Consider the following 115,343-nt stretch of genomic DNA (forward strand, 5'->3'; position numbering starts at 1 on the left):
TTTTTCGGCATTGGGGACCGCTCGCGGGAGCGCAGTTGCTCTGAATGCCGAATTTTTCGGCATTGGGGACCGCTTGCGGGAGCGCAGTTGCCCGCGCCGCCAATCGGCCGCCAGCATCACTCGTCCGCGCCCTCGCCGCGGCGGTAGCGGTTCGGCGAGACGCCGACGACCTTCTTGAAGGCGGTGCTGAAGTAGTGCTGCGACTCGTAGCCGACCGCTTCGGCGATGTCGGCGATGCTGCGGTCGGTCGAGTTGAGCAGCTGCACCGCCTTGGAGATGCGAATCTGCGTCAACTGCGTGACGAAGGTCGAGCCCGTCTCCTGCTTGAACAGTCGGCTCAAGTAGACCGGCGACACTCCGATCGCGTTCGCGACGGTTTCGAGCGACAGCTCGGAGTCGTCGTAATGGTCGCGCAAATATTGCCGCGCCCGGCGCACGAGCGGAGAGATCGTCGTCTCGCGGTACACCCCGGCTCGGGCTCTGCGGTACGCGGCCCCAAGCCCGCCGTACCCGCCATCGACGGGAACGCAATGCGTCGCCACGTGAAGCTTCAGGTACCGGGCGACCGAGCCCTCGATGTCCGCGAACAGGTCCTCGTTCGCCTCTCCCCAGACGATGACGCAGATAAATCCGGTCGAATCGCGGAAGATCGCATGGGCGCGAGGAACGAGCATCTCGGAGCAAATATTCTCGATCGCGAACAGCATGAGCTGCCGGTCCCTCTCGGATCGGACCGATTGGCCGAGGTCTACCTCGGGCCAGCGGATGATGCCGAACGAGCCGGGCACCTCCGCCGGAAGCTCGAGGAAGCGAAGCTGCTCGACGACCTCCTGCTCGCTCAGCGCTTCTTCGATCCATTCGTTGCAGAAGCGTTCCCGCAGGAGAGGAATGTTCTTGCGGATCTGCCTCGAGGCCATGACGAGATGGCTCTCTTGGCTGGCGGCGAAGTCCAGCTCCCGCTTGACCTTCCGCAGAACTTCGGCGAGCTGGTCCGGATTCGCCGGCTTCAAGATATATTCGTCGACTCCGTAGCGAATAGCTTGCTGGGCGTAGTTGAACTCGTCATGACCGGTGACGATGACGACCCGAATATTCGGAAGCCGCTCCTTGACCTCCCGAATGAGCGTCAATCCGTTCATGATCGGCATGTTCAAATCCGCCAACAGCACGTTCGCCTGATGCGCGAGGGCGAACTCCAGCGCCTCTTCGCCGTCGCCGGCTTCCGCGACGACCTCCATCCCGAGACTTCCCCAATCGACGGCGTCGCGGATGCCCTCCCGGATGATCGGCTCGTCGTCGGCGATGATCACTCGCCATGGCGCGCGGCCCGCGTTGTCCATCGTTCATTCCCCCTTGCGTGGATCTTCGTACAGAATAGGATGCGTCAGCGTGACGGTCGTGCCGACGCCGGGCTCGCTCTCGACGGTGATCCCGTACTCGCCTCCGAAGGTAACCTGCATTCTCGCCTGCACGTTGACGAGCCCGTAGCCCGACCCGCCGCCCGCCGGAAGGTTAACGTCGCTTGTCCTCCGGAGATCCGCGACTCCCCCGGCTCCCGAGTTCGACTTCCAGAGATCCGCAGCTCCACCGGCTCCCGGGTTCGTCTTCCGGAGATCCGCGACTCCCTCGGCTCCCGGGTTCGTCTTCCGGACGTCCGCGGCTCCGCCGGCGCGCCCGCCGGAATGCTCGGCCGAGAGCGCGGGCGAAGCAAGCGCCGGCGACAAGCGTCCATCCTGTGCACCGATAGTCGAGACAGCGGGCAACTGGGATCCGTCGGCCTCCGGCCGCCCGTCTCCCCCCGACGCTCCGACAATTCCGGCGGATCCCGCCGCTCCGACCGGCCCCGGCCGCTCGGCAGCTCCTGGCGCTCCCGCAGCTTCCAGCACACCCGCAGTCCCCGACGCACCCGCAGCTCCCGGAGCACCCCCAGCTCCCGGAGCACCCGCAGCCCCCGGCGCACCCGAGGCCCCCAGCGCACCCGAGGCCCCCGGCGCACCCGCAGCTCCCGGAGCACCCCCAGCTCCCGGAGCACCCGCAGCTCCCGGCGCACCCGAGGCCCCCGGCGTACCCGCAGTCCCCGGCGCACCCGAGGCCCCCGGCTTCCCGTCCGCTTCCGCGGCCGACGCCAGCTTCCGCCGCAGCGCGGCGAGCTTCTCGCCGCTCATGCCGGCCCCGTCGTCGGCGACGGTCAGGACGAGCCGGCCGTCCCTGCGCTCGGCGCGCACGGTTATCAGGCCCGGTCCGCGCCGCTCCTTGATGCCATGGTAGATCGCGTTCTCCACGATCGGCTGCAGAATGATTTTCAGAACGGACAGATGCGACAGATCCGGCGCCAGCTCCAGCGCGAAATTCAGCTTATCCTTGTACCGGATCTTCTGGATCTGCAAGTAGCTGCGCACGTGCTCCATCTCCTCGGCCAGCGGGATGTACTCGTTGCCCCGGCTCAGCCCGATCCGGAACAGCCGCGACAGCGCCTCGACCGTCTCCGAGACGTCCTGCGCCCCCTGCTTGCGCGCCATCCAATGGATCGTGTCGAGCGTGTTGTACAGGAAGTGCGGCTTGATCTGTGCCTGCAGGCTGCGCAGCTCGGCTTCCCGCTTCTGCCGCTCCTGCCTCTCGGTCAACCCGATCAGATCGTTGATCTTCGTCAGCATGCTGTTGAAGCTGCGCCCCAGCATCCCGATCTCGTCCATGCCGCCGCCCCAGTACCGGCTCGTCAGATCGCCCGACTCCGCCCGCTGCATGAACGTCATGAGCCGCCGGATCGGCCGGGAGATGCTGCGCGACAGTGCGAACGAAGCCGTCGTGCCGAGCAGGCAGACGACGAATACGAAGCTGCCGAGGTACAGCCTCATCTGGCGCACCTCCGGGGCGGACTCGGCCGTGGAGAACACGGCGACCGTCGTCCAGTTCGTAAACGTCGAGCCGCGGAAAATAAACTGAAGCTTGCGCCCGTCCACCTTCCGCGAGAAGCTGCCCGAGCCCTGCCCGCCGAGCCATTCCATCGGCAGCGACTTCATCCCGATCTGCTTCGGCATGTAGATCGGCTCTCCCCGCTCGTCGACGACCATCAGGTAGCCGGTCTTGCCGAGGCGCACGTCCTGCACCGTCTCCGAGATGACGCGCAGCTTGAGATCGATGAGCACGACCCCGAGCACCTTCTGGGTGTCCGGATCGAGAACCGCCCTTACCGCGGATACGACCTCGCTGTTCTTGTAGTCCGCGTGGGTCGTCACGCTGCGGTCCGTCGGGTGGCCGATCAGGCGAAAAATCCCTTTTCCCGCCACCGCCTCCTGGTACCATCTCTCTACCGTCAGATCGCGTCCGGGCGTAGTCGCGTACATGTCGTTGCTCAAGTAGCCGCCCCGCGAGTTGACGACCATGATGCCGGCGAACTCCGAATTCAGCGTCGTGAAGCCCTGCAGGAACCGCTTCGCCTCGTAGGCCGAGCGCGCCGCCGCTGCTTTGTCCGTCGGCAGCTCCCCGGTCAGGAACCTCTGAATCTCCGGATTGAACGAGATCAGATAGGTCGTATTCTGCGCGTTGGTCATGAGGTACTCGAGATTGCGATTGACCTTGTCGATGAACTGAAGCGTGTTCTCGTTCGTCTGCCTCTCCATGATGCTGTCCACGGTCCATCCCGTCAGAACGCCGAGCGCGAGGGAAGGAAGAATGCTGATGAACAGAAAATGAACGAGAAGCTTGTACCGGATCTCCATATTGCCGAACTGAAGCCGCCGGAAGATCGAGCCCCCGCCGAGAGTACGGTCCGACCGCATCCTTCATCCCTCCCCCGCGTTCTACTTGGCGTAATAATCGTCTACGTTGTCGCGAGTGACGATCGTGATTCCCGTATCCATATAGGGAGGAATCGGATGCGAGCCCTCCTGCTTGCCTTCCGTCACGATGCCGTGGGACAGATGGAACAGCGACAGAAGCGACCAATACCCCATGTTCCACGTCCCTTGGGCCAAGGTCGCGTCGATCTCCCCGCTTCGCACCAGATCGAGAGTGCCCTTGTCCGTGTCGAAGCCGATGACCGTTTTCCGACCCTCCAGCCCCCTGTCCTGCAGCGCTTGGGCGATTCCGGCGCCGCCGTTCGCCTGCGTCGCGAAGAAGCCGTCCACGTCCGGATGCTCGTCCAGAATCTTCTCCGTCGCCTGCGCCGAGACGAGGATGTCCCCCTTGCCGTCGGCTACCGCGGCGATCGACATGCCCGGGAACTCCTTGCGCAGCGTCTCCTCGAACCCGCGCGTCCGGTCCTGGTGGTTCAGCTGGTTGGGCTGGGTGACGACCGCGACCTTGCCTTGGCCGCCGAGCCTTCTCCCCATCTCCCGCGCCGCCTGCGCCCCCGCGTCATAATTGTCCGTCCCGAGAAAAGCGTACGCCTTGCTCTTCGGAGCGCCCGAATCGAACAGCACGACCGGGATGCCGGCCGCCACCGCCTTGTCGATCGCCGGGTTAAGCGCTTCCGTGTTGATCGCCGTGACCGCGATTCCGGCGGGCTTGCGCGCGATGACCTTCTCGAGCACCGTAATCTCCTCGTTCGGGTCGTACTGCGTCGCTCCGCGGAATTCGACCGAGACGTTCAGCTGCTGCGCCGCGTCCTCGAATCCCTTCATGGAGGAACGCCAATAATCGAGGCTCGATTGGAACGTCACCATGACGTACTTCTCCTCGATCCCCCCCGTCAGCCCCGTCGCCCCCTCGTTCCAGCCGTTCGGCCGCTCTTCGCGAAGAACGAAGTACCAGATATACGCCAGGAACGTGGCGACGAGCAGCCCGTACACGAGCAGCAGCTTCTTCATTCTCGGGCCCTCCCGCGATTGAAATAGGAAAACTCAAGAGGTCGCCGCAATAGAGCCGCCCCTTGAGCTGGTCGATGTGATTCCATATTAGGAGATAGCGGCTTCGCCGTCTTTTCGATTATCCGCATCTTTTTTGCGAATTTTTAACTTGCCTCGCGGCCTTCCTTCCCCCGAAGCGGCGCCGCTTCGACCTGCTTCTCCATTCGCGAGCGGAACGCGAACGGAACCGCGACCGCGAGGACGAACACGCCGGCCGCGATCGCGATCTCCCGCCAATCGCCGTGGGTGAGGCTGGCGCCGAGGAAGCAGTACGCGAACGTTCCGGGGAGCGACCCGATCAGGGTGGCGAGGATATACGCGCGCAGCGGCACCCGGGCGAGGCCCGCGGCGTAGCTGACCAGGTCGAACGGAACGAAAGGCGCGAGCCGCAGCATCAGCACGACCGGGAAGCCCCGCCGCTCCATGGCCCGCTCCAGCTTGTGCAGGCGGGAGTCCTTCTCCGCCCCGCGGAACAGGCCGCTGCCGACCCGGCGCGCGAGCCAGAACGAGAGCACGGCGCCCGGAAGCTCGCCTAGAATCGTGTACAGCATGCCGCGCCAGGTGCCGAACGCGAGCCCGCCCGCAAGCGTGAGGACGGACGCGGGGAACAGCGTGAACGGCCGGACGATATAAAGGCCTATGTAGAGGATGGGCGAGATCCATCCGAACGACACGATCCAGTCGCGGATCGTCTCGGGCGTGATTTTCAGATAGTGAAAATCGATCCACAGCAGCGCGCCGACAACGGCGGCGATGCCGAAGAGCTTAAGCAAGGTCGAACGTCGCAAGAGAGACGCTCCTTCCGGTGGGAGGCTGGACGAGGTGAATCCTTAGACATCATACAGGATTCCCCAATTAGACACAAAGAGAGACTGCCGCATTCGGCAGCCTCTCTTTTGGGGTGCTTGCTCGCCAGTCGTTGCCTGGCCCGACAAGACGTTTTTTTCCGCTTGTTGCGCGCAAACGCGGCGCGGCATCCGCGGTCCCGCCTTACCCGATCAGAAGCGTCTGGATCGAATGGGCGGGACTGACGAACTCCGCCAGACGATCGTCCATGCGGAGCGTGTACGGCACTTCCGCGTCCGTCCGGTTCAGGACGACGACGGCCTTCGTGCCGTCCGGGTTCTCGAACGCGACGGTCTCGAGGGCGTCGGTGTAGACGCTGGAGCCGATCCGCACGGCACCCGGGCGGACGTACTTGCTGATCTGGCCGATATAATAGTAGGAGGATTGGTAATGAATCTCCCCGGTCGTCGTATCGGCGATGATCGGAGCGTCGCAGTAGTTGCCGACGTGGTTCGGCCCGCCCCTCTCGTCGAGCGCGAGGTTCCAGTCGATCCAGCCGCACGCCCAATGGTTCAGATCGCCGATCATATGGTGCGCGTAGCGCTCGCCCTGCGTCCAAGCGCCCAGCTTGACGCCGTTCTCGACGCAGCCTTCCGTGAACAGCAGCTTCTTGTCCGGGAAGCGACGGTGCGTCGCCTCCAGGCCGCCGAAGTGGTCGCCCGAATACCAGTGGAAGCCGATGCCCCACAGCCAGCGCGCCGCTTCCGGGTCCTCGAAGGCGATCTTCGCCCGCTCGTAGACCCGTTCCTTGTTATGGTCCCAGACGATCAGGTTGACGTCGGACAGCCCTTCCCGCTCCAGCGTCGGGCCGAGATGCTCCTTCACGAAGTCGCGCTCTTCCTCCGCCGTGAAGATGCACGAGTCCCAGCGCTGGACCGCCTTCGCCTCGTTCTGGACGGACACCGCCCAGATCGGAACCCCTTTGTCCCGGTACGCCCGGATGTACTTCGCGAAATACCGCGCCCAGGCGTCCCGGAACTCCGGAAGCAGCTTGCCCCCGCCGTTCATCTGCCCGTTCGTCTTCATCCAGGCCGGCGGGCTCCACGGCGTCGCCATCAGCTTGAAGCCGGCGCCGTCCACCGCGAGCGCGTCGCGGATGAACGGCAGCAGCGCCTCTTCGTCGCGGGAGACGTCGAACGTCGCCAGCTCCCGGTCCCCGTCTTCGACGTACGTGTAGTTGCCGAGCGAGAAGTCGCAGCTGTGGATGTGGGTCCGGCACAGCGTGTAGCCGAGTCCCCGCTCCGGATGGAAGTAGGCGTTCAGCACCTCTTCCCGCTTCTCCGCTCCGACCTTTTGCAACGTAACGGCTCCCGCCTCGGTGAACGCGCCCCCGAAGCCCTCGATCTCTTGGTACTTGACGTCCGGGTACAGGTTCAGAAGCCCGTTCTCGACGCCTTCCTCGTCCGGCCTCCACTCGACGGGCAGATGCTCGGTCAAGCGGTCTCCCGTGTCCCGCGCCGTCTGCACGAGACGGACGGGCTTCGTATCATCGACTGTCATGTCTGCCTCTCTCCTCTCTCCTCTCTTATCCGCCCGCGAAGCGCGCCAATCGTAATCGTAATTCGGCTGCCCCCTAGCTTCACCGCCCTTGACGGCCCGCCCCTTGGCTTCACGGCCCTTTACAGCCTGCCCTAAACGCCCTACCCCTTGACAGCCCCGGCCGTAATGCCGCGGTTGATCTGGTCGGTGAACAGCGTGTAGATCAGAATGGACGGGATCGAGATGATCGCCAGCACCGCGAACTGGGCCCCGTAATTGGACGAATACTGCCCCATGAAGTACACGACCGCGAACGGCAGCGTGCGCAGCGCGTCTTTGTCGATGTAAGTGACGGCCATGATGAATTCGTTCCAGCAGCTCAGGAACGCCATGACCGCCACGGTGGCGATCGCCGGCTTCAGCAGCGGCAGGATGATCTTGAAGATCATGCCGGGAACGGTCATGCCGTCGATGACGGCCGCTTCCTCCAGCGCTCTCGGCACCGTCTCGAGGAAGCCCGTGATGATGTACATGCTGATCGGAATCTGGAACGCCGCGTACGGCAGAATGAGCGCAAAGTAGCTGTTCAGCAGCCCCGTCTCGTTAAACACCATGAAGTTCGGCAGCAGCGTCGAATAGATCGGGATGATCATGCCCGCCATGACGAGAGCGAGCGTCGGCTTGCGCCATCTCCAGTGCATCCGGGTGAGCGCGTAGCCCATCGCGACCGAGCAGGCGACGATGAGAACGATCGAGACCGCGGAGACGAGCAGGCTGTTGCCGAACAGCAGCGGAATATGCGCGTTGCGGAACGCGTCGACGTAGTTTTGCCACTTCGGCGGGTTCGGCCACTTGAGGATGTCCGAGCCGAAGAAGTCGCCGCTTCCGAGCAGCGAGAAGTCGAACAGCCAGATCAGCGGGAACAGCTCGGCGACGACGAGCGCCGTCATCAGGACGACGAAGAGGAGGCGCGGCCCTCCGGACATCTTGGCTCCGGGGACGGAATCGCGCGTATTGGGGGAACTCATCCGTATTCACCTACTTCCCGCTTCAAGGCGCGGTTCAATACGAGCGTGACCGCCAGGCAGATGACGACCAGCAGCACGGAGATCGCGTTGCCGTAGCCGTACAGGCTCTCGCGGAACGCCTTCGAATACAGGTACGTGGACAGGAATTGCGTGCTGTTGGCCGGGCCGCCGGACGTCATCAGGTACACCGTCTCCATCTGCTTGAACGCCGAGACGATCGCGAGCACGACGTTCACCCGGAGCACCGGAGCGAGCAGCGGAAGCACGATGCGGCGGTTCAGCTGCGCGCCCGACGCTCCGTCCAGCATGGCCGCTTCGTACAGGTCCTTCGGCACGCCCTTGACGCCGGCGTAATAGAGCAGGAACGCATAGCCGAATCCCTGCCACATGCAGACGAACACGATGCACGCGATCGCCCAGTGCGGCTGTCCGAGCCAGTCCTGCTGCCAGGAGGTCAGTCCGACCTGGTCGAGCAGCCGGTTCAAGAGCCCGAATTGAGTGTCGAAAATGCTGGTCCAAAGCTTCGTCGTGACGAAGGTGGAGATGATGGCCGGGATGAAGATGCAGACGCGCAGCAGCTTCTCCCACCGGCCGCCGTATTGGACGAGCATGGCGACGAGGATGGCGAACGGGTGCTGGACGAGAACGAAGCCGAGGCCCAGCAGCACGGAATTGAGCAGCGACTTCCAGAACACGGGATCGCTCGCGAAGATGTCGGCGTAGTTGCGGAAGCCGACCATCCCGTAATCGCCTACCCCGGCCCAATTCGTAAGGCTGTAATAGAAGCTGACCGCGATCGGAACGAAGATCATGAGCGAGAACAGCAGAAGACCCGGAGCCATCAGCCAGAAAATCGTTTTGCGGTCGCCCAAAATGTTGTGCACGGTTCATCATCCTATCGGAAGCGCAAGGGGCGGGCGATGGCCGGCATCGCCGCCCCTTGCGGCCCTCTGAATATTATTTCGCTTGCGCCTTGGCCGATTTGTCCGCCGCGTCGTCGATCACGTTCGCGAAGTCCTCCGGCTTCATCCGGTTGCCTTCGAGCTGCTGGATCGAATCGTAGAACGTCTTCTGGGTGTCGGAGGTGAATTTGTCCTGCGCCACCGTGCCGCTGTACGAAGTAGCGCCGTTGAAGATCGCGCTCAGATCCTTCTGCACGCTCGTCTCGTTGCCCGTCATGAACTGATCGTACTTCTGGGCCGGGAACGTGATGCCGTTCTGCCAGACGCCCTTCGCCCAGTTGTCGGGCTTGAACATCCATTCGAGGAACTTGATCGCTTCGTCCTTGTTCGGGGACTTGGCGGACACGGAGTAGCCGCCGCCGAACCAGGCCGGCAGGTCGGTCGCCTTGCCTTGGCCGCCTTCCGACGTCGGGAACGGGAACGCCCCGATGTTGTCGCGGATCTCCTTCGGGAAGTTCTCGTCGGACGCCATGCCCATCTCCCATTGGCCCATCATGTACATGGCGGCCTTGCCTTGGCCGAACATGTTGCGCGCCGCTCCGTAGTCCTGGTTCAGGAAGCCGTTGCCGAACGCGCCGGCCTTGATCCACTTCTGCATGTCCCCGGCCGCCTTGACGACCGCCGGATCCTTGAAGCTGCCGGTACGGTCCATCGCCTTCTTGGACGTATCCCACGTGCCGGACGCCCGCTGGATGAGCGTGTCGAGCCAGATGCCGGACGTCCAGGTGTCGCGGCCGTCCATCGCGATCGGCACGATCTTCTTGCTCTTGAGCGTCTCGATGGCCGCCATCAGATCGGCTTCGGTCGCGGGAACCTGGATGCCGTTGTCGGCGAAAATCTTCTTATTGTAATAAAGAACGTAGAAGTCGGAGTTGCGCGGGATGCCGTACAGCTTGCCGTCCGAGCTGAAGCCGTCGAGCGCGGCGTCCACAAAGCCGTAATCCTTCAGGCTGTCGCGGTTGAACTCGGCCAGCGCCCCGCTCGCGATGAGCGGCTGCAGATAGTTCGTGTTGCCCCACGAGGTGATGATGTCGGGCAAGGCGTTCGAAGCGTTGTACACCTTGATCTTGTCCTGGAATTGCGGGTCCGGGGACAGCGTCTCGACCTTGATCGTGACGTTCGGGTTCTCCTTCATGTACGCGTCGATCAGGTCCTGCTCCATCTTCCCTTGGCCGACCGTGCGGTCCGAGTTGTTCGTGAAGAAGCTGAGCGTCACCTTCTTGGGAGCTTCGGACGCGGACGCCGAAGGGGAGGCGCTGGCCGATGCCGAAGGAGATTCCGAAGCGGATGCGCTTCCGGAGGGCGAAGCGGCGTTGCCGCCGTTATTGCTGTTATTGCCGCCGCACGCGGCGAGACTGACCGATGCCGCCAGAACGGCCATGCCGACGGACGCTTTTTTCCAAGTCGCTGTTTTCATCTTTTTCCCCACCTTAACGAATGGTCGCTTGCGCTTTACGATTCCGATTATAGGCCCGCCGGCCGCGGCGCGGCAGAGCCCATTCTTCAGGTTCCTCTGTACGTCTTTGCGGTTTTCCGGACGGGTCCGGCCTGCCTGCGCCCCCTCTTCGGCCCTCTCCGCCCCCGGAATTGTTCATTTTTCATTTTTGTTTGTACATTTTTCACATCGGCCGGACGGACGGCAGACGCCGGATGGCAATTCGTTTATAGTAAATCTATCACGAATACGCCCGGAGAAGATTGCCTATGGGAACGCGCTCGCTTCGCAGCTATCTGAATCTGCCGATCCGCTACAAGATCCTCTTCTGGTTCGTGCCCCTGCTCGTCGCGACGATTACGGCCACCGGCGTCTATTCGTTCCGCATCGCCGAGAACGAGCTGACGACGAAGATCGGAGCCGAGCAGACGAGCGCAGCGAAGCAGGCGATCGATCATCTCGATTACATCGCCCAGGACGCGATCGACATCTCCAACTTCCTGTTCCTGCTGCCGGACATCCAGGCGCTTATCACGTCCGATCCGTCGAGCGACGCGTACGTCACGCGGTCCGCCATCGACGCGATCAACCGGCTGATGGTGACCCGGCCTTATTTTCAATACTTGACGATCTACTCCTCCCACTTCGGCTCCATTCAATTCAACAACAAGGGGCTGTCGACGGCGATGCCGTTCGAGGAATACCGCGAGCGCTTCCGGTACGACGACATGATGAAGGAAGACGCCGCCGTCGCGCCCTGGAGCGTCGAAGTGCCGGGCAAGGAGGACAGCATCTTCTCGGGCGATACGAAAAACAAGCTGCTGCTCACGCGCGTGCTCAAAAACGACATGGACTACGCCTCCGAGGGCGTGCTTATTCTCGGCATCGACGAGAAGGACATCCGCAAGTCGTATTCGACTTCGGGCGGCGGCTCCCAGATCGCGGTCATCGGCACCGACGGGAAGGTCATCTCCGACAGCGAGGGCAGCTGGATCGGCCGCCCGATGCGGGACTTGCCTTTTTTCAGAGGCGCCTCCGTCGCTCCCGCTTCGATCCGCGACCATATCGACACCTCGAAGTGGGTGTACGCGGACGTCGTCTCGCCGCTGACCGGCTGGCACGTTCTCGCCGTCCAGCCCCGCAGCGAGCTCGTCAAGCAGCTTGGCCGCATCCAGTGGCTGACCGCCGTCATCGTCTGCGCGACGATCGTGCTCAGCCTGGCCGCGTCGTGGGCGGTGGCCGGCTTCATCTCGAAGCCGATCCGCAGGGTGCTCATCTCCATGAAGAAGTTCCAGAAGGGCGACTTCACGCAGCAGGTGAAGGTGCTCGGCCAGGACGAGATCGGCCAGCTCGGCATGGGCTACAACACGATGGTGCAGCGGATCAAGGAGCTGATCGAGGACGTCTACTCCTTCCAGCTGCAGCAGAAGCAGGCGGAGCTCAAGGTGCTGCAGTCGCAGATCAATCCGCACTTCCTCTACAACACGCTCAACACGATCGCCTGGACGGCGCACAAGAACGGCGACCCGCTCGTCGAGGAGATGATCTACGCCTTGTCCGGCATGTTCAAGATCAGCCTGAACCAGGGCCGGGACGTGACCGACCTGCGGCAGGAGTTCCAGTTGATCGACCATTATCTTTTCCTGCAGAAAATGAGATTTCCCAGCAAAATCGCCTACGAGCTGGAGCTGGACGAGAGAATCGCCGACTTCACCGTGCCGAAGCTGTTCATTCAGCCGCTCGTCGAGAACGCGATCGTGCACGGCATCGAATCGCTCGCGGACGACGCCGGCTTCGTGCACGTCGCGGCCGCCTTGGACGGGGACGCGGTACGGATCGAGGTGACCGACAACGGCATCGGCCTGACGGCGGAGAAGCTGGACCGGGTCGCGCAGACGCTGCGTTCCGAGAGGCCGTCTCCGGAAGGAGAGAGCTACGCCCTTCAGAATATCGCGGCGCGGGTTCGGCTTTTCTACGGGGAGAAGGCTTCCCTGGACATTCAGAGCGAGGCGGGCTCCGGCACCCGGGTGCGGATTCGCCTGCCCTACGACAGGAGGTGACGAGGGATGCTTCATCTATTGATCGTCGAAGACGAGGAGACGATGCGGGAGGGCTTGGCGGCGATGATCGACTGGGAGACGTTCGGGATTCGGCTCGTCGGGGCGGCGGCCAACGGGCTGGAGGCGCTTAAGATTATCGAAAAGGAGACCGTCGATCTGCTGCTGACCGACATCCGGATGCCGCTTATGGACGGCTTGCAGCTCATCGGCGAGGTTCGCAAGAGAGGACGCGACACCGCCTGCGTGCTGCTCTCGGGCTACAACGACTTCGAATACGCCCAGCAGGCGCTTCGTTACGGCGTGTCCGACTTCCTCGTCAAGCCGTGCTCGCCGCGGGAGATCCGGTCGGTGTTCGCGGACCTCGCCGCCAAGATTCTCGAGCAGCGCCGGAGTTCCGACTCGGTGAAGGGGCTGCACGAGAGCATGCCCGTCATCAAGTCGCAGCTGCTTCGGCATTGGCTTCACTCCCCCGCGTTGGTGACGGAGAACCGGAAGGATCAGCTGAAGAAGCTGAAGCTGTCGATCAGCGACCAGCATCCGATCGTCGTCGCGATCCAGATCGACAACCGGTCGCGCCAGCGGCTGAACTACAGCCGCACCGACCTGGAGCTGATCCGGCTGGCGGCGGCGAACATCGTGCAGGAGACGCTGGAGCAGAGCGTTATGCAGCCGGTCGAGACCGTGAAGGAAGAGGACGGCATTATCGTCATTCTGAACGGACTGTTCGAGTGGATCGAGGAGAAGCTCGTTCGGGGGCTTGCGCGGGTGCAGCACAATTTGCGGGAGTATCTGAAAATCACGGTCAGCTTCGGCATCAGCGACTCGAAGCCGGATATTAATGATCTGGCGGAGGCTTATTCGGAAGCGCGCCAGGCGCTGGAGCTGCGGTTCTACCGGGGCTCGGAGAGCCACGCGTTCTACCGGGACGTCCGCGCGCTGGCCAAGCGGGCCGGCGGCAGCGACGGCGGCGGCGGGGAGAGCGGCTTCGAGCTGAAGCTGCTGCGCATCGAGCAGTCCGCCGTCGACAACCTGCAGGCGGGCTTGTACGCGGAAGCGCTGAACGACGCCGAGCAGTGGCTCGCGGCGTTTCAGGGGCAGTACCCGCACTCTCGGACGGAGGTCAACGTGCGGACTCTGTCTTTTCTGGCGCGGCTGCTGCAGCTGGCGCCGGACCGGCGCGCCGCGGCGGAGGCGCGGATGGAGGATAGCAGAACCGGAGACGGCGCCGGGGCCGAGCGGTCGAAGGCCAACGCCAGAGCGGACGGCGGTGCCAACGCCAGAGCGGACGATGGCGCCAACGCGCCTTTTGCGGAGACCGAAGCGCTCGGACGCGATGGGGATTCGTCCGCCGATTACGGCAGCCTGGAGCGGCAAATCGCCGGCATCGACACGATGGAGGAGCTGGCCGGCTTCGTGTACCGCGTCATCCGGAAGCTGGTGGAGAAGCTGAATCCGCATCGCACGCCCCGACGGAAGGTGCAGCAGGCCCTCGACTACATCGCGCACAACTACAACGCTCCCGGACTGTCGCTCGCCGGCGTCGCCAAGGAGCTGTTCGTCTCCAGCACGTACTTGTCCACCTTGTTCAAGCAGGAGCTGGGCGTGAACTTCCTCGACTACGTGCACCAATACCGCGTCGACAAGGCGAAGGGGCTCCTGCAATCGGCCGACTACAAGATCCAGGCGGTCGCCAAGGAGGTCGGCTACTTCGACGAGGCGCACTTCACGCGAACGTTCAAAAAATGGACGGGCATCCTCCCTTCCCAGTACAAGAAGGAGAATGCCCATCGGGGGTAACGCGTCATATGCCGGGCGGGTCCGCCTCTCAACAAGCGGAAAAATCCGGCTTGTTCGCGACTCTCATCCGGCCGGCACGCCCAACAAGCGGAAAAATCCGGCTTGTTTGTAATTGCACCGTTTTAAGGACCGGTCACCCGGTCCTTTTCGCCTAAAAACAGCCTTCTCGTACGTGCAAATGCCGAATTTTTCAGCATTGGCGACCTCGCACGCGCCCGCTGCACCACTGAATGCCGAATTTTTCGGCATTGGCGGCCTCCCGTGCGCCCGCAGCACCTCTGAATGCCGAATTTTTCGGCATTGGCGGCCTCCCGCGCGCTCGCAACACCTCCGAATGCCGAATTTCTCGCCATTGGGAGGCATATGCGAGACTTCGAGCACGATGTATGCGGGCTCCCCCGCCATTCAGAGCAGAACGCAGGCCCGCTCCCCCGCCGAACGGCGACTTCCTCGCCGCTAAGCGACCCGCCTTACGCTCACGCCTTCTTAAACGTCAGCTCCAGCAGCGTGTCGCCCGGATCGCCCGCCGGGAAAGAGCTCGACTTCGTCTGGATGGAAGCGAGCGACGGCACCGCATCCAAAATGGCCTGCAGGTCGAGCTTCTTGGACGCTCCCTGCGCGTATCTCACCTTGACGGAGGTTTTGCCGGCTTTGATGGCTAGTTTGATTTTCGCCGCGATCTCTTCGGTCGTCCGGACCGTGTTCGCGGGCAGCAGATACGCGTAGCCCAGCGTCGAGTACAAGTTGGTATAGAACGTCTTGCGAGAGACGTCCGCCTTCGTCAGTTGGGACAGCGTCGTCGCGTACGGCGTAACCGCGGCCGGGTACGTCAGCGTCCACTTGTGGTCCCTGGCGAGTTGCTTGTCGGTCACCAGGTAATAGCCGTAGGTAGTCCGCCCCTTCACGTCGGGGACCGGATCGTCGAACGTCGTATCGAGATGGTACCACTTGCCGTCGAGCTGGACGAGATTCCAGGCGTGCGCTCCCGTGCTCACCGTGCCTTCGGCGATGCGGGATTTAATTCCCGCGTCCGTCAGAAGCCGATAGGTGAGCGTCGCGTAGCCTTGGCACACCGTCTTCCCCGTCGCGAGAGCGTCATAAGCGGAATGCTTGATCAGCGTGCGGTCGTAGGCGACATTCAGCACCACCCAGTCGTGGATCGCCTTCACCTTCTGGTGCGCGTTCATCCCCGGCTTGATGATGGAAGCCAGAATCTTCTTCGACTGGGCGGCGACGTAGGCCGATTGGGCCGCGTCCTCCCAGTAGGTAACCTTAACCGTGACGGTCGCGTTCTGACCGTCCGACTTCGAGCTGAACCGATAGGATTTGATGGCGTAGTTCGTATAATCTTCCTGCTTCATGGCGATGCCGAAAGCGGCATCAACAGCATCCAGCGAAGAAGAAGCGCTGCCCGTCGTCTGAACGGTGAATTCGGGACTTCGGACCTGGAGCTTCGGTAGAATCGTCGCCGCAAGGGTCGATTCCGCGCTGACGGCGGTCGCGGCATGGGCGGTAGGCAAGTAGGGCAATCCTGCGGTCGTCGTACCCAGCAGAATAGCCGCCAGCAGCAATCCATGCGCCGTTCTCCGGCTGCTGCCATGTCTCTCGTTGGCCATTGGGTTACCCCTCCTCGGTTCATGGCTTGCTTATTCTATTTTATCAAGCCGCCTCCTAGACATGCCATCGGCCTTTCGGCCTGTGCCTGCCGGGACGTCAACCAAATGATATATTTGCTATATAAACTGCGAGAATCAACCTCGCAAACCAGCCAGTCCCTAGATTAATAGGCCCTTTTCACGGAATCGCATTGCAAAAAACAATTTTAATGTTATATTAAACATATCATACTTATCATTTTTTTCGAGCAAAGGAGAGTTCCGATGGACAACAAGCTGCGCCCTCCCGCCGTTCCCCTCGTCACCGTCGATCCGTACTTCAGCGTCTGGTCGATGGCCGATCGCCTGACCGACGACGATACGCGGCATTGGACCGGCCGACGCCATGGCATGACCGGTCTCCTCCGCATAGACGGTACCGTCTGGCGGTTCGCCGGCCGGGTCGAGCCGAACGCCGAAGTCTACTACACCGAACCCGCCGCCATGCGCCAGACCGGGCTGCGGGTAGACGCCCTATCGACCCGCTACGAGTTCGAGGCGGACGGCGTCTCTCTCTCGCTGCGTTTCACGACTCCTCTACTGCCGGACGACTTGGATTTGCTCTCCAGGCCCGCTTCCTATGTCGGCTTCGAGGTCCGGTCGACGGACGGGCGGCCTCGCGACGTGCAGCTCTACTTCGACGTGACGGGGGAATGGTGTGTCAACGACAGCGACCAGAAGGTCGTCTGGGGAGAAAAACGGACGGACGGCCTGCGCTTGCTTCATATCGAGCACGAGGATCAACGGATGCTGACCCGCTCCGGGGACGACCTGCGCATCGAATGGGGCCGCTTCTACCTCGCCTGCGCGGAGGCGGACGGCACGAGGACGCGGGTCGGCCCCGCCTCCCTGCGCAAGGCGTTCGTCCGCGGCGTCGAGCTCCGGCCCGAGGAGGCCGATTCGTTCTCCATGCCTCGGGCGGCGCGCGGCGGTTATCCCGTCCTGTCGGTCGAATTCGACTTGGGACGGATCGGGGACGGCGCGGAGGCGGGGACGGCGGCCTCTCGCTTGGTGACGCTCGCTTACGACGACGTGCTGTCGATCGAGTATTTCGGCGACCGTCTTCCGCCTTATTGGAGGAGGAACGGGGACGTATCGGCCGAGAAGATGATCGTTTCCGCCGTACGGGATTACGAAGCGGTGTCGGAGCGATGCGAGACGTTCGGACGGCAGTTGCGGGCGGAGGCGGAGAAGGCCGGGGGAGCGGAATATGCCGACCTGCTGGAGCTCTCCTACCGGCAGGCCGTCGCCGCCCACAAGCTCGTCGCGGATCGCGAGGGCAGCGTGCTTTTCCTATCGAAGGAATGTTACAGCAATGGCTGCATCGCCACGGTCGACGTCAGCTATCCGTCCATGCCGCTGTTCCTGCTCTACAACCCCGAGCTCGTCCGCGGGATGATGCGCCCGATCTTCAAGTTCGCCGCCAGCGACGCCTGGGCGTTCGACTTCGCGCCTCACGACGCCGGCCAATACCCGCTCGCGAACGGGCAAGTGTACGCGCAGTCGATCGAAGGCCAGATGCCGGTCGAAGAGTGCGGCAACATGCTGATCATGGCCGCGGCGGTCAGCTTGGCCGACGGGAAGATCGGGTTTGCCGAGGAGCATGCGGACGTGCTGCGGAAGTGGGCCGACTACTTGGCCGAGCACGGGCTCGATCCCGAGAACCAGCTGTGCACGGACGACTTCGCGGGCCATCTGGCGCGCAACGCGAACTTGTCGGTGAAGGCCGCGATGGGCGTCGCCGCTTACGCGATCCTGTGCCGGTTGAGCGGACGGGAGGAAGATGCGGCCCGCTACCTCTCGCGAGCGAGGGAGATGGCCGTCGCGTGGGAGGAGCTGGCGGCGGACGGGCAGCGGTACAGGCTGGCTTTCGGGCAAGAGGGCACGTGGAGCTTGAAGTACAACCTGGTGTGGGACCTTCTGTTCGGAACGGAGCTGTTCGGCCGGCAGGTGCGGGAGAAGGAGGTTATCTGGTACTTGGCGCGCAGGCAGCGGTACGGAACCCCTCTGGACAGCCGGGAAAATTACACGAAGTCGGACTGGCTCGTCTGGGCGGCCTCTCTGGCGGAGGAAGACGGCGACTTCCGCGCGCTGGTCGAGCCGCTCTGGCGCTTCGCGAACGAGACGCCGGACCGGGTGCCGCTGACGGATTGGTACCGCACGGACAACGGGAGGCAGATGAACTTCCAGCACCGGAGCGTCGTGGGCGGCCTGTTCATCAAGGTGCTGAAGGACCGGTGGGCGGGCAGGCGTTTTATCTGAACGGGTGAAAAGCATAGGGCTGCAGCCGTCGGGCAAGCCGGTCGTCGACCGGCTTTGCTCCGGGGGTGCAGCCTTTTATTTGGCGTGCGAGAGTCACTTCTCTTCTATAAAGAAGCGCGCCTCCGAAAGAAGGCGCGCTCTATAGGTGGAGCTTCGGATATCATGTTAGTCTCTCATGTGCGGCATCCGGTTACCCTCTTTGGTGTCACTACGGCGAATGTCCCTCATGTGCGTCATCCAGTTACTCACTTTGGCGTCACTACAGCGAATGTCCCTTACTCGAAACGATCCCGCTGGCTGAGTCACTTTGGACGCATATCCGCAACTTTACCTAAATTACCTCAGTGACTGAGTCACTTTGAACGCATAACCGAGGCTACGGCGAGCAAGTTACGCCTTCGAGTCGATTACGATGCGGATGCCGCCGGGGCGGTGCTCGTAGCGGATGAGCGCCGTTCGGGTCGGCGCGTCCCACTCCAGCTGCAGCGGCCACGTCCCCGCGTCGACCGTATCGCCGAACTCGGCGACGGCCGAGGACGGCTCGAACGGGCAGCGAAGCCGGCATACCGCCTGCATCCCCGTCGGCCCCCGGGCGACGAAGGAGATGCGGCCGTCCCGCTCCTCGTACTCCTCGATCCGCGAAGACGCGGCGACGATGCCTTCGCCCCGGGCGTCCGCGGCCTCCAGATCGTACAGCAGGCTCTGTTCGCCCGGCCGCACCGTAATCTCCCGAACGATCGGCAGCTCCGCCTCGAACAGGTTCACGTACAGCCCGCTCAGCGTTAGCGGCCGTTCGTGCGCCGACTCGTCCATCACCGCCGAGATGACGTACGGCCCTCGCCGCAGCACGAACGCGTTGGACGGCTCCCACGCCTCCGACGCCCCACCTCCACCGCCGCCGCCATAAAGCTTCAACCCTTCCGAGACGGCCTTCCTCAGCCTCTCCGCCCCTTCGCGGCTGCGGGCCAGCTCTCGCGGTGCTGCCCTCATATAGAGGAGCGCCCCCTTGCCGACCCGGGTCACCCCTTCCGGCGCATCCGCGGGCACCCCGAGGCCTTCGAACAGATGCTCTCGCGGACTGCCATACCGACGGCGGCTTCCCGTATTCCACCACTCGCGCACGCCATGGTACGGGTCCGCGTCGTCGCCGACATAGACGAGCACGCCCCCGTCTCGCACCCACTGGGCGAGAGAGCCGTGCAGATCCGGATGCTCCGGCTTCATGAACTCGTAGCTCAGCACGAGCAGCCGGTAATCGTCCAGATAGCCGGGGTATCGCCGAACGTTGTCCAACTGCACCGGCCGAACCGCCAAGCCGTGCTTCACGAGAGGCAGCGTCAAGCCGTAGAAGTCGGAGAAGTCGAGCAGCTCGAGCGCGTCCTCGTCCGTGATCTCCACCTCGTTCGTCCCGTCGTACTTCAGCAGGAATCCCGCCGTCTCCTTGCCGATCCGCATGCGCTGGAACATCGCCGAATCGGCCAGCAGCACGCCCGCGCGCGGCCCCGTCTCCGCCCCTTCCGGGAGCGGCTGGTCCATGTTGCCCAGCGTATGCATAAGCGTCAGCAGCAGCGTCGCGTATTCCCCGGGAATGCCCCGCTTCACTCCGTCCTCCCCCGCGTACTTCCCCTCGAAAATCCGCCGCGGCCAAGGAGCCGCCTCGTAACGCGACACTTCCGGGTGCAGCAGCGAAGCGACCAGCGTTTTCAGATAGTTCGCCTTGTAGTCGCCCCAATCGCGCTTCGGATCGTCCTCGATCGGGTCGTGCAGGAACCACATCCTCCGCCCGGATCCCCGCGCGAGCTCCTGCATGATGCCGTATTCGAGGAACGCCGTCTCGAACGTCCTCTCCGCTCTCCGGCCTTCGTACACGTTGGCCGTCCGGGACGTGCCCGTCCACACCTGGGCGATGTAGCCGTCCACCGACGGGATGTCGAGCAAGCGCGATTCCGGGCTCACGATCCGCCATTGCGTATAGTTGACGAGACTATGAGTCGGCACGTAAAAACGAAGGGGACGGCCATGCCGAACGAGAGAATACTCCTTCAGCGCCGAGCAGACGCGGTCCAGGCACCGCGCATACAGGTAAGCCTTCAGCTTCGAAGCCCGGTACTGCGCGTCCTCGGAGCCGTGAGGTGCTTGCCAGTCTTCTCCGTAATAAATCCTCCATTCCCGCTTGAACGCTTCCGAATAGCCGTCCTCGACCCAGATCTCAGGCTCCTCGAGATGGATCGCCTCCACCCCCGCGTCCACCGCGGGCCGGATTCTCTCGATCAGGAAGTTCGCGTACGACAGCGTCGGTATCATGTACGGAATGTGCGCGGACGTTCCATGGATGATGCGCTCCCCGTCCTTGTAGGTCTGGGCTTCGTCCCAGTGGCTCCGGCCGTCGAACCGCCCGTCCAGGTAGTCCCCGTAATCGCCCCAGGTGACGCCGGTCATCAGGTGAACGACGTACCCCGCTTCCTTCCATTGCCGGATTCGCTCCGGCATCGTGGGGCCAATGCCGTACACCATGACGAAGTCGGTCTGCAAATCGTAAGACCCGCCATAGGCGCTTCCTTCCTGGAACCCGGTTCTCTCCAGCTCTCTGCCGCCCCTGCCCCTGCCCTTGTCACTGTCACTGCTCCCGCTCATGCCGCTCTCCCCTTCCGTCCGTTAGTGTCGCTTCAGCCGAATCGTCTTGATCTCGAAAGGACGGAAAGCCAGCTCGACTCCCCCTTCCGTCAGAGCGAGAGGCGACGCGTCCTCCTCCATCAGGTTCGTCTCCCAGGCCTCGGCGCAAGGCAGGCCGAACGAGATCCGCGCCTTCGCCGAAGCTCCCGCGCTCTCGTAGAGGCGGACGATCGCGTCGTCGCCGTCCTCGGCCTTCTTCACCGCTTCGATCAGGACGTGCGGGTGATCGATCGCGATCCACTCGAGCCGCCGTCCCGCCACCGCGGCCGCGGCCGGCTCCCCTCCCGTCCGTCCTTCCGCCACGACGAGCGGCACGTTCAGCTCCCAGCCCCGGCGTACGACGCCCGCCGCGACGAAGTCCCCTTCGTGCGGAAGCAGCGCATAGCGGAATTCGTGCCGCGCCCGATCGGCCTGCGGATCGGGATACGACGGGCTGCGCAGCAGGTTCAGATCCAGCGTGCTTCCTTCCGCGCGGTGACCGTACTTGCAGTCGTTGAGCAGGGCCACGCCGTAGTCCGGCTGCGAGAGATCGATGTAGCGATGCGCGCAGATCTCGTCCCGCGCCATCTCCTCGAGCGTATTGCGGGTCGTCCTGCGCTTCAGATAGCCGAATTGGATCTCGCAGTTGACCGTGTCGGAGACGACGGACGTGTCGAAGGAAGTCCGAAGCATTTTGGCCGACTCCCGCCAATCCGCGTCCGCGGCGAACTCGACGATGTCCCCGCCCGCGGCCAAGGAGACGGTCAGCTTCAGCGTCGATTCGCCGAACCGGTACGTCTGTTCGGCGACCGCCCGACAACCCCGCACCGCGTATTCGACGCTCTCGAGCCGCATCCGCCCCGCGACGGCTTCGCGGTAGTCGCGCGGGAAGTCCCAGGCGTCCCCGTCGTCGTGGTACACCGTCAGGACGTTGCCGCCTTCGCCGCCCGGGCGGAGCGCTTCCCGCCCCGCGGCTTTGTCGTAGACGGACGCCAGGCTCCCGTCCTCGGCGAACGCGACGCGAAGCCGCCCGTTCTCGAGCATCGCGCCTCCGGCTCTCAGCTCTTCGACGCCGTCGCCCGCCGGCCTCGCAGCCGCGTCGGCCAGAGCGGCGGCTCCCATGCCGGGCACGCGGACCAGGCGCCGCTCGCCGTTCCACTCCACCCAATCCTCGCGTTCCCACGGCAGCGAGTTGAAGACGACCGGCACGCCGGCCCCCGCGATCCTCGCGGCCGCTTCCCGGTACGCCGCCTGCTGCAGCTCGCGCGTCTCGGCGAGCAGCGCCGCGTACCGCTCCAGCGACTCGTCGTAAACCCGGCCGATGGACGAGCCGGGCAGAATGTCGTGGAACTGATAGAGCAGCGTCTCCTTCCAGATTCGCTCGAGAACCTCCGCTGGATAGCCGTTCCAGCCGGAGTCCCGCTGCCTCTCTTGGCCCCCGTCTCGTTCCGTCCCGCGAGCAAACTCCGAATCCTTCGACGCCTCGCCCGCTTCCCCGCCAGCCCTGCCGCCAGCCTTGCCGTCTGCTCCGTCTCCCTTCCGGTCCGCCCCGACAGCCAGCGCCAGCGAAGCCGCGAACTCCGCCTCGCGCAGCGCGAGCTCCATCTGCCGGTTGTACCGCTTGTTGCGGGCCTGCGACGTCAGCGTGCCTTGATGCTTCTCCAGGTACAGCTCGCCCCGGAACCGCTGGAACGACGCCGACTCCCGCTCCAACCGGCGGAAAAACGCAATGGAAGGCTCCTGCACGACCGGGGGGAGCCCGGACAGATCCCGCTCGCGGGCCAAGCGCTCCAGGTGCTCCTCGCCCGGACCTCCGCCCCCGTCGCCGATGCCGAACAGCATAAGCGCGTGATCGGACACGCCCTTGTCGAGGTATTCGCGCTCGATCTTGGCGAGCGATCGCGGCGCCGCCGGGCTGTTGTACGTATCCTCGGGCGGCAGATGCGTGAGAACGCCCGTGCCGTCGATGCCTTCCCAGACGAAGCTGTGGTGCGGATGCTTGTTGTACACGTTCCACGACAGCTTCTGCGTCATCATGTAATCCACGCCGGACAGCTTCAGCAGCTGCGGCAGGCTGCCCGCGTAGCCGAACACGTCCGGCAGCCACAGCACCCGGACGTCCGCGCCGAATTCCTCGCGGAAGAAGCGCTTGCCGTACAGAATCTGCCGCACGAGAGCCTCGCCGCCGGAGAGGTTCGTGTCGGGCTCGACCCACATGGCGCCCTGCGGCTCCCAGCGCCCTTCCCGCACCTTCTCCTTGACGCGTTCGTACAGCTTCGGATAATGCTCCTTCATCCACTGGTACAGCTGCGGCTGGCTCGCCCCGAACACGTAGTCCGGATACTTCTCCAGGTTCCGAAGCGCCGTCGAGAACGTGCGCGCCCCCTTGCGGATCGTCTCGCGGATCGGCCACAGCCACGCCAGGTCGATGTGGGCGTGGCCGACGGCGCTCACCCGCAGCTCGGCGTCCCCGCCTCGCCGCTCGAGCTCCGGGGCGAGCAGCTCCGACGCCCGGCGGACCGTCTCCTCGTCGATAACCGCGAGCACGTTCGCCGCTTCGTACAGCTTCCGCTCGATCCGGGCTTGGCGCGAGCCGCCCGCCGGTACGCGGGCGGCCAGCTCCAGCAGCACCTCGAAGTCGTAATAAAGCTTGCGGACGGCTTCGTCGCAGATCGCGATATCGGCTTCCTTCAGCGTGCCGCTGCGGTACCGGCCGAACAGGTCGTTGCAGCCGGCGTCCGCCCATAGATCGAGGACCTCGCCGCCCGCCGCCCGCTCCGTCACGTCCACCACCCGCTTGCCGGGGAGGCCGAGCTCGTAATCGAATTCGGAATTGACGTTCGTCAGCCCCTGAACCGGAGTCCCTTCCCCGTCCACGAGGCAGAGTTCCCCGTTGACGTCGATCAGCAGCACGACCTTGCGGCCCGCCGCCTCGTACGGGACCATCCCCGAGAAGCGGAACCAGGCGCAATCCCACAGCTCGCCCCACCGGTCTCCCGGCTTCAAACCAAGCCTCGTTCCCGACGTCCGTTCCGCATAAGGGACCGGCTCCTTCGTCACCCAAGCCTCGACCGCAAGATGCGCGACCGGGCGATAGATCGCTTCCCGCAGCCGGTCCAGCGTCCTAGCCGCCTTCTCTCTCATGACCTTGCCAATCTCGTACGGCATCTCGCCCGCTCCTCTCTGTCTTAACGGAGAAAAGGGCTGGCCAGGGGACAGCCCTCATCTTCCGCACGCATTGCTCTTTATAGGGTTCTTCCGCCCGTCACTTCAAGATCGATTCGGCCTTCGCCTGCGCTTCGTCGAGGATGCCCTTGATGTCGCCGTTCGTCATAATCGCCTTGGCGACCGCTTCCCCGAACGTCTGCCACACCTTCGAGTCTTCCTTCTTGAACGTCGGCAGCCCTTGCACGTTCCCGTTCATCGCTTGATAGTGCAGGTACATCTCCGGATGCTTCGCCTGGTAGTCGGCCGATTCGGCGATCGCCTTCTTGACCGGAGAGCGGACGCCGGTGTCGGCGATGAGCGTCTGAATCTCGTCGCTGTACATCGCGCGGATGTATTCGAACGCCGCTTCCTTGTTCTTCGCGTCCTTCGGAACCGCATGGAAAGCGGCGCCGATCGTAATGTTGCCGGCCGCGCCTCCCTCGGACAGCGGGATCGGGGACATGCCGTACTCGATACCGAGATTCGCGCTCTCGGACGCCCGCCACGGGCCGTCGATAATGTAGGCGGTTTGCTGCTTTTTGAAAGCGTCGAAGTACGGACCTTCCTGCGGATTCACCATCAAGCCCGGAGGATGGTTCTTGTTCAGGCTGCGCAGGAACTCGACCGTCTTCACGTTGGCGTCGCTGTTGAACGCCGGGTTGCCCGAAGCGTCGGCGAAGCCGCCGTTATTGATGACGAGCAGCGGTCCGTAGCGCAGATAGCCGCCCGCGTTCGGCCCGGCGTAGACGCCGCCGCCGTAGAACTTGCCCTTGCCCGCTTCCGTCACCTTCTGGATGTTGGCCAGCAGTTCGTCCCACGAAGCCGGCGCCTTGTCGGGATCCAGCCCCGCTTCCTTCACCAGCTTCTTGTTCCAGAACAGGCTGTTGACGCCCGGCTGGGAGGCGAAGCCGTAAATCTTGCCGTCGACCTCCATCGGCTTCCAGGCGGCCGGCGCGATCGTCTCGCGAATCTCGGCGGCCATGTCGTCCGGGAACGGCTCGAGCAGGCCTTGGAGGGCGAAGCCCGGCATCTGCGTCTCGCCCACGATGATGTCGGGGATGTTCTTGGCGAGGAAGCCGGCCGTCTCCTTCTGGATGAGCGGCTCGCCCCAGCCCCAATCCTCGGTCTTGACCGTGATGTTCTTGCTCTTCAGCTTGTCGCGGATGATCTCTTGATAAAAGTAAGGGAATACGCCGGGGTGAATCGGCTGGCCCGGCGTCCGGGAGAAGTCGGATTCCTTCACGCGCGGGGTTTGGGTTTCGTCCTTCAGGAGCGATTTCTTCTTCTCCCCCAGCAGGTCGTCGAGCTTGCCGACTCCGACGCCCACGGCGCCTTCGTTCAGGACCGTGATCGTCACGGCTCCGGCCGAATTGCCGGACGCGCTCGGGGAAGCGCTCTCGGAAGCGCTCGGCGAGCTCCCCGCGGATTCGCCCGGAGCGGGGGAAGACGAATTGCCGCCGCCCGACGAACAGGCCGAGAGGCTAAGGGCAGCCGCCAGAGGCAGCGTCGCCCATAATCTTTTTCTGTTGAACATCGATACACCCTCCTTAAGAGATACGTTCAACTTGCTAACCAAACATTATCACACATAATTTATATATTCAATATGTCATATAAACTTTTGCTACCCTTTGATCCCGGTATTCGCCAGTCCTTGCACGATGTATTTCTGGAAAAAGAAAAAGATAATCATCGCCGGAATCGTAATCCCCAGGCTCAGCGTGATGATCAGCGGATAGTTGACGACCGCTCCCGGGCTCGCCAGCGCCGAAGACAGCCGGGTGATCGCGGAAGGAAGCGTCTGCAGGGCGTCGCTGTTCGTGTAGAAGAACGGCGTGATGAAGTCGTTCCACGTGCCGAGAGCCGTCGTGATGGCGATGAACGCCATGATCGGAAGCTGCAGCGGGAACAGGATCTGGAACAGAACCCGGAACGTGCCCGCCCCGTCCATCTTGGCGGCTTCGTCCAGCTCGAACGGAACCTTCTCCAGCGACTGCTTGACGAGGAAGGTGCCCATGACGTTGATGGCGGGACCGCCGATCAGGTACACCCACCATGTGTCGAGAATGCCTTTGCCGCCGGTGAACACGTCGTTGCCGCCCATGAACGGGAAGCGCGCGAATTCGAGATACGTCGGGATGATCGCGATCGTCGTCGGAATCATCTGCGTGGCGAGCAGCAGCAGGAACAGCTGGTCCTTCCCTTTGAACCGCAGCCGCGCGAACACGTAGCCCCCGAGGAAGGAAGTCAGAATCGCCCAGGCGGTGCTGTACACCGTCCGGAACAAGGAGTTGCGCAGATAGGTCGTGACGGCGGCGTCCGTCGTTCCTTGGACGAGAGCGCGGAAGTTCTCCAGCGTGGGCTCCTTCGGAATCGGGAACAGCTTGATGACGCTGCCCAGAAATTCCTGCTTCGTGAAGAAGCCGGCCATGATCATGAAGATAAGCGGGTACAGGAGGACGAGGCCGACCAGGAGAAGCACCGCGTGACCGAACAGGTGGGCGGGCTTCAGCTTCGGCTTCGGCTTCGGCCGGGCGCTGCGAATCGCGTTCGAGGCCATGGCGCTCAGCCTCCCTTCTTGATCGGAATGGTCGTCTTCCGGTCGGAGCTCGTGGACCATCCGTAATAGAGAACCGTAATGACGATGACGATAATCGCCATGATGAGCGAGGACGCGCCGGCCATGCCGAGGTTGAAGTCCCAGAAGCCGTCGCGGTAGATGCGGAAGACGAGCACTTCGGTTTTCCCATACGGTCCGCCGTTCGTGATGAACAGCACCTGCTCGTAGATCTGGATCGCCGCGATCAGGCTCGTGATGACGATGTAGGTCGCGATCGGCTTCAAGCCGGGAATCGTGACGTGCCTCAGCTTGCCGTAGCTGCCCGCTCCGTCCACCGCCGCCGCTTCGTACAGACTGTGGTCGACCGACTGCAGCCCCGCCAGCCAGAGCAGCGCCGCATTGCCGACGCCTTTCCACACGGAGTAGACGACGATCCAGAAGATGCCCCAGCCGACCGAATACTGCCAGACGATCGGCTCCTTGCCGAGAGACTTAAGAATGTTGTTGATGACGCCGTTGTTCGTATCGAGGAACAGGTTAAAAATCTGCGTGGTCGCTACGGTGGAGGTGATGGCCGGGATGTACCATATCGAGCGGTAGACGCCCTTGCCCCGAAGCGGCATATTCATGAGCAGAGCCGCCCCGAAGCCGGACAGCAGCGTAATCGCCGTCACCAGACCGCCGAGCCAGATCGACCTCCACAGGGCGTGGGTGTACATCGGCTCCTTGAAGAACCGGACGAAGTTGTCGAGTCCCGTGAACTTCGGCGAGTCCGCGAGCCCGATCCAGCGGAAGAAGCCGAGCAGGAACCCGAACAGCGTCGGGAAGCCCGATACGACCAGCCAGAAGAAAATCATGGGCACCAAGATGACGGCGGCCAGCAGCGCGTCGCGGTGCCGGATTTTGAAGCGCTTCCATTTGCCCGGCGCGAGAAGATATTCGGACGTTCCGGCTCTCATCTCCGCCGCCTTCCCGTCTAGATTCATTCCATCCACTCCCCCTAACTTGCGTTCGTTGTCGTACCCTAACTATAATCAGCATTAAATGATATGTCAATATTTCGATATATTAAATATATCAATAAAAAGCCCGCAAAGGGCGTCGTTCCCTCTGCAGGCTTCTTTGTGAGGCTTTTTGGGTTGGCGGCTTGGATTCGGATGCTGGTTCGGATTCTTGGTTCGGCGAGGTCTTTTACTTCTTGGCCGGGCCGGTCGATTTGCGGACGACGAGCTCCGGCTGCATGATGATTTTGCTATAGCCCGCTCCCGCCTCCCTGTCTCCGTCCAGCATCTCGAGCAGAATTCTCGCGGCCTGCTCTCCCATCCGTCCTTCGGATTGCGAGATGTGCGAGTACTCCCCTTCGTCGCCGAGGCCGGAGGCCGGATCGTCGAACGTCAGGATGGACACGTCCTGCGGGACCTGGAGCCCCAGCTTGCGGCAGATCGAGGAGATGTGGACGCCCAGCCTTCCGTTGAGCGTGATGTAGGCGGTCGCCATCCGGTTCTTGATGAATCGGTACAGCGGGTGGTCCTCGTCGCTCTTGTGGTAGTCGACGTTGAAGTCCGTCAGGATCAGGGCGGGGTTGATCAAAGCTCCGCGGCGCTTGAGCGCCTCCATGTACCCGTTGATCCGGTCCTCGACCGTGATGGTCGGCAGGATGGAGTCGGAGCAGATCGCGATGTCCCGGTGGCCGAGCTCCCATAGATAATCGACGGCCGTCTGCCCGCCGACCAAGCCGTCGCTGCGGACGACGTTCGTCTCGATGCCGGGCAGGTAACGGTCGACCAGCACGAACGGGAAGCCGGCGGCCTTGAGCGACAGAATCTCTTCGTTGTAGGTCTCGGCGTCGCACGGGAAAATAAGAAGGCCGTCCGCTCCGCCGCGGATCATGTGCCGGATCGCTTCCTTCTCGCGTTCGATCGAGTTGCCGGTCACGATGATGTGGAGCTGGTAGTTCGCGCTCTCGAGCACCTCCTGCATCCCTTGCACGAGTCTCAGCGCGAAGTTGTCGACCAGCTCCGGCAGCAGCAGCCCGACCGTGCGCAGGCCGGCGGCCGGCGCCGCCCCCGCCCCGAAGCCGCTCGCGTAGCCGGCTTGCGCTCGCAGCGTCGGGGCGTAGGGGCCGCGGGACGGCAGTTCGCCGCCGTCGGCTCCGGTTCCGGCGCCCGATTGGCCCGCCAGCATCCGCTCGATGCCTTCGCTGACGAAGCTGCCCCGTCCCGGGATCCGGTAGATCCAGCCGTCCTTGGCGAGCTGCACGAGCGCGTTCGCCACCGTAATCCGGCTGACGTCGAACTGCTCCATGAGCTCCTTCTCGGACGGGATCTTATCGTTCCCCTTCAGCTTCTCCTGGGCGATGAGGTCTTTGAAGTACTGTTGAATCTGCATGTACAAGGGTTGCCGTTCCGTATGCATCAGGGATTCTCCTCGCGAGTGAACATTTGAATTATCTCTAAGATATATCATTTATAGCATTTCGTCAATTCGGGGGCAGGCTGTACTCTCATGAGGAACCATTCGCTGCATCGCTAGATCCTTGCACTGACTTCGCTCGATCCTCGCAGCCCATGTGAGTTCCGTTAACTATTCGATAGGCCAGTTACTTTGGCGGCAATGCGGCGGTTTGGGCGGAAGGACATCAGTGGCTGAGTTACTTTTGAGAGAAAACGGCGGTCTGAGCGAAAGTACATCAGTGACTGAGTTACTTTGATAGGTACTCTTTTATAGAACAAGGCCAACCGGTGCACGCCGGTTGGCCTTGTTCGTTTGATTCGGCTGCCCTTGCTCTTGCCCGCGGCAGCGGCGGCGATCACGCCTGCGTCCAACGGAGCGGACGACCGAAGTCGGGCGTTCCGTCCGCCTTCCAGCCGAACGGCTGCACGCACGTGTGCCGGTTCGAATCGTCGAGCGGGTCGCCCTCGATCTCCTTGAACCCGCGCGCGTGGTAGACGAGCAGGTCGGTGCCGTCGGGCGCCGTCGTGAAGCTGTTGTGCCCCGGCCCGTAGACGCCCGCTTCCTCGTCGGTGCGGAACACCGGGACGGGCGACTTCGTCCACGAAGCCGGATTGAGGCTCTCTCAACCTACTTGACGTTAAACCGGATCACGTTCCAAGAGTACGGCGGCAGCACGCTCTCCGCCCGGCCGCCGTCCAGCGTCGTCGCCCCGCCGGTCCGCGGCTTCACTTCGCCTTGGTTGTCCGCCGTGTTCACGGCGTCCAGCCGCTCGTGGTTCATGACGAGATGCTCGGCGAAGCTCACGCCGCCGAAGTCGCGAATGTCGAGCTCGTATGCGATCGACTCCTCGCTCCGGTTCACCGCGAACACCGTCAGCTCGCCCTTCTCCTCGTTCCAGACGGCGACGGAATCGACCTTCGCCACGTCCGTGTACAGCTTCGTATCGTACTTCGGAGACTCCGTCTCGAGGCGAAGCACTTCTCCCCGCCCGTAGCGCGAAGCGTGCAGGAACGGGTAGAACGTCGGGTTGCGCCAAGCCGCGCCGCCCTTGTTCGTCAGAATCATCGGGATCGTGTTGACGAGCAGCGACTGGCAGGCGATATCGATCCGGTCCGCGTGCCGGAGAATGGACATGAGCGCGGAGCCGAACACGAGCGCGTCCTCCATGCGGAACTGGACCCAGTCGTACGGGCAGCCGGTCTGCCACGGCGTGTAAGGCACGTCCGGCTCGCGCCAGACGTTCCACTCGTCGAACGACAGCTTCATCCGCTTGCGGCTGCGCTTCACCGACTGGACGTAATCGCACGTCGCGATGACGTCCTTGATCTGCTGCTCCATCTCCAGCGGCATCGCGAGGAAGGTCGCCGTATCGTTCTCCCTTTTCCCAATATAATGATGAAGCGACAGCTGCTCCACATGCTCGTACGTATGCATGAGAACGGTGCGGTCCCACTCCGGAAAAGTCGGCATATGCCTGGCCGAGCTCCCGACCGCGACCAGCTCGATGTCGGGATCGACCCACTTCAGCGCCTTCGCCGTCTCGCACGCGAGCCGCCCGTATTCGTCCGCCGTCTTGCGCGCGATCTGCCATTCCCCGTCGAGCTCGTTGCCGAGGCACCACGTCTTGATCTTGTACGGATCCCGGACGCCGTGCGAGCGGCGCAGGTCGCTGTATTGGCTGCCCCCCGGGAAGTTGCAATATTCCAGCAGGTTCCGCGCTTCGTCGATGCCGCGCGTCCCGAGGTTGACGGTCATGATAGGGTCCGCCCCGACCTTGCGCGTCCAGCGCATGAATTCGTCCAGGCCGAACGAATTCGGCTCCACCTGGCGCCACGCCAGATCCAGCTTCACCGGTCGCTGCTCCTTCGGCCCGACGCTGTCTTCCCAGTTGAAGCCGGAGGAGAAGTTGCCGCCCGGATACCGGACGACCGACAGGTTCAGCTCGCGCACGAGCTCCAGCACGTCCTTCCGGAAGCCGTCCTCGTCCGCCGTCGGGTGATCCGGCTCGTAAATCCCGTTGTATACGACGCTTCCCATATGCTCCACGAAGGAGCCGAACAGCCTGTCGCTTGCCCGGCCGATCCGGAAGTCCTTGCTCAGTATCGATTTCGCTTGTGGCAGAGTCATCGTCAGGCACCTCGTTCAGTCATAGTTGGTAGTAGGATAATAAAAGGATACGGCTGCTCCGGCCGCGGCCGCCCCCGTTCTCGACGGGATCAGCCCTTCAGGCCGGACGTCGCCACGCCTTGCACGAAGTAGCACTGCGCGAACACGTAGACGACGAGCAGCGGCAGCAGCGCCAGCGCGGAAGCCGCCAGCGTCGGCCCGTACTCGATGTTGCGTTGTCCGACGAACATCGCCAGCCCCGCGGACAGCGTCCGCATCTCGGTGGAGCTCGTCAGCATAAGCGGGTACAGCAGGTCGTTCCAGTTGTTCATGAGATGGAAGATGCCCAGCGTAATCATGGCCGATTTGCACAAGGGCAGCATGATCTTCCGGTAGATCTGGAATTCGCTGAGGCCGTCGACCCGCCCCGACTCCTCCAGGTCCTTCGGGAGCGAGATGAAGAACGAGCGCATCAGGTAGATGCCGAAGGCGCTGGCCGCCCGCGGTATGATCAAGCCCCAGTACGTGTCGAGCATGCCCAGCTTGAACACTTCGACGAACAGGGGAATCATCAGCACTTGGAAGGGGATCATCATCGTTACGAGGACGAGAGAGAACAGCGTCTTGTTCCCTTTGAACTTCATTCGGGCGAAGGCGTACCCGGCCATCGAGTCCAGGAACACCGACAGAATCATGACTCCGACGGAGAAGATCACTGTGTTTTTGAAGAAGGCGAGCAGCGGGATCGAATCCCACACCTTCACGAACGAATCGAACGTATAATGACTGGCGAATACGGTGGGAGGATACTTCATGAACTCCTGCTCCGGCTTGAAGGCCGCCACGAGGAGCCAGAGAAAGGGATGCAGCACGGCTACCAGCAGCGCGGCCGAGCCGATGAAGGCCAGGATTTTCCCTCCCGTTATGCGTCGTTCCATGCGGTCGTCCTCCTAGGCCATATCCGATTCTTTGCGGAGAAAATATTGGTTCATGACCAGCGTGATCGCCATGATCAGGATGAACAGCATCACCGAGATCGCCGAGGCGTAGCCCAGATCGTACGGGGCCATCTTGAAGCCGGTATTGTAGATGTAGCCGACGATCGTCTCGGTCTTGTTGAGCGGACCGCCCTGCGTCGTGACGAAGATCTGGTCGAACACCTGCAGCGCCGCGATCATCGTCGTAATGACCGTGAAGCTGAGCGCGGGCATAAGCACTGGGACAGTGATGCTGAAAAATTGCTTCGCCTTGCTCGCCCCGTCCAGCTGAGCCGCTTCGTAATAGGAGTCGGGGATCGATTGGATGCCCGCCACCAGAATGATCATGCTGTAGCCGAAGCTTCTCCAGACGGTCAGCAGGATGACGGACGGCATCGCCCAAGTCGGATCGCGGAAGAACTCGAGCCGCGGCAAGCCGAGATGGGTCAGGTAGTTCGGGTACACGCCCGTCTGCGGGTCGAGCAGGAACGAAGCGATGATGCCGATCGCCGTGAACGAGCAGATCGACGGCACGAAGTACACCGACCGCAGGAATTTGCGGAAGCGCGTGTTTTTCGAGACGTAGACGGCGGTCAGCAGCGCGAGAGCGATCTGCAGCGGCACTTCGACTCCGGCGAAGTAGATCGTGTGCAGGGCGGCGTCCAACAGCCGTTCGTCCTGGAACAGCTTGGAGAAGTGATCGAGCCCGACGAAACCCTTCACCTGGAGGAAAACGTCCATGTCCAGCGTGCTGATGACCAAGGTGGCCAGCAGCGGAACGACCGTGAACAGGAACAGGATCGCGAGCGCGGGAGCGATGAACAGATAGGCCGCCCGGTCGGGACGGTTCCAGACGCGCAAGGCGTTCTTGAGGCTTTTGGTCATGTTCAACACCTTCATGGTTGGATTCGCGGCCGGCTCTCTCCGGCTTCGGCGAAGTTGGCGCTGCCCTCCTTCGAACGGGAGGGGGCCGGCCGCGTGTTCCTAAGGACTTGCCTTTGCTTGCATTGCTTGCGTATAAGGGGGAGCTCCCCGGGTTACTTCTCGGACTTCAGAATGTCGTCGATCGCGTCGGACGCCTTCTTCACGCCCGCGGCCGGGTCGAGTCCGCCGACGATCTGCTCCATGAGCGGGAACAGGACGTCCGCGTTGATGCGGTCCGCGTTCACGATGCCCGGCAGGAACGTGCGTCCCGCGGAGCCGAGGTTCGACATCGCCTTGATCGTGGCGTCCGCTTGAATGTCCGGATCGGCGGCCACCGACTTGAGGTACGGCGGGAAGCCGATCTTCTGCGACCATTCCTTCGCGATCGCGGTCGAGTTCCAGTAGCTGACGAAGTCGTAGGCGGCGAGCCGTTCTTCGTCGGACGTCCCCTTCGGCACCGCGAAGCCGACGCCGTCGGCGATCGTCGCTTGCGCCGCCGAACCCTTCGGAGGCAGCGAGACGCCGAAGTTGACGTTGTTCGACTTCAGTCCCGCCGCCAGCCAAGGACCGGTGATGTACATGCCGGCCTTGCCGCTCAGGAACAGCTTGTCGGTCTCGACGCCGTTCAGTCCCTTCGGCGTCACCTTCTTGTTGACGGCCAGATCGGCGAGCCACTGGAACGTCTTGACGTTCTCCGGCGTATTCAGCACCGATTGCTTGGCGTTCACGTCGACCATATCTCCGCCGTTGCCCCAGACGAACATCGAGTAGTATTGCGGCGCTCCCTTGATCGGCATCAGGAAGCCGTATTGATTCTTCGAAGCGTCGGTCAGCTTGACCGCGTAGTCCGCGAGCTCGTTAAAGTCCGCCGGCGGCTTCTCGGGATCGAGGCCCGCCGCCTTGAACAGGTCCTTGTTCCAATAGAACTGGATGCCGAACACCTGCATCGGCAGCAGATACGTCTTGCCGCCCGATTGGCCGAGCTGGACGGCCGAATCCTCGAAGTCGGCCTTGTCGACGCCCGGCGTCGTGTAGAAGTCGTCGAGCGGAAGCAGCGTTCCGTTCTGGATGAAGGCGGAAGCCGACGTCGGCGACATGGCGATCAGGCTCGGCGCCGTGCCGGTGGCGATGGATGGAGGCAGCTTCTGGTTGAATTGGTCGGCGGGCAGAATGTCCATCTTCACTTCGATCTTGCCTTCGTTCTTGGCGTTGTAGCCGTCGACGATCTCCTTAAGCGTGTCGCCGTCGGAGCCGGTGAACGTGTTCCAGAAGGTGACGGTAACCTTCTTGCCGGACGCTCCCGAGGGCGAAGCCCCCGAAGCGGAAGGCGAGGCGCCGTCGTTCTTGCCGCCGCAGGCGGCGAGGCCGGCGACGAGCGTCAGGGCAAGCGCGCCGGTCAGGAGTCGGGAAGGCATGAATCGTCCGCGATGGTTCATGGAGTAATCCTCCTCTAACGAAGTTGGCATCAGTACGCTCTCTTGGTTCCTATCTCCATAAAGCCCGTTTTTCTCTAAGTGGATGTTCCCCTTTTATTCCCTGCCGTATGTCCGACTCGGTCCCTCACCTCCAGCCGAAGTATGGCAACGCTCTTTTAAATCGATTTAAATTCTTCGTAAAAAACAATCCGCAAAAACTCAGGCTTCGGCGCCGCAAGATTCGCGGATAATCAATTGCGAGGGAACGACGGTCTGCTTCTCCCCGACGTCTTCTTGATTCAGCAAGGCGATCAGCTTCCGCGCGGCGATCGCTCCGATCTCACGCATCGGCTGGTCGATCGTCGTCAGCGTCGGGCTTGTCATCGTCGCCATCTCGATGTTGTCGCAGCCGACGACGGCGACATCGCCCGGAATCGTCGCGCCCGCCTGCTGCAGCCCCTTCATCGCGCCGATCGCCATCCGGTCGTTCGCCGCGAAGATGCCGTCGAAGGGGTGCCCGCTCTCCAGCAGCTCCTTGGCCGCGAGGACCCCGGCTTCCATCGAGAAGTCCTTCTCGACGACCATCCAGGGCTCGAACAGGATCTGGTGGTCTTGAAGCGCTCTCTTGAAGCCCTCGACCCGTTCGATGCTCACCTGGTAGTCCAGCGGGCCGGAGATCATGACGAGCTTCCTGCGCCCTTGCTTGATCAGATGCTCGGTCGCCTTGTACGCTCCCCCGAACTCCTCCCGTTCCACCGTGATCACCTCGTCGTGATGCCACTTGCCGAGGTAGACGACCGGGTAGCCCGATTCGACGATGCGCAGAATGTTGCGGTCGCGGATCGACGCCGGCCAGAGGATGATGCCGTCCGCCCGCCGGTTGCGCAGGATCTTGTCGTAGGCGGCCGCTTCGTCGGCTTCCGACGGGGCCGTCGACAGCAGCAGGTGGAAGCTGTTCTCGACGAGCACTTCCGTTATTCCTTCCAGCAGCTGGACAAAATAAGGATGCGAGAACGCGAAATGCGTCGTGTTCGGGAAGATGAGGGCGATCGTCTCGGCCTTCTTGGCTCTCAGGCTTCGGCCGATCTCGTTCGGCACGTACTTGAGGCGCTTGGCGACCTCTTCGACGGCCCGCCTCGTCTTCACGTTCACTCGGGGGTCTCCCGACAGCGCCAGCGAAGCCGTCGCCGTCGACACGCCCGCGACGCGCGCGATGTCCTTCAGCGTTACATGTTCCTTGGTCATGGCTCGCATCCCATCTTTTAAATCGATTTAATAACCACATGATAAAGCGATTTCATGATCGAGTCAAGAGGGGATGCGGGGTGGCGAGAGGATTTTTTTCTGCGTCGCGATTAGAACTCGTCGCGGAATGGCTGGATTTCGCATACCTGCTGCGATGTCGGCGATGGTCGGCAATCTGTAACGAACTCAGGAGTCGCTATTTCGCGTCCAAAGCCCATTTATGAAAAGCTAACGAACTCACGCGACCTTATTTGGGGTTTTCGAAGGGAAAAACGAGCTGCCGGAACGAAATAGCGTCTCTCCGATTCGTTAGAATCGAAACTTCCCTGCTTTCAGCCAAATAGCGTCTCCTCGATTCGTTAGCCGCCTTCCGCCTGCCTTCGGACTCCGCCTTCCGGCCACTCAGCAATCTTCCGCCCTGCGTTCTCAGCCCGGTCTTAAGGACTCTCCTTGGCTCGCGCCTCGAAGTAATCGACGACGACCTCGCGGAATACCTGGGCGGCCCGCGAAATATACCGGTCTTGGCGCCAAAATAAAGCGATCTCCATGACCAATTCTTGTTCGTCGACTTGGAGATAGTGGATTTGCTCCCGAGAATCCCTTGCCGTGCCCGGAATGAAGCCGATGCCGATTCCGGCTTCCACGAGAGAGGCCAGCCGGGCCGGCTCGTTGCCCTCATAGACGTAACGGGGCTCGAAGCCGGCCGATCGGCACGCGGAGTCGATCAAATCCCGTGCGCGGAAGCCCCGCTTCACCCCGACAAACCATTCGTCCTTCAGTTCCGCCAACGACACGCGGCTTCGGCCGTCCAGCCTGTGCCCCTTGGGCACGGCTACGAGAATGGGGGCGGCGTATACGATTCGGCATTCCAGGCCGTCTCCGGGAAGGGGAGGCGAAGACAAGCCGAAATCGACCTCCCCCCTGTGCAGAAGCGCGACCAGCTCCTGCGTCGTCAGCATTTGCACATGGAACTGGATGTGCGGATGCTTCTTCCGGAATTCCCGAAGAATACCGGGCAGCGCGCTTGCGCTCGTCACCGCCAATTCGATCGTCCCTTGTCCCGGTCCGGACAAGTCGCCAAGCTCCTGCCTCCCCTGTTCCAATTCGAACAAGGCCCTCTCCGCGCGGCGAAGGAACCGGTTGCCGTACTCGTTGAGGCGCAGCTTCCTCCCCGCCCTGTCGAACAGAGGGACCCCGAGATCCTCCTCCAGGCGCTGAATTGTTTTGCTCAGCGACGACTGGGTCACGTGCAGACTTCTCGCCGCTTCGGTCACATGCTCCAACCTTGCCACCGCGAGAAAATATTGCAGTTGAAGAAGCTCCATCCCGCATCCTCCGCTTATTCCTTCTAGTACATGAAATCATAACATGAAATGCGTTGGAATAAATAATCGAGTTCCGGTACGATGGCTTCAACACGCGTTGGAGGGGACTCGATATGAACACTCGAAGCAAAGGGTTGATGATTGCCGTCGGACTCGGGGTGCTGCTGAACCCGTTAAATTCTTCGATGGTGTCCGTAGCCATCGCGAGGCTGCAGGACTCTTTCCGGCTTGACTACACGGTCGTATCCTGGATCGTGTTCGCCTTCTACATCGCAAGCGCCATCGCCCAGCCGGTGATGGGCAAGGCCAGCGATTTATTCGGCCGCCGAAAGATTTTTCTGGCCGGTCTCGTCGTTGCCTTCGTCGCGTCCTTGTTAGCCGCTCTGGCGCCGAACTTCGGATGGCTGATCGTGCTGCGCATCGTGCAATCGATCGGGACCAGCATGACGATCTCGGTCGGAATGGCTATCGTGCGCATGCATGTGACGGAGCGGCAAGCAGCCGCCTTGTCCGTCCTGTCGATCTTCCAATCCGGAGCGGCGGCTATCGGACCTTTTGTCGGCGGGGTGTTGATCGATTGGCGGGATTGGCCCGCTATCTTTATGGTCAATATTCCGTTTACCGTGGCCAGCTTCATATTGGCTTGGAGAATGATCCCGAAGGACGAGCCGCTGGCGTCATCCGCTCGCCAGAAGTCTATTCGGCAGTGGTTGGAATCGGTCGACGCCTACGGAATTGTGCTTTTCGCCGCGGGTCTGGTCGCCCTGCTTGTCGGGGTGCTGTCGGTCAAATCGGCTGGGCGCGTCTCCCTCGGCCCTGTCGTCATCGGCCTGATCGGACTCGCGTCGCTTGGGGCATTCGTCCGGCGGGAGTTGGCGACGGTGTCTCCCTTTATTCCTTTGCGCACCTTCGCCAAATATTCGGGGATCACCTGGGCCAACGTCCAATTTATGATCGCGAACGCCCTCTTCTACTCGCTCTTCTTCGGACTTCCGTCTTACTTGCAGGCAGTGCGCCACATCGGCGAATCCCATACGGGGCTGCTCATGCTGACTCTGGGCCTGTGCTCGCTCGCGGCATCTCCGTTGGCGGGACGGTGGGTCGATCGGTCGGGTCCTAGGCCGGCCTTGCTCTCTTCCGCCTTGCTGATGACGTTCGGGTCCGTCTGGATCGTAACTTTAACTCCGACGACGCCGGTGATCGGCGTAAGTCTGGCGTTAGCCGCATTCGGGATCAGCAACGGGCTGAACAGCGTCGGCTTGCAGGCGGCGTTGTTCGAGAGCTCGCCCAAGGAGATCATCGGCGTCGCCTCCGGCTTGTTCAATACGTCCAGGAACCTGGGGGCCATTCTCGCTTCCTTGCTGATCGGCATCGTCATGGGGGACCGCTTCACCTTCGGAGGATTCCGGACGCTGGGGATGATCTTGACGGCGGTCGCCCTGGTCTTGGCGCTTATGAGCTTGCGGCGCCGCAAGTCTGGACAAGCGCAAGGAACGTAGGGGGAAAAGAAGAAAAACGAGACGCCCCATCCATCCGGACGAGGCGCTTCGCTTCAGACGTTATTCGATTGCGTCGCCGAAGTTCGTCAATGGACGGCCGACTTTGGCTTATGAGTTGGACGCTTCGAACTTCGAGCTTTGGGCTTTGAGTTTTGAGTATTGAATCTTGGGAATCGGTCTTTGGGCTTCGGGCTCGCGATGACACGCGCAGGCGATGCGGCCGTTAAGGCGCGATCGGCGTGACAATCTCGCGGAACGTCACGCTGTCCGCCTTCCATACCCCGTCGACCCGGACCAGTTCGGTCTCGCGGTAGAGGTTGATCGTTTCCCCCCACTTGGTGCGGCCCATGTCGAGAGATTGCGAGAGCTTCGCGGTCGTTTTGCTCATGTAGTAAGGCCCGTAATAAGCGTCGAACCGGCGCTTCTCCTTCAAGCCCTTGTCCGCGATAATCGCATTGATGAGCCGATCCGTGAAGTAGGGCTTAAAGTGCGCCCGGATCTGCTTGATCTTCGACACGTCGGCCGCTTCGTTCAGCTTCTCGTTCAGTAACTTCGTCCAGGCCGCCGTCGCTTTGTCCGCCGCCGCCGGTTCCTCGCGCTCCTGCCCGACGCGGACGACGATGTCATTGCCCTCTTGCTGCTTGATGGTCGCTTCCTGGGTTTGTTGATTCCAGCTAACTTCTGCGCCCAGCGTCTGGCTGACGAAGCGAAGCGGGACATATGTGGTCGTGCGAACGACTTTGACGGGGGCGTCCAGCTCGATATCGGACGATCCCAAGCGCACGATCTTCGAGTCGATCGTCAACTGCATGTCGGTATCGCCCTTCGTAATCCGGATGCTGTTCTGCTGCCGGTTCCATTCGACGGTCGCGCCCATATTCTGAGCCACGTCCCGCAGCGGAATGAGCATGCGGTTGTTCTCCGCCCTGGCGTGATCGATCAGCACGGTATGGTCGTCGGCGGATCCGGGCGCCGCGAACGCGGGCACGGCCAGAAGAAGCGCCGCCGCCGTCGATAGAATGGTTTTGTTGTTCATGGCGGATGTCTCCTTTGCCTGACAAGCCTCTGTCTTAAGTAAGGGTAGACTGCGAATGCGGCCGGAAGGTTGCAAGCCGGGGCCGAAGATGGGGCCGGGGGAATCGCGCTGCGAGCCAAAAAAAACTACGAAAGACCATTTCGCTAACAAACTTCTTGGGATATGGAGACAGCGAAGTCTCGTTCATGGTTGCAATCGGAATCCCATGCTTCCAGTTCATAGATGCCTTTTTCTCTAACGAACCCAAGAGACGCTATTTAGCGTCAAAAGCCCCTTTTGAAACTCTAACGAACTCCAGCGATCTTATTTAGGGTATTGGAGGAGAAAAAGGGGCCTCCAGCACGAAATAGCGTCTATACGATTCGTTAGAATCGAAAATCCACGATTTTGGGGCAAATAGCGCCTCCTCGATTCGTTAGCCGCCTCCCCCAATCGATACGGGAACCAGGCACCCATCATAGAAGCTCTACTCGACGCGATCTCCACTCCGATCAGCGACTCTGTGCCCGGATAACAAATCGGTATGTGAATGGGGCAGCCGTAGAAAAAAAAGCGGCAACCTCCGCTACGAAGGCTGCCGCTTATTACGCCGCTAAAATAGTGACCGAATCAATCGCGGACGAGAATATCGGATCGGACCTGCCGGAGACAGGCTTCGAAATCCCCGACTACGATCTTCATCGAAACGGACAGCATCAAATTCAGAGACAAATCGAAATCTTCGACCTTCATCCCGTCCGCATGCAATCCGGTTTGCTCGTCGATCGAGCCGGCCAGACGTTCGCGCATGCTCCGTCCATCCGAGACGTAACCGTATAGGCGCTTGCCCAAGGCATATCCGAAGCCGCATTCGAAGGAGGTGCCCGAATCCGGTTCCTGACCCCGGAACGGATTCAAGTCGGCCACGACGATATCGGCCTCCCGGATCGCCTCTTCGTTCAGACGGAAAATCAGGGCCGCTATCTCCCGCTTGCCAAGATGCCCGACAGGTTCATTGTCCTTCGGGTACATCCCATCGAATCCGTAACGCTCGCATAACTTCCTCAGCTTCAAGCCGTATTCGTCCGCGTCCGGGCGGAACACGTGACAACCGGCGATATAGATTTTAGGCTTCCGGCTCCCCTCGGCTCCAGAGTCAAGCATTCGCCCCCTCCTTGCGCAACTGACTTGCCGCAGCCGAAATATCCGCCACGGATTCCCTCTCGATGATCCGGTATGGCATATAGAAATTCCCCTTTGCCGGGATTTGATTGGCATGGTCCCCAAGCAACCCCGCCATATATTTGACGCTCTCCACCCCGATGCTGCCGAAAGGCTGTTCGACGGTCGTCAAGGTAGGAGTCGTAATATTGCCGACCGACAGGTTATCGTACCCGATGACGGATATATCGGCCGGGACCCGAAGTCCCGCGTCGTGAATGGCGCGCATCGCCCCGATCGCCATCTCGTCCGAAGCCGCGAAGACGGCCGTGATCCCGGAACCGCCGAGGCACGCCAGCAGTTGCTTCATCGCGGCGTATCCGTCGTCGAACCGCATATCTCCATAGGCGACGAAGGAGTCTTCGAAGGGCAAACGATAGAAGTCGATCGCATTCTTGTAGCCTCTCCATCTCAACTGTTCGCTGCGGTCATGCTGCGAAGGGAGCGCGGAGATCATGCCGATGCGCTGATGTCCTCGGGATACGAGATAGGACACCGCATCAAAGGAAGCGCGAACGTCATCCACTTTGAACGCGGGCAGTTTGGCGTTCTCGTGCGAATCCAGCACCAGAACGACCGGAATTCGCAGATGCTCGATCAGCTCGTCGTAGTCGTCCGACACGAAGCAACTGGCCAGAATGATCCCGTCCACCAGATGCTGCTCGACGAAGGAGAACGCCTTGGCTATCCCTTCCTTGTTTTTATCCTCGCTCTTGAGCTCGTACAGGAGCAATTCAATGTTGTTCTCCATGGCGGTCCTGCTGATCCCGCCGTACAATTCGCCGAAATAAAACGAGGTAATGTACGGAATAATGACGGCTAATGAGCTTTTTTTATTTTTGGCATGAAGCCATTTGGTCTTGTCGTGGTCGAAATAATTCAATTTCCTGGCCGCTTGCATGACGCGTTCCCGCGTATCCGCATGCACCAATTCCGGTTTGTTGAGCGCCCGGGAGACGGTCGCGATCGAGAGCCCCGCATATTTCGCGATATCGTTTATCGTTGCCATTCCAACCTCCGGGCTCGCCGCCCCCGCCATGAAACGATTGAAAAGAATACATAAATTATATCGAATACTATCCATGCAGGGCAAAAAAATCAATCGCCGCGTTCGGCCAGAATCCTTCCGACCTGATCGATAAAATCGTCTCTGAACAGGGACGCCTCCACTTGAACGCAGACCTGGACATTCGGCCCGGTCGGCGCTCTCCGATGAAGATCCTCCGTCGTCCTTCCCAGACCGGGCTCCTCCAGATCGACTCGGAGGAACATCGGCAAGGAGCGTACGAACGCCGGATTCTTGGCGACGCCCACGGCCAGAGGATCGTGAAGGGCGCAGCCCTCCAGGTAGGGATAGTACTTGCGGTATTCGTACAAATAAAAACGGGCGAATCGCGCGAACAGCACTCCGGCCTCGGTCCCCGTCCGCTCCCATTCGACGACTTCGCGTTCAGTCAATAGCGTCCTCCTCGTCACGTCCAGGCCGACCATCGTTATCGGCAGTCCGGATCGGAACACGGCATCCGCCGCCTCCGGATCGATATGGACGTTCGCTTCGGCGAATGGGGTAGCGTTGCCCGGGCAGGTCACCGCTCCGCCCATCGCGACCACTTGGCCGATCGTCCCGACGATGGACGGATCCTCCCGGATCGCTCTCGCCAAGTTAGTCAGAGGCCCCGTCGTGACGATCGTGAGGTCCCGCTTGTGCTTGCGCGACTGCTCGATAATAAAGTCGACGGCCCTATCCGGCACGCCCGGGTCGTTCGCCGCCTCGCCCAGCGTCTCCCCCAAGCCGTCCGTGCCGTGAAATTCCCCGCCGTATTCCTTCGCACGCTCAAGCGGCTGGGACGAGCCTCTCAGAACCGGAACCGGGCGGCGGAGCAGTCGAAGGATCTCCGTCGTATTGCGATACGTATAATGAACGGGCGCCATTCCGTACGAGACCGTAATGCCCAACAGATCGATCTCTTCGGACGCGACGGCATACGCGATCGCGAGCGCGTCGTCGACACCGGTATCGACGTCCAGAATCATCTTCCGCTTCATCATTCGGGGAACCCCTTAATACTGCCAAGCATTGTAACGGAACGGGGCTGCCGCGGGCCGAGCCGGCGTCTCGCCGGCGCCGCGTTCGGCATCCAGCAGCTTCTTCCTCCACTCCTCGTACCCATACTCGTCCTTCTCCACCGGAGGGGAGACCTTGCTCGCTTCCTCGAGGAAATGAACGACGTCTTTGCCAGCGGCTTTGCCTCTCTGCGTATGCATGTCCAGCGCGTATTCGGGCACTTCCGGCTTCTTGCCGTTCTCGAAGTCGCGGATGAGGAGATTTTTTACGCAATCGCTGGAACGTTCTTTCGCGCAGCGGCATAGGTAGCGGATCGCTTGGACGAAGAACAGGGGCCGATCCCCGTCCCCGTATGGGAAGCTCTGCCTCAATTGGTTGTAGGTGTTGACCAGCATGGCCGCTTGCACATCGCCGAAGCCGATATCCTCCACGCTAATGACCTGCAATCTCCGCCAGAGCTTCTCCTCGAACTGCGGGCTGGTAATATACATTTCGTAGGCCGCCTCCAGAGCTTCCTTCTCCAACCCGCGCCGGATCGACTTCTGCAGCATGGAGATAATCTCGTCTCCCGGGATACCGTTCCTCGTCGTGATTTGGGACCATGGATCGTAGGACAAAAATTCGCTCATCGAAGCTTCCTCCACTGGGTTCAATTAGGTTGCGCGGACTATCCGAAGATCGGCTGACGCCTATTTGACGGCCCCTTCGGTCAATCCTTGAATGATGTATTTCTGGAATATCATGACGACGATCAAAACCGGCAAGCAAGATAGAATGCTGGCCGGGAACAGCATCTCGTACCGGATTCGGTCTTCGCCGATAAATTCGGCGATTTGAACCGGAAGCGTGCGGGTGCCAGACTGGGTCATCACGACGGCGAACAGAAATTCGTTCCATACTCCGATAAACACGAAGATGGCGGATGCCGCCAGTCCGGACCTCGACAGAGGAACAACGATGCGGAACAGGATCTGAAGACGGCTGCATCCGTCGATCCGCGCGGCTTCCTCGACTTCGTAAGGCAGTCCCCGGACAAACGCGGCGTACATCCAGATGACGTACGGCAGCGAGAAAGCGACGTTGGCGACGATCAAGCCTTGATAGGTGTACAGCAGTCCGGCCACCCGCATGAGCATGAACATCGGGATCAGGATGGCCATCGCCGGAAGCATCTGCGTTCCCATGATAAGCAGGTATAGCGACTTCCGACCCCGGAACTGCAATCGGGCGAACACGTACGAAGCGAAGATGCCGATCGCCAGCGAGATCAGCGTCGTAGCCGCGGATACGATAAAGCTGTTCCGCAAGGCGAGAACCACCTTCTCGTTGCGTAGCAAGTCCGCGTAATATTCCAGAGTAAATTCTTTCGGCCATACGGACGGGGGAACGGACAATAATTCCACCGGATGTTTGAAGCTCGACAGCAGCAGCCAGATGAAGGGAAACATAACGAAAATCATCAGGCAGACCGAAATCAGGCGAACAATCCCTTTCTTCATCCATTTCATCGCTCTCGCAAATCGCAGCGCTTCGTCCATCTGCCGCCTTCCTTTCCGGATTGCGGAGGCGGGAGATCGTTCTCCCGCTCCCTCGAGATTCATCCGACGGGGTTACTTCCCGATGATTCCCAGCACTTCCGCTTCCGCGTCCTTCAGCGCATTCTCCGGCGTCTCTCTTCCCGCCACGGCGGCGGAGACGTACTTCGAGACCGTATCGGTAATTTCCGTCGCCTTCTCATGGTGGAAGATGCCGTACGGATACTGAAGCTGCTCGGCGATCGGGGCGAAGTGCGGATTCTGCGTCTGAACCTCCGCGTCGTTAAGCGCGTCCTTGTTGACCGGGATGCGTCCGGTCGCGAGCGCCATCTCCTTCTCCTGCTCCTTGGAGGTGACGAATCGGATGTATTCCATCGCCGCTTCCTTGTTCTTGGAGTTCGCCGGGATCGCAAGGCCTCCGGTCTCCGCGTAAGAAGCCGTCTTCAACTTGTCTCCCGGAATCAGCGCGACCGCCGCCTGGCCTACGATCTTGGACAACTTCGGGTCGTTCGCCTGACCGAACGTATGCGGCGCGTTGATGATCATCGCGGCTTTGCCTTGAGTGAAGTTATCCAGCGTGTCGTTCTGCTCGTAGACGACCGACTGCGGGTTCATCACCTTGTATTTCAAGTTCAGATCCGCCAGGAATTGCAGGGCCTTTACTCCTTCGGGAGAATTGAAGCTCGGCACGCCCTTCTCATAGTCCCAGAACTCGCCGCCCCGGGAGCGCAGGTAGACGATGAAATTCGCGTAGGCGTTCTTCTCCGTCATCACGTCGGCGAAGGGATAGGTCACGACGCCCTTCTCCTTCAACAGGAGCGCATCTTGAAGGAATTCGTCCCAGGTGGCCGGCGGCGCCACGATCCCGGCTTTGTCGAACATTTCCTTGTTGTAATAGAATTGCGTCAGCCAAATATAACGGGGAACGCCATACGTTTGGCCGTCGTACATGAGCGGTTTGAACGCATTCGCGCCAATGCCCGCTCTCATGTCGTCGGTTATTTGGCCGTCCAGCGGGGCCAGGAATCCCTTCGATGCGAACTCGGCCACCCAGTCGTCCTTCACGTGGATCACGTCGTAATCGCTGCTCCCCCCGGTGAAGGCGGTCACCATTGTATCGTGAAGCTGACCGAACGGAACGGATACGTAATTGACTTTAATCCCCGTCTGGCCCTCGAACTCCTTGGCCTGGTCGACCCAATACTGCGGATCGTTAATGTACAGGACGGATATGGATCGGCCGCCGCCGGCAGAAACCGAACCGCCGGACGTCCCGGAGTTACCGGGCTCCACCGGATTCGAGGAGCCGTTTCCGCATGCCGCCATGATCAGAACCAGGATAAGGGCGATTACCGCGGCCAAACTTTTGCGCAACGCCAGATGTTCACGCATTGTTCATCTCTCCATTCGTGGCTGTCAATTTTCCTTGCCCATAAATCGCAGATAAACCAAGGTAAAGACGGCTGTCAGCAGAGTAATGAAATAGCTGATCGCCGATGCGTAGCCGATATTGAAATTCCGGAACGCCTGCTCGTAAGCGAAGACGTTCAATACCATTGTGCCGTACTGAGGCCCGCCTTGGGTCAACACCCAGATAAGATCGAAGATGCGAAGCGTCCACATCGTCTCGACGACCAGGCAGACCAGGATGACCGGCCGGATTCCGGGAACGATGACGTGATAGAAGACGCCGAGCGTTCCCGCCCCGTCCGTCCTGGCGGCTTCGCAAAGATCCTTCATCGTAGACTGCATGGCTGCGAGAAGGAGCAAGGCGACGTACGGCATGCTTTTCCAAATATCGGCGAGAAGAACCACCCCCATAGCGCTGTTCGGTTCGGCCAGCCAAGCTTTATAGGTGTCAATCCAACCGAGTCGTACCAGGATCTCGTTGATAATCCCGTAGTCCCCGTTGAACATCCACTTCCACATCAATCCGTTGACGACGTAAGACAACGCCCAGGGCAGAAGGAACAGCCGCTTGAACAAGGCGGAACCCCAAGCCCCGAAGTAAATGATCGAAGCGACTCCGAAGGAGAACAGCAGCGTCAAGATCACTTTCGCCACCGTAAAGACGACGGTCTTCGTCATCACCTTGGTAAAGTGCGGGTCCTTAAACAATTGGATATAGTTGTCGAGGCCGGCGAATGTGTAGTGAATGCTTCCCTGGACGAAGCCGACCTTCACCAAGGAGAGGAACAACGCGTAAACCATCGGAACGGCGATCAGCAACAGCAGCAGCAGGAAGGTGGGCGCCAGATACAAATAAGCGGTAAACGAATCCGACCGATGGTCGATCCAATCGAATAGCCGCAACCCGGACCGGGGAGTCCGGACGATTCGGTCATTTGCGCCGGTCGCGCGCGTTGAGGATTTAATCATGCTTGACGCCCTCCAGAAGGTTTATCGTTCCTGAATAAGAAAGAAAATCATTTTAATGATTCATTTTTACATTTCATGTTCAATTTTCTTACACTATAATTCCGCAATTAGAGCCTGTCAATCGATTTTAGGTCGAAATAGACACTTTTGTGAGGTTATACAAATCTATTAAGTCATTATTTTGTAAACAAACATGACAAACAACTGGGAATGCTCTTTGATTTCATGAAAAGAAATGACTTGATTATTATGTAAATTTGATTCATCGGGAGGAATCTAAAGACTGGCGAACCCGCGGCGTCCTTCACCGAGAATGTTAGAGAACGGGGCAGAGACAAAAAAATAGACTGCCGCATCCATTCCGGCAGTCTTGCTCTTATTTTCGTCCTAGAACGCACTTCCGTCTCAATCCCGCGCGCCTTCGTCCCACTTCGCCAAGAACTCCGCCAGCGAGGAGGCGGCGGCGCCGCAGCCCCAGTCGAAAATGGTGAACTCGCCCAGCCCCTGTACCGACGTGCCGTCGTGATGGTTGAAGTTCTCCATGTGGAAGCCGTACTCCCGCTCCCCGAAGCCGGGATGCACCTTCTCGTAGATGGCCTTCGCCTCCGGATTCTCCGGGCAATACATCATGTAGAAAGACGCCTTCATCGCCCAGTAGGCCCGAAGTCGGTAGCGCCGATCCCCGGTCAGCCCCGCGTAATCGAGATACGTGAGCGCGAACAGGCTCTGCCGGGCGTCGTTCCATTCGTCGTCGCTGTTCATAACGCCGAAGCCGCCGAGCGTTGGTACGGGGAAAAACGGCGGCTCCCAGATTTGCTGGTACAGCGAAGCCTCCGCCAGCGTCTGCTCTCCTAAGTCGAGCCACTCCCGCTCCCCCGTCGCCATATAAAGCTCCTTGAACGCCTCCGCCGTCCAGTACATGCCGAAGTTGCATTGGTTGTACAGCCCGCTCCGCTCGTCCAACCGGCCGTACCGCTTCCCGTCCCACTCGCCGGAGCAGGACCAGTACGTCTCGAAGTCCTCCCACTTGCCGAACGGCAAAATCCGGTACGCGACGAACCGCCCCGCTCTCTCGGCCGCCTCCAAATATCGCCCGTCGGGGATGACCTCGTGAAGCAGGCACAGCAGCATCGCGTGCATGCTGGTCTCCGGGCTCTCCGCCAAAAACGGCGACGCTTCCAGCGTGTCCGGGCGCACCCAGGCCGGGAAGCTTCCGTCCACCCGCTGAAGCCGGAGCAGCGTCTCCGCGTAATCGCGGACGAAGGGGAGGATTCTCTCGTCCGCCCGAATATCGCGATGCCACTTCAGCAGCCAATAGCAGGTCCACGATGCGTCCAGCAGGTGCACGTAATCCTCGTGGCCCGAGGGTCGGCGCGGACCGGACATGAACCATCGGCCGGATTCCCAGCGCCCGTCCTCCCCCGCCTGGTAGTAGCCGGGGAACAGCCCGTTCGTCCGCGGGGCGCTCAAGGCGAAGTTAAGCGCCAACTCGGCCCGGGCAGACCAATCGTCCATGCCGCGGTCGCGCCCCCAACGCGCGAAGCCGTACGCCGAACGAAGCCCGCAGAACCAGGCTTGGTTCCAGAGGCTCTTCGGCTCGCGCCAGACGTTCTCGCGGCCCATGCCCGGCTTCTGCGCGGCCGTCACGAGGAAGGCGACGCCTCCGACCTTAACCCCGTCCAGCTCGAACTCCTGCCAGCAGACGTCTCCCCACCGGTCGAACGCCCAGCCGTAGGCGTGTCCGACGTAGATCTCCCAATCGCGCGGCGACTCCCCGCCGGAGGCTGTCCCTACGGAGTTCGCCTCAAGATCGATCGCCAGCGCTGGCGCCTGCTGCGTCTCCCGCTCCATATTCGCCCCGGCGAACAGCTCCCACAGCAGCCGCTCTACGCGGCGGAAGTCGCGCGGCCTCGCCACCTGCTCCTTGCGCCAGGAAGCCAGGTAGAACCGCAGCCGCAGCTGCCCCTCCAAGCCCAGCTCCGACTCAGACTCTGACTCCAGCCCTGACTCCAGTTCTGACTCCAGTTCTGACTCCCGCTTCGCCCCTAGCCCCAGCTCCCTCGCCCTCGGCGTCAGACGATGATACACATGCCCCGTCTCTTCATATTCGCAGGCGCCGTACCAGACTCGATGTCCCTTCAGCTCGTAGTCCATAACGTGCGGCAGCTCCGTCCCCTTCGCAAGGACGCCGACGTCCGGCACGAGCGCCGTCATCCGCTCCGCGTCCTCGAACACGATCGCCGGCGAGCGGAACGCCTTGTCGCCGACGGCCATGCCGTCCATTGGCGCCAGATGCGGCTTCCAGACGCAGCCGAGCCTCTCGTCGACGGCCATGACCAGCCGCACGCCCGCGATTCGCAGCGAGGACCCGGACGCGGAGCCCGGCTTGACGCGAACGTCGACGGAGCTCAGGCTCGCACCCCCCGCTTCCGCCGCACCTTCCCTTACCTCCACCCGCAGCTCTGCCAAGATTTCCTCGCCGCCGGCGACCTTTTCCCATTCGCCTCCGGTCTCCCGGATCCATTCCAGCTCGAATCCCGACAGCCAATCGGCCCCCGCCTTGTTCATCCCTTCACCCCGGACATCGTAATCCCTTGAACGTAATACCGCTGCAGCAGCAGAAAAACAGCCAAAATCGGAACCGAGCTGATCGTCGTAGCCGCCATGATCTTGCCCCAGGAAATGTTGCGCAGCGATTGATAGGAGGAGATCGCCACCTGGATGACCTGCTTCTTCTCCTCGTTGATGACGACGAGCGGCCAGAGGAACGAATCCCACTGGTTCAGAAACGTCATGATGCCGAGCGTGATGAGCGCGGGCACCGCCGTCGGCAGGACGATAACCCCGTAGATGCGCGCCCAGCCGGCCCCGTCGATGCGGGCGGCGTCGAGAATGTCCCGCGGCACGTCGGCGAAAAACTGAATAAGCATAAAGATGCCGAACACCCAGACGATCTGCGGCACGATGAGCGCTCGGTAATCGTTGATCCAGCCGAGGTCGCGCATAAGCAAATATTGCGGAACCATGATGACCTCGTACGGAATGACCAGCGAGGACAGGAACAGCGCCAGCAACCCCCGCTTGAAGCGGAACCTCAGCTTGGCGAACGCGAACGCCGCCATCGAATTGACGACGAGTCCGGCGGCCGTGACGACGACCGCGACGAGCAGCGTGTTCAGAATGTATCTCCCGAACGGCTTCGCCGGGTCGAGGAAGATCTCCCGGTAGTTGCCGAGCGTCCAATGGACCGGCAGGAACAGCTCCTTGCTTAACGTCGTGTATCGGAAAATCTCTTCATGCGTCCGGAACGAGCTCATGACCATCCAATAGATCGGGAACAGCGACACGACGGCCGCCGCGACCAGGACGATCCAGCGCAGCGGAACGACGACGGCCCGGTTCATAGTGACGACATACCTCCTTGCTTCGATAAAATGCGATCCTCCCGGATCTTCTCGGAACTTCCGGAGCAGAAGCCGCCTTAATATTCGACGTCCGTCCGGAAGATTCGCAGCTGCACGACCGAGATGGCGAGCACGAGCGCGAAGAACAGGAACGCGGCCGCGGCGGCGAACCCCATGTTCATCTGCTTGAACGCGGTCTCGTAGATGAAGTGAACGACCGTGCTCGTGGAGCCCGCCGGCCCCCCGCTCGTCGTGATGTAGATCGGAATGAAGATTTTGAGCGCGTCCATCGTCGTGATGATGACGACGAACGCCAGCGTCCGCTTGAGCAGCGGAAGCGTGACGTAGAGGAACCGCTGCGCCGGGCTCGCCCCGTCGACGTGCGCCGCCTCGTACAACGAATCCGGGATGTTGTTCAGACCCGCCAGGAAAATCACCATGACAAACCCCATCGCCCGCCAGATGCACAGGACGATAATGCCGAGCATCGAGATGCGCGGATTGGACAGGAAGTCCACCGCGGGAAGCCCGATGCCCTTCAGCACCGCGTTCAGCATCCCGTAGTCCTTGTTGTAGATGAGACGGAAGATCGTGGACGCGATGGCGAACGACACCGCGACGGGCACGAAGTACACCGTCCGGAAGAAGCCGACGCCCCGGAACTTCTTCTGCACGAGCATCGCGAGCCCGAGCGAGATAGCCGTCTGCACCGGCAGCACGACCAGCGTGAAGTAGAACGAATGCCAGAGGCTGGCGCCGAACGTCCCGTCCGAGAACAGCTTGCGATAATTCCCCCAGCCCGCGAACGACGAGTGGGCCGCGATCAGGTTATAGTTCTGGAAGCTGATCCAGAGAGCGTGAAGCATCGGGTAGAAAATAAACACGGCGAGCAGCACGAAAGCCGGGACAATAAACCCGAACGCCGCCCGCGATTCCTGCTTCTCGTATAGCGAGGCACGGATCGCCCGCACAAGATTCCCTCCTCGGAACCGGATTCGGAGACGGGAAAGGGGAGCAGAGTACGAGCTTCCCCTGCTCCCCTTCCGATTCCCGTTATTGACCTATCATGGCGAGTCCGTCTTCGATCTTCTTGACGGCTTTGGCGAGCGATTCGTCCACGTCGGCGCCCCCCAGCCCGACGTCCTCGAACAGCAGGCGGATCGCCTCGCTGATCGCCGGATAGGCGGGCGTGACCGGCCGCGGATGGCCGTACTTGGACAGCTGCTCCGCGTAGATGTTCATCGGGTACTCCTTCAGCTCCTGGAACGCGTCGAACGTCGACTGCCGGGCCGGCAGGTTCTTCGTCTCCTCGTACCACACCTTCGAGCCCTCCACGCCGGTCACCCAGTTGACGAACTGCCAAGCCTCGTCCGGATGCTCCGAGTGCGACGTGATGGCCATGTTCCAGCTTCCGGTCGTTCCGACCATCTTCCGATCCTTCCACAAGGGAGCGACGTCGTAATCCTCGCCGAGCTTGAAGTTCGGGAAGTTCTGCTGCTGGTACTGGAACGCGAACGGCCCGTCGACGTGGATGGCAACCTTGCCGTTCCAGAACGCGTCCTGCGGCAGCTCCTTCGGCGACACTTTGTCCACGTTGTACAGCCCCTTCCAGAACGTAAGGGCCTTCTTCGCTTCCGGCGAATCGAGATAGCCCTTCGCGGTCTTGCCGTCCGGGCTCAGAATCTCGGCTCCGGCCTGCCAGAGGAACGCCATCTCGGAATAGGGCGCCCCCTCGTGGCCGACGAAGCCCCACGGCGTCGGGTTCCAGCCGTACACGCCTTTGGCCGGGTCGTTCAGCTTCTTGGCCGCGTCCAGCACCTGCTCCCAGGTCCAAGCTTCGTCGACGTTCTTGGACGGCAGCGGGATGCCCTTCTCCTCGAACATCTTCTTGTTGTAGAACATGACGATCGTTCCGTCGTTGTTGGGCGCGGCGTACATCTTGCCATTGTAGGTGAGTCCTTCGATGACCGGCTTCAGCAGGTCGTCCTTGTTCCCGTCCTTGGCGAAGTAATCGTCCAGCGGGATGATCGCTTTCTGGCTGGCGTAGGAGGCCAGCGTCGGCGCGTCCAGCGCCATGATGTCGGGCGGGTTGCCGCCCGCCAGGGCGGTGCGGATCTTCGTCTCGTACTGGTCGTTCGGGATCATCTGGAAGTCGATCTTGATGTTCGGATGCTTCTCTTCGAACGAAGCGATCAGCTTCTTGAACGCGGCGGCCTCCGGAGCGTAGTCGTGGCGCCAGAACGACAGCGTGACGACTTCTCCCGAGTCGGCGGACGAAGAAGCGGAACCGGACGCGGGCGCGCCCGATTCGCCGGAATCGCCGGCGCCGCCGGAATTGCCGGAGCCGCCCGAGCACGCGGCCAACGCGCCGGATGCCGCCAGCAGCAGGGCGGATAGAAGCAACGGCTTTCTGTTCATGTACCCCTCACCTTTCGGTTATTGTGTTCTGCGAGATTCATGCTACCATCGGCGGGAGGCTCTCTTGAATCCGCATTCATCGGTTGTCGGCATGCGATTTGTTCGGTTCGGCGAGCCGCGAGCGGTATTCGCTGGGGCTTAATCCGTATCGCTTCTTGAACACGCTGCTCAGATAGCTCGCGTTGGCGAAGCCGGACAGCTCCGCGATGTCCGAGAGCCGCATCGATTCGTCGCGCAGCAGCTCCTCCGCGCGCCGAAGCCGCACTTGGACGACATAATCGCTGAACGTGACGCCGAGCTGTTTCTTGAACAGCTCGGACAGATAGGTGAGGTTCAGATGATACCGTTCCGCCATCATCGACAGGCCGAGCTCGTTCATGTAGCCCTCCTCGATGTCCCGGCGGATCGCCTCGACGACCTCCGAGCCGTTCGTCGCCCGGCCGGCGCGGATGCCTTCGGCGATGCGGAAGGCGAGCTCGGACAAGTACGCCTTCGCGTCTTGGGGCGAGGACAGCCGCCACAGCGTCTCGGGCAGCATCCACTCCTTCGTCTCGGGCGCGTCGACGCCGTGCTTGCGGGCCGCCTGCTCCAGCAGCAGGGCGACGCGGAACGCCGTCGCCGCGATGTGCCGGAGCGGAAGCTTGCCTCCTGCGAGCGCGGCTTCCAACTGCCGGATGAAGGCGGCCTCGTCGCCGTTCTCGATCGACTGGACGAGCCTTCTCTCGAGCTCCGCGAAGCCCGCGGGCAGCGCGTCGTCCGCTTCTTCCTCGGTCCCTCCGATCGTCTGCGAGACCGCTCCCGGACGGCTGCGGCTCCATGCGGTCAAGGCCGACAGATACGCCCGCCGGAGATGGCGTCCCCCTTCCTCCGAGGCGCCGATGCCGACGACGACCTCCGCGCGCAGCAACGAGCGGACGCCATGGGCGAGCCGGTCCAGCAACGGGCGCAGCGTCCGCTCCTCTTCCTCCTCGTCCCTCGAGCGGACGAGGAAGTACACGAACCGCGGGTGGCCCCGGTCCGTAATCGCCGTCACTCGGCCGCTCCAGGAGACCTCCTCCTCGGCCAGCTCCCGGCACAGCATCCGGAAGGCGAGCCGGAACAGCGCGGAATCCGCCGTCCCGACTCCAAGCCGGCCTTCCGGCAGCCGATATTCCGCGCACAGGAACCGCAGGCGTCCTCCCGCGTCGAGAAGCTCCCTCATGCCGAGACGTTCGGCTTCGTCCAGCAGCACCGCCCGGCCTTCCTCTTCGCGGTGGTGAATCCATTCCAGCAGCAGCTGCTCCCGCAGCCTGGGCAGGCTCTGCAGCCGCTCGCGTTCCCGCGCCCGCCGCTCCCGCTCCGCCGCGGCTTCCGCGTCCAGCTCCTCCTTCAGCTTGGCGAGCAGATTCGCCAGCTCCAGCCGCACGACCGGCTTGAGCAGATAGTCTCTCGCGCCGCACTGCATGGCCGTCTTCACGTAATCGAACTCGTCGTGCCCCGACAGCACGACCGTCCGAAGCGCCGGATACCGCTCTTCGCATTGCTTGAGCAGTTCGAGCCCGCTCATCGTCGGCATTCGGATGTCGGTCAGCATCACATGCGGGCTAACGCTCTCGAGCAGCGCGAGCGCCTCGCGGCCGTTCCCGGCTTCGCCGGCGACGTCGAAGCCAAGGCGGTTCCAATCGATTTTGTAAATGAGGCCCGTCCGCACTTCCGGTTCGTCGTCGACCAGGATGACTCGGTACATCGCTATTCCTCCTTGACCGGCAATTTGAAAATCAAGCTCGTCCCTTCGCCGGGGCGGGATTCGATGGCGGCGTCGAACCGGTCCCCGTAATACAGGCTGCAGCGGGCGAGCGCGTTGCGCAGGCCGATGCGCTGATCGCCGGCGCTTAGCACCTCCGTCATCGTGCCGCCGGCCAGCTCCCGTCGCAGCTCCGCGATCCGCTCGGCGGACATGCCCGGACCGTTGTCGGCCACCTCGATCTCGAGGCGGGCCCCCCTCTTGCGCGTCGCGATTCGGACGCGGGCTCCCGCCTGATTTTCCAAGCCGAACTTGATCGCGTTCTCGACGACGGGCTGCAGGATGAACTTGACGATCCGCGTCTCCCCGAGCCCCTCCCCTTCGTCGAATTCGACGCGCAGCTTGTCCCCGAACCGGATGCTCATGATCGCCACGTAATAGCGAATGTACGCCATCTCCTCGCTCAGCTTGGCGAGGTCGCTGTCGGCCTTGAGCGAATAGCGCAGCATCCGGCCGAGCCGCTCCGTCACGTCGATGACTTCGTCGCTGCGCTTCTGCGCGGACAAGCTGCCGATCGCCTCGAGCGTGTTGTACAGAAAATGAGGATTGATCTGCATAAGCAGCGCCTTGTATTCCGCGTCCTTGCGCCTCATGTTCGCCTGGAACTCCGTCTCGATCAGGAACCGCAGCCGCGCGATCATGTTGCGGAACACGGTAATGACGTAGCCGACCTCGTTCGGGGGAGCCCGGGTTCCGGCCAGCACCTCGTTCTCGGACTTAGCGAAGTTGCCCCGCTCGGCCTGCCGCATCGCGCCCGCCAGCCGGCTGAGCGGCCGGGCGATGCCGGAAGCCAGCCAGAACGCGGCGCCGATCGTCAGCACGAGAAGCAGCGAGCCGACCCAGACCATCGTGTGCTGCACCCATTGCATTTTCTGGAACAGCTCGTACTTGGGCACCTCTCCGATGAGGAGCCAGTCGGCGTTTTTGATTTTGCGATAGAGGATGAGGTGCGGCTCTTGGCCTCCGGCGGTAGACGTCAGCTTGCCTCCGGTGCGGCGGTCCTTCCGGATGCCGGCCAGCTCCGCGCGGAAGTAGGCCATGCCGGGGGCCGATCTTCTGGTTCAGCACCGGATTGCCGTCGCGGTCGACGAGGTAGACGCGGCCTTGCTCTCCGAATTTGATTTTGTCGAGGGGATCCTGGACGGTCTTGGTCAGCATATTGACCTTGAGCACGCCCATCTTGCGGAAGGAGCTTAATTGCACGAGGTTGAAAAGCAAGCTGTTCATGCTCTCGGAGACGAGGTACGAGGGCTGGTAAGGGTCCTCGTGGGCAGGCACCCAGCGGATCCCCTGTTCCTTGAACGTCTTGTACCACGAGGCTTGCAGGAAGGACGGGTCGCGGAACACCTGGTCGCGAATGCCGACGGCCGAACCGTTATCGTTGAAAAGAGCGATTGACGAGATCGAGGAATGATTGAGGGCGATCGAAGACAGATAGGTTCGCATCTCCGCGTCCAGCGAGACGTTCCTCTCTGTCGTGAGGTTTTTGTCCATCTTGGCGGTGATCCACTTCTGCGTGATCTCGTTGCTCAGCACCTGGTTGGCGACGTCTTCGACCTGCGTCGTCAGCGTCGTGACCAGGGAGGCGTATTGGTCCATCGTCTGGGACGTGGATTCTTCGATCGACTTGCCGATGACGGAGTTGGACACCTGCGTCAATACGGCCACCATCGTGATGAACGGGATGACGAGCAGCGCGATGAACGTGAAGCTGAGCCGGGAACGCAGCGAGTAGAATATGCGGATCTCCTCCCCGAGGGCGGCTCCCTCTTGGGAATGGACGTTCTCGGGGAGCTTGCTTCTAATGTAGCAGGAATGCCCGGGGGCCGGAATGCTTTTTTTTCGGGTTCGGCATGCGGGATGTTCGGGTGCTGCTCAGGGGGGGGAGCAACTCGACCGTCCGGACAAAATGACGAGGCACCCCGTCCTTGCGGACGGAGTGCCTAGGTTCATTTCATGTCATTACGTATGGGTACAATCCGTTTGATACAATCCGTTTGATACGATCAGTGAGACACTTCGTCCTTCAGCGCCTTCAGACGCTTCATCACGTCGTTGGCGCCGCGGCCGAAGTAGTCGTGCAGTTGACGGTACTCTTGGTACAGGCGCTCGTAGATCGCGACATTCTCCGGAATCGGCTTGAACGTCTCCTCGCGCACCCGCGCCATCGCCTTCGCCGCGTCGACTACGCTATCGTAGCCGCCCTTCGCGCTGCCCGCCGCCACCGCGCCGAACATCGCCGCCCCGACCGCCGGCGTCTGCTTCGAATCCGCGATCTTGATCTCGCGGTTCGTCACGTCCGCGTAAATCTGCATCAGCAGCCGGTTCCGCTGCGGCAAACCGCCGCACGCGTACACTTCGTGCACCGGCACGCCGTTGTTGTGGAACGCGTCGATGATCGTCCGCGTGCCGTAAGCCGTCGCTTCCAGCAGCGCGCGGTACATCTCTTCCGGCTTCGTCAGCAGTGTGTAGCCGACGACGACGCCCGTCAGGTTCGTGTCCACGAGTACCGAACGGTTGCCGTTCCACCAGTCGAGGGCGACGAGGCCCGATTGCCCCGGCTTGTATTGCGAAGCGCGCTCCGTCAGCCATTGGTGCACGCCTACGCCTTCCTTCTCCGCCGCTTCCTTCACGTACGCCGGCACCGCTTCCTCGACGAACCATTCGAAGATGTCGCCGACCGCCGATTGTCCCGCTTCATAGCCCTTGTAGCCCGGGATGATGCCGTCTTCGACGACGCCGCACATGCCCTCGACTTCCACTTCCTCCGTGCCGAGCAGCATGTGGCAGATCGACGTGCCCATCGCCATGACCAGCTTGCCTTCGTCCACGACGCCGACGGCAGGAACCGCCGCGTGCGCGTCCACGTTGCCCACGGCGACGGCCGTTCCGGCCTTCAGGCCGGTTAGGGCGGCCATCTCCGGCGTGATCTCACCCGCCTTCGTGCCGAGCGGCTTGATGTCGCCGCGCAGCTTCGTCTCCGTCAAGTTCTCGAGGCGCGGATCGAGCGCTTTGAAGAACTCCTTGCTCGGATAGCCTTCCTGCTTATGCCAGATCGACTTATAGCCTGCCGTGCAGCTGTTGCGCACGAACTCGCCGGTCAGCTGCGAGATGACCCAGTCGGTCGCCTCCGTGAACCGGTCCGTGGCGTCGTAGACTTCCGGCGCTTCGTTCAGGATTTGCCACACCTTGGCGATCATCCACTCCGACGAGATCTTGCCGCCGTAGCGGGGCAGGAACTTCTCGCCGCGCTCCGCCGCGATCGCGTTGAGGCGGTCCGCCTCGTCCTGCGCCGCGTGGTGCTTCCACAGCTTCACCCAGCCGTGCGGATTGTCCTTCCACTCCGGCTTGAAGCACAGCGGCGTGCCGTCCGCGTCCACCGGAAGCATCGTGCAGGCGGTGAAGTCGATGCCAAGGCCGATGACGTCCTCGGCCGCGACGCCGGATTGCTGCAGCACGGCCGGAACCGAGCGGCGCAGCACCTCGAGGTAGTCGTCCGGGTGCTGAAGCGCCCAGTCGTGGCCGAGCGGGATGCCCGATACCGGCAGCTTCTCGTCGATGACGCCGTGCGGGTACGGGGTGACGTGGTCGGCCACTTCATGGCCGTTCGACAGGTCGACCAGCACCGCCCGGCCGGACTGCGTGCCGTAGTCGACGCCGATTGCGTATTTTTTGCTCATCGAGGATTCCTCCAGTAGGAAGGGATTTGGGATGATTCGGATTCGCCCGGGGGGCCGGGTGCTTCAATGGCGATTTTTTCGCCATTCGCGGGCTTTGCCCGGGTCGCCGGGCGTTGCGACAGTCGCGGATCAGTGCTCTTTGCCCGGCTGGCCGTAGTAGGCGTTCGCGCCGTGCTTGCGCAGGTAGTGCTTGTCGAGCAGCTCTTGCTGCATCGACGGAATGCCGCCGTTCAACTGGCGGGTATGGTACGCCATCTTCGCGACTTCCTCGAGGACGACCGCGTTGTGCAGCGCGTCCATCGGGTTTTTGCCCCACGCGAACGGCGCGTGGCTGTAGACGAGAACGCCCGGCACGGCCTTCGGGTCGATGCCGCGGAACGTCTCTACGATGACGTTGCCCGTCTCGTGTTCGTAAGCGCCTCTGATCTCCTCGGCCGTCATCGGACGGGTGCAAGGGATCGTGCCGTAAAAGTAGTCGCCGTGCGTCGTACCGAGCGCCGGAATGCCTTGGCCCGCCTGCGACCAGATCGTCGCCCACGGGGAGTGGGTATGCACGATGCCGCCGATTCCCGGGAACGCGCGGTACAGTACCAAGTGAGTCGGAGTGTCGGACGAGGGGCGCAAGTCGCCTTCCACGACGTTGCCGTCCAGGTCGAGCACGACCATTTGCTCCGGCTTCAGCTCTTCGTACGGAACTCCGCTTGGCTTGATGACCATCAGACCGGACTCCTTGTCGAAGCCGCTGACATTGCCCCAGGTGAACGTGACCAAGCCGTAGGCCGGCAATTCGGCGTTCGCCCGGCAAACGCTTTCCTTCAATTGTTCCAGCATTTCGTATCCATCCCTTCCAGCCCCGGCCCCGCAATCGGAGACCGCAAGACATTGGTGATTTCGGCTAAAATAACGTGATCGCATCTTTCCGATTTCATTATACACTTGTACGTACATGTGTGTCGAGAGGGAGGCACTAAAGAGATGCCTGTTCGAACAGGAGCAGTCAGCGCAGAAGCGGCTGGAGGACGATGTGACTTATGGATGAGTGCGATTGTTGGATGATGTGCGATTGTTGGATGTTGTAACTAGTGGATGATGTGCGATTGGTAGACGATGAAGCTCTGAAAGTGTGAAGGTGCTGCCTTATGGGTCAGATGTCGTTCCTGCGCACGATTTACGGTCCCCCGACCGCATGTCCACTAATGTGAGTAACTCAGTTACTCTCTTCGGCGCTCCGCCCACACTTTCCACCAATGTGAGTAATCCAGTTACTCTCTTCGCTACATCAGCCGCATTTTCGCCAGATGTGAGTAACCCAGTTTCTCTCTTTGTCACACCAGCCACACTTTCCACCAATGTGAGTAATCCAGTTACTCTCTTCGCCACACCAGCCGCATTTCCCGCCAATGTGAGTAATCCAGTTACTCTCTTCGACACACCAGCCGCATTTTCGCCAGATGTGAGTAACCCAGTAACTCTCTTCGGCGCTCCGACCACACTTTCCACCAATGTGAGTAATCCAGTTACTCTCTTCGTCACATCAGCCGCATTTTCCACCTATGTGCGTAATGCAGTTTCTCTCTCCAGACTAACGGCAGAGCCGTTTCTCACCGAAAAAAGAAAAACGGGAGCCCGCCGCTCCCGCTTCCAATCTTGCACCATTTCTTGCATCATTTTGCATCATCTTGCATCATTTTTGCTTCCAAGACCCTGCCGATTCGCACCCCTCACGCCAACCGGCCGACTTCCGGCCATCCTCCTTATTCCGTCGACGGCACCGTCGACTGCCGGACGGCCAGAGAGGGCGCGTACACCCAGCCCCGCTCCTCGTGCCGCGGACCGCCTTCCAGCATCGCGATCAGCAGGTTCGCGGCGCGCTCGCCCATCTCGGCCTTCGGATGCTCCACGCTCGTCAGCTTGATCTCCGTCGCCGTCGCGAGGAACGAGTCGTCGTAGCCGACGATCGCCAGATCCTCCGGCACGCGCAGCCCGGCTTCCCGGACGACGTCGAGCAGCGCCACGGCCAGCTGGTCATTATAACAGACGATGGCCGTCGGCGGCTCCGCCGAACGCAGCAGCTCTCGGAGAGCGGCGCGCGGACGCTCCTCCTTCTCCTCCGTCGAATAGCGCACGATACGCTCCGGATCGACGGGCACGCCCTGATCGCGGTGCGCGCGGACGAACCCCTTCATCCGGTGCACGCCCTGCAGGTCGTCCGTCTTGAAAAAACCCGCGACCCGCTTATGCCCGGCCTCCAGCAAGTGGGCCGTCGCGAGATGGCCGCCCGCCTCGTCGTCCAGCTTCACGCAAGGGCAGTCCAGATCCGGATACTGCTCGTTGATCATGAGCAGCGGAATGCCGTGGTACTGCATCGCCATGTATGCGTCGAAGTTCGGGTTGCCCTCGGCGCTGCGCGTCGGCTCGACGATCAAGCCGCAGACGCCTTGGCTGAGCATCATCTCGAGACTCTCGCGCTCCCGGTCCTTCCGGTTGTCCGTGCTGGACAGAAGCAGCCGGTAGCCCCGGTCCTTGAGCGCCGCCTCCACGCCGCGCACGATGGACGGAAAAATATAGTCCGATATATAAGTCGTAATCAAGCCGACCGTCCGGCTCCCTCCCGCGGACTTCCGCTCTCCGGACAAGCGGGCGACGAACGTCCCCTTGCCCTGCTCGCGGGACAGCCAGCCTTCCTGCACCAGCTCTCCGATCGATTGACGGACCGTCTGGCGGCTGAGGCCGAATTGATCGGACAGCTCGTTCTCCGACGGCAGCTTGTCCCCGGGTCGGTACCGTCCCCCCGCGATCCAGGAGACGATCTCTTCTTTTAGCCGTAGATATTTCGGGGATTGCGAACTCAAACGATTCACCTCTAGCGAAGGATATCCCCCATTATAACACACGTTCGAACTTGTACGTACCTTTTCGCCCAACAAGCTGTTGCTGTCCGTACCTATACGATAGCCGATGAGACGATCCGAGCAGGAGAATGGAGTACAGAGTCCGTCGTAAAAAGAAAAAGAGCCGCCCCCAGCGAATCGATCGCTGAAAAGACGGCTCTTCCACCGCGGCCGCGACCCAACGCGGCTCAAGTCGAGATGCGCACCCGCCCGGCCAGCTCGGCCGCATCGACGGGGTCGACGGCGCCCGTGCCGGGCGACATCGCGTTGGCCGCCCCCGCGGCCGTCGCCAGCCTGAGCGCGTCCGGCACCGCCAGGCCGCGCGAGCGGGCGACCGTCCAGCCGGCGACGAACGAATCGCCGCTGCCGACGGCGTTCGCCGCCTGGATGGCCGGAGGGATCGCTCTCCACAGCTCTCCCTCCGGCGTCGCCGCGATGCAGCCATCCCGGCCGAGCGACACGATGAGCGTCCGCACGCCGAAGCGGCCCAGCTCGGCCGCGAACAACCGGACGGCCCGCTCGTCGCGAGGGTCGGCCCCCGTCCACTGCCTGAACTCGTCCTCGTTCGGCTTGACCGCGTGCGGTCCCGCTTGGACGCCGAGCTTCAGCGCGTTGCCGCTCGTATCGAGGACGACGTGCGCCCCGCGCTCTCTCGCCATGCCGATGAGCCGCGCGTAATAGTCGTCGCTTAACCCTCGGGGCAGGCTTCCGGACAGCGTCATCCAACGCCCGGTCTCGCACAGCTCCCGCCAAGCGTCCGCGAATGCTTCCGCCTCCGAAGCCGTGATCTCCGGCCCCGGCTCCAGCACCTCCGTCGACGTTCCGTCCGCGTCGTCGATCAGGTTCAGGCAGATCCGCGTCTCGCCTTCGATGGCGATCCAGCGCTGCCCGATGCCGGCAGCCTCCAGCCGGCCGCGAAGCCAATCCCCGTTCGTGCCCCCGGCGAAGCCCGCGGCCAGAACCGGTGCGCCCAGCGACCGGGCGACGCGGGCGACGTTCAGCCCTTTGCCGCCGGCCGTGGCCTCGAGCCTCGTCACGCGATGCACCTCGCCGAGCCGCAGCCGCTCGACATGGAGCCGCTTGTCGATCGCCGGATTAAGCGCCCCGCAGACGATCGGCAGGGAAGAAGCGGAAGCCGCGGGAAATCCCGAGCCTTCAAGCAAGGAGCCTCCAGACGCTCCAGTTCCAGCACCAGTTCCAGTTCCAGTTCCAGTCCCAGTCCCAGTCCCAGTCCCAGTTCCAGTTCCAGTTCCAGTTCCAGTTCCAGTTCCAGTCCCAGTCCCAGTCCCAGCACCAGCTCCTGCCCTTGCTCCCGCTTCCCTTCCAGCCTCAGCCGCCGCTCCGCTCAACGCCTCCCGGCTTCCGCCGCCGGACCTGCCGCCGTCGTTCATCTTAGAACCGCCTCCGAAGCGCGGCCGACCGCTCCGCACATGCGGATCTTCTCCTTCGCCGCCTCGCGCAGCGCGTCCTTGGCCGGCTTCAGATAATGCCGGGGATCGTCGACGCCCGGCTTCTCCGCGAACACCTTCTTGATCGCATCGGTGAACACGATGCGAAGCTCGGTCGCTACGTTCATCTTGGCCATGCCGAGAGAGATGGCGCGCTTCACCTGCTCCTCCGGAATGCCGGAGCCCCCGTGCAGCACGAGCGGCACGTCGACCTTCGAAGCGATGCGGCCGATCCGGTCGAAGTCGATGTTCGGATCTCCCTTGTAGATGCCGTGCGCGGTTCCGATCGCCGGAGCGAGCGTCGGCACGCCCGTCTCCGCGACGAAGCGGACGCATTCGTCCGGATCGGCGAGCGTCGCTTCGTGGTCGGCGACGGAGATATCGTCCTCGACGCCGCCGACCTTGCCGAGCTCGGCTTCGACGTTGACGCCGATCTCGGACGCCAGCTCGACGACGCGGCGGGTGTCGCGCACATTGTCGGCGTACGGCTTCATCGACGCGTCGATCATGATCGACGTGTACCCGGCCCGCAGGCAGCGGGCGATCATGCCGAAGTCGGTGCAATGGTCGAGGTGCAAGGCGACCGGCACGTGCGTGCGGGCGGCGGCGACCCGGGCGGCGGCGACGATGAAGTCCTCGCCCAGATGCTGCACCGTCCCCATCGTCGATTGCAGGATGACGGGAGCGTCCAGCTCCGTCGCCGCTTCGACGACGGCTTGCAGCATCTCGAGCGTGTGCACGTTGAACGCGGTGACGGCATAGCCGCCGGCCCGCGCCGCGCGCAGAAGAGGGGTGGATGATACCAATGACATGGATGAGTCCTCCGATCGATTCGAGTCGATTTGCCTTCCGGTCAGATGCGAACGACTTGCGTCAGGTTGCGCGGGTTGTCGGGATCGACTCCGCGAAGCATGGCCGTATAGAATCCGTAATATTGGAGAAAAGGAAGGGTAGCCACCGCGCGAGCCTCGTCGGCCGCGTCCGGAAGACCGGTCAGCACGACCGTGTCGGCGAAGGCGGTATCGTCGCCGGCCTTGGCCGTGACGACGACGACGTGGGCACCGTATTCCTTCATCTCCTGCGCGACCTTCAGCTCCGCCGCGCGGGACTGCTCCGAGACGAGGACGATGACGCACGTGTGCGGATCGACGATCGACTTCGGACCGTGGCGGAATTCCAGCGTGCCGTAGCTCTCCGTCCAAGTGTTGGACATCTCCTTGAGCTTGAGGCAGCCTTCCTGGGCGATGCCGAACATGGCGCCGAGGCCGAGATACACCGTCTTGTCGAAATGGCGGGATTGCACCAGCTCAAGGGCCAGCTTCTCTCCTTCGCGCACCCGGTCCGCCTGGTTCTCGACCACGGCGGCCATATCGGCCAATCTAGCCTCGTTGCCCGACACGGAAGCGATCGCCGTCTGAATGCCGACGATCATGCTGGCGAGCGACTTCGTCATGACGGTGCTCTTCTCCTGGCCGAGCTTCGCCGCCAGCGAGTCGCCGAGCGCCGCCATGCTGCTCTCGGGATAGCAGGTCACACCAGCAAGCTTCCAATCCGGCAGGCCGCGGACCGATTCGAGCGCCTTGACGACCTCCGTCGACTCGCCCGAACGGGATACGCCGAAGACGATCGTCTTCTTGTCTTCAGCCGCCACCTGCTTGCGGATAAGCAGCAGGTCGGACGACGGCAGGGCGAGCGCGTCGCGTCCCAGCCACGAGCGGTAAGTAGCCGCCATCGTGATCGATTGATAATAAGAAGATCCCGAGCCGATGAACAGAGTCTGCTCGACGGAAGGGTCGGCCAGATAGGCCTGAGCCCAGTCCTTGCGCCGAAGCGCTTCTTCGTAGGCGTCCCGGAGAGCGGCCGGCTGTTCGCCGATCTCCTTGAGGGTTAATGCGCCGCGAGCGGCTGCTTGTTGGGTCATGATTGGTCACTCTCCCGCGTTATAATCGTATATTCTAGTTGCCGTTCTCGGCCTGGCTGTCCAGGAACCGCGCCAGCCTCTCCCGGTCGAGCGTTCCCGCTCCCCCGACGGAGAGCGTGGACAGCGCCCCGCAGGCGTTGGCGAACGTCAGCGCTTCGACCGTGTCCTTGCCTTCCAGCTTGGCGGCGATCCAGCCCGCGTTGAACGAATCGCCCGCGCCGGTCGTGTCGACCGGCTTGACGGAGAACGGCCGGCCTTCCGCGGCCGATCCGTCGGCGCCGAAGGCCGCGGCTCCGGAGGCGCCACGCTTCACGACGACCTGGCCTCTAGGCTCCGGCAGCCGCGCGGGCAAGCCGGCGACGTCCGGCACTTCGAAGATGGTCAGCACTTCTTCTTCGCTCGGCAGGAACCAGTCGGTCCAGGCGAGCAGCTCCTTCAGCCGCTTCCGGTCCCAGTCCTCCCGCGGATCCCAGCCGACGTCGAACGAGGTCGTCCGCCCCGCTTCCTTCGCCTTCCGGAACAGGCCGGACCAATGAGGCCGCATCCGCTCCTGCAGGTAGAAGGAGCCGAAATGCACGTGGGAAGCTCCTTCGAACGCTTCGTCCGGGATAAGCTCCGGCACGACGGAAGCGATCGTCCCCATGTACGTGAGCAGCGACCGGTCGCTTCCGTCCGTCAGCGACAGCGTCGCCCCCGTCCGGCTGCCCGGGTCGACCGTCACGTGCCGGACGCCGACGCCCAAGCGCGCAAGCTCGCTCAGGCAGAACCGCCCGAATTCGTCGTCTCCGACGATCGATACGAATTCGACCTCGAGCCCGAGCCCGGCGAGGCCGGCGGCGGTAATCGCCGAGGAAGAGCCGAGCGCGAGCCGGAAGTCGTCCACCAGCTTCTCGCGGTTCGGCTCCGGCCGGATGTCCCGGCCGGCGAAGATCAGGTCGACGTTCAGCTCGCCGACGACGACCACTTTGCTTTTGTTCACCTTATCGCCCTCCGTTCGCCCTCGTTACTTCCAATCCGGCAAGTAAGCGCGGTCCGCTTCCCACAGCTCCTCGAACATGCTCTTGATCTCGGCCGGCGAGCAGACGGCCGCCGACAGCGGATCGACGTACAGGGCGTACAGCGCCTTCTCGCGGTCCTGCTCGAGCACTGCCTGCACGGCGAGCTCGAAGAACGACATGTTGCTGCGGCACAGCGCCGCGAGATGCTCGGGGAGACGGCCGAACCGGGTCGGCTGGATGCCCTTGCGGTCGACGAGGCAGGCGACTTCGACGATGCCTTCGTACGGCAGGTTCTCGATCAGGCCGCGGTTCGGCACGTTGCCGTAGACGACCGCCGGCTTCTCGTTCACGATGCTGTCGATGATGACCGCCGCGTACTCCTCGCTCGGCTCCAGCTTCAGTTCTTCCTCGCCGGCCACGATCCGCTCGATCGTGCGGTCCGTCTCTTCCCGCCAGGTCGGCCACTCGTTCGCGTAGAAGCCGGTCGCCCCGTTGTAGCCGGAAGCGCAGTGGAGATCGATCAAGTCCTGCCGCTTGCGGTAATAAGGGACGTATTCGGAGAAGTGGCCGCTCGATTCGGAGACGAACGCGCCGAAGTGCTTGGCGAAGTCGAGCCGAACCGGATCCTTCTTCACGAATTCCGGATCGTTCATCTTCTCGAACAGAACCGGATACTGGTCGACGCCGTCGACCTTCAGCTCCGTGAACCAGGACATGTGGTTGATGCCTCCGGAGCGCCACTGAAGCTTCTCGTACGGGACTCCCAAATATTTGGCCAGCTGCTGGGAAGAATGCTGGATGGAGTGGCACAGTCCCACGACGGGCAGCGACGTCGCCCGGGAAGTGGCCAGCGTCACCGCCGACATCGGATTCGTATAGTTAAGGATCGTGGCGTCCGGGCACAGCTCCTCGATGTCCTTCACGATGTCGAGCCAGACCGGGAGCGTCCGCAGCGTCTTGAACAGTCCGCCCGGTCCCATCGTGTCCCCGATGCACTGCTTGACGCCGTAGCGCAGCGGAATCTCGAACTCGTTCCGCACCGTCGCCAGGCCGGCCACCTCGATCTGGTTAATGACGAACCGCGAACCCGGGAGCACGTCCCGGCGTTCCGTCGAAGCCTCCACGCTCCAGTTCTTGCCGCTCTTCTCGATGAGACGGCGAACCAGCTTGACCGAGAGATCCAGCCTTCCGGCGTCCACGTCGACCAGAGCGAACGTCCCTTGTTCCAATCCCGGGATTAGCAAAATGTCCGAAGCCAGGTACTGGGTGAACATGCTGCCCGAGCCGATAATGGCGATACGCGTCAACGACATACCCTCCTAAGTCGATAAATTGATCGTTCACCCTCATTATCCACCGTCATTTTGATCGAGTCAATCATATTATCGCGTTTTTTTCGCTCAAAAACGTTAAATTTTTAATTGTTTCAATCACATATATGGACGTTTCTTGCAAAATATGATATTCTGGTCGTGTGAAGAAGCCCCGTTCCCTAGGCCCTTGGGCGGATGCGGAGCGCGGGCGCGAAGGAGCCATCGCATGAGCAAGATCGCAACGAGGCGCGAAGGCATCGTGTCGCTCCTGAGGGAGCAAGGCTCGATTACCGTCGCGGACATCATGGAGCGGTTCGGCGTGTCGGAAGCGACGGCGCGCCGCGACCTGGAGACGTTGGAGCAAGAGAAGAAGCTGATCCGGACCTTCGGGGGAGCCGTTCTGGAGACCGTCCGCACGGAGATTCCGATCTATCGGAAGATGGAGATGAATCCCGAGGAGAAGAAGACGATCGCGGAGAAGGCTTACGGTCTCATCCGCGACGGCGACGTCATCGGCTTGACCGGAGGCACGACGTGCCTGTTCGTCGCGCGCCGGATCATCCAGCAGCCGTTCGAGCGGCTGACGGTCGTGACCAACGCGCTGAACATCGGGTTCGAGCTCGCGGGAGTTCCCGGACTCGAGCTGATCATGACCGGAGGCGTCAACCGGACCCAGAGCTACGAGCTGTCGGGGCCGATGGCCGACTCCACGCTGGAGCGGATCACGATCCAGAAGACGTTCCTCGGCGCGGACGGCGTCGATCTGTCCCGCGGTCTGACGACGTTCAACGAATTGGAAGCGAATACGAACCGCAAGATGATCCGGCAGTCGCTGGAGAGCTACGTTCTGGCCGACCATACGAAGCTGAACCACTGCTCGCTGTTCCTCATCGACGGCTTGAAGGCGGTTACGGCGATCGTGAGCGACGACGAAGTTCCGGCCGACCTGAAGAGAGCGTATGAGGACGCGGGCGTGCGCTTCGTCTAGAGGCGCGGAACGCGAAGAAGAGCCGCCCTGGCGGGGGCGACTCTTCGGCATGCAAGAACGGATATTCATAGCGGTACAACGGAATTAAGCCTTCGGACCGGAGAGCGAGGATTGGCGGATCTTCAGCTCGAACGGGACCGAGATCTTCACGGGGATCGGATATTTGCCCTGGATGTAGTCGATCAGCGTCTTGGCGGCGATGCTTCCGATCTCGAACTTGGGGATGTGGACCGTCGTCAGCGGCGGCGAGCTGTAGGCGGACAGTTCGATGTTGTCGAGACCGACGAACGCGATGTCGTCGGGGATGCGCAAGCCGCACTCGTTCGCCGCCCTCATGGCCGATATCGCCATCATGTCGCTCGCGGCGAAGATGGCGGTCGGCTTTTCTTTATCGCTCTGAAGCAATTCCTTCGTCAATTGGTAGCTGGCCTCGACGTCCCAGTTGGAATTCAGCACCCATTCGGGCCGAACGTCCAGCTCCGCTTCGCGAAGCGCCTCGCGGTAGCCTCTGTAGCGCTTCTCCTTCTCCACGTCCTGGGACAATCCCGGGCCCCCGATAAACGCGATGCGCTTATGGCCTTGCTCGAGCAGATGCCGGACGGCGGCCTTCGCCGCTTCCACCCGGTCGTACGTCACGCGCGGAATGCCGGGGTCCGAGACGTCCACCCCGACGAGATAAGGCACACTCCGGCGCAGCGTCTCGTACGTCTCGGGCTCCAGCCCTTCGACGAGGATCAGCCCGTCCGCCGCGTTCTCGTGGAGAATGCGGTGCAGCAGCGCGGGATTGCGGAGATCGTCGCCGGTCTGCACGTAAGTCAGCTCGTAGCCGTTATCGACGAGTCCCTTCTCGATTCCTTCCAATATTCCGGAGAAGTACGGATGATTGTATTTGTTCTGCGTCACCGCGACGATGCAGCCGACGCGGGTCGCCGCGGACGGAGCGGCTTGCCCGCCCTTGACCAACTGGCGCGCCCACTTGTTGGGCTGGTACCCGAGCTCGGTGACGGCGTCCCATATCTTGCGGCGGGTCTCCGGATTGACAGAGCGGGTAGCTTCGTTGTTCACCACGCGCGATACCGTCGATATGGAGACGCCAACGTGCTGGGCGACGTCTTTCAACGTTGTCACGTCTCTGTTCGCACTCCTTTAATAGCTCTCTTTTTATGAATTTGCGCCAAACGTTTACATTCATCATAACGGAACTGCCGCGGCCATGTCAACTTTAGGTTGTCTCTCTAAAATGCACCTCCTTCCCGCATTGGCCGATGACCGCGAAAACGAGGCGCAGAGCCAAAAAAGACGCTCATTTACGCAAACGCTGTCATCGGTTTGCGCCGCCGATTCCCGTCCCCGTCCATCGGTCCGGACGGTCTCGGCTTCGCTTCAAGATCGGATCGCTCCCCCGTTTGTCGAACTTCCACAACCCCCGGAGAGCCCGCGCGCCATCCGCCGGCATGCTTGGCGGGCATGCGGCGGATGGCGCGAGATCTTGTCAAGGAGCTTCCTCTTCCTTCTTCCTTCTTGCTTCGTTACTTCGCGATTTGAATTCGGTCCAGTTCGGTCCAGCCGTCCGAGCGTTCGCCCTCGATGCCGAGATGCACGCCCGGCTTGCCCGTCGCCGGATCGAGAATGGCGACGGCGAGCGTATATTCGCCCGTCGCGAGCCCTTGCGGCAGCTTGTAATCGGCCAATACCCCGGTACGGCCCGGAAGCCATCGCCGAATGTCCGTGTTGTCGACCGTCCGGACGCTGTCCGCGGCCAGCCGCCCCTGCGAGTCGACTAGGGCCAGGGCGAGCGGCCAAGCCTCGTAGAACGGCGCGACGCCCTTGTTGTTCCACCTCAGCCCGACGACGAGGTTCGTCCCGAGAGAAGCCTTCTTCGCGTGCGTCGCGGCTTCCAGAACGAATCGGTACCCCATCGTGTTATGGACGAGGTCGATGTTCGCCTGCTGCGCTTCATCGATGTCCTCACCAAGCTTGAACGGCGCCGGCGAGGAAGGCCCCAGCCACGCCGTGTGGCTGGCCCGGATCTCGCGCAGCGTCTCGACGATCGTCTCGTCCGACAACGAGAGCAGCGGGTTGCCGTTGTAGTATTCTCCCCCGGAGAAATTGAACTTCCAGAAATTCGGCATCCTGGACGCGTCCTGAACCGCCGCCGGATCCTCGCCTTCGCCGGCGTAGGGGCCGATTCCGTTCCAGCCCTCTTCGATCCAGTTCAGCCACTCGTCGGTGGCTCCCTGGCTGCCGAACACGTCGTTGAACAAGCCGAGCCGGTTCGCCGCGGCGATCGGGAACGGCTTGCGCATCCCGACGAGCTTGTGCGGGAACGCCTTCAAATAGTGCTCGACGTACTGGTCCGATACGGCGAGGCTCGGGAACGCGCCGGACACTTCCTCCGGCCAGTTGTGGAACTCGCCCCAATGCCCGAGGCTGCCGATCTGAACGTAAGCGATGGCGGGATCGTTGTCGTAACGCTTGCCCAGCTCGGCCAGCACTCTCCCGTGTTCGGCGATCAACGTCGGGCTCGAGTAATTTGGCGCAAACCCTTTGCCCACGACCGAATCGGGGGTGTCGTACCATTTTCCCGCGCCGTCTTCGCCTTCCGCCGTCACCAGCTCGTCGTACAGCCACTGCGGAATGTCCATGTCGGGATCCTCGCCCGGGTCGTCCAGCACGAACCGCAAGTTGATCCGGGTCCCCTCCGCCTTCCACTTGGCGAATTGATACTTCCGCTCGATGCCCGCCCAGTCGAATTCGCCCTTCCGGGGCTCCAGGTCCCGCCAGGCGATGTTGGCGTAGACGAGCTTGTGCGGCTGCGGGAGCTCCTCCGTCGTTGTCGCCCAGCCGGCCCAGCCCATGAGCGGATTGTCCAGCACGCCGAACCGCTCCCGGGGAACGTAGGAGTCGCCCGCCCCCTCCTCGGGGACCGGGCCCGTCAACGCCAGCGCGCTTCCGCCCGCCGCGGGCAGCCGGTAGGCCCCTTGGCCGACGTAGCCGACGGAAGGCTTCGCGTTCCCGGTCAACCCCAACTGATCCTTGTACAGATAGAAAAGAGCATGGTTCGAGCCGATCTCCGCCCGGACCGGACCGGCTTCCTTCCACTTCGCCGTCTTCGGCTCGTACAGGTACAGCTTGTTGTAGACGATCTTCGCGTCGGCCCCGAAGCCGGTCCAATCCGTCCCCTTGTACCCGGTCGAAGCTTGGCCGTCCGTATCGAGGTAGAACTCGTTGCGCGTGTCGACGGAGTCTCCTTCGACGAGCAGGTAGAGCTTGTCGGAATCGTGCGCCGCGCTCAGCTTGAGCGTCTCCCCGGTACCGGCGGCGGCCGTGTCCACGGACGCCCAGTCGCCGGGGTCGCCGTCCGCGACGATCTCGACTCCCCAGCGGCCGGAAGCCGGCCCGTCTTCGCCGGCGGCGGGCTTCGGCAGCGGAGGCGCCGCGAGCGGCGGCTTGGCCTCCGCGGACGGAACGGTTACGCCGTTCGACGTGAAGCCGACGGCGATCGGCTTCGGATTCGCGATTCCGATCGCGGCCAGCGGAACGCGGTATTCGACGATCCCTTGGTCGCCGGAGCCTCCCTGCTTGTACTCGATGCCTTCCGCTTCGACGGGAGCCCAGTTCCAGCCGGCCCCCGTGCTCTTGTACAAGCCGCCGTTCTCGATCAGCCAGTCGCCCCCGAACCCGGGCCAGCCCACGTCCGCGTAGCCGGTGTCGGCGCTGCGGTCGGTATCCAGATAGATGTCGTTGAACTCCGCCAGCTTGCCCGCGATGAGCAGTACGAGGCTGTTCTCTTCCATCGCGGCATAGAGGGACGCCAGACCGTCGGCCGATCGGGCCGCCGGCTCGATGCCGCTCCACTCGCCGACGTCACCGTCGATCGTCGCCCGAACCTCCGGTCCGAACGCGTCTTCCGCTCCCGGCGGCACGGCTAGCATCCTCTGTCCGGGAGACGGCAAATACCGGTCGCCTTCAAGAGCGAAGGCGACCCGGAGGACGGAGGAGGTCCCCGCCCCGATCGATGCCAGATCGACCTCCGCTTCCATCGTATCCCCGGCCGTCTTCGTCTCGACCGTCCCCGCGTATTCCCATTTGCCGCCGACGGCTCTCCACATTTTCCCCATGGAGATCTTCAGCTCGATGCCGCCTCCGTTGCTCCAATAAGGAGCCGGCAGCCCCGTCTTCTCGTCCCCGTCGGCGTCGACGTACCAGATTCCCTTCCGGTCCAATCCAGGACCGCGGACGAGCAGCTTCAGCTTGCCTCCCTGTTGAACCGCTTTCATGATTTGCAGCGTCTGACTAAGCTCCGTGCTCGCGCTCGGAACGCCGCTCCATTGCCCGGGCTGTCCGTCGAACCGCGCGCCCTCCCCGGCCGTCCGGGCGGAAGCGTAAGCTCCCGCCCCCGGAACGGCCAGAGAGGATGCGAGAACGAACGCCGCGCCCGTCCGCAGCCATCGCCGCTTCCCAAGCGTCATCGCCATCTCGAACATCCTCCCTCGCAGGTAAGATCTATTCAAGCGCTTCTAAACCGCCTCACTTGCCGTACAGCTTCTTGATCTCCTGAACCGCCTTGGCGATATCGCCCTTGCCCGACAACGGCTGCTGCAGCTTCTGCGGCACGATCTCCCACATGAGCTTATCCTTGCCGTCGAAGAACGGAGCGGTGATGGCATACTTCTGCGCTTCGATGAACGTCTGCTTGTTGTAGCCGTCGTCGATGGCGAGGTAGGCGTCGGCCGCCTGCTTGTTCGCCGGAATCGACTGGCCTTGCTCGGCGAGCGCGATCTGCCCTTCCGGACCGGCCAGCCAGCTGAGCAGCGCCCACGCCGCGGCCTCGTTCTTGGAGTTCGGGCTCATGGCGTTGCCCGCGACCTGGACGACCGTCTTCGTCTCCTTGAACTTCGGAGGCAGAACCGCGTCGAACTCGATGCCGGCCTTCTTGTATTCGTTCGCGCTCCAGCTGCCGCCGAAGCTCATCGCCACCTTGCCGGTCGCGAGCGCGAGGAACGGGTCCTTGGCGAGCGTCTGGCTCTGGCTGAACGAAGGCGTCACGTGATCCGTCGTGACGAGCGAGGCGAACTTGTTCAGCACTTCCGTCGCTTCGGGCGATTCGAGCGCGAGCGATTCGTCGTCGTTCACCATCCTGGCTCCGTTCGACCACAGCTGCGGCTCGAGCACGGAGTCGGCCGAGCCCGCCGCGTCCATGACGAAGCCCCATTGGGACGTCTGGGCGGAATCGAAGCCGGCGTCTCCCGCCGTCTTGCCGCTCTTGTCGATCGTCATCTTCTTCGCGATGTCGATCAGCTGGTCCCAGGTCATGTCGTTCGTCGGCACGGGCGCTCCGAGCGGATTCGTCTTCGCGTCCGCGAACAGCTTCTTGTTGTAATAGAGAACGATCGTGTTCGAGTCGCGGGGCAGCGACACCTGCTTGCCGCCGGATTGATGCGCGGCGAGCACGCCCGGCTCGAAGTCGCCGAGGTTGAAGCCGGTGCTCGAGATGAGGTCGGTCAGATCCTTCATCGCGCCGAGCTTGGCGTACTTGTCGACGTAGGCGTAGCTCATCTTGTAGACGTCGGGAAGGCTCTTCGACGCGGCTTGGGCGGTGATCGCGGTCCAGTAGGTTCCCCAGTCCTTGGAGACGACGTCGACCTCGACCTTCGGATACTTCTCGTTGAACTTCTTGAGCAGGTCCTTGGTCTGGTTCACTTCCTCTTCGGTTCCCCACATCATGTAGGTCACCTTGCCGCTCGGCTCCGCGGCTGCGGAAGCGGAGGCCGAAGCGGAGCCGCCCGACGAGGCGGACGGAGTCGCGTTCGAATTCCCGTTCGATCCCGAGCAAGCGGCCAGAATGAAGCCCAGAGCGGTTAAAGGCGCGACAACCTTGGATACGTTCTTCGTATTCATAGCTCTAATCTCCCCTATTCATCTCTCGTAAGCCTTCACTTGCCGTACGCCTTCTGAATCTCCTCGACCGCCTTCGCGATATCGCCCTTGCCGGACATCGGATTGCTCAGCTTCTGCGGAATGATGTCCCACAGCAGCTTCTCCTTGCCGTCGAAGAACGGAACGGGGATCGCGTATTTCTGCGATTCGATGAATACCTGCTTGTCGAAGCCTTCGTCCTTGGCGAGGTACGCGTCGGCCGCCTTCTTGTTGGCCGGAACCGATTGGCCTTGCTCGGCCAAGGCGATCTGCCCTTCGGGACCGGACAGCCAATTCATCAGCGTCCAGGCCGCGTCTTCGTTCTTCGTCGACGGACTCATCGCGTAGCCGGTCTCCTGCACGACCGTCTTCTCTTCCTTGAACTTCGGAGGAAGGATCGCCTCGAAGTCGATTCCGGCGATCTTGTATTCGCTCGCGTTCCAGCTTCCCCCGAACGCGATCGCGACCTTGCCCGTCGACAGAGCGAGGAACGGGTCCTTCGAGAGCGTCTGGGACTGGCCGAAGTTCGGCACGGCGTTCTCCTTCGTGATGAAGCCGCTGAACTTGGTCAGCACTTCCATCGCCTCGGGCGTGTTCATCGCGAACGATCGGTCGTCGTTCACCAACTTCGCCCCGTTGGACCAGAGCTGCGACTCGAGCACGGAATCGGCGGAGCCGGCCGCGTCCATGACGAGCCCCCACTGCGAGACGCCGGACTTGTTGAACGCGGGGTCTTCCGCCGTCTTGCCGCTCTTGTCCAGAGTCATCTTCTTCGCGATGGCGATCAGGTCGTCCCAGTTCATCATGCCCGTCGGCACCGGCGCTCCGGACGGATTCGTCTTCGGATCGGCGAACAGCTTCTTGTTGTAGTACATGACGATCGTGTTCGCGTCGCGGGGAAGGGCGTACTGCTTGCCGTCGGACTGCAGCTTCTTCAGCACGTTCGGCTCGAAGTCCGAGGCGTCGAACGACTTGGCGGACATGAGCTCCGTCAGGTCCTTCATCGCGCCGAGCTTGGCGTACTTGTCCAGGTAGGCTTCGTCCATCTTGAACACGTCGGGCAGCGATTGCGAGGCGGCCTGCGCCGTGATCGCGGTCCAGTACGTCTCCCAGTCCTTGGACGCCACCTCGACCTCGATGTCGGGATACTTCTCGTTGAACTTCTTCAGCAATTCCTTCGTCTGGTTCACTTCGTCCTGCGTCCCCCACTGCATGAACGTGACTTTGGTCTTGGCGCCCGAAGCGCCTCCCGACCCGGAGGCGGAGGGCGAAGCCCCCTTGCCGGAATTGCCGGAATTGCCGGAATTGCCTGAATCCCCGGAATTGCCGCCGCAGGCGGACAGAACGAGCGCCGTAGCCAACACCGGCGCGGCCCATTGGATCGGGCGAAGCTGCTCTCTGGATCTCATCGACGAGTCTCCCCCTAGTTTTATTTGATTCCGGACATGACGACGCCTTCGACGAAGTATTTCTGGGCCGAGAAGTAGATGACGGCGATCGGCAGAAGGGCCAGGAACGAGCCCGCGGCCATCATCGGCAGGTCTTGCGAGTTCTTGCCCATAATCAGCTGCAGCCCTACGCTCATCATTTGAAGCTTCTCGGATTGGATGAAGATCAGCGGCGTGAAGTAGTCGGTCCAGGTGAACACGAACGAGAAGATAAAGCCGGAGATGATAATCGGGCCGGAGAGAGGAAGCACGACCCGGGAGTAGATGGTCCAATAGCCGCCGCCGTCCACGTAAGTCGCTTCGTCGAGCTCCCGCGGAAGCGTCAGGAAGTACTGCCGGAACAGGAAGATGAAGTACGGGTTCGCCAGCAGCACCGGAATCGTCAGCGGCAGCCACGTATCGTACCAGCCGATCTTGCTGAACAGGATGTACATCGGAATGAGCGTCACCTGCGACGGAATCATCAGGGTGGCGAGCACGACGACGAACAGCCAGGAGCGAAGCCGGGACTTGGTGCGGGCGAAGCCGAACGCGATGAGCGAACTCGTCAGGATCGTTCCCAGGCCGTTGATGATCGAGACGGAGAACGAGTTCGCGATCCACCGCGGCATAAGCGACATCGTCTCGAACAGCCGGGTGAAGGCGCTCAAGGTGAACGGGTCGGGAAGCAGCTTCGGCGGGAACACGTACGTCTGGTCTTGCGTCTTCAGCATCGTGGAGATCAGCCACAGCAGCGGACCGATAAAGATAAGAAGGCCGATGAGGAGGAAAAGATAGGAATACGTACGATTCAGAAGTTTAGCCCTGTACATTAGCCGTTGCTTCCTCCCTTCTCGTCGCCTTCGTAGTACACCCATCGCCGGGACGATTGCATGAGAGCGACCGTGATGAGAAGAATGATGACGAACAGCACCCAGGACTGCGCCATGGCGTACCCGAAGTTCAGGTCGCGGAACGCCACCTGGTACGTATTCATCATGTACGTCTGCGACGCGTAGTCCGGACCGCCCTTGCTCAGCAGCATGGCTTCCGTGAACATCTGGAAGTAGTAAATGATCTGCATGACGACCGTGAACAGGATGGACGGCGTGAGCATCGGCAGCGTGACGCTGAAGAACGTGCGGACGCGGCCCGCCCCGTCGATCCGGGACGCCTCGTAGAGCGAGCTCGGTATTCCCTTGAGACCGGCGAGGAACACGAGGACGGAACCCCCCGACATCCACATGCCGATCGTGATGATGACCGGCTTGATGAGGCCCTCCGAGCCCATCCAATCGATCTGCGCTCCCCCGAACCAGAGAAGGATCGTGTTGACGACTCCGTCGCCGGATCCGAACAGGATAAGCCAGATGATAACGGTTGCGACCGGCGGCACCAGGTAAGGCAAATAATAAAGCGTGCGGAAAAAACGGATTCCCGGAACCTCGATGTTGAGCAGAAGAGACAGAAGAATCTGAAATCCGACCGTAACCGGAACCCCGATAAAGACGAAATACAGCGTGTTGCGCAAGCTCTTTAAGTAAACCTCGTCGGACCACAGCTTGGCGTAATTGTCGAAGCCGACCCAGATCGGCTTCGTGATCGCGTTATAATCCGCGAAGCTGTAGACGAGGCTCGCGATCGCCGGCCCGACGAAGAAGGCCAGGAACCCGATGATCCAGGGCGATATGAACAGCAGAAACGCCCCGTCTTCCCTCCATTTTCTAATCACCTGCCACACTCCCCCCGCGCCGCGGCCGTTACTTCAGCTCGTCCAGATAAATGTAACGTTCTTCCTTGATGGACCGTTCCGCCGCCAGGGCGATGAGCAGCGCGTCTCGCCCGACGTTCAGGTCGGCGAACGGCTTCTCTCCGGTGCGAACCGTGTTCAGGAACGCGTACCGCTGGGTCTGGCTGCCGGTATGGCCTCCGTCGGAGGAGTCGGAGACGACGTCCAGGTCGATATGCTCGCGGGTCAAGTCTTCTCCCCCGCTGATATCGAGGGATTTGTCCCGCTTGGCGATCATCTGGGCGCCGTTGCTGCCGATGAGGCCGATCTCCAACCCTTCGTCGGTCAGGTTGTACGGCTTCAGATACATGCAGAGGCCGAGCATCGCCTTGCTCCCGTTGTCGTAGTCGACGGTTACCCAGGCGTGGTCGACGATGGAGCTCGTGTTGATCGTCTTCGCGGGGTAGTGCGTGTAGCTGTTGGTGACGAGTACGTCTTCGCCCTTGCGGATGACGTGCTGGCCGCCCGAAGCGAAGACGCGGACGGGCTTCGCGCCGATCATCCAGTTGAAGATGTCGAAGTGGTGGCAATCCTTCTCGACCAGGGCGCCTCCGGACAGCTCTTCATCGTAGAACCAATCGGCCGGAGGGAACGGGTCGCGGAACTCCTTGCACCACATCATCGTCACGTCGCCGAGACGGCCCTGCTTCAGTTCCTTCTCCATGCGGCGATAGACGTTGGAGTACCGGTAGACCAGGCCGATCTGGACGGGCACACCCTTCTCCTCGGCCGCCTTCATGATCTCGTCGCAGGCGGAGAGCTTCGGCGCCACCGGCTTCTCCAGGAACAGCGGCTTGCCGAGCGCGATGAACGGCAGCGCGACGTCGCGGTGCAGGTAGTTCGGCACGCTGATGACGACCGCGTCGTAATCGTCGGCATGCGCCAGCAGCTCCTCGTGCGTGCGGCAAACTTGCGGCTTGTTGTTCTTCAGGAAGCCGAGCGCCCGGGACCGGTTCGACTCGTGCGGATCCGCCACCCACGTAATCTCGCAATCCGGGATTCTATCGAAGCCGTACAAGTGCCCGGAGCCCATGTCCCCCAATCCTACCAGCGCCAACCGAATTTTCTTCGTCAAGTCGTCCCCTCCAAGATGCAGGTTTATGTTAAATTTGCGGCAAATTATACGATTAATTTACGATAAGTTTACGCAAACTGTCAAGCGTTTTTGCGCAAATTTGTCCAAAGTTTTGCGCAAATCAAGCTTTGCTTTTGGCGTAAAGCGCATTGCCCACGATTCCCGCGTCGCTCCCGAGAGCCCCCGGGCGAACGACGAGCCTGTCCGCGAACGCTTGCAGGAGGCGGCTTCGCAGCTCCCGCTCCATCGGGCCGAGCAGGGCTTCTCCCGCTTGGGCGGCCCCGCCCCCGACGACGACGATGTCCGGGCTCAGCACCGGCACGACGTAGGCGAGCGCCTCGCCCAGCAGCCGTCCCGTATGCTCCAGAATCGCCAGAGCCGTCTCGTCTCCTCCGGCGCCCGCCTCGGAGACGTCCTTCGCCGTGATCGCTTCGGGACGTTCGCGGAACTTGTCCGCCAGCGCCCCTGCCGCCCCCTGCCTGACGGCGTCCGCGGCCTGGCGGGCGATTCCCGTCGCCGAGACGAGCGTCTCGAGGCAGCCGGCCATGCCGCAATTGCACGTATTGGGAATCCGTTCATGCGGAATATGGCCCAGCTCTCCCGCCAGATGGTCTCCCCCGCCGAAGATCGCCCCGTCCGTCACGAACGCGCCGGCGAGCCCCGTGCCGATCGTGATACCGAACACGTGGCGGTATCCGGCTCCCGCTCCCGAGACGGCTTCGCCGAATACGTACGTCTTCACGTCGTTCTCGATGAAGACGGGCACGCCGAGCCGCTCCCGAAGCTTGGCGGCCAGCGGCACGTCCCTCCAGCCGAGGTTGACGGCGAGCCGCGAGATGCCCCCCGCCGGGTCCACGAGCCCAGGGATGCCGACGCCGACCGCGTCGATTCCCGCGATGCCGCCCGCCGCCTTCGCTGCCGCTTCCTCGACCATCCCGGCGATCCGTTCGATGACCGCTTCCGTGCCTTCCCGGACTCCCGTCGATCGCCGGACGCGGCCGACGACGCGCCCTTCCTCCGCGACCACTCCGCATTCGATGTTCGTTCCCCCGACGTCGACGCCGACGTAGAGCTTATCCCGCGTTGCCATATCAGTGATCCCCCTTGGTTGGTTGGCCGCTTATCTCCGCCCGGTAGACGATCCGTCCGTCCGCCATCGTCCAGACGACGTTCCACTCCGCGTCCATCAGCACCAGATCCGCCGCCTTGCCGGGCGCGATCGAGCCCGTCTCCTTGTCGATTCCGGCCTGGCGGGCCGGCGTCAGCGTCAGGGCGGGCAGCACCTGCTCCGGCGTTCTCCCGGCGAAGCGCATCGCGTTCAGGAACGCCCCGCGCATCGTCAGCGTGCTGCCGGCCAGTCCGCCAGGCTTCCCGTCTTCGCCGCGCAGCGTGACGACGCCGTCTTGCGCGATGACGGGCAAGTCGCCCAGCCGGTATTCCCCGTCCGGGCAGCCGGCGCACGAGATACAGTCCGTGATGAGAGCGACCTTCTCGGCCGTCTTGACGTCGAACGTCAGCTTCACGAGGTCCGGATGGACGTGAACGCCGTCGCAGATGAGCTCGGCCGTCACCTCCGGGTGCAGCAGCGCTCCTCCGGCGGCTCCCGGATCGCGATGGTGGATGCCTCTCATGCCGTTAAACAGGTGGGTCGCATGCGCGACTCCCCGCTTGACCGCTTCCCGCATCTCCTCATAGGTCGCTCCCGTATGCCCCGCGGACACCGTCATGCCCCGGCTTCTCGCGAATTCGATCGCGCGGTCCGCCCCGGGCATCTCCGGCGCAAGCGTCACGAGCCGCACGACGCCTTCCGTGCCGGCGAGCATCGCCTCGAGCTCTTCGGCGCTCGGCGCCCGCATCGTCCTCGGATCCTGCGCCCCGCAATAAGCCGGGTTCAGGAACGGCCCCTCCAGATGGACGCCGGCCGCCTTGGCGCCTCCCGTCCACTCGCTGCGCATGAACGCCGCGGCCGCCGCCACCGCCTTCGCGATCGGCTCCACCCCCGCCGTCAGCGTCGTGACGAGCAGCGAAGTCGTGCCGTGACGGGAGTGGTACGCGCACATCCGCTCCAGGTCGCCCCGCGTCGCGCCCATGGCGTCGCCGCCCCCTCCTCCGTGCACGTGAACGTCCACGAAGCCGGGGAGGAGCGCGAAGCCTTCCGCTTCGATCACTTCCGCCTCCGCGGGAGGCTCCGGAAGCCTGCCGTCCGCTCCCGCGTTATAAATACCGGCGATCCGTCCCTCTCTCACTTCGACCGCCGCTTCTTCCAGGACGCCATTTTCCGCGTAAACCCGCGCTTTTCTGATCCATATGGGCCGCATCTCGTTATCCCCAATCCGCGATGTTGTTTGCGGCAAAATTATATCAAACTTTGCGCAAATGGAGAATGTTTTTTTGCAAATACGCAATGCGAATCGTTAAGCGGGATGGGAAATGACGGATTAGAGGGGCCTTGGAGGAATCGACCAAGAAGGAAGCCTCTATCTTCGCCGTCCCAGCTGCCCAATTCTCCTTCCGTCGCCCCCGCCTCTTCTCCGCCCATGAGAGTAATCTAGTTCCTCTCTTTGGACGACTGCTGCGTTCTTCCGTCCATGCGAGTAATCTGGTTGCTCTCTTCCGCCTACCGCTCCTCTTCTCCGTCTATGTGCGTAATCTGGTTCCTCTCTTTAGCCGACTGCGGCGTTCTTCCGTCCATGCGAGTAATCTGGTTGCTCTCTTTGACCCCAACAATAAAAACTACGAACATCCAATTCCCTAACGAAAACCTATCCCGAGGTATTTCGATTCGGACTTTTATATGAAAAATCGTATAAAATCTCCCACAAGAAAGTGCGCAGTTTGGTTTTGTGCGAAAAACCGTACAAATTCTGCCTTTTGACGGTGCATTGATTAGGTTTTATGCGAAGAATCATACAGAATTCTTCTGTTAGCGATGTTTTTGACGATTTTGTTCGAAAAATCGCACACACGTTAAACCGCCTGCATTCAGATTCTGCACAGCCCGAACTAGGCAGCCACGTGTGGACCTGAACATGGAAAACCAAGTCCGTATGCGAATCGGACAATTGTAGAAAAAAAGAGACGGTACCCCAGCCGAAGCCGGATCGTACCATCTCTTTCTTCTATATATAGGAAGGCCTGCTTTACTTCTTCACGATATCCTGAATCGCCTGGTCGAGCTTCTCGAGCAGCTTATCCTTGTCGATCTGGCCGCCTTGGTATTCCTGCATCGCCGCGCCCCAGCCCTGGATGACGCCGTCCGGGTACCGGCCCCAATGCCAGCCGCCCGCGGTCTTCGCTTGTTCGGAGACGGCCGCGCCGAGCTGGCCGATGTCTTCGGTCGTCGCCGGAATGGTCGCCAGCGCCGGGATGAATTTGAATTCCTTCGTCAGGTACTTCTTGCCCGTCTCGGACGATACGAGCCAGTTCAGGAACGCCTTCGCTTCTTCCGGATGCTTCGACTTGCTGTTGACGATCCAGAAGTTCGCCGGGCCGGTGTAGATGCGCGAGTTGCCGCCGTCGTCGATCGGAATCGGCAGCAAGCCGAGGTCCAGCTTCGCGACCTTGTCGATGTCGCCTTGAATCCAGTTGCCCTGCTGGATCATCGCCGTCTTGCCGGACGCAAAGTTCGCCACTTGCGTCGCGTAGTCCGTCGTCAGCTTATCCTTCTGGCTGTGGTTGAACACCAGGTCGACGTAATTCAGCCACTTGCCGAACACTTCGTTGCCCTTGATCGTGGAAGCGCCCGTCTTCGTGTCCTCGATGAACTTGACCGGATCGGCCTGCTCCGCCAGCGCGACGTTGATCGTGTGGTGACCGATGGACCACCACTCGTTCGTCGTGGAGAACGGCGTGATGCCGGCCGCTTCCAGCTTCTTGACGACGTCCGTCAATTGCGTCAGCGTCTTCGGCAGCTCCGTAATGCCGGCCTTGTTGAACAGCTCCTTGTTATAGATGATGCCGTAGCCTTCGATGTTCATCGGCATGCCGAGCAGCTTGCCGTCGACCGTCGCCGGACCCGCCGCCGCCGGAATGACGTCCTTCGCCCAAGGCTCGTTCGTCAGGTCTGTCGCGCGGTCGTAGTACGGCTCGAGGGCCGCGAAGCCTTCGGCGTTGAAGATCTCCGGCTCCGAGCCGGAAGCGATCTCGGCCTTCAGCAGCGCGTTGTAATCTTCGCCGCCGCCGTGCGTCTCGACTTCGACCTTGACGCCGGTCTCCTTCTCGTACTCTTCGGCCAGCTGGTTGAACGCGTCCGCGATCTCGACCTTGAAGTTGAAGATCTTGATCGAGACGTCCTTCTTCTCCGCCGCCGGAGATTCGCTTGCGCCGGACGCCGACGGGCTGGCCGCCGGAGATTCCGCCGACGGGCTCGCGGCCGAGCCGCCGTTGTCGTTATTCCCGCTGCCGCAACCGGCCGCTACGACGGTAAGTGCCGCGATCAAAAACAGGGTGCTAAAGCGCTTCATGAGTGGTGACCTCCCCGATTATGGTATCTCGCGTTTACAAGCCCATTATAGTCAAACGTTTGCACGACATTGAACCGACGTTGTTGAACGAATAGGTGGAACATATTGATTTTTTACCCTTTAATGGAACCGGATGTTATCCCTTCGACGATATGCTTCTGCAGCAGCAGGAACAGGACGATGATCGGCGTGACGCTCATCGCGAGACCGGCCAGGGCCAAATCCCACTGCTTCGTATATTGGCCGAAAAACCGGGTCACCGCAAGCGGAATCGTCGTCAGCGCTTTGTTCGACCCGATGATCAGAACCGGCAGCAGATAGTCGTTCCAGATCCACAGCGTGTTCAGAATGATGACCGTCACCGTAATCGGGCGAAGCAGCGGGAACACGATCCTCCAGAACACGCCGTACGGCGAGCAGCCGTCGACGACGGCCGCTTCCTCGATCTCCATCGGCACTCCCTTGATGAAGCCGTGGAACAGCACGACGGAGAGAGCGAGGCCGAAGCCGAGGTAGCAGACGACGATGCCGAGCAGATTGCCCCGCAGCTCGAGCAGGCTCGTCACCCGAACCAGCTGGAGCATGACCGATTGGAACGGGATCGTCATCGAAGCGATGAAGCAGAAGAACAGCGCCTTGTTGAACCGGGTCGGCCGGCGGACGATCCGGTAGGCGGCCATCGAGCTGACGAGGACGATCCCCGCGACGCTGATCGCCGTAATCTCGAACGAATGCCAGAGGGCGCGCGGGAACCGGATGATGTCCCACACCTTCGAATAGTTCTCGAACAGGTACTTCTGCGGCAACGAGGCGGCGTCGACCAGAATCTCCCCGAGCGACTTGACCGAGTTGACGAGCACGAAGTAGAACGGCGACAGGAACAGCAGCGCGAGCAGGATCGCGAGAGCCTCGACTCCGATCAGCCGGGAGCTCCGCCCTTCTCGGACGTTCGCGTGCGGCTTGCTCATCTTACGCCTCGACCTCCTTCCGCTTCGTCAGCCATACTTGCGTGATGGCGATAACCGACACGAGGATGAAGAAAATCATCGCCTTGGCGGTCCCGAGTCCGTACCGGTTGTTGACGAGCGCTTCCGCGTAGACGTTGTAAGCGAGCGATTGGGTGGACGTTCCCGGCCCGCCCTTCGTCAGGCTCAGGTTCAAGTCGAACATCTTGAACGCGTTCGACGTCGTCAGGAACAGGCACACCGTCACGGCCGGCATAATTAGCGGGATTGTCACCTTCCGCACCGTCTGCCAGTAGCCGGCGCCGTCGATGACCGCCGCCTCCGTCAAGTCCTTCGGGACGCCGACCATCGCGGCGATGTAGATGACCATCATGTAGCCGGCCGTCTGCCAGACGAACACGATGACGAGTCCCCAGAAGCCGGTCTGCGGCGTGCCGAGCCACGGGAGCTCGAACGTCGGCCAGCCGGTCAGCTCTCCGATCGTCTTGAAGCCCTTGGTGAAGATGAACTGCCAGATGTAGCCGAGCAGAATGCCGCCGATGACGTTCGGCAGGAAGAAAATCGTCCTCAGCGCGTTGCGGCTCTTAAGCGGCCGCGACAGCGACAGCGCGAGCAGGAACGCCAGGACGTTCGCGAGGACGACGGTGATGGCCGTGAACCGGATCGTGAACCAGAACGACCTCCAGAATTTATCGTCGTCCGTGAAGATGCGATGGAGATTGTCCATTCCGATCCACTTGGCCTTGTCGAGATCGAGGCCGTTCCACTCCGTGAAGGAGTAGTAGAAGCCGAGCAGGAACGGCACCAGGACGATGATCGCGAACGCGAGCAGGCCCGGCCCGACGAATACCGTCTGCTGCAGCCACTCTCCGTTTTTATTGCGTTTGGGCATGCGGCACTCCCCTTTCCCTCAACCTTACCTTGACTATAAGGGGATCTTGTCAGACAGACCACCGATAGATATGATGGGTTAGGTGTAATATATTGACCTCGGGGTGACGACACGCCATGTTCCGAACGAGCATCCGCAACAAATTGATGGGTCTGCTGCTCGCCGCGACGATCATTCCGATCCTCCTCTCCATGCTTCTGTCCGACCGTTACATCAAGGACGCCGTCACCGAGAAGTCGATCGTCGAGAACCGCGCGATGCTCTCTCTCGGGAAGAACAACATCCTGAACTATGCGAACGCGATCAACGAGATCTCCCTGGACGTCTACAACTCTCTCAATTCGCCGACCTCGCTGTACGCCATGATCGAACGGGGCGTCGCCCCTCATGTCGTCTCCGAGACGTTCGACCGGAACAACCGGATGCTCATCTACGGCCACTTGCTCAACATGTATCAATCGATCAAGGGCGTGCACCAGATCCACCTGCAGCTCCGCGGAGCGGACAACCTGGCCTATCTTCTGTCCCGCGGCTTCTTCACCGGCGGTCCGGTAAGCCGGATCGACTGGCCGGAAGGGCGCGAGTCCGATCCGAAGCCGTTCATCGAAGCTCCGCATCCGAGCGTCAGCTACGAGCTCGATTGGAGCCGCAACGTCAAGCAAGAAAGCGTATTCACGCTGCGCCGGCCCATCATCCGCACTCCGAGCGACGAGGTGATCGGCTACCTGTCCATCGACGTGAAGGCGACGGAATTGGCGCAAATTTGCAGCACTCTCGCCCCTTCGAAGCAAGAGACGCTGTACCTGCTCGACCGCGGCCACCGGGTCATCTGCAGCGACAACACGAATGCGGCTTCCCCGGGCGAGCTTCTTCGCGAGCCGTGGTCGGACAAGCTGTTCGCTTCGGCGGGGGAGAGCGGGACGATCCGCTGGAAGGACGAGAGCTTCTCCGGAATCGTGATCTACGATACGCTTAAGACGAATTACATGGATTGGATCGTCGTCAAGCAGCTTCCCTACTCGTATCTGCACGAGAACGCGAAGACGATCCGGACGATCAACTCCCTGATCGTCGCGCTGTTCCTCGTCATCGTCGTGATCGCCACTCTCGTCGTGTCGGTGCATTTTACGAAGCCGATCAAGCGTCTTATCGGCCACATCAACAAGGTGCAGACCGGCAATCTCGACGTGACCGTCCCCGTGCAGGGCAAGGACGAGATCGGGACGCTGGCCCGCCGGTTCAATTCGATGATCGGCACGATCAAGGACCTCATCAACCGCGAGTACAAGCTGGAGATCGCGAACAAGAACAATCAGCTCAAGGCGATGCAGGCGCAGATCAATCCGCATTTTCTCAACAATGCCCTGCAGTCGATCGGCACCTTGGCGCTTCAGTCCCAGGCTCCGAAGGTATATTCCTTGATCAATTCGTTGGGGAAAATGATGCGCTACAACATGAACACGCGCGACGTCATCGTGCCGTTCGAGGCGGAGCTCGCCCATGCCCGGGCGTTCCTCGAGCTGCAGCAGCAGCGGTTCGCGGATCAATTGAACGTCGCGTACGACGTCGACCCGCGGGCGCTCGGGGTGCTCGTGCCGAAGATGCTGCTTCAGCCGCTCATCGAGAATTACTTCAAGCACGGCTACGAGCCGCAAGGAGGCTCGGGCGAGATTCGGATCGGAGCGCGGATCGAGAAGGAAGAATGGCTCTTCGTGTACGTCGAGGATAACGGAATCGGCATGCCTCCCGACAAGCTGGACGAGCTTCGGCAGCGGCTGGCCCGGCCGTCCGCCCGCATCGGGGGCGACGAGGAGCCTATCGGGCTAGGCAACGTCAGCATGCGGCTTAAGCTATACTTCGACGAGAAGGCGGAGCTGGCGGTCGATTCGCCCGGATCGCGGGGGCCGCGGGGCTTCCGCGTCTCTCTGCGCATCCCGCTTCGCGCCGGACTGGAGGGACAGCGATGAACGTATTGATCGTAGACGACGAGCAGCACGTGCGGGAAGCGGTCAAGCTTCTCGTCGATTGGAGAGGCCTCGGGATCGAAGGCGTCTACGAGGCGGACAACGGAGAGGAGGCGGCCCGGCTGATCGAGCGGGTGCAGCCGGAGATCGTCGTGACCGACATGCGGATGCCGATCCAGGACGGCGTCGACCTGCTCGCGTGGATCCAGAAGAGCGGGCGGCCGATCCAGAGCATCGTCATCAGCGGGCACGACGACTTCGATCTCGTGCGGAGCACGATGAAGTACGGCGGGCAGGATTACCTGCTGAAGCCGATCGACCCGGAGCAGCTGCACGAGGCGCTGCGCAAGGCGGTCGACAATTGGCGGCGAGAGGATCGCGAGAAGAAGCTGAGCCAGCGGCGGGCCATCGAGATGAACCGGCTGAAGCCGGTGTATTGGGACAAGATCTTCTCCAACCTCGTCTCGGAGCCCGCCTCCTACGCCGTCGTGCGAGACAGTCTCGACGAGGAATTCGGGCTCGGCCGGGCGGAGCGCTGCCAGGTCGTCGTGCTCGGCGTCGACACGATGAGCCGCGAAGTGATGGCCAAGTTCGACCGGAACCGGGACCTGCTGTTCTTCTCCGTGACGAACGTCTGCAACGAGTTCCTGCGGCCCGACAACCGCGGGATCGCCTGCCGCTATTGGAACAGCGAGAACGAGGTGCTCATCCTGCTCTGGGACCGGTTCGAGGAGCTGCGGGAGACGCTGGGGAGGATGGACGAGGGCTTCCGTCTGACGCTTCGCTGCCGGTTCGACTTCGGGATCGGGACGGTTGAGGCTTTTCCGTCCGGGGCGGGGGCGTCGTGCCGGACGGCGCGGCTGGCGCTGCGCCGCCGGAGCATGCTCGCGAAGACGACGCGGTTCCACGAGTACGAGCCGGCCGCCGCGAAGGCGGCGATCACGCCGCTGAGGGTGCTCGACCACGAGGAGAGCTTCCGGCTCGCCGCGCTGAACGGCGGCGAAGCGGAGATCCGCGCCGCCGTCCGGCGCTGGATCGACGCGGTGCGCGCCCTGCCGGACATTACGCTCGAGCAGCTCGAGCTGTGGCGGCACGAGTTCGCCGCGCTGCGCGAGCGGTGGGCGAAGGATTCGGCGGCGGCCGCTGGCGGCACGGACACGGCCTCGCCCATGCCGATTCCGCTTGACGACGACGGCTGCCTGTCGCTGCCGCGGTGGGAGGAGGAGCTCGTCGCCCGGCTCCTGCGGATCGCGGAGAGGCGCGGCGGCGAGCGCTCGCGGGAGCGCAACGTCATGGCGGAGATCGCGAGGTACATCGAGCAGAACTACAACCGCGAGCTGACGCTGCAGGAGATCGCCGGGCAGTTCTACTTGAGCCGGGAGTACATCTCGCGCCGGTTCAAGCAGGACTTCGGCGAGAACCTGTCCGACTTCCTCGGCCGCATCCGCATCGAGAGGGCCAAGCTGCTGCTCGGCAATCCGGCGCTCAAGATCGCGGAGATCGCCGAGATGGTCGGCTTCTCGGACGAGAAGTACTTCAGCAAGGTGTTCAAAAAGCTGGAGGGCGTCTCGCCCAACCAATTCCGCAAGGGCTGAGAGCCAGAAAGGGCGTCGCGATTCGCGACGCCTCTTGCCGCTTTGCACGCTCCCCGCTTTCCCGCTAATTTGGCTCAGCCATTGAGTCACTTTTACTCGCTACCCAGCATTCCCGCTAATTTGCCTCAACCACTGAGTCACTTTTGCTCGCTCCCCCCACTTTTCCGCTAATTTGCCTCAGCCAGTGAGTTACTTTTGTTCATTCTCTTGCTGGGTCCCGCCCTTGTGAGTAATTTAATTACTCTCTTTCGCCTACTGCGGCGTTCTTCCGAACATGCGAGTAATCCGGTTACTCTCTTCCACCCCATACACCGCATTCCCCCATCAAACAACAAGCCGGAGCAAAAATCGAGAAGTCTCGATTCTTGCTCCGGCCATAACGCAGCCTTTACTTCCACTGCTGGAGGAAGCGTACCGCGGCGGAGATGTCCTCCTCCGGACGGTCGCCGACTTCGCGTTCGATCGTCAGGTAGCCGGCGTAGCCGATCTCCTGAAGCGCCGCCAGGTAGGCGGGCCAGTCGACCGAGCCCTCGCCGAGCGGCACCTCGCGGAAAAACTCCCCGTTCGCCACCATCTTCGCGATTTTCTCGTGATCCATCGGCTCGTAGCCGAGCGCGCCGTAGATGTTGCGCGGATCGGTCTCCTGCAGGCGAACGCCGTCCTTCGCGTGCGTGTGGACGATGTAGTCGCCGAGCAGCCGTACGCCCGCCGCGGGATCGTCCCCCGTCACCATGACCATGTTCGCCGGGTCGAAGTTGACCGCCACCCCTCGCACGCTCAGCTTGTCGAGGAAGCTCTTGAGCCGGGCCGCCGTCTCCGGCCCCGTCTCGATGGCGAAGTACGCGCCCAGGCTGTTCGCGTACAAGCTCAGTTCCTCGCACGCCGACCGCATCGCCTCGTACACTTCGCTGTTCTCGTCCTCCGGCACGATGCCGATGTGCGTAGTGACGACGTTCGTCCCGAGGTCGAGCGCCAGGTCGAGAATCCGCTTCGACTTCTCGACCTTCCAGACGTTCTCGCTCCGGTCCTGGAAGCCGTGCCCCGCCAGGTCTCCGACAAGAGCGGACACCTCGAGGCCCAGCGACTCGATGTACGCCTTCCACTCCTTGCGCTTCGCGGGCGACAAGTTCTCCGGGTCCATCTCGCCGTGCACCGCGTAGATCTGCACGCCGTCCGCGCCGACCTGCTTCGCCTTGACGAGCCCTTCGCGCACGCCGACCCGGAAGCTGTCCACGATTACGCCGATTTTGTTGTTCAGCTTCATCCCCGTATCCTCTCCTCTGTTGGTCGTCATACCTCGTCCCAGATCCGCCGCGCGTTCGCAAGCCCGATTCGGGTTCCTTGGCGGCACTCTTCCATCCCCTCGAACTCGACGGACAAATACCCGTCGTATCCGGAGCCCTTCACGACGCGCAGCGCTTCCCGCATGTCGATGTCGCCCTGCCCGACGATGGCGCCGCGCAGCCGGTTGCCCGACAGCGTCGGGAACCAGCCCTCGCCCGGGTCCCGCGAAGCCGGACGCAGGTAGAAATCCTTCAGGTGGACCATCGAAGCCGAAGAGATCGTCTTCTTCACCGCGGCGACCGACTCCTCGTCCGCGCACATGAAGTTGCCGACGTCCAGCGTCAGCCGGAAGTTCGGACGGTCCACCGCGCCGATCAGCGCCAGCACCCGGTCGCTCGCTTGGATGTAGTAGCCGTGATTTTCCACGCTCGTCGTGATTCCGAACTGCGCCGCGTAGTCGGCGACCCGCCGGCAGGCTTCCGCCAGCTTCGGCAGCTCCCGCAGGAACAGCCCGACGGACGTGTCCTCCCGCCAAGCGACGTCGTGCCGCATCCGCTTGACGCCGAGCGCGTTCGCGATGTCGACTTCCTTCATCAGCCGCGCGATCTCCGCCTCGAAGCCCGCCTCGTCGTCCGTCGGCACGTTCGCGCCTACGGCGTAATTCGAGAGCTCGAGCCCCGCGTCCTCCGCCTCGCGGCGAATCGTCTCGATCAGGCCGGGATTGTCCGTCAGGTTGAACCCGAACGGAACGATCTCGACGTGCTCGCCCCCCTCGTCGGCGATCCAGCGGATCGCTTCGGCGAGCGTCATCTCCCCGCTCTGGATGGCTCGGGAGAGACTATACGTGCTGACGCCCAGCTTCATGCCCGCTCCGCCTTCCCGTCCGCCTCGGAGAACCGGATCTCCCGTCCCTCTCTGGCCGACTCGTAAATGCCGCACAAGATTTTCATCATCTCGACGCCGTCCTCCACCGGGCTGATCGGCTCCTTGCCGCCGAGCACGCAATCGACGAAGTGATCGACCTCCGCCTGGAAAGCCGCCTCGAAGTTAAAGCCGCCGTTGTCGACTTGAGGAGTTACGTTCAGAATCGTATCGTGCTTCTCCGTGACGATCGACAGGGTCGGAATGACGTCGAAGCCGCCCTTCGTGCCGAACAGCCTCGCCGAGCTCTCGTCTTGCGCGATATGCAGAGCGAAGCTCACATCCACATAGAGGGAAGCCCCATTGTCAAAACGAATCAGAGCATTCGCCAAATCCTCGACCGTATTCAGCGAAGCGTCGTAGTCGGAGGCTTGGTAGAACGACAGCCCCTTCACGTTGGAGCGGTTGCCGAGCTTGTGGTACGCATTGCCGCTGACGGAGACGACCTTCGGCCTTCCCATCAGGTACCAGCACAGGTCGATCACGTGCACGCCGATGTCGATCAGAGGGCCGCCGCCGGAACGCGACTTGTCCGCGAACCAGCCGCCGGGATTGCCGAGACGGCGCAGAATCGACGCCTTGGCGTAGTACAGCTCTCCGAACTCGCCCTGTTCGGCGAACCGGAGCAGCAGCTGCGCGTTCGGGTCGTACCGGCGCACGAAGCCGACTTGCAGGATGCGGCCGCTCGAACGAACCGCCTGCTGAACCGCAAGCGCTTCCTCGACGGTCATGCACAGAGGCTTCTCGACGAGCACGTGCTTGCCCGCGTTCAGGGCGGCGATGCTGATCGGCGCGTGCGTGCTGTTCCAGGTGCAGATGCTGACCGCGTCCAGCTCCGGATCGGCGAGCATCTCCTCGTGACTCGAGTACGCCTTCGCGGCGCCGTATTGGCTCGCGACCGCCTTCGCCCGCTCGAGGTTCATATCGCAGATGGCGTACAGCTCGGAGTTCGGATTGTTCCGGTACGACTTCAGATGCATCTCGGAGATCGAGCCGACCCCGATGACCCCGACTTTCAACGTTGTGGCCAAGTGGAACCTCCCCTTCCTCTTCTCATCAACCTACTTGTAATATAGAATGAGAGGAACGACAGAGGCCATGTAGAGCCTTGCTGAACTTTTGTAAAATCGTGCGGTAGGAGGCGAACGCCATGGAGAAGCCGCTCTCGCTGAGAGAAGCGATGGATATGCCGGATCCTCACTTCCCGATCAAGCTGCACCACTGCCGCTACGATCAGTACGGAGCGACGACGTTCCCTCCCCACTGGCACGAGCATCTCGAATTCCTGTATTTTGTCGAAGGCGAGGCGCGCATTACGTGCAACTCTCTCTCGTACGACGTCGGCCCCGGCGACCTCGTCGTCGTGAACAGCACCGACATGCATCACGGGATGAGCTTGTCGGACCGTTTGTTCTATTTTGCGGTCATTCTTGACCCTTCCTTGCTGCACAGCCAGCTGATCGACGCCGTCGAGACGAAGTACATCACCCCGATCACGCAGAACCGGATCGTGTTCCGCAACCTCATCTCGAACGATCCGGCGGTGACCGACTGCATCGACTCGTTGATCCGGGAATACAAAGGGCGCGAGTTCGGCTACGAGCTGGCCGTCAAGGCGTGCCTGTACCGGCTGCTTACCGTCCTGCTGCGCAACCACGCGATTACCCGCCAGTCTCCCCACGAGTACTCCGCTCGTCTGCGGAACTTGGAGCGGCTCGGGCCCGTTTTCCAATATATCGAGGAAAATTACCGCAGCCGCATCGCCGTCGACGACCTCGCCGCCATCGCGTCTCTCAGCCGGTACCACTTCAGCCGGCAGTTCAAGGAACTGACGGACAAGACGGTCACCGACTACGTCAACTTCGTCCGGATCAACAAGGCGGAGAGCCTGCTGCGCACGACCGGGCTCAGCATCGCGGAGGTCGCGTCGGAGACGGGGTTCGGGGACATTTATTATTTCAGCAAGCTGTTCAAGGCCTATAAGAAAATTCCGCCCTCGAAGTTCCGCAGCGAGAGCGAGGGCGCGATTCGGGAGGGATGACGATGGCCATGGCGATTTACGCGGAGACTTCGAGACTGCGATTGCGAGATTGGAGCGACGCCGACCTGGAGCCGTTCGCGCGGATGAACGCCGACGCGGAGGTGATGAGGTACTTCCCGGCGACGATGTCCGGCGAAGCGACCCGGGCGTTCTATGAATCGATCCTGCGGGACTTCCGGGAGGATGGCTTCGGTTTTTATGCGGCGGAGGAGAAGGAATCGGGAGAGTTCATCGGGTTTATCGGGCTGCGGCGGGTTACGTTCGAGGCCGACTTCACTCCCTGCGTCGAGATCGGCTGGCGTCTGAGGAGGGAGTCGTGGGGACGGGGATACGCGACGGAGGGAGCGGAGGCTTGCCTGGAGCTCGGCTTCGGCGAACTGGGCTTGCCCGAGATTTACAGCTTCACGGCCGAAGTGAATCAACCGTCTTGGAACGTCATGAGGAAAATCGGCATGAGCTTCGTCGGAACGTTCGACCACCCGCGGGTGAGCGCGGACAGTCCGTTATGCAAGCACGTGCTGTATCGGATCGGGAAGCCGGCTCTCTGAGAGGGCTGGCTTCTCATCGAATGAGGCTCAACCGCTGAGGTACTTTGGCCCGCTCCCCCGTATCACTGAGGTGCTTTGGCTCGCTTCCCCGGTTACTTGTTCGGGTATGGTACCGTGTCCGGGGGAGTTACTCGTTCGAAGGGCGTGGAACAACGCAAGGCAATTCGTCAATCGAGGGTTGATACCGTACGGGGGAAAAATTGCTTGTCCGGCATTTTGCACACGTAACGGAACGGATCGACGCTATTTGAGGCCAAAAGAAGGTTTCGGCTCTTTCGCGGTCAAATAAGGTCGCTCAGTTCCGTTAGACCTGACGCTCCCGGGCAGGGGGCTGCGCGCGGTCGTTCGCCGCTTGTCACGCAGCCCCCTTCGCGAAGCCCCGTGCCCGTCAGCTCCGCGCCCCGTCAGCCCCGGCTCTCGAGCCGGGAGAGCCAGTCGCCGAGCGGCTGCTCCGCGAGCGACGGCAGCACGAGGTCCGCCTCCGCGAAGTCCATGAACGCGGTCAGCGGGTTCGGCACCGCGAGTCCGTACAGCCCCGCCGCCTTCGCCGCGCGCAGGCCGTTGATCGAGTCCTCGATCGCGACGGCCTCGTCGGGCCGCACGCCGAGCGAAGCGACGGCCAGCTTGTACAGCGCCGGATCGGGCTTCACCTTCTCGACCTCGTCGGCCGTATGGATCGCTTCGAAATATCCGAGAAGCCCGTGCTCCTTCAGATGCGGCTCCACCATACTGCGGTACGAGCTGGTGGCGAGCCCCAGCTTCAGCCCGCGCCGCCGCGCCTTGTCCAGCGTCTCCATCACGCCGGGGCGAAGCGTAATGTTCTTCACCCTCTCCGAGTAGGAGATCCGGTACCGGTCTTCGATCTCCCGCCGGTTCACCGGCTTCCCGAGCCCCTGCTCCAGCTCCAGGTACGGATCGAACGCTCCCCAGGTCCCGATGCCGGCCGCCCATCTCTCGAGCGACAGCTCCAGCCCGTATTCCTTGAAGATGCCTCGAAAAGCATCGTAAGCCACCGATTCGGTGTCCATTATCGTCCCGTCAAAATCGAATACGATCGCTCGAATCTTCGTCACAGTCGTCTCTCTCCTCCCGGCCTTCGCCGTTCTCTGTCTGCGTCTTCTCTCCCGTTGTTACACGTCGACCCGATAGGACAGGCCGAGCTCGTCCCCCGGCACGCCGCGAATGCCCCAATTGCTCCTCGGCGATTCGATCAGGACGATCTCCAGGTCGTTCTCGGTCAAGCCGCACGCCGCCGTTCTCTCGTACAGCAGGCGAATGAGGTTCTTCTTCGCATCGGCGGAGCGGCCCTCGAACAGAACGATCTCGATGATCGTATAGTGCTCGGAACGGTCGGGCGGGTATAGGAAATCCTCCTTGTCCAAGCCGAAGAACCGCTGGAACCGCTTGTCCTCCGGCAGGCCGAACGCTTCGACCAGGCATTGGTGAACGATGTCGGAGAGCGTCTCGCGGAAGGACCGGAGCCGCTCTCGGATTCCGTATATTTTAACTTGCGCCAATCGGGGTTTCCCTCCTCTTTTTCATCCATCATACCATAAGCTGTCAAAAAACGAGATCGTCCGCCGGCTTCGCGATCATCAGCGACCGGAGAAGCTGCCGGTCCAGCGGCGGGTCCATATCCTCCGGCGGCTTCCCCACCCCAAGCTTCGGGCGAACGTCCGCCCGCGGGTCGATCGCGACCTCCGCGAACGAGGGCCCCTCCTCCGCGAACAGCGCGCCCAGAGCGGGATCCGCTTCCTCCCAGCAGCCGATGCGCCAGGCCGGCAGCCCGTAGGCTCGGGCGACCGCGATCAGGTCGGGGCAGCCGTACCCGTGAACGGTGGAGCCGAGCCGGCCCTGGAAGTTCGTGTCCTGGAACTGGCGCACCATGCCCAGCGAGCGGTTGTTCAGCACGACGACGCGGATCGGCAGCCGCAGCCGCGCCAACGTCTCCAGCTCCTGGACGTTCACCTGGATTCCGCCGTCTCCGGCGATAACGATGACCCGGCGCCCCGGATTCGCCAGCGCCGCCCCGATCGCCGCGGGAAGGCCGAACCCCATGGCGCCCATTCCCCCGGCGTTCAGCATCCGCCGCTTGCCGCCGAGCGGGAACGACTGGCTCGCCCACATCTGGTGCTGCCCGACGTCCAGACAGACGATGTCGTCTTCGCCCGCCCAGCCCCCGAGCCGCTCCATGAACCGGTTCGGATCGATCGGCCCGGACGCGGCGAAGCCCGGCCCTCCCGTCGGCAGGCTCTCCCGGTATTTACGAAGCGCCGCCTTCCACGGTTCCCACGCGGCGGCGTCCGCCCCTTCCGCCGGCCAGCGCGCGAGCAGCCGGCGCAGGAACGAGCCGACGTCGCCGTGCGCCGCGACGGCGGGCGCGATCTTGCGGCCGAGCTCGACCGCGTCGATGTCGACGTGGACGAGCTTGGCTTCGCGCGCGAACAGACGGGGATTCGTCCCCGTCTGGCGGGTGTCCAGCCGCGTGCCTAGCGCGAGCAGCAGGTCGCAGTTGGCGACGGCGAGATTGGCGTACCGGTGGCCGTACGTGCCGATCAGCCCGAGGATCGGCGGCCCGCCTGCCGGAGACCCGCCGGACGGCTGCGCGTCGGATGGCAGCGCGGCGGATGACGGAGCAGCGGATGGCGGTGCGTCAGTTGGCGGTGCGGCGGATGACGGAGCCTCAGATGGCGGGGCGTCGGACGGCAGCGCGTCGAGCCCCATGAGCGAGGCGGCGGCCGGCAGCCCCGCCCTCTCCAGCCATTCGCGCAGCGCCGGCACCGCTCCCGCGCTTCTCACGCCGCCGCCGGCCAACACGAGCGGACGGGACGACCGCCGAAGCCGCTCGAGCGTCCGGCCGACCGCCTCCTCGAGCCCGGCCTCTAACCGGGCCGCTTCCGCCTCCGCCGCGCGATACTCCTCGCTCTCGTAATAGGACTCCAGCGAATCCGGCTCGATCTCCGCCCGCTGCACGTCCATCGGCAGGTCCAGCAGCACCGGCCCCGGCCTGCCGGAACGGGCGACGTACGCGGCCTTCTCCAGCGCGTACCGGATGCGCGAAGCGTCCGCGACGAGCTCCGCGTGCTTGACGAGAGGGGCGGCGACGCGCACGATGTCCGTCTCCTGGAAGCCGTTCTGTCTCACCGGCTCGTCGAACTTGTATTCGTACGTGTTCACCTGCCCCGTCAGGAACAGGCACGGAACCGAATCGAAGTAGCAGCTGCCGATGCCGGTCAACAGGTTAAGCGCCCCGGGCCCGCTCGTCGCCATCGCGGCGCCGAGCCGCTTCGGCTCCGCTTCCCCCGCCAGCGACCGGGCGTACCCTTCCGCCGCGAACGCCGCCGCCTGCTCGTGGTGCATCGACACGGCCGTCAGCGCCGGGTGCTCGTGCACGGCGTCGAGCAGATGCGCGATCGCCCCGCCCGCCATCTCGAACACATGGGCCGCGCCCTCCCGCGCGAGGAACTCCGCCACGTAGCGCGCGCACTTCACGGCCGGTCCCCCCTTCGCCAAGGGGCGCTTCCCGAGCTCCACAGCGCGTCCAGCAGCCGCTGGTCCCGCAGCGTGTCCATCGGCTGCCAGAACCCCGCGTGCCGGTAAGCCATCAGCTCGCCGGCTTCCGCGAGCCGCGCCAGCGGCTCCTTTTCGAACACGGTATCGTCCCCTTCGATCAATCCGAGCACCTCCGGCTCCAGCACGAAGAATCCTCCGTTCACCCAGCCTCCGTCTCCCTTCGGCTTCTCCGCGAACCCCCGAACCTCGTCTCCGTCCGTCAGCTCGAGCGCCCCGAACCGCCCGGCCGGCTGCACCGCCGTCACGGTCGCCAGCTTGCCATGGGCGCGGTGGAACGCCACGAGCCGGCCTACGTCGACGTCCGCCAAGCCGTCGCCGTACGTCATCAGGAACGTTCCGCCTTCCAGATACGGCTCGACCCGCTTCAGCCGCCCTCCCGTCATCGTATCCCGCCCCGTGTCGACGAGCGTGACCTTCCATGGATCCGAGCAGCGCTCATGCACGGTCATGCCGCCGCCTCCGACGGCTCCGAAGTCGAACGTGACGTCCGACTCGTGCAAGTAATAATGCGCGAAATACTCCTTGATGAGATACCCCTTGTAGCCGAGAGGAATGACGAAGTCTTCGAACCCGCAGCAGGAGAAAATCTTCATGATATGCCAAAGGATCGGCTTGTCGCCGATCTCCACGAGAGGCTTCGGACGCAACGCCGTCTCCTCGCTGATTCTCGTGCCGTACCCGCCCGCCAGTATGACCGTCTTCACCGGGCCGCCCCCCTCTCCAGGAAGCCGGCGACGGAGCGGGCCGCGAATTCCAGCATCGGCTCCGTCAGCCCCGGGAAGACGCCGATCCAGAACGTGTCGTTCATGACGCGGTCGGCGTTCGTCAGCTCCCCGTGAACCCGATGCGGAACGTTCTTGTAAGCCGGCTGGCGCAGCAGGTTGCCGCCGAACAGCAGCCGGGTCCCGATCCGCAGCCGGTCGAGCTCCGCCAGCAGCTCCCGCCGGCTCCCGGAGCTCGCTCCGCGCAGGGTGATCGGGAAGCCGAACCAGCTGGGCTCGCTGCCCGCGGTCGGCTCCGGCAGAACGAGCCGGTCCTCGTACGGCGAGAGAGCCTCGCGAAGATAAGCGAAGTTGTCGCGCCGGGCCTGCACGAAGCCGGGCAGCTTGCGAAGCTGCGCGACGCCGATCGCCGCCTGCAGGTCGGTCGCCTTCAGGTTGTAGCCGATATGGCTGTATGTGTACTTGTGATCGTAGCCGGAAGGCAGGTCGCCCAGCGTCCAGTCCCACCGCCGTCCGCACGTGTTGTCGCGGCCCGGCTCGCACCAGCAGTCGCGCCCCCAGTCGCGGAGGGACTCGACGATTTTGCGCAGGAGGGGGTTCGAGGTGAGCACGGCTCCGCCTTCGCCCATCGTCAGATGATGGGCGGGATAGAAGCTGAAGGTGGCGAGATCGCCGAACGTGCCGACGCGCCGGCCGTTATAGAGCGAGCCGACCGCGTCGCAGCAGTCCTCGACGAGCCAGAGGCCGTACTTGTCCGCCAGGCGGCGGATCTCGGCCAGATCGAACGGGTTGCCCAGCGTATGGGCGAGCACGATCGCGCGGGTCCTCTCCGAGATGGCTTGCTCCAGGCCGCCAACGGCTATATTGTAGGTCGGCAAATCGATATCGGCGAATACGGGAACGAGCCCGTTCTGCAAGATCGGGTTGACGGTCGTAGGGAACCCGGCCGCCACCGTGAGCACTTCGTCGCCGGGACGGAGCCTCCGGTCCCCGAGGCGTTCCGACGTCAGCGCGGAGACGGCGAGCAGGTTGGCGCTGGAGCCGGAATTGACGAGCAGCGCGTGGCGGGTTCCGATATAGGCCGCGAATTCGCGCTCGAACTGCCGGGCGAAGCGTCCGGCCGTCAGGCCGAAGTCCATCGCGGCGTCCAGAAGCGCGGCCAGCTCTTCCCCGTCCGCGACCTTGCCGCTGACCGGCACGGGATCGATTCCGGGACGGAACGCGGCCCCTTCGGGCCACGCTGCCTTCGCGTAGGCAGAGGAGAGCTCGAGTATTCGGGCCCGTAGAGCGGCGGCATCGCTTGGCATCGGCGGGAGCCCCCTTGAACGGATAGTTTGTCTAGTATTCATATGTCAAGGGAGCTTCATTGGTGCGGGAAGGCGGAAGGCCGGCAGCGTGCTTCGTCCCCGTCATGCATATTTTTCCTTCCCCCGGCGGAAGCTACCGACAAAAAAAGGAAGGCCCTCATGGAACTGACCGCCTGGATCGCCGACCGGCTTCGGGACCGGAAGGACGTCGTCTCCCAGAAGATCGAGCGCGGGGACTTCGTCTGCACGGTCTATTACCTGACCGACGGCATCGATCTCGAGATGCTGCAGTCCCACGTGCTCAGGCCGCTGCTGAGGCCTTACTACGGCACGGCCGAAGAACGGCTCTCCGATATTTTCAATCATAAATCCTTCTTCACCGCCGTCTATACGTTGGCTCCCGCCCCCGAATCGGCCCTCGCGGGCCTGCTGGAAGGTCAAGCGCTGCTCTGCCTGCCGGGCCAGACGACGGGGCTGCTGTTCCCGTTCCAGAACCGCGCGAAGCGCTCCGTCGGCACGACGGAGAACGAGAAGACGGTCCGGGGACCGAAGGAATCGTTCGTGGAGGACGTCTGGACGAACCTGTCCCTTATCCGCCAACGGACGAAGAGCGACAAGCTCGTCGTCGACGAGTTCGCGATCGGGAGCGAATCCCGCACGGTCGTGCTCCTGCTCTACATGGACGGCAACTGCGCGCCGGAGCTGGCCGAATCGATCCGAACCAAGCTGCTGGCGATCCGCGCCGAACGGGTGCCGGGCAGCAGCTTCATCGAAGAAGCGCTGGACGACCAGCTGGCTTCCCCGTTCCCCAAGATGCTGAACACGGAGAGGCCGGACGTGGCCGCCTCCTCCCTGTTCGAAGGGCGCGTCGTCCTGCTCGTGGAAGGGACGCCGAATTCGCTGATCGCGCCGGCGACGCTGCAGTCGTTCCTCCAATCGGCGGAGGATTATTACCAGCGCTACTTCTTCAGCAGCTGGGTCCGGATGCTGCGCTACCTGTTCTTCTTCGTCAGCCTGGTGCTGCCGTCCGCCTACGTCGCCATCACGACGTTCCATCCGGAGATGCTTCCGTACGCGCTGTTGATCTCGATCGCCTCCAGCCGGGACATCGTGCCGTTCCCCGCCATCCTGGAAGCGTTCATGATGGAGGTCGCGTTCGAGGTGCTGCGGGAGGCCGGCCAGCGCATCCCCTCCACCCTGGGACAGACGATCTCGATCGTCGGGGCGATCGTCATCGGGGAAGCGGCGGTCCAAGCCGGCATCGTCAGCGCGCCCATGGTTATCATCGTGGCGCTGACCGGCATCTCCTCGTTCGTCGTGCCGCACTTCTCGATGACGCTGGCGATTCGCTTCCTGCGGTTCGCCCTCTTGCTCGTGTCCGCTCTGTTCGGGCTCCTCGGGCTGCTCGTCGGTATTTTTTTCGTCTACATCCACCTGCTGTCCATCGACTCCTTCGGAACGCCTTACCTGTCGCCGGTCGTTCCTTATCGGGCCAAGGCCATGAAGGATACCGCCGGACGGTTCCCTTGGACGAGCTGGATGCGGAGGAGCCCTTGAAGCCACGTCGGGAGAAAAGGAGGGAGAACCGTGCGACTCGTCATTCCGTCCGCGCTGCGGCGGATCGCGCTGGGGCTGTCGGCGGCCCTCCCGCTGCTGCTCTCGGGCTGCTGGTCGAAGCAGGAGCTGAACGACCGCTCCTTCGTGTCCACTCTGATGATCGACCGGACCGAAGAGGGCTTGACGGAGGTATCCGCGATGTTCCTGCTCCCCAACCGGGTCACGACGGGCCTGTCGAACAGCACGACGAACCAGAAGCCGTACGCCCTGGTCTCCGGCCGGGGACGGGATATCGCGGAAGCGTTCCAGCGCTTCCAGCGGGACCTGCCCCGCTACGTCACCTGGGGCCATATGCAGGTCATCATCGTCGGAGACCGGTACGCCCGCGCCGGACTGGCCCCTCTGCTCGACTTCCTGGTCCGGATGCCCGACTTCCGGCTGCGGGTGTACGTCTTCCACTTCGCCGGCGAGGCGCGCGAGCTGTCCAAGATCTCCTCGCTGTTCGAACGGTTCCCGACGGAGGTCTGGCGCGAATTCGCCCATATGAAGCAAGCGCCGCCCGTCCAATCCCGGGAGCTGCTCTACGCCCAGTGGAACAATCTCGGGGACGGCTACCTCCCGGGCTTGAATCTGGGGCATAAAGATATTCCCACGGAGCGGGAGAGGGTCGAATGGTCGGGAATCGCCCCGGCGGCCTTAATCAAGGACAACAAGGTAACGGATTTGTTCACGGAGGAGGAGACGACGGGCGTCCTGCTCCTGAACAGCCGGGTTCCGGAGACGGTCTTCACGGTTCCGATCCCCGGTCCCGGAAACGGGCTCGCCAGCGCCCGGCTTGTCGACGTCACGCAGCGGACCGGCGCCTCCCGGAGAGGAGATCGGGTGACGATCCGAACCCGCATCCGGGCCGAAGCGGACCTGATTACGATTCAATCGCCGCTCGACCTGACGAAGCCCGAATCGATCCGGAAGATCGAGCGGGCGCTCGAGGAGCGGCTAGGGGAGCTCGCGGCGGCCGCCGCCCGCAAGGCCAGAGCCCATCAAGCCGACGCCTTCCAATGGAGCGAGTACGTCAAATACGGCTATCCCTCTCTCTGGAAGAAGTGGTCGGGGAGCTTGCGGGAGAACCTGGCCGAGAACGTCTCGCCGAAGTTCGACGTCCGCGTTCATCTGCGGAATACCGGCGAGAGCCGATCTTCCTTGACGAACAAGTAAGGGGGCCTGCAAACCATGTTGATCCTGCTCGCGATCGGATTCGCGCTCATCGCGTCCTACCAGGCCGCGCTTCACCGCCGCGGGCGAACGAGCGGCCGCGACCGCGCGGTCGCTTACGTCCTGTCGGGCTTGACGTTCGTCTACGGCCTCGTATGCCGCTTCGCTCCCGGCTGGGCGAACCCGTTCGTTCCGATTCGCTTCGTGTTCGAACCCGTTCAAAGACTCATTGCGGGCAACTGAGAAAGGAGGGGGAAAATCTTGAAGCAAGAGGGAACGGTAACGGCGCTTCAAACGGGAGGACTGACGTTCCTCTTCGTCTTCTCCACGACGCTCGCTTACCTGATCGGCCCGCTGGCGAAGGAGGCGGGCTCCGACGGATGGATCTGCATCGTGCTGGGCGCCGTCGCCGGAACGGCCCTGGCGATTCCGCCGTTGAGCTTCGCCTTGCGAAGGCCGACGGCTTATCTCGGCTCGTTCGGGGAACGTATCGTAGGCAAGCCGGTCCACAAATGCATTCTCTTCTTGACATCGACCTTCTACCTGCACCTGGCCGCTTACATTCTTCGCGAATTCACCGACTTCTTCGTGCCGTCGTTCTTGAAGGAGACGCCTCCGGTCGCGGTAGCCATACTCGTCCTGACGGCGGCGGCGTTCCTGGCGCAGGTCGGCGTCTCCGGCAGCTTCCGGTTCGCCCAGGGCTGCTTCCTCGTCATCGGCTTGTTCTTCTTGCTGAAGCCGCTCTTCTTCGTCCCGTATCTAGATACGCCGATCTGGCGCGAGTTCGCCCGCATTCACGACTGGAAGACTCTGTGGAAGCAGACGTACGGAATCATTCCCTGGTACGGGGAACTGACGATGCTCGCTTACATCGCGCCGCTGTTCGCCTCGCGCCGGAAGATCCGCGCCGCCGTATGGATCGGCTCGATGGCGGGGACCTATATTCTGCTGACCGAATTCCTTCTGATCGTGCTGTTCTTCGGCCCGAAGCTGGCCGGAGCGCTGTCCTACCCGGCTCTCGACCTGACCGGGTTCGTACACCTGGGCGACTTCCTGCGCAACATGAACGCGCTGATCGTCTCCATCTGGTTCATGGGCTACTTCGTCAAGCTGAGCGTCGTCTTCGCCGTCGGCACGCTGCTGTTCTCCGAGATGCTCGGAGTGCGCGACCCGAAGCCGCTCACCGCCCCGCTCGGCGCTCTCGTCGTCTGCTTCTCCCTGGTATTGGCGCGCAATCCGGTCGAGCTGGCGGGCTACTTCGACGCCAGTTGGGCGACTTACGCGCTGGCCGTCGAGGGCCTGGCGTACGTCTACCCGCTCGTCTCGTGGGCGAGAGGGCGCGCGGGACGCCGGCCGGCCTCGCCGTCGGCCTGAACGGCGGCCTGAACGGCGGCTCGGCGGCGGGCGGCGGGCAAGGGCGGCGGTATGCTCCCGAACGTCTACCGGACAGGCGGCGGCTCATACATTGGTTGCGAGAAGGTCGTTCGAGAGGAGCGTCGCAACCATGGAACGAGACGATGGCCGCATGACGATCGCGCAGGAGCATCTGTTCTGGCTGGAGGTGCTGGAGGATCACGCCCACTTCCTGCGGGACTACCTGTCGCCGGAGGAGACGAAGTGGTGGCAGGAAGCCCAGAAGTTCATCGGCTTGTTCCGGCAGGCGGTCGAACAAGCGGCCGCGCTTCCCCAGGGCGAAGAGGCGGGTTCGGAGAGGATGATCGCGTTCGCCCGCGGCGTGTACCCGCTGGCGGACGCGTATTGCAATCTGGAAGGACACATGCAGTATCTGAGGTTGTGGAACCGGGTGAACCTCAACCTGACCCCGACTTACTTCAACGGTACGCTGAGCGAGAACAAGGAGTACCTGCGCCAGCTGTCGTACTGGATGCAGGGGCAGCCGGCCGCCCCGCTGTCGCTCACCGACCTGCTCGACCTGTGGCTGGAGGATCAGCTCGGACACGCCGTGCTGCTTCACGGCTTGCTCGATCCCGTCGAACAGACGCTCGGCGCCGAAGCGGAGAGGTTCTCCGCCCTGTTCTCGTCTTACATGGTCAAGAACCGGGCCATGAAGGGCTACCTGCGCTTCACGCCGCCGGGATTCCCGGCGGAGATCCAGTTCGCGGGCGAGGTGCTCGTGACGACCAAAGCGTTCTACGACTTCGTGAACCGCGTCGTCGTCCAATATCGCAGCGCCAGCCTGCTGTCCAAGACGACGCTGCGGTTCCTGGCCCACCACTTCCCGGAATCCTGCTACTTCATGCGCAAGCTGGCCTCGTTCGTGCCGGGGGCCCCTTCCTTCGCGGAATGTCCGCTGACCCGCCCGCCCTTCGTCGAGGAAGCGGGCTTCTAGCCGATCGGGTTCTTAGTCCGCTCCCCATCCGGATTCTAGGGGGACCCTTCAATTACAAAGCCGCCATATCGAGAGCCCGCTTCAGCCCTTCCGCGACGTCTCCGACTCCGAAATACTCCAGCCCGACGAAGCCGTCGTACCCCGCTTCCTTCAGGGCGGCGAATACATACGGGTAGTTAATCTCGCCCAGGTGCAGCTCGTGCCGTCCCGGATGCCCGGCGGCGTGGAGATGGCCGATCAGCGGAAGATTCGCCTTCATCGTACGGACGAGATCCCCCTCGGTGATCTGCTGGTGGTAGATGTCGTACAGAACCTTCACGTTCGGGCTGCCGGCTTCGCGGACGATTCCGAACGCTTCCTCGGACGAGGACAGGAAATACCCCGGATGGTCGACGGCGACGTTAAGCGGCTCGACGAGCAGCGTGACGCCCGCATCTTCCAGCAGCGGGGCGCACTCCCTCAGCCCTTCGATCATATGCTGTCTTTGAGCTTCGCGGGGCGTGCCCGGAATGTCGTTGCCGGTCTGGGTGATCAGCCGGTCGCAGTCCAGACGCTTCGCCGCCTCGATCGAGAGCTTCAGCCCTTCCAGGTATTCGCCCCGCCGCGCCGGATCGACGAGGCTGACGAACTTCGTGCAGAAGGTCGCCACCTTCAGCCCGCAAGCGAGCTGGGCTTCCCGGATAGCTTCCAGATCCTTGTCCCACCAACTCCAGAACTCGACCGCCTCGTACCCGGCTTCCTTGGCGAGCTTCATCGCTTCGGCGGGCGGAATTCCGCGGTATACCGCATCGATACAGACCGATAATCGCATGCTGGGGTTAACCTCCGTCTGGCAGGCGCTCCCGGCGCCCGGCCTCGTAATACGTGCCATCCCATTTTACAATGCCGCCTCCCCGCCGTAAAAGCGAATCTTCGCGTCTCCTTGACCCGCGGGGGGTAAACGTTGTATTTTTATATCGACATATCAGTAGGTCAAAAATAAACGGGAGGTGGCGTCCTTATGTCGCCCCGAACGAAAGAGCAGAACGAGGAGATCCGGCTCGCCCGGATCCGCCAGATTCGCGCCGCCGCCGCCGACGTCTACCTGACGCGGGGAATGGCGTTCGAGATGCGGGACGTGGCCGCGCAGGCCGGCGTCGGCTACGGCACCGTGTACCATTACTACAGCAATAAATATCTGTTGTTCCATGACTTGCTCTGGAACGCTCTCGACTCTGCCTCCGAGCTGACCCGTCAAGCGCTCTCGGAAGAGGAACCGGCGCGGGAACGGCTGCGATCGCTGTCGGTGAAGCTCCTTCGGCTGTGGTCCGAGGAGCCGATGGCGTTCATCCTGTACAAGATGGCTTCCGAGAGATTCCACCAGCTCCCGCCCGAATCGGTCGGCCGATTGCCGGAGCGGTTCGAGGCCGAGCTGTATCTTCCGGTCGTCGAGGCTCTTCGGGAATCGCATGGGGACGCCCTCGCCGAAGAGACGGCCAACGTGCTGATCGGCTCGCTGATCGGGAGCGCGGGGCTGTGGCTGTACCATCGCCATCCGAAGATGGACGCCGAGAGAATGGCGGATTTGCTGTTCGCGGGAATCGCGGATCCGAAGGCATCAAGAGAGGGGTAATCGATACGTGGTAACTTTGAAATCGCCCGGCGAGATCGAGCAGATGAAGCCGGCCGGGGCCATCGTGGCCGCCTGCCACCGGGAGATCGCCAAGATGATCCGCCCGGGCGTGACGACCTGGGACATCGAGGAGCTCGTCGACGACATGCTTCGCCGCGCGGGAGCGCGGGCGTATACGAAGGGATACAACGGCTACAAGTACGCCACCTGCGCGTCCGTCAACGACGTCATCGCTCACGGATTCCCGAACAAGACGCCGCTCAAGAATGGGGACCTGGTCAAGATCGATATCGTCTCGCAGTTGGACGGCTGGGTCGGCGACTCGGCCTGGTGCTACGGCGTCGGGGAGCTGTCCCCGGCGGCGGAGAAGCTGATGCGGGTGACGAAGGAATGCCTCTACATCGGCATCGAGCGCGCCGTCGTCGGCAACCGGATCGGCGATGCCATGCACGCCTTGCAGAAGCACGCGGAATCGAACGGGTACTCGATTGTGCGCGACTTGGCCGCCCACGGCGTCGGCCGGGAGCTTCACGAGGAGCCCACCTTCATCCACATCGGGGCGCCGGGCAAGGGCTTCCGCTTCAAGGAAGGCATGGTGTTTACGATCGAGCCGATGGTGAACGAAGGCACGTGGCGGATGACGATCGACGCCGACGGCTGGACCGCGAGAACCGCGGACGGCAAGCTGTCCGCCCAATTCGAACATACGATCGCGATCACGAAGGACGGACCGGTCATTTTGACCGCTCAGGAATAGGAAGCGAACGATTTAGGAATAGGAATCGACCGATTCAGGAATATGTCGCAGAAATAAGGTAGTTTAAGGAAAATGGTCGCATAGACAAATCGATAACCTTATCTTATGATGTTAATCGTTAACAGATTAGCCAAGGTTATCATCCGGTACGGGCGCAACCTCGTCACACGTCCCAACGTGATGCGGGGTTGCTTTTTTGTCTCGCGTCTCGCCGGTGCCCGCCAAAGGAGTCCATTCGATGAATGTCAAACGCCTCTTCCGGGCGGTCGCTCCGCTCTTCCTTATGCTGCCGCTGGTTGTGCCTGCCGGCTGTCGGTCCTCCGATTCCCGGATCGGGAAGGAGCCGCTTACGCTTCGCATCGGATATTCGTCCGCGCAGGACTTTGAACGAAGATACGCAGACCGGTTGAGCCGGGAATTCCCCGAATGGACGATCGAGATCGTGCCGTCCGGCGGGCTTCTCTCCGGCCGGGAACCGGATCCCGCCGGCTGGCTTCGGAAGCATCCGGTCGATCTGATCTATCTTCCGCCGGCCTCGTTCCGGAAGGCCGCAGACCGGGGGCTGCTGCTCGACCTGGAACCTCGGCTGGAAGCGGATCCCGAACTCGAAGCCTCCTTCCGGCCGAACCTGCTCGAGCTCTCGGCTCTGTACGGAAACGGTCCGACCGGCGGCTTGATCCCCAGCTTCTACGGGGAAGCCGTCGCCGTCAACCGCCGGACGTTCGAGGAGAACGGCATTCGCGTGCCCGATCGGTTCGACGGCTGGACCGATCTCGTCATGCTGGCGCGGCGATTCGACCGGGGATTGCTGACTCCTTACGAGGGTCCGTTCGATTGGATACGAGGGATGGGCGGCTCCATCGGCTTAAGCCTGCGAGACGAGGAGGACGGTTCCTACGAGCTCGATACGCCGGCCTGGCGCCGATTGTGGCGTCTGGCCGCTCGCGGCCTGCTCTCCGGCTCGGTCCGGGTCGGGGGCGAAGGGGATTTCTCTTCTTTTGTGAATGGGGAATACGCGATGGCCATCGTCGGCTTCAAGGAGTTGGAGCAACTGAAGAGCGCCGACGGAGAACTCGACTGGACGGTCCTTCCCCTGCCGTCCGACTTCCGTTCCCCGGGCCGGTCGAGCCGGATCGTCCCGGACGGCTTCCTGTCGATTCCCCGATCATCCGCCCAACCGGACGCGGCTTGGGAGGCGTTGACCTTCCTGCTGGAAGACGAGGCGGATAGGCGGGCGGAGGAGGACAGGGCGGACGCAGCCTTCGGGTTCCCTTCCCTGCGGGCGGCATCCGCTCTCGGAACGGATCGGGTTAGCCGGATCGTCGAAGCGGTCGCGGACCGGCCCCCTCTGCCGCCCGTCGACGAGAAGCCTCTTCCCGTATCCTTGCGGGAAGAGGCGGACAAGGCGTTCCGTCTGGCCGTCGAGCGCAGCATCCCGGTCGAAGCCGCGCTGCGGAACCTGCAGGCCGAAGCGGACGAGGGGAAGTTCCCGCCGGAATAAGCGGGAGCAGGCTGCCGTTTAGAGACCGGCGGTTCGTTGCGGCGAACGCAGGTCAGGAGCGAACCCGAACGACGACGGCGTTGCGCGAAGGGTCCAATGCCTCGAGCTGGCTGCCTTCGCGCGTCTCGACGAAGGGAACGTCCGCGCCGGCGAGCCGCGACCGAACCTCGTCCAGCGCGGCCCGGTCCGGGACGAGCACTTCGTAGTTGCGCAGCCCGGGCGCGGACTCCGGAGCCGGAGGGGCGCCGACGCCCGCCCAGATGTTCAGCCCGACATGGTGGTGATAACCGCCCGCGGAGACGAATAACGCGGAGTCGCCCAGGTTCGCCATCAAATCGAAGCCCAGGACGTCGCAATAGAAGACGCGGCTCGCCGCAAGATCGGAGACGTGAAGATGAATGTGCCCGACCTTCGTGCCGGACGGCATCCCGCTCCACGGATCGTCGCCCGCGAGCTCGAGCAGCCCTTCCACGTCGACCGGATCCGTCCCCATCTTCACTCCGCCTCGGGCATCGTATTCCCATTGATCGCGGGGCCGGTCCGCGTACAGCTCGATCCCGTTGCCGTCCGGATCGTTCAGGTAGATCGCCTCGCTCACCCAATGGTCCCCTTGGCCGAAGTAGACGCCGTGCCGGATCAGGTTGCGGACGGACAAGCCGAGCGACTTCCGGCTCGGGAGCAGGATGGCGAAGTGATACAACCCCGCGGTCCGGCGCCGGTCCAGCGCCGCTGCGCCCGGAATCTCCTCAAGCTCGAGCAGCGGCCTCCCTTCGCTTGCCGACAGCTCCGCCCGATTCCCCATCTCCTTAATGAACTTGAACCCGATAACCTCCCGATAGAAGGCTAGGGAACGCTGCAGGTCGCTTACCTTGAGACGAACGGCGCCGATCTCGGCCGCGGGATGAATGCTCGCCATTCTGTCATGGCCTCCTTATGCTGCCCCATCATCCGCCGGACTGTCGTCAACCGCGGAGCAGGTCAGTTACTTTTTGTAAGCATCATACCGCTCGGAGGCCTCTCCGTCAAGCGAACCGCCGCGTATGTGGGGAATGTGAGTAATTCAGTACCTCTCTTGGGCGTTACTTCGTCGATTATCGGGAATGTGAGTAATCCAGTACCTCTCTTGGGCGCTCCTTCGTCGATTGGCGGGATTGTGAATTATTCAGTTACTCTCTTGGCCGTTCTTGGCCGAGCTTCCGATCATACGCCGAGGACGTCCGACGCGAGCGAGGCGGCGAGCAATGCAGCCATAGCCAAGCCGGCCCATAGGTTGCCGCGCTTAAGCAGCGGAACCGCCGGGCGACTTCGGCTCTTGGGCAGCGAGCGAACGTACAGCACCGCGCCGAGTACGATCAGCGCGAGCTCCATCGCCAGGCTGACGGCCGGCCAGCGCCACAGGCCGAGCCCAAGCAGCGGCAGGCCGCCGGCGTTGCCGGGCAGGATCGGCATATCCGGTCGGTGCACGAGCAGATCGAGAACCCAGTGGCTCATGACCACCGCTCCGATCGTCCAGCCGCCCTTGCGTCCCCATCGGCGGGAAGCCAGCCAGCCGGCCGCAGCCGCGATGAGCAGGGCGCCGACCAAGGAATGCGTATAATCGGCATGGATGACGCTGCCTCCATAAGAATTCGCTCCCTCGACAGGAACGATGGTCTCCGTCTCCGTCAGCAAGAACGGTACGAACAACACATCCAGCAGTTGGGTTGCCAGCATCAGCGCCCACATGGGAATCTGGGGCGTCCGCGCCTTGACGGCCGCGGCAAGTCCGAAATGGCCTGCGAACATAATCCTCTCACTCCTCCCCTTATATCGACCCGCGGCGGCGAACCCGGGCATCCAGCCAACCTAACCCTCCGGCGAACAGCAGCACGAAGACGATAAAGCTCATCCCTGCTCTCCTCCCCCGTCCTTCATGGCCTTAACTCCAGCGAGAAAGGTCTCCACCATAAGCCGAAAAGTAACGTCCAAATCCAGAGGCATCCCGAAGCCGCCCTGCCTCTCCAAGGAGGCGAACCCGTGAAGAAGGCTGCGGATCGCGCGAACGGCGTGGATAGCGGGGTCTCCCCGAAGCCCGTAGCCTTCGAGCGCCCTTACGGCATAGCCGACGATCTCGCCCATCGCTTGCTTCAAGGCGTCGTCATCCGGTTCCGGCGCCCTCTGGACCGCTTCGTACAGGCCCGGATGCTCGCGCGCGAAGCCCAGGTAAGCCTGGCTGAACGCGCGAACCGCGTCATCGCCGTCCTTCCCCTCCAAGGCGCGCTCGAAGCGCTCCTTCAGCAGCGCGAGGCCGCGGAAGGCGAGATGGCGCCTCAGATCGGGCAGGCCGTTCACGTGGTTGTACAGCGACGGGGAGCGGATCTGCAGCTTCTGGGCGACCGAAGCGAGCGTGACCGATTCGAGCCCCGACTCGTCGGCGATGTCCGTCGCCGTCTGCAGCAAGGTAGGAAGATCAAGACCGATTCGAGGCATGGGTGGGTTCGCTCCTTTTCTCGGTAAAATGACGCTCCGCTTCCGCGATAGCGCGTTCGATGGCTTGGGCGGGGTTCTTCAGCATGCGGCCGTGCCCTACCGCGAGCAAGGAAGGCCGCAGCTCCTTGAGCTTGCGGACGCTGTCCAGAGCCGCCTGCTTGTTCCAGGTCGCCATCGCCGGGAACGGGAACCACGGCTTCACTTGGCCGGAGACCGCGACTCCGCCGCGGGTCTGCATCGCGTCCCCCGCGATAAGCGCCCGGTTGCGGGTATCGAGGAACGACATCGAGCCGGGCGTATGCCCCGGGGTCGCCACCGCGAGCAAGGAACCGACGCGATCTCCGTCCCGCAGCAGGACATCGGGCTTCGTCCGGACCGCGCCGGGCTTCGGGACGCCGCCGCGAATCGGCGTGGACGGCTCGTTCTCGTCGAGGGAGACGTCGCCGCCGAGCAGTCGGGCATCCCGCTCCGAGATGAAGACCCGGGCTTCGGGCAGCGCCTGCTTCAGCGCATCCAGCGCGCCGATGTGGTCGCCGTGGGCGTGAGTGAGCACGATCCGCGCGATCGGCTTGCCGATGCGCCGGGCGGCCGCCAGGATCCCCTTCACGCTGTAAGGCAATCCGGCGTCGATCACCGTCAGGCTGTCCTCTTCTTCGACCAAATACGCATTGACCGGGAAAAACCGGGGGAGAAACGTCAGCTGGTACACCGTCTGCTCGCGAAGGATCCTCATTTGAACCGCTCCTTTTTATAAAAACTAATCTCGTTAGTTTTATAATAACTAATGTCATTAGTTTTGACAATCCCCTTTGCGAAAAAACTTTGAATGTCTGCATTGCAAACGCATGATGACCAAGCCAACGAACCCAGCCTGCCAAGTCAGCCAGACGGAGTGGCCGGACCGTCGAGCCCAGCTGGCTAAGCGGCTAAGGGATCCAGGAGACGCTATTTCGTCGAAATGTAGGATTTTTGGTTTCTAACGAATCGTAGAGATGCTATTTCGCTCCGGAAGCCTGTTTTAGGCCTCGCTGGCTTCAAATAAGGCCGCGTGGATTCGTTACATTTTCAAAAGCGGCTTTTGGCGCCAATTAGCGTCTCCTGGATTTGTTAGAGCTTGCGCCGTCCCCGTACAAAAAAACTCCCTCCCCCGTCCGAAGACGGGAAGAGGGAGCAAACGAACCGCATGAAGCTTCTATCTTAGCTTAAGGCTGAATCAAACCCGATTGGATGAGCAGGTTGCGCAGCATCGCCGCCGTCTCTTCGCGGGTCAAGGTGCGGAGCGGCTTGACGCTTCCGTCCGCGTAGCCGGAGAGGAGGCCGAGGCGAACGGCGGAGCCGAACGACTCCCGGGCCCACGCCGGAATGTCGGCGGCGTCCGAGACGCCTTCGAGCGCCGCAGCCGCTTCTTCCTTGGCGACGCCCGTCTTGCCCGCGATCGTCCACGCCTTGCCCACAATCGCGACCGCTTCCGCGCGGGTAATCGTCTTGCCAGGGCCGAACGTTCCGTCCGCGTAGCCGGTGACGAGGCCGTAGCTCTTCGCCGCGGCGACGTAAGGCGCGAACCAGTCGGTCGCCTTCACGTCGGAGTACCCCGTCGCGCCGGCTTGCGGCGCCAAGCCGAGGGCGCGCACGGCCATCGACGCGAATTCGGCGCGGGTGACGTTGCCGTTCGGGTCGAAGCGTCCTCCCGACTTCCCGTTCACGACGAGACGGGATGCCAGGTCTTCGATCGCCGATTGCGACCACTTGCCCTGGATGTCCTTGAACGTGCTCTCGTTCTTGATTACCGCGTACAAGCTGTTCGTGTAGCTGCGCATGACGGCGTAATACTTGCCGCCTGCTTGCTTCACGTAGGTCGGGACGTGGTACAGCGTTCCGTCCGCCTGGACGCGGACGCCCGTCGTGATCGCCTCCGGACCTGCGTTGTCCGGCAGAACGACGGCTCTCTCGACGTACCGGTCGAAGCGTCCCGCCTCGACGGTCTTGCCGCCGTGCCCGTACGTCACGCGGAAGGCCGTCGGCGTGCCGACCACTTCCGCTCCCGTCTTGCCGGCCTGGCCGCGGATCGCCGCCAGCTCGGCGTCGGTCGCGAGCGCCGCCTTCACTTCGACCTTCACCTCGCCGAGAGCGACGTTCGCGCCGAACGCTTCGGCGATCTGGCCGATGTCAAGCGCGGCCGTCGGCAGCGTGTACGTCGCGTTGCCCGCGTTCAAGTACAGGATCGCGTCCTTCTCCTGCATTTTCTTGACGAGATCGGCCGTGAGCACTCCGACGACTTCGTCGGCGGACGCCCCCGCGTTCACCGTAATGACCGGGTTCGTCCCTTCCGCTTCCAGCGCCTTCAGCAGCTCGTCCTTCACGAAGGTGACGCGCAGAATATCTCTGCCGTTCTCCTTCGTCGCGGCGGCGACGGCCGCCTTCTCGTTGGTGCTGTCGTTGACGCCGACGCTGAACGCCGGGGACGGAGTCTCCGTCGTTCCCGGCTCGGACGGAGCCGGAGTCGGCGTCGCCTCGCCTCCGCCTTCGAAGCTGCGGACGATGGCGATCGAGTACGTGTTCGCCGCCGTGCGATCGGCGGATTCCAGCTGGATCAGGATCGCGTTGACGCCCATGTTCAGGTTGACCGTCGCGGTGCCGTCCTCGCCGACCGGCTTGCCGTTCACCTTCACGGTCGTCCCGGCGACGGCCGGCTTCGCCGTCACCTTCGCGGCGGAGCTCTTGGTGTTCTTCTCCGCGTCGTAGTTGCGGGTCCATGGCGAGAACGGCTTCGTCAGGCCGATCTTGTCGAGCGACAGCTCGCTCAAGGTCAGCGCCTCGGCAATCGGCTTGTCTCGGTACACGCTAAGCGTATACGTCTGCGACGAGCCGTCCGCGGCGACGACCTTCAGCTTGAAGACGTTGGCGCCTTCCGCCAGTTGGACCGTCTCCGATGCGGAGGCTCCCTTGGCGACTCCGTTCAGCTCTACGGCCGCCGCCGGATCCGCGGCCTGGAAGCTCAGCGTCGCGGAGGAGACGCCGGAAGCGACCCGAGCGGAGTATTCGGCCACGGAGCCGTCGAACGTTCCCGGCGTCAGCGCGATTCCTTCGAGGTCGAGGCTGCCGAGCTGCGAATCGCCGCTGGCCCGGCGATCGATCCGGATCTCGTACGTCTTGGCGGCGGTCCAATCCGGCGACTCCTTCTTCGCTTCGTCCGGAGACAGCACTTCCACTTTGATCGTGTTGCTTCCCGCGCTCAGGGCGATGCGGGTACCTTCGGCGCCGCTGGCCGCGAGCTCTCCGTTCACGCGGACGAGCGATCCGGCCGCCGCCGCGGCCGGCGTCAAGCTCACCGCTGCGGTCTCGCTGCCGACTTCCGCTTCGTAAGCCAGTCTCGTGCTGCTGAAGGCCGGGCTCAGAACCGGCGCCTCGGACGCCTTCTCGCCCGAAGCGGTCCAGCCGCTCAGCTCCAGGGAGCGGAGCGCGGCCAGCCCGGATTCCGTTCCGATCCGCAGCGCGTACGTCTTCTCGGTCCGGTCCGGCGCCCGGACGACCGCTTGAACGACCGCGCCGTCCGAGACGTCGACGAGGGCGGAGAACTTGTCGTCCGTCGGCTTGCCGTTAATCGTGACAGTCGCTTCCGGATCGACCGGAACCGCCCAGACGCGAACCTGCTTCGACCTCTCGTCGATCGACGTCTCGTATTCGGTCTCCTCCGTCAGGAACGGAGTGACGAACACGCCGCCATCCGTCGCGAAGGAGGCCAGATCGGCGCTCTTCTCGCCTTCGCCGGCTTGACCCTTCACCACTTCGAGCCGATGCTCGGTCACGTTGCCGATCATGTCGGTCGCAACGAGGTGAAGCGGCAGAATGCCGTCGGCCGGGATCGGGGCGTAGTAGACGAAGTGCCCGGTCGCGTCGACCGGTACGGTCACGCCGTTCACCTTCAGATCGACGCCGTTCTCGCTGACTCCTTCGAGCCGTGCGCGATCCCCCTCGATCAAGCCGCCGTTCGCCGGCGACTTCAAGTACAAGTAAGGAGCCGTGCGGTCGACGATAAGCCTCCGGACGATGCCGCTGAGGTCTCCGCCCGCGTTCGCGGCTTCGACCTCAACGACGTAGTCCCGTTCGGGCAGCTCGCCCAGATCGAACAGGGAAGCGTCGCCGGCGACGGGCTGGATCTCCGTCCCGTTCAGAGTCAGCCTCAGGCTGGCCGGCTGGTCGCTCGATACGCGAACCTGAACGCGATCCGCCGCCGTGACCGTCAGCGTCTCGTACTGCGCTTGGCGCTGCTCTTCGCTTAATCCTTCAAGGTCCGCTTCCTTCACGTAGTAAGGCAAGTAGGAGCGGTCGACGGCCGTCTGGCCGCCGGTATCGACGGACAGGCTCAGCTTGGCCGGATTCGGAACCGGCAGCAGAACGCTGGCGATCGCGGTCGGCGCGCTGACGAGCAGCGACTCCACCTTCGTCTCGCCGGTCGCGGGATCTTCCGCGAGCTTCGCGTTCATCGACATGACGGCGAAGCGGTACGTCTCGCCCGGCGCAAGGCCGGAGACGGCGAATTGCTGGGAAGCTCCCTTGCTCGCGTCCACGTCGTAATCGAAGGACGTGCCGTTATAATCGATGTTGCCTTCCTCGTCGGCCAGCAGCACGCGGTAGGCGGTCGCTTGGCCGTACTCCGCATCCGTGAACCGGAGAGTGATCTCGCCGTTGCCCGTCGCGGTCGCCGTCAGCCCCGTCGGGGTCTTCAGCATTTTCTCCGCCTTCAGCTTAAGCGGATCGGCGAGAACCTTGAAGATCGGCCCGTACGATTCGCTGTCCGCCACGAGGGCGAGATAGTAATCGCCCGGCAGGTTGCCCGCCGGCAGCGTGACGGTCCGGATGCCCGAGGCAGGCAGATCCTCCGCGAGCACTTGGCCGATCGGCTCGCTCGCGCTCGTCGCCATAATCAGCTTGACCTTCGTGTCCGGCTTCGCGTTGTCGACTTGCCAAGCCGCTTCGTAGCTGTTCAAGGCCGGCTTCGCGGCGGCCGAGAGAACGGAGACCGTCGGAATCGGAGCCAGCTCGTATTGCTGGATCGACGCGCGGCCAAGCGTCATGATCTTCACCGTTCCGGCCTTCGCCACGTCCACGGTGACCATCAGCGAATGGTTCTCCGTATCCAGAATCGCGTTCCGGGCCGGGTTGTTCTCCTCGGAGACGATCGGGACTTCCTTTCCGTTCGCGTCGTAAATCTTGGTGTTCGCGTCGCCTCCGGCGATGTCGAACAGGTACTTGCCCTTCTCGTAGACGTTAAGCGAATACGTATACGTAACTCCGGCTCCGTTCAGCTCGGCCATCGTCGTTTTCTGGTTCAAGGTCAGTCCGAACACGTCCGTGAAGCCGTTGCTCTTCACGAGCCACGTGCCCGCCTGGTCCACGTTGATGAGGGCGCTGATGACGCCGTGCGCCGCGTCGAAGGTCGCGTTCCAGCCGGCCGACGTCTTGTCGAAGTCGAACGGATACGCCGTGCCGTCCGGCTTGAACAGCTTCGTCGCTTCCGACGCCCCGTCGATCTCGAGCAATACCTGGCTGCCGGCGATGCTTCCGAGCGGAACCGCGGACGCGAATTCGGAGCCGTTGCGCCATTC

88 protein-coding genes and 1 pseudogene (1 of these 89 running past the window's edge) are annotated in these 115,343 nt (G+C 62.5%); 19 read left to right on the forward strand and 70 right to left on the reverse strand.

Annotated elements, in window-relative coordinates:
- Window positions 1-116 precede the first annotated feature (116 nt).
- The 8 genes from H7B90_RS24300 to H7B90_RS24335 form a co-directional block, all read right to left on the reverse strand.
- On the reverse strand, window positions 117-1,340 hold the full coding sequence (locus H7B90_RS24300; protein ID WP_185138488.1) for a response regulator: 1,224 nt from the start codon (window positions 1,338-1,340) through the stop codon (window positions 117-119).
- A gap of 3 nt (window positions 1,341-1,343) precedes the next feature.
- Window positions 1,344-3,779 carry a cache domain-containing sensor histidine kinase gene (locus H7B90_RS24305; protein ID WP_185138489.1) on the reverse strand — a complete coding sequence of 812 codons (2,436 nt, stop codon included), beginning with the start codon at window positions 3,777-3,779 and terminating at the stop codon, window positions 1,344-1,346.
- A 21-nt stretch (window positions 3,780-3,800) separates the two neighbouring features.
- Window positions 3,801-4,808 carry a substrate-binding domain-containing protein gene (locus tag H7B90_RS24310; protein ID WP_185138490.1) on the reverse strand — a complete coding sequence of 336 codons (1,008 nt, stop codon included), beginning with the start codon at window positions 4,806-4,808 and terminating at the stop codon, window positions 3,801-3,803.
- 143 nt (window positions 4,809-4,951) lie between these two features.
- Entirely contained in the window at window positions 4,952-5,635 is a 684-nt protein-coding gene (locus H7B90_RS24315) for a TVP38/TMEM64 family protein (RefSeq protein ID WP_185138491.1), read from the reverse strand.
- A 202-nt stretch (window positions 5,636-5,837) separates the two neighbouring features.
- Window positions 5,838-7,193: a glycoside hydrolase family 30 protein gene (locus H7B90_RS24320; protein WP_185138492.1), complete on the reverse strand. Its 1,356-nt coding sequence runs from the start codon at window positions 7,191-7,193 to the stop codon at window positions 5,838-5,840.
- A 140-nt stretch (window positions 7,194-7,333) separates the two neighbouring features.
- On the reverse strand, window positions 7,334-8,200 hold the full coding sequence (locus H7B90_RS24325; RefSeq protein ID WP_260411192.1) for a carbohydrate ABC transporter permease: 867 nt from the start codon (window positions 8,198-8,200) through the stop codon (window positions 7,334-7,336).
- Complete coding sequence (locus H7B90_RS24330) at window positions 8,197-9,084, reverse strand: carbohydrate ABC transporter permease (RefSeq protein WP_185138493.1); 888 nt, start codon at window positions 9,082-9,084, stop codon at window positions 8,197-8,199. The genes H7B90_RS24325 and H7B90_RS24330 overlap by 4 nt, the downstream gene beginning before the upstream one ends.
- Window positions 9,085-9,157: 73 nt before the next feature.
- Window positions 9,158-10,579: an ABC transporter substrate-binding protein gene (locus H7B90_RS24335; RefSeq protein WP_185138494.1), complete on the reverse strand. Its 1,422-nt coding sequence runs from the start codon at window positions 10,577-10,579 to the stop codon at window positions 9,158-9,160.
- Between the two features lie 287 nt (window positions 10,580-10,866).
- Between H7B90_RS24335 and H7B90_RS24340 the strand changes: the two genes are divergently transcribed.
- Window positions 10,867-12,657 (forward strand): cache domain-containing sensor histidine kinase, encoded by a 1,791-nt coding sequence (locus H7B90_RS24340; RefSeq protein ID WP_185138495.1) that lies wholly within the window; start codon window positions 10,867-10,869, stop codon window positions 12,655-12,657.
- 6 nt (window positions 12,658-12,663) lie between these two features.
- Complete coding sequence (locus H7B90_RS24345; RefSeq protein WP_185138496.1) at window positions 12,664-14,454, forward strand: response regulator; 1,791 nt, start codon at window positions 12,664-12,666, stop codon at window positions 14,452-14,454.
- A gap of 476 nt (window positions 14,455-14,930) precedes the next feature.
- Here the strand turns inward: H7B90_RS24345 and H7B90_RS24350 are convergent, their stop codons facing one another.
- The gene (locus H7B90_RS24350) at window positions 14,931-16,070 is read right to left on the reverse strand and encodes a transglutaminase domain-containing protein (protein WP_185138497.1); all 1,140 of its coding nucleotides are present in this window, start codon (window positions 16,068-16,070) and stop codon (window positions 14,931-14,933) included.
- 264 nt (window positions 16,071-16,334) lie between these two features.
- Between H7B90_RS24350 and H7B90_RS24355 the strand changes: the two genes are divergently transcribed.
- Window positions 16,335-18,371, forward strand: coding sequence for a glutaminase family protein (locus tag H7B90_RS24355; protein ID WP_185138498.1), 2,037 nt, complete (start codon window positions 16,335-16,337; stop codon window positions 18,369-18,371).
- Between the two features lie 390 nt (window positions 18,372-18,761).
- On the opposite strand, the gene H7B90_RS24360 is transcribed toward H7B90_RS24355, so the two are convergent.
- The 13 genes and pseudogenes from H7B90_RS24360 to H7B90_RS24420 form a co-directional block, all read right to left on the reverse strand.
- Complete coding sequence (locus H7B90_RS24360; protein WP_185138499.1) at window positions 18,762-21,005, reverse strand: hypothetical protein; 2,244 nt, start codon at window positions 21,003-21,005, stop codon at window positions 18,762-18,764.
- Between the two features lie 21 nt (window positions 21,006-21,026).
- Complete coding sequence (locus H7B90_RS24365) at window positions 21,027-24,191, reverse strand: alpha-mannosidase (protein ID WP_185138500.1); 3,165 nt, start codon at window positions 24,189-24,191, stop codon at window positions 21,027-21,029.
- Between the two features lie 97 nt (window positions 24,192-24,288).
- A complete protein-coding gene (locus H7B90_RS24370; RefSeq protein WP_185138501.1) occupies window positions 24,289-25,764 on the reverse strand; it encodes an extracellular solute-binding protein in 1,476 nt (491 codons plus the stop codon).
- Window positions 25,765-25,854: 90 nt separating this feature from the next.
- On the reverse strand, window positions 25,855-26,790 hold the full coding sequence (locus H7B90_RS24375) for a carbohydrate ABC transporter permease (RefSeq protein ID WP_185138502.1): 936 nt from the start codon (window positions 26,788-26,790) through the stop codon (window positions 25,855-25,857).
- A 5-nt stretch (window positions 26,791-26,795) separates the two neighbouring features.
- Window positions 26,796-27,776: a carbohydrate ABC transporter permease gene (locus H7B90_RS24380; RefSeq protein ID WP_260411194.1), complete on the reverse strand. Its 981-nt coding sequence runs from the start codon at window positions 27,774-27,776 to the stop codon at window positions 26,796-26,798.
- A gap of 205 nt (window positions 27,777-27,981) precedes the next feature.
- Window positions 27,982-29,205: a GntR family transcriptional regulator gene (locus H7B90_RS24385; protein ID WP_185138503.1), complete on the reverse strand. Its 1,224-nt coding sequence runs from the start codon at window positions 29,203-29,205 to the stop codon at window positions 27,982-27,984.
- A gap of 394 nt (window positions 29,206-29,599) precedes the next feature.
- Window positions 29,600-29,860: pseudogene (locus tag H7B90_RS24390) on the reverse strand (family 43 glycosylhydrolase); the annotation flags it as partial.
- 11 nt (window positions 29,861-29,871) lie between these two features.
- Entirely contained in the window at window positions 29,872-31,371 is a 1,500-nt protein-coding gene (gene arfA / locus H7B90_RS24395) for an arabinosylfuranosidase ArfA (protein ID WP_185138505.1), read from the reverse strand.
- 89 nt (window positions 31,372-31,460) lie between these two features.
- Complete coding sequence (locus tag H7B90_RS24400; protein ID WP_185138506.1) at window positions 31,461-32,288, reverse strand: carbohydrate ABC transporter permease; 828 nt, start codon at window positions 32,286-32,288, stop codon at window positions 31,461-31,463.
- A 12-nt stretch (window positions 32,289-32,300) separates the two neighbouring features.
- On the reverse strand, window positions 32,301-33,212 hold the full coding sequence (locus tag H7B90_RS24405; RefSeq protein WP_185138507.1) for a carbohydrate ABC transporter permease: 912 nt from the start codon (window positions 33,210-33,212) through the stop codon (window positions 32,301-32,303).
- Window positions 33,213-33,364: 152 nt separating this feature from the next.
- Entirely contained in the window at window positions 33,365-34,687 is a 1,323-nt protein-coding gene (locus H7B90_RS24410; protein ID WP_185138508.1) for an ABC transporter substrate-binding protein, read from the reverse strand.
- Window positions 34,688-34,885: 198 nt separating this feature from the next.
- Complete coding sequence (locus H7B90_RS24415) at window positions 34,886-35,911, reverse strand: LacI family DNA-binding transcriptional regulator (RefSeq protein WP_185138509.1); 1,026 nt, start codon at window positions 35,909-35,911, stop codon at window positions 34,886-34,888.
- A 437-nt stretch (window positions 35,912-36,348) separates the two neighbouring features.
- The gene (locus tag H7B90_RS24420; RefSeq protein WP_185138510.1) at window positions 36,349-37,236 is read right to left on the reverse strand and encodes a LysR family transcriptional regulator; all 888 of its coding nucleotides are present in this window, start codon (window positions 37,234-37,236) and stop codon (window positions 36,349-36,351) included.
- A gap of 113 nt (window positions 37,237-37,349) precedes the next feature.
- On the opposite strand from H7B90_RS24420, the gene H7B90_RS24425 reads away from it, so the two are divergent.
- Window positions 37,350-38,735, forward strand: coding sequence for an MFS transporter (locus H7B90_RS24425; protein WP_185138511.1), 1,386 nt, complete (start codon window positions 37,350-37,352; stop codon window positions 38,733-38,735).
- Window positions 38,736-38,958: 223 nt separating this feature from the next.
- Here the strand turns inward: H7B90_RS24425 and H7B90_RS24430 are convergent, their stop codons facing one another.
- The 14 genes from H7B90_RS24430 to H7B90_RS24495 all read right to left on the reverse strand — a co-directional run bounded on the left by H7B90_RS24430 (window position 38,959) and on the right by H7B90_RS24495 (window position 55,595).
- A complete protein-coding gene (locus H7B90_RS24430; protein ID WP_185138512.1) occupies window positions 38,959-39,771 on the reverse strand; it encodes a copper amine oxidase N-terminal domain-containing protein in 813 nt (270 codons plus the stop codon).
- 609 nt (window positions 39,772-40,380) lie between these two features.
- Window positions 40,381-40,914 carry a nucleoside 2-deoxyribosyltransferase gene (locus tag H7B90_RS24435; protein ID WP_185138513.1) on the reverse strand — a complete coding sequence of 178 codons (534 nt, stop codon included), beginning with the start codon at window positions 40,912-40,914 and terminating at the stop codon, window positions 40,381-40,383.
- The gene (locus H7B90_RS24440) at window positions 40,907-41,980 is read right to left on the reverse strand and encodes a LacI family DNA-binding transcriptional regulator (protein ID WP_185138514.1); all 1,074 of its coding nucleotides are present in this window, start codon (window positions 41,978-41,980) and stop codon (window positions 40,907-40,909) included. The genes H7B90_RS24435 and H7B90_RS24440 overlap by 8 nt, the downstream gene beginning before the upstream one ends.
- A gap of 89 nt (window positions 41,981-42,069) precedes the next feature.
- Window positions 42,070-43,020: a nucleoside hydrolase gene (locus H7B90_RS24445; RefSeq protein ID WP_260411195.1), complete on the reverse strand. Its 951-nt coding sequence runs from the start codon at window positions 43,018-43,020 to the stop codon at window positions 42,070-42,072.
- Window positions 43,021-43,032: 12 nt separating this feature from the next.
- Complete coding sequence (locus H7B90_RS24450) at window positions 43,033-43,665, reverse strand: AAA family ATPase (protein WP_185138515.1); 633 nt, start codon at window positions 43,663-43,665, stop codon at window positions 43,033-43,035.
- A gap of 60 nt (window positions 43,666-43,725) precedes the next feature.
- On the reverse strand, window positions 43,726-44,535 hold the full coding sequence (locus H7B90_RS24455; RefSeq protein WP_185138516.1) for a carbohydrate ABC transporter permease: 810 nt from the start codon (window positions 44,533-44,535) through the stop codon (window positions 43,726-43,728).
- Window positions 44,536-44,646: 111 nt separating this feature from the next.
- Window positions 44,647-45,963 (reverse strand): ABC transporter substrate-binding protein, encoded by a 1,317-nt coding sequence (locus H7B90_RS24460; RefSeq protein ID WP_185138517.1) that lies wholly within the window; start codon window positions 45,961-45,963, stop codon window positions 44,647-44,649.
- 24 nt (window positions 45,964-45,987) lie between these two features.
- Entirely contained in the window at window positions 45,988-46,950 is a 963-nt protein-coding gene (locus H7B90_RS24465; RefSeq protein ID WP_185138518.1) for a carbohydrate ABC transporter permease, read from the reverse strand.
- A gap of 405 nt (window positions 46,951-47,355) precedes the next feature.
- Window positions 47,356-49,518, reverse strand: coding sequence for a hypothetical protein (locus H7B90_RS24470; RefSeq protein WP_185138519.1), 2,163 nt, complete (start codon window positions 49,516-49,518; stop codon window positions 47,356-47,358).
- On the reverse strand, window positions 49,515-50,354 hold the full coding sequence (locus H7B90_RS24475) for a carbohydrate ABC transporter permease (RefSeq protein ID WP_185138520.1): 840 nt from the start codon (window positions 50,352-50,354) through the stop codon (window positions 49,515-49,517). The genes H7B90_RS24470 and H7B90_RS24475 overlap by 4 nt, the downstream gene beginning before the upstream one ends.
- A 77-nt stretch (window positions 50,355-50,431) precedes the next feature.
- Entirely contained in the window at window positions 50,432-51,325 is an 894-nt protein-coding gene (locus tag H7B90_RS24480; protein ID WP_311772805.1) for a carbohydrate ABC transporter permease, read from the reverse strand.
- 82 nt (window positions 51,326-51,407) lie between these two features.
- The gene (locus tag H7B90_RS24485) at window positions 51,408-52,772 is read right to left on the reverse strand and encodes an ABC transporter substrate-binding protein (protein ID WP_185138521.1); all 1,365 of its coding nucleotides are present in this window, start codon (window positions 52,770-52,772) and stop codon (window positions 51,408-51,410) included.
- Window positions 52,773-52,848: 76 nt separating this feature from the next.
- On the reverse strand, window positions 52,849-54,498 hold the full coding sequence (locus H7B90_RS24490) for a response regulator (RefSeq protein ID WP_185138522.1): 1,650 nt from the start codon (window positions 54,496-54,498) through the stop codon (window positions 52,849-52,851).
- A 2-nt stretch (window positions 54,499-54,500) separates the two neighbouring features.
- Window positions 54,501-55,595 (reverse strand): sensor histidine kinase, encoded by a 1,095-nt coding sequence (locus H7B90_RS24495; RefSeq protein WP_185138523.1) that lies wholly within the window; start codon window positions 55,593-55,595, stop codon window positions 54,501-54,503.
- On the opposite strand from H7B90_RS24495, the gene H7B90_RS24500 reads away from it, so the two are divergent.
- Together H7B90_RS24500 and H7B90_RS24505 are read left to right on the forward strand one after the other, a co-directional pair.
- A complete protein-coding gene (locus H7B90_RS24500) occupies window positions 55,594-55,752 on the forward strand; it encodes a hypothetical protein (protein WP_185138578.1) in 159 nt (52 codons plus the stop codon). The genes H7B90_RS24495 and H7B90_RS24500 overlap by 2 nt on opposite strands.
- Window positions 55,753-56,050: 298 nt before the next feature.
- Window positions 56,051-56,290 (forward strand): hypothetical protein, encoded by a 240-nt coding sequence (locus tag H7B90_RS24505; RefSeq protein ID WP_185138579.1) that lies wholly within the window; start codon window positions 56,051-56,053, stop codon window positions 56,288-56,290.
- 271 nt (window positions 56,291-56,561) lie between these two features.
- On the opposite strand, the gene H7B90_RS24510 is transcribed toward H7B90_RS24505, so the two are convergent.
- The 8 genes from H7B90_RS24510 to melA form a co-directional block, all read right to left on the reverse strand.
- Window positions 56,562-58,235 carry a ribulokinase gene (locus tag H7B90_RS24510; protein WP_185138524.1) on the reverse strand — a complete coding sequence of 558 codons (1,674 nt, stop codon included), beginning with the start codon at window positions 58,233-58,235 and terminating at the stop codon, window positions 56,562-56,564.
- Between the two features lie 129 nt (window positions 58,236-58,364).
- Window positions 58,365-59,066: an L-ribulose-5-phosphate 4-epimerase gene (gene araD, locus H7B90_RS24515; RefSeq protein WP_311772806.1), complete on the reverse strand. Its 702-nt coding sequence runs from the start codon at window positions 59,064-59,066 to the stop codon at window positions 58,365-58,367.
- A 923-nt stretch (window positions 59,067-59,989) separates the two neighbouring features.
- A complete protein-coding gene (locus tag H7B90_RS24520; RefSeq protein WP_185138525.1) occupies window positions 59,990-61,087 on the reverse strand; it encodes a GntR family transcriptional regulator in 1,098 nt (365 codons plus the stop codon).
- A gap of 227 nt (window positions 61,088-61,314) precedes the next feature.
- The gene (locus H7B90_RS24525; protein WP_185138526.1) at window positions 61,315-62,289 is read right to left on the reverse strand and encodes a 1-phosphofructokinase family hexose kinase; all 975 of its coding nucleotides are present in this window, start codon (window positions 62,287-62,289) and stop codon (window positions 61,315-61,317) included.
- A gap of 224 nt (window positions 62,290-62,513) precedes the next feature.
- Window positions 62,514-63,386, reverse strand: a complete 873-nt coding sequence (locus H7B90_RS24530) for a class II fructose-bisphosphate aldolase (protein WP_185138527.1) — start codon at window positions 63,384-63,386, stop codon at window positions 62,514-62,516.
- 41 nt (window positions 63,387-63,427) lie between these two features.
- Window positions 63,428-64,495, reverse strand: coding sequence for an SIS domain-containing protein (locus H7B90_RS24535; protein ID WP_185138528.1), 1,068 nt, complete (start codon window positions 64,493-64,495; stop codon window positions 63,428-63,430).
- A gap of 34 nt (window positions 64,496-64,529) precedes the next feature.
- Complete coding sequence (locus H7B90_RS24540; protein ID WP_185138529.1) at window positions 64,530-65,474, reverse strand: carbohydrate kinase family protein; 945 nt, start codon at window positions 65,472-65,474, stop codon at window positions 64,530-64,532.
- Window positions 65,475-65,498: 24 nt separating this feature from the next.
- Complete coding sequence (melA, locus tag H7B90_RS24545) at window positions 65,499-66,800, reverse strand: alpha-galactosidase (RefSeq protein ID WP_185138530.1); 1,302 nt, start codon at window positions 66,798-66,800, stop codon at window positions 65,499-65,501.
- Between the two features lie 232 nt (window positions 66,801-67,032).
- Between melA and H7B90_RS24550 the strand changes: the two genes are divergently transcribed.
- Complete coding sequence (locus H7B90_RS24550) at window positions 67,033-67,794, forward strand: DeoR/GlpR family DNA-binding transcription regulator (protein ID WP_185138531.1); 762 nt, start codon at window positions 67,033-67,035, stop codon at window positions 67,792-67,794.
- An 84-nt stretch (window positions 67,795-67,878) separates the two neighbouring features.
- Here H7B90_RS24550 and H7B90_RS24555 read toward each other — a convergent pair whose 3' ends face one another.
- The 12 genes from H7B90_RS24555 to H7B90_RS24610 all read right to left on the reverse strand — a co-directional run bounded on the left by H7B90_RS24555 (window position 67,879) and on the right by H7B90_RS24610 (window position 84,324).
- Complete coding sequence (locus H7B90_RS24555; RefSeq protein WP_185138532.1) at window positions 67,879-68,922, reverse strand: LacI family DNA-binding transcriptional regulator; 1,044 nt, start codon at window positions 68,920-68,922, stop codon at window positions 67,879-67,881.
- Window positions 68,923-69,323: 401 nt separating this feature from the next.
- Window positions 69,324-72,272, reverse strand: coding sequence for a DUF4832 domain-containing protein (locus H7B90_RS24560; RefSeq protein WP_185138533.1), 2,949 nt, complete (start codon window positions 72,270-72,272; stop codon window positions 69,324-69,326).
- Between the two features lie 52 nt (window positions 72,273-72,324).
- On the reverse strand, window positions 72,325-73,695 hold the full coding sequence (locus H7B90_RS24565; protein WP_185138534.1) for an ABC transporter substrate-binding protein: 1,371 nt from the start codon (window positions 73,693-73,695) through the stop codon (window positions 72,325-72,327).
- A 35-nt stretch (window positions 73,696-73,730) separates the two neighbouring features.
- Entirely contained in the window at window positions 73,731-75,122 is a 1,392-nt protein-coding gene (locus H7B90_RS24570; RefSeq protein WP_185138535.1) for an ABC transporter substrate-binding protein, read from the reverse strand.
- Between the two features lie 20 nt (window positions 75,123-75,142).
- Window positions 75,143-75,973: a carbohydrate ABC transporter permease gene (locus tag H7B90_RS24575; protein ID WP_185138536.1), complete on the reverse strand. Its 831-nt coding sequence runs from the start codon at window positions 75,971-75,973 to the stop codon at window positions 75,143-75,145.
- The gene (locus tag H7B90_RS24580) at window positions 75,973-76,872 is read right to left on the reverse strand and encodes a carbohydrate ABC transporter permease (protein ID WP_311772807.1); all 900 of its coding nucleotides are present in this window, start codon (window positions 76,870-76,872) and stop codon (window positions 75,973-75,975) included. The genes H7B90_RS24575 and H7B90_RS24580 overlap by 1 nt, the downstream gene beginning before the upstream one ends.
- A gap of 28 nt (window positions 76,873-76,900) precedes the next feature.
- Window positions 76,901-78,004 (reverse strand): Gfo/Idh/MocA family protein, encoded by a 1,104-nt coding sequence (locus H7B90_RS24585; protein ID WP_185138538.1) that lies wholly within the window; start codon window positions 78,002-78,004, stop codon window positions 76,901-76,903.
- 121 nt (window positions 78,005-78,125) lie between these two features.
- Window positions 78,126-79,094, reverse strand: a complete 969-nt coding sequence (locus H7B90_RS24590) for an ROK family protein (protein ID WP_185138539.1) — start codon at window positions 79,092-79,094, stop codon at window positions 78,126-78,128.
- 1 nt (window position 79,095) lies between these two features.
- The gene (nagA, locus tag H7B90_RS24595; RefSeq protein WP_185138540.1) at window positions 79,096-80,322 is read right to left on the reverse strand and encodes an N-acetylglucosamine-6-phosphate deacetylase; all 1,227 of its coding nucleotides are present in this window, start codon (window positions 80,320-80,322) and stop codon (window positions 79,096-79,098) included.
- Between the two features lie 822 nt (window positions 80,323-81,144).
- Window positions 81,145-82,467, reverse strand: coding sequence for an ABC transporter substrate-binding protein (locus tag H7B90_RS24600; RefSeq protein WP_185138541.1), 1,323 nt, complete (start codon window positions 82,465-82,467; stop codon window positions 81,145-81,147).
- Between the two features lie 113 nt (window positions 82,468-82,580).
- On the reverse strand, window positions 82,581-83,435 hold the full coding sequence (locus H7B90_RS24605; protein WP_185138542.1) for a carbohydrate ABC transporter permease: 855 nt from the start codon (window positions 83,433-83,435) through the stop codon (window positions 82,581-82,583).
- Between the two features lies 1 nt (window position 83,436).
- The gene (locus H7B90_RS24610; RefSeq protein ID WP_185138543.1) at window positions 83,437-84,324 is read right to left on the reverse strand and encodes a carbohydrate ABC transporter permease; all 888 of its coding nucleotides are present in this window, start codon (window positions 84,322-84,324) and stop codon (window positions 83,437-83,439) included.
- A 116-nt stretch (window positions 84,325-84,440) separates the two neighbouring features.
- Between H7B90_RS24610 and H7B90_RS24615 the strand changes: the two genes are divergently transcribed.
- Together H7B90_RS24615 and H7B90_RS24620 are read left to right on the forward strand one after the other, a co-directional pair.
- Window positions 84,441-86,291 (forward strand): cache domain-containing sensor histidine kinase, encoded by a 1,851-nt coding sequence (locus H7B90_RS24615; protein ID WP_185138544.1) that lies wholly within the window; start codon window positions 84,441-84,443, stop codon window positions 86,289-86,291.
- Entirely contained in the window at window positions 86,288-87,883 is a 1,596-nt protein-coding gene (locus H7B90_RS24620; protein ID WP_185138545.1) for a response regulator, read from the forward strand. Before H7B90_RS24615 ends, H7B90_RS24620 begins: the two co-directional genes overlap by 4 nt.
- Before the next feature lie 388 nt (window positions 87,884-88,271).
- Here H7B90_RS24620 and H7B90_RS24625 read toward each other — a convergent pair whose 3' ends face one another.
- From H7B90_RS24625 to H7B90_RS24635, 3 genes are read right to left on the reverse strand one after another with little or no spacing between them, the layout of a single operon-like run.
- Window positions 88,272-89,147, reverse strand: coding sequence for a sugar phosphate isomerase/epimerase family protein (locus H7B90_RS24625; protein ID WP_185138546.1), 876 nt, complete (start codon window positions 89,145-89,147; stop codon window positions 88,272-88,274).
- Window positions 89,148-89,173: 26 nt separating this feature from the next.
- Entirely contained in the window at window positions 89,174-90,031 is an 858-nt protein-coding gene (locus tag H7B90_RS24630) for a sugar phosphate isomerase/epimerase family protein (RefSeq protein WP_185138547.1), read from the reverse strand.
- The gene (locus H7B90_RS24635) at window positions 90,028-91,119 is read right to left on the reverse strand and encodes a Gfo/Idh/MocA family protein (protein WP_185138548.1); all 1,092 of its coding nucleotides are present in this window, start codon (window positions 91,117-91,119) and stop codon (window positions 90,028-90,030) included. The genes H7B90_RS24630 and H7B90_RS24635 overlap by 4 nt, the downstream gene beginning before the upstream one ends.
- A 119-nt stretch (window positions 91,120-91,238) precedes the next feature.
- Here H7B90_RS24635 and H7B90_RS24640 point away from each other — a divergent pair, with 119 nt between their 5' ends.
- The gene (locus H7B90_RS24640) at window positions 91,239-92,129 is read left to right on the forward strand and encodes an AraC family transcriptional regulator (RefSeq protein ID WP_185138549.1); all 891 of its coding nucleotides are present in this window, start codon (window positions 91,239-91,241) and stop codon (window positions 92,127-92,129) included.
- A gap of 2 nt (window positions 92,130-92,131) precedes the next feature.
- A complete protein-coding gene (locus H7B90_RS24645; RefSeq protein WP_260411201.1) occupies window positions 92,132-92,677 on the forward strand; it encodes a GNAT family N-acetyltransferase in 546 nt (181 codons plus the stop codon).
- Between the two features lie 404 nt (window positions 92,678-93,081).
- On the opposite strand, the gene H7B90_RS24650 is transcribed toward H7B90_RS24645, so the two are convergent.
- From H7B90_RS24650 to rfbH, 5 genes are read right to left on the reverse strand one after another with little or no spacing between them, the layout of a single operon-like run.
- Window positions 93,082-93,750 (reverse strand): HAD family hydrolase, encoded by a 669-nt coding sequence (locus tag H7B90_RS24650; protein WP_185138550.1) that lies wholly within the window; start codon window positions 93,748-93,750, stop codon window positions 93,082-93,084.
- Window positions 93,751-93,807: 57 nt separating this feature from the next.
- Window positions 93,808-94,194, reverse strand: a complete 387-nt coding sequence (locus H7B90_RS24655; protein WP_185138551.1) for a tautomerase family protein — start codon at window positions 94,192-94,194, stop codon at window positions 93,808-93,810.
- 43 nt (window positions 94,195-94,237) lie between these two features.
- Window positions 94,238-96,169 (reverse strand): thiamine pyrophosphate-binding protein, encoded by a 1,932-nt coding sequence (locus tag H7B90_RS24660; RefSeq protein WP_185138552.1) that lies wholly within the window; start codon window positions 96,167-96,169, stop codon window positions 94,238-94,240.
- Window positions 96,166-96,954, reverse strand: coding sequence for a glucose-1-phosphate cytidylyltransferase (rfbF, locus tag H7B90_RS24665; RefSeq protein WP_185138553.1), 789 nt, complete (start codon window positions 96,952-96,954; stop codon window positions 96,166-96,168). The genes H7B90_RS24660 and rfbF overlap by 4 nt, the downstream gene beginning before the upstream one ends.
- Entirely contained in the window at window positions 96,951-98,279 is a 1,329-nt protein-coding gene (gene rfbH / locus H7B90_RS24670) for a lipopolysaccharide biosynthesis protein RfbH (RefSeq protein ID WP_185138554.1), read from the reverse strand. Before rfbH ends, rfbF begins: the two co-directional genes overlap by 4 nt.
- Before the next feature lie 159 nt (window positions 98,280-98,438).
- Here rfbH and H7B90_RS24675 point away from each other — a divergent pair, with 159 nt between their 5' ends.
- The 5 genes from H7B90_RS24675 to H7B90_RS24695 all read left to right on the forward strand — a co-directional run bounded on the left by H7B90_RS24675 (window position 98,439) and on the right by H7B90_RS24695 (window position 103,398).
- A complete protein-coding gene (locus H7B90_RS24675) occupies window positions 98,439-99,836 on the forward strand; it encodes a spore germination protein (protein WP_185138555.1) in 1,398 nt (465 codons plus the stop codon).
- A gap of 30 nt (window positions 99,837-99,866) precedes the next feature.
- On the forward strand, window positions 99,867-101,051 hold the full coding sequence (locus H7B90_RS24680; protein ID WP_185138556.1) for a Ger(x)C family spore germination protein: 1,185 nt from the start codon (window positions 99,867-99,869) through the stop codon (window positions 101,049-101,051).
- A gap of 15 nt (window positions 101,052-101,066) precedes the next feature.
- The gene (locus H7B90_RS24685; RefSeq protein WP_185138557.1) at window positions 101,067-101,291 is read left to right on the forward strand and encodes a hypothetical protein; all 225 of its coding nucleotides are present in this window, start codon (window positions 101,067-101,069) and stop codon (window positions 101,289-101,291) included.
- Window positions 101,292-101,309: 18 nt separating this feature from the next.
- Window positions 101,310-102,422, forward strand: a complete 1,113-nt coding sequence (locus tag H7B90_RS24690; RefSeq protein WP_185138558.1) for a GerAB/ArcD/ProY family transporter — start codon at window positions 101,310-101,312, stop codon at window positions 102,420-102,422.
- A 130-nt stretch (window positions 102,423-102,552) separates the two neighbouring features.
- Window positions 102,553-103,398: a DUF2935 domain-containing protein gene (locus tag H7B90_RS24695; protein ID WP_185138559.1), complete on the forward strand. Its 846-nt coding sequence runs from the start codon at window positions 102,553-102,555 to the stop codon at window positions 103,396-103,398.
- Window positions 103,399-103,450: 52 nt separating this feature from the next.
- On the opposite strand, the gene H7B90_RS24700 is transcribed toward H7B90_RS24695, so the two are convergent.
- Window positions 103,451-104,209, reverse strand: a complete 759-nt coding sequence (locus tag H7B90_RS24700; protein ID WP_185138560.1) for a hydroxypyruvate isomerase family protein — start codon at window positions 104,207-104,209, stop codon at window positions 103,451-103,453.
- A 189-nt stretch (window positions 104,210-104,398) separates the two neighbouring features.
- On the opposite strand from H7B90_RS24700, the gene H7B90_RS24705 reads away from it, so the two are divergent.
- The 3 genes from H7B90_RS24705 to H7B90_RS24715 all read left to right on the forward strand — a co-directional run bounded on the left by H7B90_RS24705 (window position 104,399) and on the right by H7B90_RS24715 (window position 107,268).
- Window positions 104,399-105,010 (forward strand): TetR/AcrR family transcriptional regulator, encoded by a 612-nt coding sequence (locus H7B90_RS24705; protein ID WP_185138561.1) that lies wholly within the window; start codon window positions 104,399-104,401, stop codon window positions 105,008-105,010.
- Window positions 105,011-105,017: 7 nt separating this feature from the next.
- Window positions 105,018-105,767, forward strand: coding sequence for a type I methionyl aminopeptidase (gene map, locus H7B90_RS24710; RefSeq protein ID WP_185138562.1), 750 nt, complete (start codon window positions 105,018-105,020; stop codon window positions 105,765-105,767).
- 238 nt (window positions 105,768-106,005) lie between these two features.
- A complete protein-coding gene (locus tag H7B90_RS24715; protein WP_185138563.1) occupies window positions 106,006-107,268 on the forward strand; it encodes an ABC transporter substrate-binding protein in 1,263 nt (420 codons plus the stop codon).
- 52 nt (window positions 107,269-107,320) lie between these two features.
- Here the strand turns inward: H7B90_RS24715 and H7B90_RS24720 are convergent, their stop codons facing one another.
- From H7B90_RS24720 to H7B90_RS24740, 5 genes are all read right to left on the reverse strand, one after another.
- Window positions 107,321-108,184, reverse strand: coding sequence for a VOC family protein (locus H7B90_RS24720; protein WP_185138564.1), 864 nt, complete (start codon window positions 108,182-108,184; stop codon window positions 107,321-107,323).
- 284 nt (window positions 108,185-108,468) lie between these two features.
- The gene (locus H7B90_RS24725; protein ID WP_185138565.1) at window positions 108,469-109,053 is read right to left on the reverse strand and encodes a permease; all 585 of its coding nucleotides are present in this window, start codon (window positions 109,051-109,053) and stop codon (window positions 108,469-108,471) included.
- Between the two features lie 99 nt (window positions 109,054-109,152).
- Window positions 109,153-109,737, reverse strand: a complete 585-nt coding sequence (locus H7B90_RS24730; protein WP_185138566.1) for a TetR-like C-terminal domain-containing protein — start codon at window positions 109,735-109,737, stop codon at window positions 109,153-109,155.
- Window positions 109,718-110,470: an MBL fold metallo-hydrolase gene (locus tag H7B90_RS24735; protein ID WP_185138567.1), complete on the reverse strand. Its 753-nt coding sequence runs from the start codon at window positions 110,468-110,470 to the stop codon at window positions 109,718-109,720. The genes H7B90_RS24730 and H7B90_RS24735 overlap by 20 nt, the downstream gene beginning before the upstream one ends.
- Window positions 110,471-110,939: 469 nt before the next feature.
- On the reverse strand, window positions 110,940-115,343 hold the 3' portion of the coding sequence (locus H7B90_RS24740; protein ID WP_185138568.1) for a cadherin-like beta sandwich domain-containing protein. It continues 4,035 nt past the right edge of the window; 4,404 of the gene's 8,439 nt are visible here — the last part of the coding sequence; the start codon falls outside the window, past its right edge — the gene reads right to left on this strand; its stop codon occupies window positions 110,940-110,942.

Origin of the sequence: Cohnella xylanilytica (assembly GCF_014212175.1) — a bacterium.
GTDB classification, from domain to species: domain Bacteria; phylum Bacillota; class Bacilli; order Paenibacillales; family Paenibacillaceae; genus Cohnella; species Cohnella xylanilytica.

Coding starts and splice junctions, on each gene's coding strand:
- H7B90_RS24300 (WP_185138488.1), bottom strand. CDS start 1,340: ATGGACAACGCGGGCCGCGCGCCATGGCGAGTGATCATCGCCGACGAC.
- H7B90_RS24305 (WP_185138489.1), bottom strand. CDS start 3,779: ATGCGGTCGGACCGTACTCTCGGCGGGGGCTCGATCTTCCGGCGGCTT.
- H7B90_RS24310 (WP_185138490.1), bottom strand. CDS start 4,808: ATGAAGAAGCTGCTGCTCGTGTACGGGCTGCTCGTCGCCACGTTCCTG.
- H7B90_RS24320 (WP_185138492.1), bottom strand. CDS start 7,193: ATGACAGTCGATGATACGAAGCCCGTCCGTCTCGTGCAGACGGCGCGG.
- H7B90_RS24325 (WP_260411192.1), bottom strand. CDS start 8,200: ATGAGTTCCCCCAATACGCGCGATTCCGTCCCCGGAGCCAAGATGTCC.
- H7B90_RS24335 (WP_185138494.1), bottom strand. CDS start 10,579: ATGAAAACAGCGACTTGGAAAAAAGCGTCCGTCGGCATGGCCGTTCTG.
- H7B90_RS24340 (WP_185138495.1), top strand. CDS start 10,867: ATGGGAACGCGCTCGCTTCGCAGCTATCTGAATCTGCCGATCCGCTAC.
- H7B90_RS24345 (WP_185138496.1), top strand. CDS start 12,664: ATGCTTCATCTATTGATCGTCGAAGACGAGGAGACGATGCGGGAGGGC.
- H7B90_RS24350 (WP_185138497.1), bottom strand. CDS start 16,070: ATGGCCAACGAGAGACATGGCAGCAGCCGGAGAACGGCGCATGGATTG.
- H7B90_RS24355 (WP_185138498.1), top strand. CDS start 16,335: ATGGACAACAAGCTGCGCCCTCCCGCCGTTCCCCTCGTCACCGTCGAT.
- H7B90_RS24360 (WP_185138499.1), bottom strand. CDS start 21,005: ATGAGCGGGAGCAGTGACAGTGACAAGGGCAGGGGCAGGGGCGGCAGA.
- H7B90_RS24365 (WP_185138500.1), bottom strand. CDS start 24,191: ATGCCGTACGAGATTGGCAAGGTCATGAGAGAGAAGGCGGCTAGGACG.
- H7B90_RS24370 (WP_185138501.1), bottom strand. CDS start 25,764: ATGTTCAACAGAAAAAGATTATGGGCGACGCTGCCTCTGGCGGCTGCC.
- H7B90_RS24375 (WP_185138502.1), bottom strand. CDS start 26,790: ATGGCCTCGAACGCGATTCGCAGCGCCCGGCCGAAGCCGAAGCCGAAG.
- H7B90_RS24380 (WP_260411194.1), bottom strand. CDS start 27,776: ATGAATCTAGACGGGAAGGCGGCGGAGATGAGAGCCGGAACGTCCGAA.
- H7B90_RS24385 (WP_185138503.1), bottom strand. CDS start 29,205: ATGCATACGGAACGGCAACCCTTGTACATGCAGATTCAACAGTACTTC.
- arfA (WP_185138505.1), bottom strand. CDS start 31,371: ATGACTCTGCCACAAGCGAAATCGATACTGAGCAAGGACTTCCGGATC.
- H7B90_RS24400 (WP_185138506.1), bottom strand. CDS start 32,288: ATGGAACGACGCATAACGGGAGGGAAAATCCTGGCCTTCATCGGCTCG.
- H7B90_RS24405 (WP_185138507.1), bottom strand. CDS start 33,212: ATGACCAAAAGCCTCAAGAACGCCTTGCGCGTCTGGAACCGTCCCGAC.
- H7B90_RS24410 (WP_185138508.1), bottom strand. CDS start 34,687: ATGAACCATCGCGGACGATTCATGCCTTCCCGACTCCTGACCGGCGCG.
- H7B90_RS24415 (WP_185138509.1), bottom strand. CDS start 35,911: ATGACCAAGGAACATGTAACGCTGAAGGACATCGCGCGCGTCGCGGGC.
- H7B90_RS24420 (WP_185138510.1), bottom strand. CDS start 37,236: ATGGAGCTTCTTCAACTGCAATATTTTCTCGCGGTGGCAAGGTTGGAG.
- H7B90_RS24425 (WP_185138511.1), top strand. CDS start 37,350: ATGAACACTCGAAGCAAAGGGTTGATGATTGCCGTCGGACTCGGGGTG.
- H7B90_RS24430 (WP_185138512.1), bottom strand. CDS start 39,771: ATGAACAACAAAACCATTCTATCGACGGCGGCGGCGCTTCTTCTGGCC.
- H7B90_RS24435 (WP_185138513.1), bottom strand. CDS start 40,914: ATGCTTGACTCTGGAGCCGAGGGGAGCCGGAAGCCTAAAATCTATATC.
- H7B90_RS24440 (WP_185138514.1), bottom strand. CDS start 41,980: ATGGCAACGATAAACGATATCGCGAAATATGCGGGGCTCTCGATCGCG.
- H7B90_RS24445 (WP_260411195.1), bottom strand. CDS start 43,020: ATGATGAAGCGGAAGATGATTCTGGACGTCGATACCGGTGTCGACGAC.
- H7B90_RS24450 (WP_185138515.1), bottom strand. CDS start 43,665: ATGAGCGAATTTTTGTCCTACGATCCATGGTCCCAAATCACGACGAGG.
- H7B90_RS24455 (WP_185138516.1), bottom strand. CDS start 44,535: ATGAAGAAAGGGATTGTTCGCCTGATTTCGGTCTGCCTGATGATTTTC.
- H7B90_RS24460 (WP_185138517.1), bottom strand. CDS start 45,963: ATGCGTGAACATCTGGCGTTGCGCAAAAGTTTGGCCGCGGTAATCGCC.
- H7B90_RS24465 (WP_185138518.1), bottom strand. CDS start 46,950: ATGATTAAATCCTCAACGCGCGCGACCGGCGCAAATGACCGAATCGTC.
- H7B90_RS24470 (WP_185138519.1), bottom strand. CDS start 49,518: ATGAACAAGGCGGGGGCCGATTGGCTGTCGGGATTCGAGCTGGAATGG.
- H7B90_RS24475 (WP_185138520.1), bottom strand. CDS start 50,354: ATGAACCGGGCCGTCGTCGTTCCGCTGCGCTGGATCGTCCTGGTCGCG.
- H7B90_RS24485 (WP_185138521.1), bottom strand. CDS start 52,772: ATGAACAGAAAGCCGTTGCTTCTATCCGCCCTGCTGCTGGCGGCATCC.
- H7B90_RS24490 (WP_185138522.1), bottom strand. CDS start 54,498: ATGTACCGAGTCATCCTGGTCGACGACGAACCGGAAGTGCGGACGGGC.
- H7B90_RS24500 (WP_185138578.1), top strand. CDS start 55,594: ATGCCGGGGGCCGATCTTCTGGTTCAGCACCGGATTGCCGTCGCGGTC.
- H7B90_RS24495 (WP_185138523.1), bottom strand. CDS start 55,595: ATGGCCTACTTCCGCGCGGAGCTGGCCGGCATCCGGAAGGACCGCCGC.
- H7B90_RS24510 (WP_185138524.1), bottom strand. CDS start 58,235: ATGAGCAAAAAATACGCAATCGGCGTCGACTACGGCACGCAGTCCGGC.
- araD (WP_311772806.1), bottom strand. CDS start 59,066: ATGCTGGAACAATTGAAGGAAAGCGTTTGCCGGGCGAACGCCGAATTG.
- H7B90_RS24530 (WP_185138527.1), bottom strand. CDS start 63,386: ATGTCATTGGTATCATCCACCCCTCTTCTGCGCGCGGCGCGGGCCGGC.
- H7B90_RS24535 (WP_185138528.1), bottom strand. CDS start 64,495: ATGACCCAACAAGCAGCCGCTCGCGGCGCATTAACCCTCAAGGAGATC.
- H7B90_RS24550 (WP_185138531.1), top strand. CDS start 67,033: ATGAGCAAGATCGCAACGAGGCGCGAAGGCATCGTGTCGCTCCTGAGG.
- H7B90_RS24560 (WP_185138533.1), bottom strand. CDS start 72,272: ATGGCGATGACGCTTGGGAAGCGGCGATGGCTGCGGACGGGCGCGGCG.
- H7B90_RS24565 (WP_185138534.1), bottom strand. CDS start 73,695: ATGAATACGAAGAACGTATCCAAGGTTGTCGCGCCTTTAACCGCTCTG.
- H7B90_RS24570 (WP_185138535.1), bottom strand. CDS start 75,122: ATGAGATCCAGAGAGCAGCTTCGCCCGATCCAATGGGCCGCGCCGGTG.
- H7B90_RS24575 (WP_185138536.1), bottom strand. CDS start 75,973: ATGTACAGGGCTAAACTTCTGAATCGTACGTATTCCTATCTTTTCCTC.
- H7B90_RS24590 (WP_185138539.1), bottom strand. CDS start 79,094: ATGGCAACGCGGGATAAGCTCTACGTCGGCGTCGACGTCGGGGGAACG.
- nagA (WP_185138540.1), bottom strand. CDS start 80,322: ATGCGGCCCATATGGATCAGAAAAGCGCGGGTTTACGCGGAAAATGGC.
- H7B90_RS24600 (WP_185138541.1), bottom strand. CDS start 82,467: ATGAAGCGCTTTAGCACCCTGTTTTTGATCGCGGCACTTACCGTCGTA.
- H7B90_RS24605 (WP_185138542.1), bottom strand. CDS start 83,435: ATGAGCAAGCCGCACGCGAACGTCCGAGAAGGGCGGAGCTCCCGGCTG.
- H7B90_RS24610 (WP_185138543.1), bottom strand. CDS start 84,324: ATGCCCAAACGCAATAAAAACGGAGAGTGGCTGCAGCAGACGGTATTC.
- H7B90_RS24615 (WP_185138544.1), top strand. CDS start 84,441: ATGTTCCGAACGAGCATCCGCAACAAATTGATGGGTCTGCTGCTCGCC.
- H7B90_RS24620 (WP_185138545.1), top strand. CDS start 86,288: ATGAACGTATTGATCGTAGACGACGAGCAGCACGTGCGGGAAGCGGTC.
- H7B90_RS24625 (WP_185138546.1), bottom strand. CDS start 89,147: ATGAAGCTGAACAACAAAATCGGCGTAATCGTGGACAGCTTCCGGGTC.
- H7B90_RS24630 (WP_185138547.1), bottom strand. CDS start 90,031: ATGAAGCTGGGCGTCAGCACGTATAGTCTCTCCCGAGCCATCCAGAGC.
- H7B90_RS24640 (WP_185138549.1), top strand. CDS start 91,239: ATGGAGAAGCCGCTCTCGCTGAGAGAAGCGATGGATATGCCGGATCCT.
- H7B90_RS24645 (WP_260411201.1), top strand. CDS start 92,132: ATGGCCATGGCGATTTACGCGGAGACTTCGAGACTGCGATTGCGAGAT.
- rfbH (WP_185138554.1), bottom strand. CDS start 98,279: ATGCCAAGCGATGCCGCCGCTCTACGGGCCCGAATACTCGAGCTCTCC.
- H7B90_RS24675 (WP_185138555.1), top strand. CDS start 98,439: ATGGAACTGACCGCCTGGATCGCCGACCGGCTTCGGGACCGGAAGGAC.
- H7B90_RS24685 (WP_185138557.1), top strand. CDS start 101,067: ATGTTGATCCTGCTCGCGATCGGATTCGCGCTCATCGCGTCCTACCAG.
- H7B90_RS24695 (WP_185138559.1), top strand. CDS start 102,553: ATGGAACGAGACGATGGCCGCATGACGATCGCGCAGGAGCATCTGTTC.
- H7B90_RS24700 (WP_185138560.1), bottom strand. CDS start 104,209: ATGCGATTATCGGTCTGTATCGATGCGGTATACCGCGGAATTCCGCCC.
- H7B90_RS24705 (WP_185138561.1), top strand. CDS start 104,399: ATGTCGCCCCGAACGAAAGAGCAGAACGAGGAGATCCGGCTCGCCCGG.
- H7B90_RS24715 (WP_185138563.1), top strand. CDS start 106,006: ATGAATGTCAAACGCCTCTTCCGGGCGGTCGCTCCGCTCTTCCTTATG.
- H7B90_RS24720 (WP_185138564.1), bottom strand. CDS start 108,184: ATGGCGAGCATTCATCCCGCGGCCGAGATCGGCGCCGTTCGTCTCAAG.
- H7B90_RS24725 (WP_185138565.1), bottom strand. CDS start 109,053: ATGTTCGCAGGCCATTTCGGACTTGCCGCGGCCGTCAAGGCGCGGACG.
- H7B90_RS24730 (WP_185138566.1), bottom strand. CDS start 109,737: ATGCCTCGAATCGGTCTTGATCTTCCTACCTTGCTGCAGACGGCGACG.
- H7B90_RS24735 (WP_185138567.1), bottom strand. CDS start 110,470: ATGAGGATCCTTCGCGAGCAGACGGTGTACCAGCTGACGTTTCTCCCC.